General features: G+C 55.2%; 107 protein-coding genes and 1 pseudogene (1 of these 108 cut by a window edge). 58 read left to right on the plus strand and 50 right to left on the minus strand.

What is annotated here, in order from left to right; genetic code table 11:
• Positions 1 to 94 precede the first annotated feature (94 nt).
• The 4 genes from AC6I8X_RS08875 (at position 95) to AC6I8X_RS08890 (ending at position 2497) form a co-directional block, all read left to right on the plus strand.
• A complete protein-coding gene (locus AC6I8X_RS08875) occupies positions 95 to 334 on the plus strand; it encodes a DUF1289 domain-containing protein (RefSeq protein ID WP_084878433.1) in 240 nt (79 codons plus the stop codon).
• 72 nt (positions 335 to 406) lie between these two features.
• The gene (locus AC6I8X_RS08880) at positions 407 to 1303 is read left to right on the plus strand and encodes an aldo/keto reductase (RefSeq protein WP_497841024.1); all 897 of its coding nucleotides are present in this window, start codon (positions 407 to 409) and stop codon (positions 1301 to 1303) included.
• Positions 1304 to 1382: 79 nt separating this feature from the next.
• Complete coding sequence (gene sodC / locus AC6I8X_RS08885) at positions 1383 to 1901, plus strand: superoxide dismutase [Cu-Zn] SodC (RefSeq protein WP_497840918.1); 519 nt, start codon at positions 1383 to 1385, stop codon at positions 1899 to 1901.
• 128 nt (positions 1902 to 2029) lie between these two features.
• A complete protein-coding gene (locus AC6I8X_RS08890) occupies positions 2030 to 2497 on the plus strand; it encodes a hypothetical protein (RefSeq protein ID WP_313686578.1) in 468 nt (155 codons plus the stop codon).
• Here the strand turns inward: AC6I8X_RS08890 and AC6I8X_RS08895 are convergent.
• Genes AC6I8X_RS08895 through AC6I8X_RS08905 form a run of 3 tightly spaced genes read right to left on the minus strand, consistent with a single transcriptional unit; the run spans position 2466 to position 5599 of the window.
• Complete coding sequence (locus tag AC6I8X_RS08895) at positions 2466 to 4490, minus strand: FUSC family protein (protein ID WP_313686580.1); 2025 nt, start codon at positions 4488 to 4490, stop codon at positions 2466 to 2468. The genes AC6I8X_RS08890 and AC6I8X_RS08895 overlap by 32 nt on opposite strands.
• A gap of 8 nt (positions 4491 to 4498) precedes the next feature.
• Entirely contained in the window at positions 4499 to 5356 is an 858-nt protein-coding gene (locus AC6I8X_RS08900) for an efflux RND transporter periplasmic adaptor subunit (RefSeq protein WP_313686583.1), read from the minus strand.
• A gap of 6 nt (positions 5357 to 5362) precedes the next feature.
• Positions 5363 to 5599 (minus strand): DUF1656 domain-containing protein, encoded by a 237-nt coding sequence (locus tag AC6I8X_RS08905; protein WP_208714832.1) that lies wholly within the window; start codon positions 5597 to 5599, stop codon positions 5363 to 5365.
• A gap of 154 nt (positions 5600 to 5753) precedes the next feature.
• On the opposite strand from AC6I8X_RS08905, the gene slyA reads away from it, so the two are divergent.
• A complete protein-coding gene (slyA, locus tag AC6I8X_RS08910) occupies positions 5754 to 6191 on the plus strand; it encodes a transcriptional regulator SlyA (RefSeq protein ID WP_299452566.1) in 438 nt (145 codons plus the stop codon).
• 41 nt (positions 6192 to 6232) lie between these two features.
• On the opposite strand, the gene slyB is transcribed toward slyA, so the two are convergent.
• A complete protein-coding gene (gene slyB, locus AC6I8X_RS08915; protein ID WP_084874340.1) occupies positions 6233 to 6700 on the minus strand; it encodes an outer membrane lipoprotein SlyB in 468 nt (155 codons plus the stop codon).
• 285 nt (positions 6701 to 6985) lie between these two features.
• On the opposite strand from slyB, the gene anmK reads away from it, so the two are divergent.
• From anmK to pdxY, 5 genes are all read left to right on the plus strand, one after another.
• Positions 6986 to 8107 carry an anhydro-N-acetylmuramic acid kinase gene (gene anmK, locus AC6I8X_RS08920; RefSeq protein ID WP_497840919.1) on the plus strand — a complete coding sequence of 374 codons (1122 nt, stop codon included), beginning with the start codon at positions 6986 to 6988 and terminating at the stop codon, positions 8105 to 8107.
• 9 nt (positions 8108 to 8116) lie between these two features.
• A complete protein-coding gene (locus AC6I8X_RS08925) occupies positions 8117 to 8443 on the plus strand; it encodes an MliC family protein (protein ID WP_497840920.1) in 327 nt (108 codons plus the stop codon).
• 23 nt (positions 8444 to 8466) lie between these two features.
• Positions 8467 to 9123 carry a pyridoxamine 5'-phosphate oxidase gene (gene pdxH / locus AC6I8X_RS08930; RefSeq protein ID WP_084874349.1) on the plus strand — a complete coding sequence of 219 codons (657 nt, stop codon included), beginning with the start codon at positions 8467 to 8469 and terminating at the stop codon, positions 9121 to 9123.
• A gap of 139 nt (positions 9124 to 9262) precedes the next feature.
• Positions 9263 to 10537: a tyrosine--tRNA ligase gene (tyrS, locus tag AC6I8X_RS08935; protein ID WP_310617249.1), complete on the plus strand. Its 1275-nt coding sequence runs from the start codon at positions 9263 to 9265 to the stop codon at positions 10535 to 10537.
• 55 nt (positions 10538 to 10592) lie between these two features.
• Positions 10593 to 11453 carry a pyridoxal kinase PdxY gene (pdxY, locus tag AC6I8X_RS08940; RefSeq protein ID WP_299452583.1) on the plus strand — a complete coding sequence of 287 codons (861 nt, stop codon included), beginning with the start codon at positions 10593 to 10595 and terminating at the stop codon, positions 11451 to 11453.
• 129 nt (positions 11454 to 11582) lie between these two features.
• Here pdxY and gstA read toward each other — a convergent pair whose 3' ends face one another.
• Positions 11583 to 12188 carry a glutathione transferase GstA gene (gstA, locus tag AC6I8X_RS08945; protein ID WP_313684914.1) on the minus strand — a complete coding sequence of 202 codons (606 nt, stop codon included), beginning with the start codon at positions 12186 to 12188 and terminating at the stop codon, positions 11583 to 11585.
• Positions 12189 to 12259: 71 nt separating this feature from the next.
• Positions 12260 to 13168 (minus strand): LysR family transcriptional regulator, encoded by a 909-nt coding sequence (locus AC6I8X_RS08950; protein ID WP_497841025.1) that lies wholly within the window; start codon positions 13166 to 13168, stop codon positions 12260 to 12262.
• A gap of 91 nt (positions 13169 to 13259) precedes the next feature.
• Between AC6I8X_RS08950 and AC6I8X_RS08955 the strand changes: the two genes are divergently transcribed.
• Positions 13260 to 13886 (plus strand): glutathione S-transferase family protein, encoded by a 627-nt coding sequence (locus tag AC6I8X_RS08955; RefSeq protein ID WP_497840921.1) that lies wholly within the window; start codon positions 13260 to 13262, stop codon positions 13884 to 13886.
• On the plus strand, positions 13870 to 14709 hold the full coding sequence (locus tag AC6I8X_RS08960; protein WP_497840922.1) for a pyridoxamine 5'-phosphate oxidase family protein: 840 nt from the start codon (positions 13870 to 13872) through the stop codon (positions 14707 to 14709). The genes AC6I8X_RS08955 and AC6I8X_RS08960 overlap by 17 nt, the downstream gene beginning before the upstream one ends.
• A gap of 57 nt (positions 14710 to 14766) precedes the next feature.
• Here the strand turns inward: AC6I8X_RS08960 and dtpA are convergent, their stop codons facing one another.
• Entirely contained in the window at positions 14767 to 16272 is a 1506-nt protein-coding gene (dtpA, locus tag AC6I8X_RS08965) for a dipeptide/tripeptide permease DtpA (protein WP_313684891.1), read from the minus strand.
• Between the two features lie 544 nt (positions 16273 to 16816).
• Complete coding sequence (gene betT / locus AC6I8X_RS08970; RefSeq protein ID WP_497840923.1) at positions 16817 to 18832, minus strand: choline BCCT transporter BetT; 2016 nt, start codon at positions 18830 to 18832, stop codon at positions 16817 to 16819.
• A gap of 161 nt (positions 18833 to 18993) precedes the next feature.
• Here betT and betI point away from each other — a divergent pair, with 161 nt between their 5' ends.
• The 6 genes from betI to AC6I8X_RS09000 all read left to right on the plus strand — a co-directional run bounded on the left by betI (position 18994) and on the right by AC6I8X_RS09000 (position 24609).
• Positions 18994 to 19599, plus strand: a complete 606-nt coding sequence (gene betI / locus AC6I8X_RS08975; protein ID WP_313684916.1) for a transcriptional regulator BetI — start codon at positions 18994 to 18996, stop codon at positions 19597 to 19599.
• Between the two features lie 9 nt (positions 19600 to 19608).
• Entirely contained in the window at positions 19609 to 21075 is a 1467-nt protein-coding gene (gene betB, locus AC6I8X_RS08980; protein ID WP_497840924.1) for a betaine-aldehyde dehydrogenase, read from the plus strand.
• Positions 21076 to 21117: 42 nt separating this feature from the next.
• Complete coding sequence (betA, locus tag AC6I8X_RS08985) at positions 21118 to 22761, plus strand: choline dehydrogenase (RefSeq protein ID WP_497840925.1); 1644 nt, start codon at positions 21118 to 21120, stop codon at positions 22759 to 22761.
• 258 nt (positions 22762 to 23019) lie between these two features.
• The gene (locus AC6I8X_RS08990; RefSeq protein WP_497840926.1) at positions 23020 to 23475 is read left to right on the plus strand and encodes an STM2901 family protein; all 456 of its coding nucleotides are present in this window, start codon (positions 23020 to 23022) and stop codon (positions 23473 to 23475) included.
• Positions 23472 to 23792 carry a DUF1493 family protein gene (locus AC6I8X_RS08995; RefSeq protein WP_313684898.1) on the plus strand — a complete coding sequence of 107 codons (321 nt, stop codon included), beginning with the start codon at positions 23472 to 23474 and terminating at the stop codon, positions 23790 to 23792. Before AC6I8X_RS08990 ends, AC6I8X_RS08995 begins: the two co-directional genes overlap by 4 nt.
• 127 nt (positions 23793 to 23919) lie before the next feature.
• The gene (locus AC6I8X_RS09000) at positions 23920 to 24609 is read left to right on the plus strand and encodes a CTP synthase C-terminal region-related (seleno)protein (RefSeq protein ID WP_497840927.1); all 690 of its coding nucleotides are present in this window, start codon (positions 23920 to 23922) and stop codon (positions 24607 to 24609) included.
• A gap of 45 nt (positions 24610 to 24654) precedes the next feature.
• Here the strand turns inward: AC6I8X_RS09000 and AC6I8X_RS09005 are convergent, their stop codons facing one another.
• The 11 genes from AC6I8X_RS09005 to ydgT all read right to left on the minus strand — a co-directional run bounded on the left by AC6I8X_RS09005 (position 24655) and on the right by ydgT (position 34653).
• A complete protein-coding gene (locus tag AC6I8X_RS09005) occupies positions 24655 to 26298 on the minus strand; it encodes a membrane-targeted effector domain-containing toxin (protein WP_497840928.1) in 1644 nt (547 codons plus the stop codon).
• A 49-nt stretch (positions 26299 to 26347) separates the two neighbouring features.
• Positions 26348 to 27307, minus strand: a complete 960-nt coding sequence (locus AC6I8X_RS09010; RefSeq protein WP_313684903.1) for a zinc-dependent alcohol dehydrogenase family protein — start codon at positions 27305 to 27307, stop codon at positions 26348 to 26350.
• 8 nt (positions 27308 to 27315) lie between these two features.
• Complete coding sequence (gene nth, locus AC6I8X_RS09015) at positions 27316 to 27948, minus strand: endonuclease III (RefSeq protein ID WP_084874386.1); 633 nt, start codon at positions 27946 to 27948, stop codon at positions 27316 to 27318.
• Positions 27945 to 28646, minus strand: a complete 702-nt coding sequence (locus AC6I8X_RS09020; RefSeq protein WP_313684906.1) for an electron transport complex subunit E — start codon at positions 28644 to 28646, stop codon at positions 27945 to 27947. The genes nth and AC6I8X_RS09020 overlap by 4 nt, the downstream gene beginning before the upstream one ends.
• Entirely contained in the window at positions 28639 to 29271 is a 633-nt protein-coding gene (gene rsxG / locus AC6I8X_RS09025) for an electron transport complex subunit RsxG (protein WP_084874392.1), read from the minus strand. The genes AC6I8X_RS09020 and rsxG overlap by 8 nt, the downstream gene beginning before the upstream one ends.
• 3 nt (positions 29272 to 29274) lie before the next feature.
• Complete coding sequence (gene rsxD / locus AC6I8X_RS09030; RefSeq protein ID WP_313684910.1) at positions 29275 to 30333, minus strand: electron transport complex subunit RsxD; 1059 nt, start codon at positions 30331 to 30333, stop codon at positions 29275 to 29277.
• Positions 30334 to 32610, minus strand: coding sequence for an electron transport complex subunit RsxC (gene rsxC, locus AC6I8X_RS09035; protein ID WP_497840929.1), 2277 nt, complete (start codon positions 32608 to 32610; stop codon positions 30334 to 30336).
• Positions 32603 to 33181 (minus strand): electron transport complex subunit RsxB, encoded by a 579-nt coding sequence (rsxB, locus tag AC6I8X_RS09040; RefSeq protein ID WP_208714868.1) that lies wholly within the window; start codon positions 33179 to 33181, stop codon positions 32603 to 32605. Before rsxB ends, rsxC begins: the two co-directional genes overlap by 8 nt.
• A complete protein-coding gene (rsxA, locus tag AC6I8X_RS09045) occupies positions 33181 to 33762 on the minus strand; it encodes an electron transport complex subunit RsxA (protein ID WP_021185190.1) in 582 nt (193 codons plus the stop codon). The genes rsxB and rsxA overlap by 1 nt, the downstream gene beginning before the upstream one ends.
• 123 nt (positions 33763 to 33885) lie before the next feature.
• On the minus strand, positions 33886 to 34329 hold the full coding sequence (locus AC6I8X_RS09050; protein ID WP_299452625.1) for a DUF2569 domain-containing protein: 444 nt from the start codon (positions 34327 to 34329) through the stop codon (positions 33886 to 33888).
• Between the two features lie 108 nt (positions 34330 to 34437).
• Positions 34438 to 34653, minus strand: a complete 216-nt coding sequence (gene ydgT / locus AC6I8X_RS09055; protein WP_041525780.1) for a transcription modulator YdgT — start codon at positions 34651 to 34653, stop codon at positions 34438 to 34440.
• A 671-nt stretch (positions 34654 to 35324) separates the two neighbouring features.
• Between ydgT and ytfQ the strand changes: the two genes are divergently transcribed.
• Genes ytfQ through yjfF form a run of 4 tightly spaced genes read left to right on the plus strand, consistent with a single transcriptional unit; the run spans position 35325 to position 39851 of the window.
• Entirely contained in the window at positions 35325 to 36281 is a 957-nt protein-coding gene (gene ytfQ, locus AC6I8X_RS09060) for a galactofuranose ABC transporter, galactofuranose-binding protein YtfQ (protein WP_299452632.1), read from the plus strand.
• A gap of 54 nt (positions 36282 to 36335) precedes the next feature.
• Complete coding sequence (locus AC6I8X_RS09065; protein WP_313687189.1) at positions 36336 to 37856, plus strand: sugar ABC transporter ATP-binding protein; 1521 nt, start codon at positions 36336 to 36338, stop codon at positions 37854 to 37856.
• On the plus strand, positions 37849 to 38865 hold the full coding sequence (gene ytfT / locus AC6I8X_RS09070; RefSeq protein ID WP_299452638.1) for a galactofuranose ABC transporter, ATP-binding protein YtfT: 1017 nt from the start codon (positions 37849 to 37851) through the stop codon (positions 38863 to 38865). The genes AC6I8X_RS09065 and ytfT overlap by 8 nt, the downstream gene beginning before the upstream one ends.
• Complete coding sequence (gene yjfF / locus AC6I8X_RS09075) at positions 38862 to 39851, plus strand: galactofuranose ABC transporter, permease protein YjfF (RefSeq protein ID WP_497840930.1); 990 nt, start codon at positions 38862 to 38864, stop codon at positions 39849 to 39851. Before ytfT ends, yjfF begins: the two co-directional genes overlap by 4 nt.
• A gap of 151 nt (positions 39852 to 40002) precedes the next feature.
• On the opposite strand, the gene AC6I8X_RS09080 is transcribed toward yjfF, so the two are convergent.
• The 4 genes from AC6I8X_RS09080 to AC6I8X_RS09095 form a co-directional block, all read right to left on the minus strand.
• A complete protein-coding gene (locus AC6I8X_RS09080; RefSeq protein ID WP_497840931.1) occupies positions 40003 to 41787 on the minus strand; it encodes a hypothetical protein in 1785 nt (594 codons plus the stop codon).
• A gap of 66 nt (positions 41788 to 41853) precedes the next feature.
• The gene (locus AC6I8X_RS09085; RefSeq protein WP_497840932.1) at positions 41854 to 43632 is read right to left on the minus strand and encodes a hypothetical protein; all 1779 of its coding nucleotides are present in this window, start codon (positions 43630 to 43632) and stop codon (positions 41854 to 41856) included.
• 190 nt (positions 43633 to 43822) lie between these two features.
• Positions 43823 to 45325 carry an L-arabinose isomerase gene (araA, locus tag AC6I8X_RS09090; protein WP_313687195.1) on the minus strand — a complete coding sequence of 501 codons (1503 nt, stop codon included), beginning with the start codon at positions 45323 to 45325 and terminating at the stop codon, positions 43823 to 43825.
• Between the two features lie 12 nt (positions 45326 to 45337).
• Positions 45338 to 47023: a ribulokinase gene (locus AC6I8X_RS09095; RefSeq protein ID WP_313687197.1), complete on the minus strand. Its 1686-nt coding sequence runs from the start codon at positions 47021 to 47023 to the stop codon at positions 45338 to 45340.
• 367 nt (positions 47024 to 47390) lie between these two features.
• Here AC6I8X_RS09095 and AC6I8X_RS09100 point away from each other — a divergent pair, with 367 nt between their 5' ends.
• The 5 genes from AC6I8X_RS09100 (at position 47391) to AC6I8X_RS09120 (ending at position 53072) form a co-directional block, all read left to right on the plus strand.
• Complete coding sequence (locus AC6I8X_RS09100; RefSeq protein ID WP_313683500.1) at positions 47391 to 48374, plus strand: arabinose ABC transporter substrate-binding protein; 984 nt, start codon at positions 47391 to 47393, stop codon at positions 48372 to 48374.
• Between the two features lie 66 nt (positions 48375 to 48440).
• Positions 48441 to 49961: an L-arabinose ABC transporter ATP-binding protein AraG gene (gene araG, locus AC6I8X_RS09105; protein ID WP_313683501.1), complete on the plus strand. Its 1521-nt coding sequence runs from the start codon at positions 48441 to 48443 to the stop codon at positions 49959 to 49961.
• A 17-nt stretch (positions 49962 to 49978) separates the two neighbouring features.
• A complete protein-coding gene (gene araH / locus AC6I8X_RS09110) occupies positions 49979 to 50965 on the plus strand; it encodes an L-arabinose ABC transporter permease AraH (RefSeq protein ID WP_084874432.1) in 987 nt (328 codons plus the stop codon).
• A 71-nt stretch (positions 50966 to 51036) separates the two neighbouring features.
• The gene (araC, locus tag AC6I8X_RS09115) at positions 51037 to 51954 is read left to right on the plus strand and encodes an arabinose operon transcriptional regulator AraC (protein ID WP_313683502.1); all 918 of its coding nucleotides are present in this window, start codon (positions 51037 to 51039) and stop codon (positions 51952 to 51954) included.
• A 77-nt stretch (positions 51955 to 52031) separates the two neighbouring features.
• Positions 52032 to 53072 carry an oxidoreductase gene (locus AC6I8X_RS09120; protein WP_084874438.1) on the plus strand — a complete coding sequence of 347 codons (1041 nt, stop codon included), beginning with the start codon at positions 52032 to 52034 and terminating at the stop codon, positions 53070 to 53072.
• 74 nt (positions 53073 to 53146) lie between these two features.
• Here AC6I8X_RS09120 and add read toward each other — a convergent pair whose 3' ends face one another.
• The 5 genes and pseudogenes from add to manA all read right to left on the minus strand — a co-directional run bounded on the left by add (position 53147) and on the right by manA (position 59041).
• Positions 53147 to 54145, minus strand: a complete 999-nt coding sequence (gene add / locus AC6I8X_RS09125; RefSeq protein WP_313683504.1) for an adenosine deaminase — start codon at positions 54143 to 54145, stop codon at positions 53147 to 53149.
• Positions 54146 to 54281: 136 nt separating this feature from the next.
• Positions 54282 to 55883, minus strand: a complete 1602-nt coding sequence (locus tag AC6I8X_RS09130; RefSeq protein WP_497841026.1) for an NEL-type E3 ubiquitin ligase domain-containing protein — start codon at positions 55881 to 55883, stop codon at positions 54282 to 54284.
• Between the two features lie 18 nt (positions 55884 to 55901).
• A pseudogene (locus AC6I8X_RS09135) lies at positions 55902 to 56045 on the minus strand (leucine-rich repeat domain-containing protein); the annotation flags it as partial.
• A gap of 187 nt (positions 56046 to 56232) precedes the next feature.
• Positions 56233 to 57732 carry a YdgA family protein gene (locus AC6I8X_RS09140; RefSeq protein WP_313683505.1) on the minus strand — a complete coding sequence of 500 codons (1500 nt, stop codon included), beginning with the start codon at positions 57730 to 57732 and terminating at the stop codon, positions 56233 to 56235.
• A 133-nt stretch (positions 57733 to 57865) separates the two neighbouring features.
• Complete coding sequence (manA, locus tag AC6I8X_RS09145) at positions 57866 to 59041, minus strand: mannose-6-phosphate isomerase (RefSeq protein WP_497841027.1); 1176 nt, start codon at positions 59039 to 59041, stop codon at positions 57866 to 57868.
• A gap of 200 nt (positions 59042 to 59241) precedes the next feature.
• Here manA and fumC point away from each other — a divergent pair, with 200 nt between their 5' ends.
• On the plus strand, positions 59242 to 60639 hold the full coding sequence (fumC, locus tag AC6I8X_RS09150; RefSeq protein ID WP_497840933.1) for a class II fumarate hydratase: 1398 nt from the start codon (positions 59242 to 59244) through the stop codon (positions 60637 to 60639).
• 38 nt (positions 60640 to 60677) lie between these two features.
• On the opposite strand, the gene tus is transcribed toward fumC, so the two are convergent.
• Entirely contained in the window at positions 60678 to 61607 is a 930-nt protein-coding gene (gene tus / locus AC6I8X_RS09155) for a DNA replication terminus site-binding protein (RefSeq protein WP_313683507.1), read from the minus strand.
• Positions 61608 to 61818: 211 nt separating this feature from the next.
• Between tus and AC6I8X_RS09160 the strand changes: the two genes are divergently transcribed.
• Both AC6I8X_RS09160 and AC6I8X_RS09165 read left to right on the plus strand, forming a co-directional pair.
• Positions 61819 to 63018, plus strand: a complete 1200-nt coding sequence (locus AC6I8X_RS09160; protein ID WP_497840934.1) for an MFS transporter — start codon at positions 61819 to 61821, stop codon at positions 63016 to 63018.
• A gap of 160 nt (positions 63019 to 63178) precedes the next feature.
• Complete coding sequence (locus AC6I8X_RS09165) at positions 63179 to 63664, plus strand: RrF2 family transcriptional regulator (protein ID WP_084874458.1); 486 nt, start codon at positions 63179 to 63181, stop codon at positions 63662 to 63664.
• A 102-nt stretch (positions 63665 to 63766) separates the two neighbouring features.
• Here the strand turns inward: AC6I8X_RS09165 and oqxB are convergent, their stop codons facing one another.
• Together oqxB and AC6I8X_RS09175 are read right to left on the minus strand one after the other, a co-directional pair.
• Positions 63767 to 66919, minus strand: a complete 3153-nt coding sequence (gene oqxB / locus AC6I8X_RS09170) for a multidrug efflux RND transporter permease subunit OqxB (protein WP_497840935.1) — start codon at positions 66917 to 66919, stop codon at positions 63767 to 63769.
• An 18-nt stretch (positions 66920 to 66937) separates the two neighbouring features.
• A complete protein-coding gene (locus tag AC6I8X_RS09175; RefSeq protein ID WP_299452691.1) occupies positions 66938 to 68092 on the minus strand; it encodes an efflux RND transporter periplasmic adaptor subunit in 1155 nt (384 codons plus the stop codon).
• Between the two features lie 295 nt (positions 68093 to 68387).
• On the opposite strand from AC6I8X_RS09175, the gene AC6I8X_RS09180 reads away from it, so the two are divergent.
• From AC6I8X_RS09180 to AC6I8X_RS09190, 3 genes are all read left to right on the plus strand, one after another.
• A complete protein-coding gene (locus tag AC6I8X_RS09180; protein WP_084874465.1) occupies positions 68388 to 68735 on the plus strand; it encodes a helix-turn-helix domain-containing protein in 348 nt (115 codons plus the stop codon).
• Between the two features lie 87 nt (positions 68736 to 68822).
• Positions 68823 to 69248 (plus strand): ribonuclease domain-containing protein, encoded by a 426-nt coding sequence (locus AC6I8X_RS09185; protein WP_084874467.1) that lies wholly within the window; start codon positions 68823 to 68825, stop codon positions 69246 to 69248.
• A gap of 2 nt (positions 69249 to 69250) precedes the next feature.
• Entirely contained in the window at positions 69251 to 69514 is a 264-nt protein-coding gene (locus tag AC6I8X_RS09190) for a barstar family protein (protein WP_497840936.1), read from the plus strand.
• On the opposite strand, the gene AC6I8X_RS09195 is transcribed toward AC6I8X_RS09190, so the two are convergent.
• The 4 genes from AC6I8X_RS09195 to AC6I8X_RS09210 all read right to left on the minus strand — a co-directional run bounded on the left by AC6I8X_RS09195 (position 69511) and on the right by AC6I8X_RS09210 (position 77499).
• Positions 69511 to 71874, minus strand: coding sequence for a virulence factor SrfC family protein (locus AC6I8X_RS09195; RefSeq protein ID WP_416412580.1), 2364 nt, complete (start codon positions 71872 to 71874; stop codon positions 69511 to 69513). The two genes, AC6I8X_RS09190 and AC6I8X_RS09195, sit on opposite strands and share 4 nt — an antisense overlap.
• Positions 71871 to 74843 (minus strand): virulence factor SrfB, encoded by a 2973-nt coding sequence (locus AC6I8X_RS09200; protein ID WP_497840937.1) that lies wholly within the window; start codon positions 74841 to 74843, stop codon positions 71871 to 71873. The genes AC6I8X_RS09195 and AC6I8X_RS09200 overlap by 4 nt, the downstream gene beginning before the upstream one ends.
• A gap of 2 nt (positions 74844 to 74845) precedes the next feature.
• Positions 74846 to 76168: an SrfA family protein gene (locus tag AC6I8X_RS09205; protein ID WP_497840938.1), complete on the minus strand. Its 1323-nt coding sequence runs from the start codon at positions 76166 to 76168 to the stop codon at positions 74846 to 74848.
• A 152-nt stretch (positions 76169 to 76320) separates the two neighbouring features.
• Positions 76321 to 77499, minus strand: coding sequence for a benzoate/H(+) symporter BenE family transporter (locus tag AC6I8X_RS09210; protein WP_497840939.1), 1179 nt, complete (start codon positions 77497 to 77499; stop codon positions 76321 to 76323).
• Positions 77500 to 77594: 95 nt separating this feature from the next.
• On the opposite strand from AC6I8X_RS09210, the gene AC6I8X_RS09215 reads away from it, so the two are divergent.
• The 3 genes from AC6I8X_RS09215 (at position 77595) to AC6I8X_RS09225 (ending at position 79216) form a co-directional block, all read left to right on the plus strand.
• Positions 77595 to 78140, plus strand: coding sequence for a helix-turn-helix domain-containing protein (locus AC6I8X_RS09215; RefSeq protein WP_497840940.1), 546 nt, complete (start codon positions 77595 to 77597; stop codon positions 78138 to 78140).
• Positions 78141 to 78224: 84 nt separating this feature from the next.
• Entirely contained in the window at positions 78225 to 78644 is a 420-nt protein-coding gene (locus tag AC6I8X_RS09220) for a MarR family winged helix-turn-helix transcriptional regulator (RefSeq protein ID WP_313683515.1), read from the plus strand.
• A gap of 20 nt (positions 78645 to 78664) precedes the next feature.
• Entirely contained in the window at positions 78665 to 79216 is a 552-nt protein-coding gene (locus AC6I8X_RS09225; RefSeq protein WP_313683516.1) for an isochorismatase family protein, read from the plus strand.
• A gap of 38 nt (positions 79217 to 79254) precedes the next feature.
• Here AC6I8X_RS09225 and pqqU read toward each other — a convergent pair whose 3' ends face one another.
• A complete protein-coding gene (gene pqqU / locus AC6I8X_RS09230; protein WP_497840941.1) occupies positions 79255 to 81381 on the minus strand; it encodes a TonB-dependent receptor PqqU in 2127 nt (708 codons plus the stop codon).
• Positions 81382 to 81868: 487 nt separating this feature from the next.
• Between pqqU and AC6I8X_RS09235 the strand changes: the two genes are divergently transcribed.
• From AC6I8X_RS09235 to AC6I8X_RS09250, 4 genes are all read left to right on the plus strand, one after another.
• Positions 81869 to 82210, plus strand: coding sequence for a hypothetical protein (locus AC6I8X_RS09235; protein WP_310617591.1), 342 nt, complete (start codon positions 81869 to 81871; stop codon positions 82208 to 82210).
• Between the two features lie 13 nt (positions 82211 to 82223).
• The gene (locus AC6I8X_RS09240) at positions 82224 to 82940 is read left to right on the plus strand and encodes a hypothetical protein (protein ID WP_497840942.1); all 717 of its coding nucleotides are present in this window, start codon (positions 82224 to 82226) and stop codon (positions 82938 to 82940) included.
• Between the two features lie 233 nt (positions 82941 to 83173).
• Positions 83174 to 84037 (plus strand): NAD(P)-dependent oxidoreductase, encoded by an 864-nt coding sequence (locus tag AC6I8X_RS09245; protein ID WP_497840943.1) that lies wholly within the window; start codon positions 83174 to 83176, stop codon positions 84035 to 84037.
• A gap of 4 nt (positions 84038 to 84041) precedes the next feature.
• On the plus strand, positions 84042 to 84824 hold the full coding sequence (locus AC6I8X_RS09250; RefSeq protein ID WP_313683519.1) for an AraC family transcriptional regulator: 783 nt from the start codon (positions 84042 to 84044) through the stop codon (positions 84822 to 84824).
• Here AC6I8X_RS09250 and leuA read toward each other — a convergent pair.
• The 4 genes from leuA to AC6I8X_RS09270 all read right to left on the minus strand — a co-directional run bounded on the left by leuA (position 84775) and on the right by AC6I8X_RS09270 (position 88397).
• Positions 84775 to 86460 carry a 2-isopropylmalate synthase gene (gene leuA, locus AC6I8X_RS09255; RefSeq protein WP_497840944.1) on the minus strand — a complete coding sequence of 562 codons (1686 nt, stop codon included), beginning with the start codon at positions 86458 to 86460 and terminating at the stop codon, positions 84775 to 84777. The genes AC6I8X_RS09250 and leuA overlap by 50 nt on opposite strands.
• A 131-nt stretch (positions 86461 to 86591) precedes the next feature.
• The gene (locus tag AC6I8X_RS09260; protein WP_497840945.1) at positions 86592 to 87239 is read right to left on the minus strand and encodes an anti-sigma factor; all 648 of its coding nucleotides are present in this window, start codon (positions 87237 to 87239) and stop codon (positions 86592 to 86594) included.
• Positions 87236 to 87790 carry an RNA polymerase sigma factor gene (locus AC6I8X_RS09265; protein WP_497840946.1) on the minus strand — a complete coding sequence of 185 codons (555 nt, stop codon included), beginning with the start codon at positions 87788 to 87790 and terminating at the stop codon, positions 87236 to 87238. Before AC6I8X_RS09265 ends, AC6I8X_RS09260 begins: the two co-directional genes overlap by 4 nt.
• A 43-nt stretch (positions 87791 to 87833) precedes the next feature.
• Positions 87834 to 88397 carry a fasciclin domain-containing protein gene (locus AC6I8X_RS09270; protein ID WP_497841028.1) on the minus strand — a complete coding sequence of 188 codons (564 nt, stop codon included), beginning with the start codon at positions 88395 to 88397 and terminating at the stop codon, positions 87834 to 87836.
• Between the two features lie 163 nt (positions 88398 to 88560).
• Between AC6I8X_RS09270 and AC6I8X_RS09275 the strand changes: the two genes are divergently transcribed.
• The 8 genes from AC6I8X_RS09275 (at position 88561) to AC6I8X_RS09310 (ending at position 95981) form a co-directional block, all read left to right on the plus strand.
• Positions 88561 to 89586 (plus strand): dipeptidase, encoded by a 1026-nt coding sequence (locus AC6I8X_RS09275; RefSeq protein ID WP_497840947.1) that lies wholly within the window; start codon positions 88561 to 88563, stop codon positions 89584 to 89586.
• 150 nt (positions 89587 to 89736) lie between these two features.
• Positions 89737 to 89808 carry a pyrroloquinoline quinone precursor peptide PqqA gene (gene pqqA / locus AC6I8X_RS09280; RefSeq protein ID WP_010617686.1) on the plus strand — a complete coding sequence of 24 codons (72 nt, stop codon included), beginning with the start codon at positions 89737 to 89739 and terminating at the stop codon, positions 89806 to 89808.
• A gap of 55 nt (positions 89809 to 89863) precedes the next feature.
• Entirely contained in the window at positions 89864 to 90790 is a 927-nt protein-coding gene (gene pqqB / locus AC6I8X_RS09285; protein ID WP_084874515.1) for a pyrroloquinoline quinone biosynthesis protein PqqB, read from the plus strand.
• On the plus strand, positions 90787 to 91542 hold the full coding sequence (gene pqqC, locus AC6I8X_RS09290; RefSeq protein WP_084874518.1) for a pyrroloquinoline-quinone synthase PqqC: 756 nt from the start codon (positions 90787 to 90789) through the stop codon (positions 91540 to 91542). The genes pqqB and pqqC overlap by 4 nt, the downstream gene beginning before the upstream one ends.
• Before the next feature lie 4 nt (positions 91543 to 91546).
• Positions 91547 to 91825, plus strand: a complete 279-nt coding sequence (gene pqqD, locus AC6I8X_RS09295; RefSeq protein ID WP_084874521.1) for a pyrroloquinoline quinone biosynthesis peptide chaperone PqqD — start codon at positions 91547 to 91549, stop codon at positions 91823 to 91825.
• Positions 91812 to 92954 (plus strand): pyrroloquinoline quinone biosynthesis protein PqqE, encoded by a 1143-nt coding sequence (pqqE, locus tag AC6I8X_RS09300; protein WP_313689537.1) that lies wholly within the window; start codon positions 91812 to 91814, stop codon positions 92952 to 92954. The genes pqqD and pqqE overlap by 14 nt, the downstream gene beginning before the upstream one ends.
• Complete coding sequence (pqqF, locus tag AC6I8X_RS09305; RefSeq protein ID WP_497841029.1) at positions 92954 to 95260, plus strand: pyrroloquinoline quinone biosynthesis protein PqqF; 2307 nt, start codon at positions 92954 to 92956, stop codon at positions 95258 to 95260. Before pqqE ends, pqqF begins: the two co-directional genes overlap by 1 nt.
• Positions 95261 to 95396: 136 nt before the next feature.
• Positions 95397 to 95981: a YceI family protein gene (locus tag AC6I8X_RS09310; RefSeq protein ID WP_497840948.1), complete on the plus strand. Its 585-nt coding sequence runs from the start codon at positions 95397 to 95399 to the stop codon at positions 95979 to 95981.
• Positions 95982 to 96048: 67 nt separating this feature from the next.
• Here AC6I8X_RS09310 and dld read toward each other — a convergent pair whose 3' ends face one another.
• Complete coding sequence (gene dld / locus AC6I8X_RS09315) at positions 96049 to 97746, minus strand: D-lactate dehydrogenase (protein WP_313683438.1); 1698 nt, start codon at positions 97744 to 97746, stop codon at positions 96049 to 96051.
• 436 nt (positions 97747 to 98182) lie between these two features.
• Here dld and AC6I8X_RS09320 point away from each other — a divergent pair, with 436 nt between their 5' ends.
• Genes AC6I8X_RS09320 through AC6I8X_RS09350 form a run of 7 tightly spaced genes read left to right on the plus strand, consistent with a single transcriptional unit; the run spans position 98183 to position 103028 of the window.
• Positions 98183 to 99163 carry a 6-phosphofructokinase gene (locus AC6I8X_RS09320; RefSeq protein ID WP_313683437.1) on the plus strand — a complete coding sequence of 327 codons (981 nt, stop codon included), beginning with the start codon at positions 98183 to 98185 and terminating at the stop codon, positions 99161 to 99163.
• Between the two features lie 10 nt (positions 99164 to 99173).
• Complete coding sequence (locus tag AC6I8X_RS09325) at positions 99174 to 99488, plus strand: PTS sugar transporter subunit IIB (RefSeq protein WP_084874535.1); 315 nt, start codon at positions 99174 to 99176, stop codon at positions 99486 to 99488.
• On the plus strand, positions 99481 to 100848 hold the full coding sequence (locus AC6I8X_RS09330) for a PTS sugar transporter subunit IIC (protein ID WP_208714967.1): 1368 nt from the start codon (positions 99481 to 99483) through the stop codon (positions 100846 to 100848). The genes AC6I8X_RS09325 and AC6I8X_RS09330 overlap by 8 nt, the downstream gene beginning before the upstream one ends.
• Positions 100835 to 101677, plus strand: coding sequence for a class II fructose-bisphosphate aldolase (locus tag AC6I8X_RS09335; RefSeq protein WP_313683436.1), 843 nt, complete (start codon positions 100835 to 100837; stop codon positions 101675 to 101677). The genes AC6I8X_RS09330 and AC6I8X_RS09335 overlap by 14 nt, the downstream gene beginning before the upstream one ends.
• 59 nt (positions 101678 to 101736) lie before the next feature.
• Complete coding sequence (locus tag AC6I8X_RS09340; protein ID WP_299452751.1) at positions 101737 to 102006, plus strand: hypothetical protein; 270 nt, start codon at positions 101737 to 101739, stop codon at positions 102004 to 102006.
• 9 nt (positions 102007 to 102015) lie between these two features.
• Positions 102016 to 102453 carry a PTS sugar transporter subunit IIA gene (locus AC6I8X_RS09345; protein ID WP_299452753.1) on the plus strand — a complete coding sequence of 146 codons (438 nt, stop codon included), beginning with the start codon at positions 102016 to 102018 and terminating at the stop codon, positions 102451 to 102453.
• Positions 102450 to 103028: a P-loop nucleotide/nucleoside kinase family protein gene (locus AC6I8X_RS09350; protein WP_313683435.1), complete on the plus strand. Its 579-nt coding sequence runs from the start codon at positions 102450 to 102452 to the stop codon at positions 103026 to 103028. Before AC6I8X_RS09345 ends, AC6I8X_RS09350 begins: the two co-directional genes overlap by 4 nt.
• Here AC6I8X_RS09350 and AC6I8X_RS09355 read toward each other — a convergent pair.
• Positions 102995 to 103858 (minus strand): DUF1932 domain-containing protein, encoded by an 864-nt coding sequence (locus tag AC6I8X_RS09355; RefSeq protein ID WP_497840949.1) that lies wholly within the window; start codon positions 103856 to 103858, stop codon positions 102995 to 102997. The genes AC6I8X_RS09350 and AC6I8X_RS09355 overlap by 34 nt on opposite strands.
• Positions 103859 to 104019: 161 nt before the next feature.
• On the opposite strand from AC6I8X_RS09355, the gene AC6I8X_RS09360 reads away from it, so the two are divergent.
• Complete coding sequence (locus AC6I8X_RS09360; RefSeq protein WP_313683433.1) at positions 104020 to 104814, plus strand: SDR family NAD(P)-dependent oxidoreductase; 795 nt, start codon at positions 104020 to 104022, stop codon at positions 104812 to 104814.
• Positions 104815 to 104900: 86 nt separating this feature from the next.
• On the opposite strand, the gene AC6I8X_RS09365 is transcribed toward AC6I8X_RS09360, so the two are convergent.
• Positions 104901 to 105224, minus strand: a complete 324-nt coding sequence (locus tag AC6I8X_RS09365) for a cupin domain-containing protein (protein ID WP_497840950.1) — start codon at positions 105222 to 105224, stop codon at positions 104901 to 104903.
• Positions 105225 to 105353: 129 nt separating this feature from the next.
• On the opposite strand from AC6I8X_RS09365, the gene AC6I8X_RS09370 reads away from it, so the two are divergent.
• Positions 105354 to 105992 carry an RpiB/LacA/LacB family sugar-phosphate isomerase gene (locus AC6I8X_RS09370; RefSeq protein ID WP_497840951.1) on the plus strand — a complete coding sequence of 213 codons (639 nt, stop codon included), beginning with the start codon at positions 105354 to 105356 and terminating at the stop codon, positions 105990 to 105992.
• An 87-nt stretch (positions 105993 to 106079) separates the two neighbouring features.
• On the opposite strand, the gene AC6I8X_RS09375 is transcribed toward AC6I8X_RS09370, so the two are convergent.
• The 6 genes from AC6I8X_RS09375 to AC6I8X_RS09400 are packed head-to-tail and all read right to left on the minus strand — an operon-like array spanning position 106080 to position 112468.
• Positions 106080 to 106841, minus strand: coding sequence for an ABC transporter ATP-binding protein (locus AC6I8X_RS09375; protein ID WP_497841030.1), 762 nt, complete (start codon positions 106839 to 106841; stop codon positions 106080 to 106082).
• 19 nt (positions 106842 to 106860) lie between these two features.
• Complete coding sequence (locus tag AC6I8X_RS09380) at positions 106861 to 107727, minus strand: ABC transporter ATP-binding protein (protein ID WP_313683428.1); 867 nt, start codon at positions 107725 to 107727, stop codon at positions 106861 to 106863.
• Positions 107699 to 108604, minus strand: coding sequence for an ABC transporter permease (locus AC6I8X_RS09385; RefSeq protein ID WP_313683427.1), 906 nt, complete (start codon positions 108602 to 108604; stop codon positions 107699 to 107701). The genes AC6I8X_RS09380 and AC6I8X_RS09385 overlap by 29 nt, the downstream gene beginning before the upstream one ends.
• Positions 108601 to 109626, minus strand: a complete 1026-nt coding sequence (locus tag AC6I8X_RS09390; protein ID WP_313683426.1) for an ABC transporter permease — start codon at positions 109624 to 109626, stop codon at positions 108601 to 108603. The genes AC6I8X_RS09385 and AC6I8X_RS09390 overlap by 4 nt, the downstream gene beginning before the upstream one ends.
• Positions 109623 to 111254, minus strand: coding sequence for an ABC transporter substrate-binding protein (locus AC6I8X_RS09395; RefSeq protein ID WP_497840952.1), 1632 nt, complete (start codon positions 111252 to 111254; stop codon positions 109623 to 109625). Before AC6I8X_RS09395 ends, AC6I8X_RS09390 begins: the two co-directional genes overlap by 4 nt.
• Before the next feature lie 59 nt (positions 111255 to 111313).
• Complete coding sequence (locus AC6I8X_RS09400; protein ID WP_313683424.1) at positions 111314 to 112468, minus strand: mandelate racemase family protein; 1155 nt, start codon at positions 112466 to 112468, stop codon at positions 111314 to 111316.
• A 321-nt stretch (positions 112469 to 112789) separates the two neighbouring features.
• Here AC6I8X_RS09400 and AC6I8X_RS09405 point away from each other — a divergent pair, with 321 nt between their 5' ends.
• Positions 112790 to 113905, plus strand: coding sequence for an ABC transporter substrate-binding protein (locus AC6I8X_RS09405; protein ID WP_497840953.1), 1116 nt, complete (start codon positions 112790 to 112792; stop codon positions 113903 to 113905).
• A 521-nt stretch (positions 113906 to 114426) separates the two neighbouring features.
• On the opposite strand, the gene AC6I8X_RS09410 is transcribed toward AC6I8X_RS09405, so the two are convergent.
• Positions 114427 to 115104, minus strand: partial view of an amidase family protein gene (locus AC6I8X_RS09410; RefSeq protein ID WP_497840954.1) — the 3' portion only. Its footprint extends 588 nt past the window's final position; the window shows 678 of its 1266 coding nt (coding positions 589-1266); its start codon lies beyond the right edge, outside the window; the stop codon is at positions 114427 to 114429.

Below are 115104 nucleotides of genomic sequence, written 5' to 3' on the forward strand. Positions count from 1 at the left end.
GATTGTGCAGAATACGTGCAATTGGCGTTTACTCTGCGCACAATGTCACTAAGCTGTTATCAATATGCTGCAATTTGCCTGTACCGGAGTGGATGTGGCCGAGCAACTTGAGTTTTTTCCTGTCCCCAGCCCCTGTCGGGGGATTTGCCAGAGCGATGCTCGTGGTTATTGTCGTGGCTGTCTGCGCAGTCGCGAGGAGCGTTTTGACTGGATGAAATACAGTGATGCGCAAAAGCGCCATGTGTTGCGTTTATGCCGTCAGCGCTGGTTACGCCTGCAGCGCAGTCAGAAACCCGAAGAACCAGACGAACCGCAACAACCCTCACTGTTCTGACCGTTGCTGTGCGTGACTTTCCGTTATACTGCCGATTCATCCATTCGGATTTGCGTTTAACGGAGAGCTATGATGTTACAGCCGCAACAAATTGCCCCGCAGGGACCGCTATTTTCACCGCTGATCATGGGTTACTGGCGTCTGATGGAATGGGGCATGACGCCACAGCAGTGCGTGCAGTTTATCGAGCATCATCTTGCGCTGGGCATCACCACGGTTGACCACGCGGATATTTATGGTGATTACCAATGTGAGGCCGCATTCGGTGCAGCGCTGAAACTGGCGCCGGGTTTGCGTGAAAAGCTGCAAATCGTCACCAAATGCGGCATCGCGACGCGCGCTAAACCGGAGCACCAGATCGGTCATTACATCACCGATACCCGCCATATTTTGCAGAGTGCAGAAAATTCGCTGCGCCATTTTGCTACCGATTATCTCGACCTGCTGTTGATTCATCGCCCCGATCCACTGATGGATGCAGATGCAGTTGCCGAAGCATTCCTCTCATTGCATCAGAGTGGAAAAGTGCGTCATTTCGGTGTCTCCAATTTCACCCCGACCCAGTTCACCCTACTGCAATCACGTCTGCCTTTTACCCTGGCGACCAACCAGCTGGAAATTTCTCCGCTGGAACAATCGACATTACTGGATGGCTCGCTGGATCAGTGCCAGCAATTGCGTATGCGCCCGATGGCCTGGTCCTGTCTCGGCGGTGGGCGTTTATTTAACGACCCGCATTACCAGCCACTGCGTGATGAACTGCATCAGGTGAAACAGGAAATCGGTGCCAGCAATATTGAACAGGTGGTGTATGCCTGGGTGATGAAACTGCCCAGCCGCCCCTTGCCGATCATCGGTTCGGGTAAAACAGCGCGTGTCAGTGACGCGGTGGCGGGCTGTCAGTTAACGCTGGATCGCCAGCAGTGGTTCCGCATTCGTAAGGCTGCACTGGGCTACGATGTGCCCTGAAGCGTAAAAATGCGTCAAAATGCAGCAGCACCGGGAAAAAGCAGCCAGGCTTACAGGGAACTCACCATAAGGAGATGTTATGAACAGAATCCTGATTGCTGTTCTGGCGCTGCTCTGTAGCGGCGTTGCCCAGGCTGCTTCAGAAGAAGTCGAGCTGCACAAAGTGACGGAACAAGGTATTGGCGCGGCGATTGGCAAGGTGACCATCACCGAAACCCCTTATGGGCTGCAATTTACCCCCGCGCTGAGTGGTCTGCCTGCGGGCATCCATGGCTTCCATGTCCATGCCAACGGCAGCTGTGAACCCGGCGAATCGGCTGGGAAAATGGTGGCGGCGGGTGCGGCAGGGGGGCATTTTGATCCCGGAAAAACCGGAAAACATCTGGGACCCTATGCCGAAGGCCACCTGGGTGATCTGCCTGCGTTATATGTCGGCGATGACGGTAAAGCGAATTATCCGGTGCTGGCCCCGCGTATCAAATCCCTGAATGAAATCAAAGGGAAAGCCCTGATGGTGCATGTGGGCGGTGACAATCATTCTGATCACCCGCAACCACTGGGCGGCGGCGGTGCCCGCTTTGCCTGTGGTGTGATTTAACCGGGGGCGGCGACCTGCTGCCGCCCCGATTTGCGTAACCAGACATTTCTCAGATATTTTTGCACTGTTCCCGCTGATTTTTCCCGCCTATGATACGTGGCAGGGAATAAAACCGCTCAGGGGCAGGAATGAAAACGTGTGGGATCATGTTGTTATGTGCGTTGCTGGTAGGATGTGATCAACCGAATGATACGCAATTACGACTGGACGCCAGTCGGCAACTGCAAAGAACGATCGATGTTAATCCGCTACGCGCCAGCTGCGAGGAGATTGCCCGTGGGCGCGAATGGCTGACACAGCGAACGCTGGAGAAGCTGGAAGCGAAAGGCTGTCAGAATGTGCTGCGCAGTGCGACTGAAACCAACTTCACCCATGCTGAAGTTTATCGTCACACCATGACGGTGGTGTGTGGTGCTATCGATGGGAAAAGTTTTACCGGCACCGATCTGCCGCGTCGTTTTATCTATTCCCCGGAGGAGAAAGCTCTGGTGCTGGAACCGATGTCCGAGCAGGATAAAACCCGCTTTGAGGGGCGAAAAACCCTGCAACAGTTGCAGGATGATTTTAACCGGCAGCAGCAACAATATTGTCAGTAGGCACGGCCTGTTTCAGTTGCGCCAGCGAACAGCGTAAACGCCAGAGAATGCCGGCAAGGGTATTGGCTTCGCTGTCTTGCGTGACCGGGAGATGGGCAATCATTTCCTCCAGTTCATCCAGCGTCGCCTGCAAAGAGGTGTGGCGCACACCACGCAGGCTCATAATCCGCTGTAAATCCTGCAAACTGCTGTCACGCATCCGGGCCAGGGTGGGAGAGCTGGGCTGCCATTCGCGTAACTGCCAGACAATATGCGTACAATTGAGCAGCACCACGCCCCAGCGCAACAGCCATATTCGCGCCTGTTCATCGCGGCTATTACTTAACTGGCTGATATGATGGTAAATCTGTGATTCGAAGCGGCTCTCGCTTAAACGAGGGTGGCGACGCAATTGATCGAGGAAGGCATGGCGCAACGCGCGAATATGACGCCGACTGCGACGCGCATCCGAGCTGGGGCGCAGCACCTGAAACGCCAGCCAGGCCAGCATCACACCACAAACTTTTGCCAGGTTATCGTTGAGGAAACTCTGGTAATCCCAATCCGGCGGGTTACTGACGGCAATAAACGATCCCATGAAGACAATAAATTGCCCCCACATCCCGGCGCGCGCTTTCTGCTGCAATTTGAACAGCTGCAATGTCAGCAACAGCGGGAACAGCACCAGCAAAAACTGCCACAGCGCGCTGATCTGCACCATCAAGCCAAACTGCAACACAAAACTGAACACGGACAACCACAGCAGGGTTTTCAGCAACAGAGAGATGCTGCCGGTGGGAGAGGGAGCTGAAGAATACAGCACGCAGGCGATGGCGGTGAGAGTCAGCGCTGCTGCGCCGGAATCCCATTGGGTCGCGATCCAGTATGCACAACCCAGCATAATCACGCTGAAAGTGCGTAACGCACTCCAGCCCGCTTCCGCGTTGTCGCTTTCCCGCGCCAGTGAGGGAACACGCGGTGGTTGAAAGCGCGTATCGGCATCGGCACGTTCAATCAGCCTGATCCAGCGCTGCACGTTAAGGTAAACCCAGGCAAAGTAGCGCAGACGCTGTACAAAGGCGCGCTGGCGATAATCGCCCTCTGCGGCGGGGGTGATGCTGCGCAGAATCAGCGCCAGCCGGTATTTATCACATTCCGGTTGGGCCAGTTCGTGCAGCAATTTTTGCATGGCGTCGAATAACAGTGGCGGCGCGTCTGGCCAGTTCAGCAGCATCCGGCGCAGACTGGAAAGCACGCTGGTTAAACGCAACTGCTGATGCAGCACGTAGTTGAGTACGTTATTTTGCCGCCGAAAACGATAGTGGCTCCAGAATGCCTGAATACGCAGCAGGTTCATGGTCAGAATCTGGCTGATGACATTTTCATGGGCAGTGCGGACATTATCGGTACTGCCTTGTTGTAACAGCAGCACTGCATGGTCCAGCAACCGGGCATGCATTTGCCGCAGCGATCCCATTAACGCGTGACCATCCGAGGTGCTGGGCAGCACCATCATCATCAGCCCGGCACACAAAATCCCGGAAATGACTTCGCAGACGCGAGCCTGGGTAATGGTCCATAACTCGCTGATATCAGTAATATTGACGCTGCTAAACGCGATGATCGCGGCAGTATAACCGGCCAGCGAGAAGGCATAAGCCACATTATTTTGAAAGTGATTGGCAATCCAGGTACATAGCGCCAGCCAGCCCGCCATAAAAAAGGCAAATAACCAGGGTTCATTCAGCGTATGTCCGGCAATCAGCAGTGCAGCGGTGGCACCGAGCAAACTGCCGACGATACGGCCCAGGCTTTTGCTGATCGCCCCACCCACAGTGGGAAAGCTGACCACTGCCGCCGAGGTCATCGCCCAGTAGGGTTGGTCCAGTTGCAGTGCATAGGCGACGGAGAGCGCCAGGCACATCGCGATGGCGTTGCGCAAGGCATAGCGCCATTGGCCGCCTGAGGCTTTAATCCACGGCAGATTTTGCCATGCCAGCCACTGAAAATTCATCCGCAGCCTCAGCGCACAATCGAAATGGTGCAGGTGGTGCCCGCCACCAGCGGGACATCATCCGGGATAGCATCCAGCTGGATACGCACCGGAACACGCTGTGCCAGCCGCACCCAGGGGACATTCGGTTTGATATCCGGCACCAGGCCGCTGTCGCTATCGACACTCTGGTCATAAATGGCACGGCCAATGCTTTCAACTTTGCCTTGCAAGCGCTGGCCGTTGCTGTACAGCACGATATTCGCGGTGGCACCTGGCTGAATATGGCGTAGTTTGGTCTCTTCGAAATAGCCCATCACGTAAAAAGAGTGGCTATCGACCAGCGCAAACAACGGTGTTCCGGCGGTGGCATAGTTACCGGGGCGTAGCGTGAGATTGCTGACCCAGCCATCAGTCGGCGCGCTGATTTCGGTTTGCTGCAAATTCCAGCGCGCCTGATCAAGCGTAGCCTGGGCGGCTTTGGTGGTGGCAGCGGCGGCGTTGGCCGTCAGACGGGCGGCGTCGAGATCCTCTGCGGAAATCACGTTACGCGGCAGATTGCTGCGACGGGCGAGCTCATGCTGGGCCTTTTCCTGGTCCGACTGTGCTTTCGCCAGCTGGGCTTCGGCATTCTCCAGCGCGATTTGCCACGGCACCGGATCGATCGTTAGCAGGGTTTGTCCTTTATGCACAAACTGATTGTCGCGTACCACAAGCGTAATGATGCGGCCAGAGACCTGCGGGGTGATATCCACCAGTTCAGCACGCACTTTGCCATCCCGCGTCCACGGTGATTGCATGTAGTAGTTCCACATCCACCAGCCCGCCAGTAGCGCCAGGGTAAACACGACCAGAGTAGAAAAGTATTTAAAGGGATTGAATTTCATGGCGATTTATCCGAGGCTCAATAACCAAAGTGCGGCGGTGACGCACAGCACAAACAGGGAAAGATCCATTAATGTGGGATGCCAGATATCACCGGAGTACATCCAGCCACGCAGCAACGGATGGATAAGTAGCCAGAAAAAGAAACCCAGCAGCACCGCTTTAAACAGCGGTGGGAAGAACAAGGAGGCACCAAATACCAGGTCGGTAAGCGGGGCGTTAGCGGTAAAGAGGAAAACAGACACGTATCATCTTCCTTAGTTAACCCAGAATCATTCTCAATGAAGCGTAGATGAGTGCGTGTGTCAGCTGGCCTGGGATTTGTATTTTGTCCTGTAAACTCGCAGAATAGTGTAAAATCTGGCTTGATAGCTAGCAAGCTAATTATAAGGAGATGAAATGGATACGACACTCGGAACGGATTTATCTCGCCTGGTGCGCATCTGGCGTGCCTTGATTGACCAGCGTCTTAAGCCGCTTGAGTTAACGCAAACGCATTGGGTGACGTTACACAATATTCATCAACTCCCGCCAGAGCAGTCGCAGATTCAGCTGGCGAAAGCCATTGGTATTGAGCAACCCTCGCTGGTGCGCACGCTCGATCAGCTGGAAGAGAAGGGGTTAATTACCCGCTCGACCTGCGCGAACGATCGCCGTGCCAAGCGCATCAAACTGACCCGGCAGGCCGAGCCAATTATCGAGCAGGTCGAAAGTGTGATTGATGCCACCCGCGACGATATTCTCAACGGTATCAGCCTGGAGGAGGTAAATCAGATGGTGACGCTGATTGCCCGGCTGGAGAGAAATATTCTCGAATTACAAAATCGCGAGAAATAAAAAAACCGACGCGCAGGCGTCGGTTTTTTGTTTCTGCTCGCTTAGCGCGGCGATACGGTAACCTGGCTGCCGTTCGACGCCATGACGACACGCTGGCCGACAGAGAAGCGGGTTGCTGCCTGCTTCTGTACTACCATGATGGTGTTACCGTCATCCTTACGGATTTCCAGCTCTACACCGTCGCTCTTGTTCAGAGTACTCTGTACGCCCTGGCCCGCAACGCCACCCAGCACGGCACCGCCTGCGGTTGCCAGTGAACGGCCGCTGCCGCCACCGATGGTATTACCCAGGAACCCACCTAATACGGCACCGCCAATGGCGCCAATCACGTTGTTCTCATCACCGCCCTGAATTTTAACCGGACGGACCGACACCAGGGTGCCGTAGGAAACGCTTTGTACCTGTTTGGCTTCATTGGCACTGTAAACATCGCCGGAGAGGGTGTCATTGCTGACACAACCTGCCAGCGTTAAGCCAGTCAGTGAGACGACCAGGAAACGCTTAATCATCAGAAAGCTCCTTATTGCAAAAATGCGCCATGATCTCATTCTGTCCTGCACAGAGTATAAGACACAAACCAGGCAATTGACTTTAGTCCGAATTATACGCGGTTGGAGGCGAAGCATAGACCATTGCATCTCAACAAAAATTCAATTGGATAACGAAAATATTTTACCCTGGATTACATATCGCTTTGTGCTTAAAAAGCGGAATTTAATCATAGAATTAGCCACCGTAATTTGCCAGGCTACTCTGAGATGAATCATTTGCCCGCGTGCGAGTAAGGAAAGTATATGAAATCAGGGCGCTATATTGGTGTGATGTCCGGTACCAGTCTTGACGGTGTCGATGTGGTACTGGCGGCGATTGATGAACATATGGTGGCGCAGCAGGCGAGCTACTGCCATCCGATCCCCCAGGATTTGCGACAGCAGGTGCTGGCAATTTGTCAGGGGCAATCACTGACGTTCTCGCAACTGGGGCAGCTGGATACTCGTCTTGGCAAGTTGTTTGCCGAGGCGGTATTAACGCTGATGCGCCAGCAGTCGCTGGAGGCCAGCGATATCATGGCGATTGGCTGTCATGGGCAAACAGTGTGGCATGAACCCTTAAGCGATGCGCCTAACACCTTACAGATTGGTGATAATAACCAGATTGTCGCGACGACCGGTGTCACGGTGGTGGGCGATTTTCGCCGCCGTGATATGGCACTCGGGGGGCAGGGCGCGCCGCTGGTGCCCGCCTTCCATCAGGCATTATTGATGGACAGCGTAGAACGGCGCATGGTGCTGAATATTGGTGGCATCGCCAACCTCTCGCTGCTGCTCCCTGGCCAGCCGGTGCGCGGTTTTGACACCGGACCAGGCAATATGCTGATTGATGCGTGGATCTGGCGTAACAAAGGTCAGGGTTACGACAAAGATGCCGCCTGGGCGCGCAGCGGGCAAGTCGTGCCTGCGTTGCTGGATCAAATGCTGGCCGATCCCTGGTTTGCCTTACCGCCACCGAAAAGCACCGGGCGTGAATATTTCAACCTGAGCTGGATTGAACAACAATTGCAGCGTTTCCCGGCGCTGGCAGCGCAGGATGTGCAGGCCACCCTGACGGAGCTGACGGCACAGACCATTGCGCAACAGGTTCAACTGAATGATGGCTGTGATCGCCTGCTGGTATGCGGTGGCGGCAGTCGCAATCCGCTGCTGATGGCCCGCCTGGCCGCACTGTTGCCGGGTACGGAAGTGAACACCACCGATCAGGCCGGTATCAGCGGCGATGATATGGAAGCGCTGGCCTTTGCCTGGCTGGCCTTCCGCACCTTGTCGGGATTACCGGGCAATTTACCGGCCGTGACTGGCGCGCGCGCGATGAGCGTGCTGGGTGCCATCTATCCGGCCAATCCCCGGCAGACACGTTAAGGAGTGAGGATGAAAAAAGCGATTATCATCGGTGGCGTCCTGCTGCTGAGTGGTTGTGGTTTAATACCCAAACACGCCGAGCAACCGCAAACCCTGCATTACCAGTGCGGAACCTTGCCATTGACCGTCACGCTGGATAACCCGCGGCAGCAGGTCAGCTTTATTCTGGATGGCAAACCCCTGACGCTGACACAAACAGTTTCTGCCTCCGGCACGCGTTACAGTGATGGGACTTATGTCTTCTGGTCGAAAGGTAATGGTGCTTTTGTCGAGCGTAACGATAAGATTGTGATTAATGACTGCGAATTGCAGAATGCGAGCAGTTCCGCCCAGTGAACGGTTGAGAAAGAGTATAAAGCATGAGCGACAGTGACAGTTTGCAAACTATTGCCCACCTGCGTCGTGAATACACTCGCGGTGGCTTACGACGTAAAGATTTGCCAGATAACCCTCTGGCGCTGTTTGAACAGTGGCTGCAACAGGCCTGCACCGCGCAGTTGCCCGACCCGACGGCCATGACGGTGGCGACGGTGGACAGCAGCGGTCAGCCTTACCAGCGTATCGTGCTGCTCAAGCACTACGATGAGAAAGGGATGGTGTTTTACACCAACCTCGGCAGCCGCAAAGCGTTACAGCTGGCGGAGAATCCGCGTATCTCGTTGCATTTCCCGTGGCATTACCTGGAACGTCAGGTGATGGTGCTGGGGGAAGTGGAAAAACTCTCGGCGCTGGAAGTGCTGAAATATTTCCATAGCCGCCCGCGTGACAGTCAGATTGGTGCCTGGGTATCGAAGCAGTCGAGCCGGATTTCGGCGCGTGGTGTGCTGGAAGGCAAATTCCTTGAACTGAAGCAGAAATTCCAGCAGGGCGAGGTGCCGTTGCCGAGTTTCTGGGGCGGATTCCGGGTGAAATTTCACACCATGGAGTTCTGGCAGGGGGGCGAACATCGTCTGCACGATCGCTTCCTGTATCAGCGTCAGGACAATGGCTGGTCAATCGACCGTCTTGCCCCGTAAAACTGCGTTTTAGCCCCTTTCAACGCTGGCGCACTTGGCGTCAGCGCTTTATGCTATAGCCCTCATTTTTTTCACTTCCGCAAATCAGCGGAAAGCTATGTACCAGCCTGGGTGCAGTCTGATCAATTTGGAGTCAGTGATGACCAGCAGTAACCTGATACAACAATTGCAAGAGAGGGGCTTGATTGCCCAGGTAACGGACGAGGAAGCGTTAGCAGAGCGACTGGCGCAGGGGCCAATTGCACTCTATTGCGGCTTTGATCCCACCGCTGATAGCTTGCACTTGGGCCATCTGGTGCCGCTGCTCTGCCTGAAACGTTTTCAGGACGCCGGACACAAGCCGGTCGCGCTGGTGGGTGGTGCCACCGGTCTGATTGGCGATCCCAGCTTTAAAGCAGCAGAACGTAAACTGAACACCAGCGAAACCGTGGGCGAGTGGGTGGAGAAAATCCGCAAACAGGTTGCGCCTTTCCTGAGTTTCGATTGTGGTGATAACAGTGCCATCGCCGCCAACAACTATGACTGGTTTGGTGGCATGAACGTGCTGACCTTCCTGCGTGATATTGGTAAACATTTCTCCGTTAACCAGATGATCAACAAAGAAGCGGTCAAACAGCGTCTGAACCGTGAAGATCAGGGCATCTCCTACACCGAGTTCTCTTACAACCTGTTGCAGGGTTATGACTTTGCCGAGCTGAACAAACGCTACGGCGTGGTGTTGCAAATTGGCGGTTCCGATCAGTGGGGCAACATCACCTCCGGTATCGACCTGACCCGTCGCCTGCATCAGCAGCAGACCTGGGGTCTGACCGTGCCGTTGATCACCAAATCTGACGGCACCAAATTCGGTAAAACTGAAGGTGGCGCGGTATGGCTCGACGAGAAAAAAACCAGCCCGTATAAGTTCTACCAGTTCTGGATCAACACCGCCGATGCGGATGTCTATCGCTTCCTGAAATTCTTCACCTTTATGAGCATTGAAGAGATCAATGCACTGGAAGAAGAAGATAAAAACAGCGGCACCGCGCCACGCGCACAATATGTGCTGGCCGAGCAGGTGACCCGTCTGGTGCACGGTGAAACCGGTCTGGCGGCGGCAAAACGTATCACCGAAAGCCTGTTTTCTGGCAGCCTGAGCGAGATGACTGAGGCCGATTTCGAACAGCTGGCGCAGGATGGTATGCCGACCATCAGCCTGAACGCGGAAGACGATCTGCAACAGGCGTTGGTGAAAGCCGAGCTGGTACCGTCACGCGGCCAGGCACGCACCATGATCGGTTCGAACGCGGTATCACTGAACGGTGAAAAACAATCAGACGCTGAGTATCGTTTCAGCGACAGTGACAAACTGTTCGGGCGCTTCACGCTGTTGCGTCGCGGCAAAAAACACTACTGCCTGATTAACTGGCAGTAAGCACTTCAGGGCCGGTCTCCGGCCCTTTTTTATGGCAAGGCAGTACAGGTCAACAATGAAAAATATTCTCGCAATCCAGTCACATGTTGTTTATGGCCACGCCGGAAACAGTGCGGCCGAGTTTCCCATGCGTCGGATGGGGGCCAATGTCTGGCCGCTGAATACCGTGCAATTCTCCAACCACACCCAGTATGGGCACTGGACCGGTACCGTGATGCCCGCCACCCATCTGACCGATATTGTGCAGGGTATTGCGGCGATCGACCGTTTGAAGACCTGTGATGCGGTGCTGAGTGGTTATCTGGGTTCCGCCGAACAGGGCGAGCAGATCCTGGAGATTGTGCGCCAGGTGAAAGCGGCTAACCCGAACGCCTGGTATTTTTGCGATCCGGTGATGGGTCATCCGGAGAAAGGCTGTATTGTTGCGCCCGGTGTGGCGGAGTTTCATTGCAAAATGGCGCTGCCGGCCAGTGATATTGTCGCGCCCAATCTGCTGGAGCTGGAAATGCTCAGTGGTCAGAGCATTGCCAATGTCGAGCAGGCGGTGGTAGCTGCCCGTGCCTTGATTGCCCAGGGGCCGAGAGTGGTGCTGGTTAAGCATCTGGCACGCGCCGGACGCCGCAGCGATCGTTTCGAGATGCTGCTGGTGACCGCCGATGAGTGCTGGCATATCGACCGTCCGCTGGTGGATTTTGGTGTGCGTCAGCCGGTCGGCGTCGGCGATTTGACCAGCGGCCTGCTGCTGGTGGATCTGCTGCATGGCAAGTCACTGCGTGATGCGCTGGAACATGTTACCGCAGCGGTGTATGAAGTGATGCTGAAAACCCATGAAATGGGCGAGTACGAGTTACAACTGGTTGCCGCGCAGGATGCGATTGCGCAACCGACGCAGCACTTTGACGCCGTTAAAATTTAAAACAGGTTGTCCCTTTGTAGCGGCGCGATTTATCGCGCGGGTTTTACCCCGGCGCAGCATATCTCAATGCGCGATGAATCGCGCCGCTACGAATCAGTGCCACAGGCCGGAGTCACCGGCCTGTCATCATCACACCAGACCTTCCGCTTTCAATGCGGCCTGCACTGCCGGACGCTCTGCGACGCGCGCAAACCAGCTGTTCAGCGCGGGCAGATCGCTCAAATCCAGTTGCACCGCCTGCGCCCAACGCGTCACCACGAACAGATAGGCATCGGCGACGGTAAAACGCAGTCCCATCAGCCATTGTTTATCCTGCAAGGCGTGATCAACGATTTCGAATTTTTTCTTCAGTTGCTCACGCACCAGCGTTTTGTATTCGGCAGGGGTATCTTTTCTGAACAGCGGGCTGAAGCCTTTATGCAGTTCGGTGCCGATAAAACTTAACCACTCCAGCGTGTGATAACGCGTCAGGCTGCCCGTCGGGGCCAGCAGATGGCGATCGGGTTTTTGATCGGCCAGGTATTGCACAATCGCCGTGCCCTCAGTCAGCAGCGTGCCATCATCAAACAGCAAGGCGGGAACTTGTCCTTTCGGGTTTATCTGCCAGTAATCTTCTCCTCGCTCGGTACGTTTCTGTTGCAGGTCGACATTGACCTGCGTGAAGTCCAGCCCGCATTCGCGCATCACAATGTGTGGCGAAAGCGAACAGGCACCGGGCTTACAATAGAGTTTCATCATGGCTTCTCCAGGTTTTGTTGTGATCGTAACAGCATAAATCGGCATAAAAGTTTTGCCAGTGATACCGATCAGGATTCATCGCTGCGGCGATAATTATCTGCATTGAAACAGGCGAGTGTCGGCAGTTGCGCCAGCGCGAAATCCCAGAACTGGCGCACTTTAGGTGTCATGTTTTTCACCCGTTGCGTCACCAGTTGCACTGGCAAGGCAGCGGGTTCCCACTCGGGTAATAAACGGACCAGTGTGCCATGGCGCAAATCATCCAGCACCTGGTAGGAGAGCAAACGACCAATGCCCTGGCCGTTACGCAACGCCAGCAGCTGGCTTTCGACTTCATTCACCCGCAGACGCGGTGTAATGCGCACGCGCACATCGCGGGCAAAGCGCCATTCCTTCGTCTGCCGTATCCCGGCGACCAGGGTATGTTCGTTCAATGCAGAAGGGTGCAGCGGCGTGCCAGCGCGTTGCAGGTATTCCGGGCTGGCAATCAGCATACTCTGCACCTCACCGACACGGCGCGCCACCATCGAGGAATCCTGCAACTCACCGATACGCAGGGCGATATCCAGCGAGTTATCAATCAAATCCTGATAGCTGTCGCTTAACACCAGCTCCAGCTGAATTTCCGGATGCTGATCGAGAAAAGCGTTCACCAGCGGCATGACATGACGGCGGCCAAATTGAACCGGCGCGGTGACGCGCAGCAATCCCTGCAAGCCACTGTGGTGCGCACTGTCCATCGCTGCCTGATAGTTACCCAGCAGCTGGCGTGCCTGCTCAAACAACTGCCAGCCCGCTTCAGTAGGGGCCAGCTGGCGCGTGGTGCGCTCAATCAGCGTGGTGCCAAAGCGTTGCTCCAGCGCCGCCAGCGTGCGGGTAATCACCGGCGGGGAACGCTGCAAACGCCGTGCGGCGGCGGCCAGGCTGCCTTGCTGGATGACGGTTACGAACACGTCAAGCTCGTCAAATCTGTCCATCATTCTTCCTGTTTCGGTAATAGTCTCTTGTTATAACACGATCTTCCTTACTTAAATCACAAGAGTAAGCTAAGCAAAACAGGAGACCACCATGAAACTTTACAGCACCCCGTTATCCGGCCATGCCCATCGCGTCCGTCTGTTGCTCAACATGTTACAACTGGACTATCAATGCATCGAAGCCGCTGCCGCGCAGCGCCAGCTCGAGGAATTTCGCCTGCTCAATCCGTGGCAGCAAATCCCGGTTCTGGTCGATGGTGACGCGGTTGTCTATGACAGCAACGCCATTCTGGTGTACCTGGTGCGACGTTATGCCCCGGGCAGCCATTGGTTGCCGGAGGAGCCGTTGGCGGCTGCACAGGTGCAGTTGTGGTTAGGTAAAGCCGCAGGGGAAATTCGTTACGGTGTGGGTTCGGCGCGACTGATTAAACAATTTCAGACCCCGGAAGATTACGCCTCGGCCGGCAGTGTCGCCGCCCGTTTTCTGCCGCAAATGGAACAGCATCTCAGCAGCAGACGCTGGCTGGTGGGTGAGCAGCCGACGATTGCCGATCTTTCCTGCTACGCTTACGTCGCCTGTGCGCCTGAGGGGGGCATCTCCCTGCAACCCTGGCCCGCGATTCGCCAGTGGCTGGCTCAGGTCGAAGCTTTACCCGGCTTTGAGGCGTTGCCGCCACTGCCACTCCCTGAGGACGATGATCATGTTTCATCCCGGTGAACAACAGGCACAGCAGCTGGCGGGTTTTCGCCAGGTGCGTGCCGCCATCTATGATCAGATGCCGCAGCAGCATCAGCTGTTTTATGCTCAGTTGCCTTATCTGTTGCTGGCGCAGCGTGACCAGCACGGCTGGCCGCTGGCCCATTTGCTGATGGCGGCACCGGGTTTTGTCCAGCCGCTGGATGAAAATCACCTGGCAATCCAGCGCAGTGCACTGCAACGTGCGCCGCTGCTGTCATTACCGGAGGAGGGCGAGTCGCTGGCGATCCTTGGCATCGATTTTGCCACCCGTCGTCGTAATCGCGCGAATGGCGAGGTGGCGGCACTGGGTCCGGATCATCTGGTGATGCGGGTGCTCGAGAGTTTTGGTAACTGCCCGCAATATATCCATCAGTATCCCTGGCAAGTGCCTGCGGCGGGGAACATTACGGTGACGCCGATAACCCAATTGAGTGGGGAAGATCAGCGTGTGCTGGCACGCAGCCAGACCTTTTTTATCGCCAGCGGCGAACCGGGTGGCAGTATGGACATTTCCCATCGTGGTGGTCCGGCAGGCTTTTTGCGCTGGCACGCGAGCGGGCAGTTATCATTTGATGATTTTCCCGGCAACCGTTATATGAACACGTTGGGTAATCTGTTGCTGGATGCGCGCTGTGCGCTGCTGATCCCCGACTGGCAGCAAGGCACCGCGCTGCATTTACAGGGTGAAATGACCATCGACTGGGAAGCAGAAGATGGGGAGGGTAAAGTCTTCCGTCGTTTATGGTTTACCCCACATCATATGATGCGACTCGGAGCCGGTGCCTGCTGGATCAGGCCATAAAAAAGCCGTCACCCGAGGGATGACGGCTTAATCGTTTTTCCGGAGTTGACCGACGGATTATGAATTGGCGTTAGCGCGCTGCAATTCCGTCTGGGCATCATCCTGAGTCATGCGATTCAGCAGCGGGGCCGTGATCAGCATCAGGATAGCAATCACACCGGTCGCGATGCCGATCTGCTGGAACACATGGCTGTACACCGCCAGTGACGTGTGCGGATCGGTGACGTCATTCGGCACGGCCATCAGGTTAGCCACTTTACCGGCGATCATCGCTGCGCCTGCGGTGGTCAGGAACCAGGAACCCATAATGAAGCCCATCAGACGCTGTGGCACCAGCTGTGCCACCATCGCCAGACCCAGGCCAGAAATCATCAGCTCACCGACACTCTGCAGCGCATAGCTGATGATCAGCCAGTTCACTGACACGATACCGGCATCGCTAGCGAATTTGGCACCAAACGGCAGCACCAGGAAGGCGGCTGAACACAGCACCATACCAATGGCAAACTTGTGCGGCATTGGCAGTTTATCGCCCATCTTGTTGTACACCGCAGCCAGAATCGGGCTGGCAAGCATGATCCAGAATGGATTCAGTGCCTGGAACTGTTCCGGTTCGAAGGTAATGCCGAGAATGGCATGCTCAACGTTACGAATCGCGAAGAAGTTCAGCGAGGTCGGCATCTGCATATACAGCACGAAGAACACGATGGCTTCAACCATCAGCAGGAAGGCGACGATCATTTTGCGGCGTGCCGCACCCTGCAAGGCAAAGGCTTCTTTGGCAAACACCAGCACGATACCAATGGCGATCGCGCCCAGCGCCATACGCGCAATGCTCTGATGATGCAGCAGCCAGGTTGCCAGTGCTACCAGTGCCACGACGCCAACCAGCGTCATCAGCAGTTTGTTGATTTGCAGCGGCGCGAAGTCCGGTTTTGAGCCGTAGCTTTTGACCAGACGCTGACAGAACAGGAAGTTAAGCAGGGTGATCACCAGACCCACCACAGACAGGGAGAAAGCCGCACCCCAGCCGTATTTCGCTGCCAGCCATGGCGTCAGCATCATCGAGAACAGCGAACCGATGTTGATCGACATGTAAAACATGGTGAATGCGCCATCGATGCGCGGATCGTCTTTCTCGTAGCAGGTTGACAGCAGCGAAGACGGGTTGGCTTTAAACAGGCCGCTACCTACCGCAATGGTCGCCATACCGACGTACACCATGGTGGTGTCATGTCCAGAAAACGCGACAAACGCGTAACCCAGCGCCAGTACCATCACGCCCAATACGATAACGCGTTTGGTACCCAGTACTTTATCGCCCAGCCAGCCGCCAATCGCGACCAGGCCGTAAACCAGGGCGCTGAACGAGGTGAACAGGGTGATAGAGTCTGCTTCAGACATCCCCAGCTGTTTCACCAGGTAAACCGCCATAATGGCCTGCAGGCCGTAGTAACCAAAACGTTCCCACAGTTCGATCGAGAAGATCAGATAGAACGCTTTCGGTTGCTTGAACGCGTTGAGGCTGACTGCCTCATCAGTGTGTTTGTTTGCAGTTGACACGAGTACCTCAGTTTATACATAGCCTGTTTTTTGACAGGAATTAAGTCTGCGTCAGGCTGGGTAAATCCTGCGCAACATTGTTATTAGAAAGGAAAAACGGCGCCTAATTTGGCTGAATCAGGCCAGCAGGGCAAGTACTTTTTACACGCTGAAATACCTGCTAAGGGTAGGGTTAAAGCAATAATAAAAAGTTGTTAATTAGTGTTAAATCCCGAACAAAATCATTATATCAGGATAATCGGTTGGTTTGCAGATCCTGGAGATCATTTTCCTGATATAAACTGCGATTATTCCTATTTTTAGCACATATCACTGTTGCATAAAACATAAGCAAAAAATTAGTCTGCTTATGTCTGATTATTGAGCACAATAGATTGATTATTGAGCGCAAAAAGCCACCTAAAGGTGCCAGAACGCTAATTTGTTGATCCTGCGCACAAAAATACCAATTAATTAAATATGAAAAAAAAGAAAACGTTTGCGGTGGTGAATTAAAGCGCATAAAAAGTCGCCATGACGGCGACTTGCATACAGAACGACAGGATCAGCGGACTAAATGCAGATACTGCAAATGACGTTCGTAGTGATCGAGGATGTCATTGATAATCTGGTCTTCGCTGTAACCTACCAGGTCATACTCCTGGCTGCCTTCCCACAGATGCACCTCAGCACGGTAATAGCGGCTGGCGGCGTTATTGACATGCTTGCCTGCACGCATAAATGTGGGGGTGGTATAGCCAATCATTTGCACGCCATAGTGGAATGGCGCTTCATCACCATGCGCCACGCGTATGCCCAGCGTGAAATCCTGCGGTGACAGGTCGCTTTCCACTTCCAGCCCTTTTTCCTGCAAAACCGCCGAGACCTTACCCAGTGCCGGACGGACGGTATCATCCATAAAGCGATACACGGTGTCGCGTGAGGGGTAGCTGATGGCACGGTTGAGACGGCGACGCCAGCTGCTAGTGTGGCCGGGGCGATAACGATCGTTAATCATCGGCGCGGCAATGGCGACGGAGCGGCTGCGGTCACGCTGTTTTTCATGATGCAGCGCGCGATACATTGCCACCACATACAACACCAGCACCAGCGAAAATGGCAGGGCGCTTAGCACTACGGCGGTTTGCAGCGCGGTGTAATCACCGGCGAACAGCAGTGACAGGGTTAAGATGCAAACCGCAGCGGCCCAGAAAATACGCAACCAGTTGGGGGCATCTTCCCCGCTGTTGTCGCCCATGCAGGAGAGGTTAGCCACCACCAGTGCGCCGGAATCGGCTGAGGTAACAAAGAAGATGAAACAGATGGCCACCGCCAGCACAATCACCGGTGTCGCCAGCGGGTAGGTCGCCAGCATGTGGTACACCGCCTGAGCGGGATCGCTGAGCGCCACATTACCGAGAGTTTTCATCCCCTGCTGGAATAGCAACAGCGCGGTGTTACCGAAGACGGAGAGCCAGGCGAGGGTAAACCCCATCGGGATCAGCAATACACCAATCACAAACTCACGCAGGGTGCGCCCACGCGAAATACGGGCGATAAACATGCCGACGAACGGTGACCAGGCAATCCACCACGCCCAGTAAAACACTGTCCAGCTGCCGAGCCAGTCATCTTTGCTGCTGCCACTGTAGGCATAAAGATCAAAGGTTTTACGCGGCAGGCTGGTGAAGTAGTCACCAAAGTTTTGCACCAGCGTATTCAGCAGATGCCCGGTCGGTCCGGCAAACAGCACAAAGCCAAACATCAGCAGTGCCAGCAACATATTGGCTTCCGACAGACGACGAATACCTCTATCCACCCCGCTCACGGCGGAAAGTGTCGCCGCACCCATCACGATGATGATCAACACCACCTGCATAGTGTGTGACTGGGCGATACCGGTCAGCCAGCTGATGCCGGAGTTAATCTGCATCACACCAATCCCAAGGCTGGTGGCGAGACCAAACAGGGTACCGACGATGCCGAAGATATCCACCGCGTGACCAATCGGGCCATTGATGCGGTCGCCGATCAGTGGATAAAACGCCGAGCGCAATGCCAGCGGCAGATTGTGACGATAGGCGAAATAAGCCAGCGCCATCGCCACCAGGGTATAAATCCCCCATCCATGCAGACCCCAGTGCATCATGGTCAGCACCATGCCATCACGCGCGGCATCGGCTGAACCGGCGACGCCCTGTGGTGGTTGCAGCAGGTGGTCAAGCGGCTCAGATGCGCCGAAAAAGAGCAACTCGGAACCGATGCCGGCGGAAAATAGCATCGCTGCCCAGGTGCCGTAACTGAAGTCCGGTCGTGCGTGGTCCGGCCCCAGCTTGATGTCGCCATAACGCGACAGGGCAATAAACAGCACAAAGCCAAGATAAAACGCCACGACCAGCATGTAATACCAGCCAAAGGTGGCAGAGGCCCAGCTCTGCGCCCGTCCCAGCGTGGCGCTGGCCTGCTCTGGAAACAGCAGCACCACCGATGAAAACAGCACGATAATCAGTGCGGCACCCCAGAATACCGCGTTATTGAGTCTGACCGGCTGATTGTCGAGCCGGTCCTGCATCCCCAGCATGTCTCTTCCTCAAAATTGCGATGAAGCTTCCATGCAAAAAATCCCTGTCAGTGACGCGGGTTTGTTACCCGGTTGTTAGAAAGTGTAGTTTTTATTGATTGAACGTTCAATATAAAAAGACTACACTTCTTCACATTCCATATACAAAACCGATGAACACCATGCCAAAAGTGGGAATGAAAGCCATTCGCCAGGCGCAACTGATTCAGGCGACCTTAACGGTAATTGACCGGGTGGGGCTGGCAGATGCCAGCATCGCGGTGATTGCCAAAGAAGCCGGGGTATCGACCGGCATCGTCAGCCATTACTTTGGCGACAAAAACGGTCTGCTTGACGCCTGTATGCGCCAAATCCTTGCCGATCTTTATCTGGCGGTAGAACGGCAGCGACGGCTGGCGGCAGACACGCCAGAAGCGCAGATCCGCGCCATCATCGATGGCAACTTCGATTTGTCGCAGGTGGAAGGACCGGTGCTCACCACCTGGCTGGTGTTCTGGACCAACAGCCTGCATCACGACAATTTGCAACGTTTGCAGCGTATTAACGACAAACGACTGTGGTCGAATATTACCGCGCAGTTTGCTCGGGTGATGCCGCGCGAGCAGGCGAGGGCCGCAGGAAGCAGCCTGGCGGCATTAATTGATGGACTGTGGCTACGCATGACGCTGGCACCGCAGCCGATGGAACAGGGGCTGACGCATGCGCGCCAGCTCTGCTATCAAAATCTCGCCCTGTGGCTGGCCGCCGCAGGGCCAACCTTATCCTGAGGAGGATGCATGGCTGATATCCCGCGCCGTGGCTTATATATCAATGGTCAGGAGTGCCCGGGTAACGGGCCGCTGTTTACCAGCATCAACCCGGCGAACGGCCGGGTGCTGGCGGAAATCACTGCGGCAAGTGGCGAGGATGTGGATCGTGCCGTCGCCACTGCGCGCGAAGGGCAGCGTATCTGGCGCGGTTACACCCCGGTGGAGCGCAGCCGGGTACTGCTGAAAGCGGTGGCGTTACTGCGTGAGCGCAATCAGGTGCTGGCCGAGCTGGAAACCGCAGATACCGGTAAACCGATCAGCGAGACAGCGGCGGTGGACATCGTCACCGGTGCCGACGTGCTCGAATATTATGCGGGCCTCGCCCCGGCGTTACAGGGCGAGCAGATCCCCCTGCGCGAAACCGCGCTGGTCTATACCCGACGTGAACCGCTCGGCGTGTGTGCGGGCATTGGCGCATGGAATTACCCGATTCAGATCGCGCTGTGGAAAAGCGCCCCGGCGCTGGCGGCGGGTAACGCGATGGTATTTAAACCGAGCGAAGTCACGCCGCTCAGCGCGCTGGAACTGGCGAAAATCTACAGCGAAGCCGGGCTGCCGGATGGGGTGTTTAACGTGGTGCAGGGCGCGGGCGAAGTGGGCCAGGCGCTGAGTCAACATACGCGTATCGACAAAGTTTCCTTCACCGGGGAAGTGAATACCGGGAAGCGTGTGATGGCGGATGCGGCACTGGCGAATCTGAAGGAAGTCACCATGGAACTGGGTGGCAAATCACCGTTAATTGTGTTTAACGATGCCGATCTTGATCGTGCGGTGGACGGCGCGCTGATGGCGAATTTCTACAGCAGCGGCCAGGTATGCACCAACGGCACCCGCGTGTTTGTGCAGCGCAGTTTGCAGGCCGCGTTTGAGCAGCGTCTGCTGGAGAAAATGCAGGGCATCCGCATGGGCGATCCCACGGACGCCACAGTGAATTTTGGTCCGTTGGTGAGCGAGCAGCACTGTCGCAAGGTGGAAAGCTATTTGCGCTTAGGTAAAGAGCAGGGCGCTCGTTTGCTGACCGGCGGCCATCGCGTGGTTGACGGCCCGCTGGCGCGCGGCTGTTACATCGAACCAACGGTGTTCAGTGATTGCCGTGATGATATGCGCATCGTGCGTGAAGAAATCTTCGGCCCGGTAATGAGCATTCTTACTTTTGACGACGAAGATGAAGTGATTGCCCGCGCCAACCATACCGAGCTGGGGCTGGCCGCCGGGATTTTTACCCGCGACCTGAACCGCGCCCATCGCGTGATCCATCAGCTGGAAGCGGGTATTTGCTGGATTAACAGCTGGGGTGAATCCCCTGCTCCGATGCCGGTTGGCGGGTATAAGCAATCGGGACTCGGCCGTGAAAACGGCATTACCACGCTACAACACTATACACGCACCAAATCGGTGTTGATTGAACTGGGTGATTACCCAAGCGCATTTTGAGTTGTGACCGGCGGTGCGCCGCCGGTGTTATCTGGAGGTTGAATGCAGAAATTTGATTACATCATCATTGGCGCAGGTTCCGCTGGCAACGTACTGGCAACCCGTTTGACTGAGGATGCTGACGTATCGGTACTGTTACTGGAAGCAGGCGGACGCGATCACCGCTGGGACTTTCGTACCCAAATGCCAGCCGCTTTGGCCTATCCGTTACAGGGTAAGCGTTATAACTGGGCTTTTGAAACCGATCCGGAACCCCATATGAACCACCGCCGCATGGAGTGTGGACGCGGTAAGGGATTGGGGGGATCGTCGCTGATTAACGGCATGTGTTATATCCGTGGCAACGCGCTTGATTACGACAACTGGGCGAAAAAATCAGGGCTGGAGAACTGGTCCTATGCCGATTGCCTGCCTTACTTCCGCAAGGCGGAAAAGCGTGACATCGGGGCGAATGATTATCATGGGGGCGAGGGTTATCTCAGCGTCACCACCGCCAAAGCGGATAACAATCGCCTGTACCGTGCCTTTATCGATGCGGCAAAACAGGCCGGACACCATGAAACTGACGATCTTAACGGCTATCGTCAGGATGGTTTCGGCCCGATGGATCGCACCGTCACGCCGCAAGGCCGCCGTTCCAGCACCGCGCGTGGTTATCTCGATGTGGCGAAACAGCGCCCGAATTTAACCATCATCACCCATGCACAAACCGATCATATTGTGTTCGATGGCAAAACCGCGACCGGGGTGCGCTGGCTGGTGAAAGGCCAGCTGCACGAAGCCCAGGTGCAGCGCGAAGTGTTGTTATGTGCTGGTGCTATCGCTTCACCGCAGATCCTGCAGCGTTCCGGCGTGGGTCCGGCAGAGTGGTTGAATGAGCTGGATATTGATGTGGTACACGCGCTGCCGGGTGTTGGGCGTAATTTGCAGGATCACCTTGAAATTTACATGCAATTTCGCTGCAAGCAGCCCATCAGCCTTTACCCGGCATTGCAATGGTGGAACCAGCCAGCGATCGGCGCCGAATGGCTGTTGAAAGGCACCGGGGTAGGAGCCAGCAATCAGTTTGAAGCAGGTGGTTTTATTCGCAGCGACGATCAGCCTGACTGGCCGAATCTGCAATACCACTTCCTGCCGGTGGCGATTAACTACAACGGCAGCAGCCCGGTGAAGGAGCACGGCTTCCAGGCGCACGTCGGACCGATGCGTTCCATGAGTCGCGGCCGGGTGAAACTGACCTCGAAACACCCTTATGCTGCGCCGTCGATCTTCTTTAACTACATGTCAGAGGAGCGCGACTGGCAGGAATTCCGCGCGGCGGTACGGCTAACGCGCGAAATCATGCGCCAGCCCGCGCTGGCAGAGTATTGCGGTGCTGAAATTCAGCCCGGTCTGGCAGTACAAAGTGATGAGCAGATTGATGCCTTTATCCGTTCACATGCCGAAACCGCCTACCATCCATGCGGCAGCTGTGCCATGGGCTATGGCGAAATGGATGTGGTGGATAATGTGGGCCGCGTGCATGGGGTGCAGCAGTTGCGCGTGGTTGATGCTTCGATTATGCCGCAAATCACCACCGGCAACCTGAATGCCCCGACGGTGATGATGGCGGAAAAAATCGCTGATGCGATCCGCGGCCGCACGCCGCTGGCGCGTTCGGCTGCGGATTATTACGTGCAGTCATAAAACATCTGGGGGCGATTAATCGCACCCCAGCATGACACCAAAGAAAAACAGATTACGACTTATTCACAACAGTTCAATCCGGCTAAACCCGTCAGGTTGGCTAAAAATAGTTTGCAGCAGAAGCTACTTTGCTGCAGAGCCTTTCTGTCCCATCAAAACGTCAAATCCCTTGCGCATCACACAACCATTTTTTGATGCTGGACTGTGTTTAAAATGCTCGATAGCATAAGGAATCCTTAACGAAATGGAGCTTCAGATATGGATACGACTGAACAGCTAAATGGAACTTACTTCTACAAGGGATTAACCAATCTTACGCCAACAGAGCTACTTTTCTGGATTATGGTTGATGAAACTGAGCAGCAGTTAGGGGTTCAGGACATCGTAGGTGTGGCTTTTGTGCTTTTAGGTAACAACTTCATTGGGGTTCCGGGAAAGCTTCGCACCGCAACTTATGGTACATCTGTAGCTTCCCTCTTTTTCCGTCAACATCTCAGCTATACATTCAAGCAGCGGATTTTACCCACACTCACAAAAAAATCATTCTCCTTAAGGGGTATCAGGATCTTCTGGGTAAATAATCTTGGTGCTTTTGTGGGGAGGACAGTCCCGGTACTGGGGTGGGCTATTCTGGCCAGAGATATTTCACTTATCTCGTTCAGAACATTGAATCATTACAATACGATAGTCCGGGAAGAGGATAAGATCTGGTGAGCCAGCTAATAGACGATGAAATTAGAGAGTTTGTGCAGAAAGAGTTGCCCTTAATCACTACGCTTTTTTTGAAAGTGATTGAAGTTAGGGACGACTCAACATTGCAGGAAATCTATGAACCTGACGATATAGACGAAATGCTGGAAAAATATTTCATACGGTTTGACGTTGAACGAGGCTCTTTTTCACCTGGAAATTACTTTCCGTGGAAAACTCATTCATTTTTATCCAGAAAAGCAGCCAGTGCAGAAAAGAAACCTCTTACAATTCAGATGCTTATTGAATCAGCAAAAGCAGGCCGCTGGTTGTATGAATGAATACGAACATGATAATTAATATGTAAACGTGCGTGGTGCCGGACAAAACCGCGCAATAAATCGTGCCGCGACATGACATCTAAACCGCATTGCTGTAACCTTCTTTTTTCCCAGAAAGGACGTTACCATGACGCAGTCAGTTCGTGTCGCCCTTGTTGGCGATTACCGTGCCAGTGCCGTCGCGCACCAGGCCATTCCTCCCGCTGTTCAGCTTGCCGCACAACACCTTAACCTCAACGTCACCGCCGACTGGATCGCGACACCCGAGATCAATGTACCTGCCTTCGCCGACTACGATGCGATCTGGGTCGTACCGGGCAGTCCATATCAAAACGACGCCGGTGTATTCGCCACCATTCAGTGGGCGCGTGAAAACGGCAAACCTTTCCTCGGTTCCTGCGGTGGTTTCCAGTATGCGGTGATTGAGTATGCCCGTAATGTGCTGGGTTGGGACGATGCCGCCCATGCGGAAACGGATAAAGAAGGACGCTGGGTGATTGCTCCCCTGAGTTGTTCACTGGTGGAGCAACGTGGTGAAGTGACCTTTAAGCCCGGTTCGCGTATTGCCCGGTTTTACAATGCATTGCAAAGTGATGAGGGCTATCACTGCAATTTCGGCGTGAATCCGGAGTTCAGCCAGGCGCTGGAAACGCAACATCTGCACATTACCTCCTGGGATCTGGCAGGCGACGTGCGCGGTATTGAACTGAACGATCATCCTTTCTTTATTGCCACGCTGTTCCAGTCAGAACGTGCAGCGCTGCAAAACCGTCTGTCACCGCTGGTGGTGGCGTGGTTGCAGGCAGCAATGGGTTAATTTCTGGCGGCGCGATGTCTGATATATCGCGCCGCACCTGTCTCATTACAGGCTGTATATCAGCTTCATACCCATAGTGGTTTCCAGATCGTTTACCAAATCCTGAATAAACATGTAGCGTTTATTATTAATTCTTTTCCATTCGGGTTTGGTAATAAACCATGTTCCGTCTGAGTCTTTGTTAAGGGAGGTATTTACCACAGAACCCTCTCGCGAACGATGCTTCAACATCAATCGTTCAGTATCGATAGTAAAGAATCCAGTCTTCAGTCTTTTTTCTATTTCATCTGTTTTAGTTACGGTGTTATAGATTTTTTTATCGGGAGTTGTCAGTACAAAATCTGACTTGATAAAATTATATTCCATAGCTGGACCATTCGAGGACGCCGAGAGTAATATTTCGCCATTATCTGGCTGAATGACGGTGGTTTTGCAACGTGTTTCTTTTACTCTGATACCAATCCCGTTAGTCAGCTCAGCAAGGCCTGGTATATTTTCAAATGTGTTGGCATGCTGATTTCCCACTAAAGCGATCCATTTACCCTGTGCTATTTTTTGATGGCCATTAATCACACCCTGGGCATAATAATTCATCATGTGAATACGGCAGTTTTTAAGTGGGTTTTCTTTATCGGTATGGTAACTCGCCGCAGCGTCTATCGCCATTACTCTAATACCATTATCTTTCGCTGATTCGATTAATGTCAGGAAGTTATATTTACTCCTGACATGAAAACCTCTATTTAAACCTTCAAGGTAATTCTTTAACCCAGAGGGCATCTTTTTCATTTTCGGGGAAAAATACGATTCCAGCTCGTTGTGGTGTAGATCAGAAAGTAAATGCTCCAGATATAACGTCCTGACACCTTGCTTTTTTAAAATTGACATATTTTTTATCAAAAATCTTTTACTTCCCGAATCACCATGGAATTCCCCCAGGACCATACCAGCATATTTTTTATATATTTTTTCTATCCAGCGATACGGTGAATCATTTATTGCCAGTGCGGGGGTGTCTGGCCTTTTTTGGCTGGTGATGATGTCTGTGAGATGCATTGTGGCATTTTTTAATAAATCATCTCTCATTACATAGAATTCATTTCTTACTTTTTGTTCCAGGGGATTGGAAAGATGGTATTCAATGCTAAGGCCGCGATATTGATGGATCAATTTATTCATAATGACGCGGTTATGTTCAGGTACTTCGTAATCAGTCTGGCAAAATTCCTGGCATCCGGGTGGGGAGGATGAGGCCGAGGCCATTGACTGAATACGGGGAGTGGGCTGTGGGGTAAATCTGGCGGAAGGGCGGAGACAATGCGAGTCTTTACTCCGGGTGGGACTCATTAATTGGGCAGGTAGAATTTGCCGGGTGCCAAAAGGGCTGCTCCGTGAGGACTGCGCCAGGCTGATACGGGCGGAGGGGGTAGGTCTCGTAGACATTTGTGGTGACAAAGAACCAGGCGTCGCAGGGCGTGTTACTGCGCGGATCAAACCCGGAGTGGAGGTCCGGCGTATCAGGGGATTATCCATTTTGACAGACAACTGCGGACTGGAAGATGAGGGCTGTAGCTGAAGATTGGTCAGACTCCTCGCGGCTGTGACGAGCAACGGTCGCTGAATCGAGGGGGATGAGGGTGAGGATGTTGGTGTGACTGAGCGTAAAAGCGCAATACGGTTGTTTTCCATAAAAGAGATCCTTTCTTTTTATCAGGAAGCACAAACTCAGTGTCTGACGTCAGAGCTGCATTTGCAGTAGCGGTTTTCTCTCACGACCAGACTGGTAATAAAAGGCGATCGCATTCTGCCATTGTTCCAGCGGAAAAACTGTGACGCCCCCGCATTCACTCACACGCAACAGTGACCAGATTTCGACAAACAATTGCTGCCATGCCTGCGGTGTCAGGGCGTCGAGATAATGCCGCACATGAAACCAATGTAAAGCAGGCAGGGAAGCATTGACGCGCACCGGCTGGCCGGTCAGCACGCCATAGGCAACGAAATGCGCCTCAGCAGGCAATGTCTGCCAGATCAACTGACCCAACGTCCCACCGACTGCATCAAATACCAAATCGGTTCCTGCTGCCAGCTGGCGGATCTCATCCTGACTATCCTGCTGCACCGCGTGGATACCCAACCGTTGCAAGGTGTGCGCATGTTGGGGTGCGCGATAAATGGCGGTGACACGACGCGCCCCACGTTTATGCGCCCACTGCGCCAGCAGCTGTGCACAGGTCGAACCTCCGGCAGTCAGCAGAATATCTTTTCCGGCAGGGGACCAGTGCTGCAACATCAGTAACGCGGCCAGCGGATTGATATAGGCGTGGGCGGCAAGCGGGCTATCGATATCATCCGGTACCGGCACCGCAAGCTCCGGGTCGATATCAACAAAGCGTTGCCAGGTGCCAGGGCCACGTAGCGGCAATACCCGTTTCGCGAGCAGATGTTGCCAGGCGGCAGGGGCGGCGATCACCGTACCGACGCCTTCATAACCGGCCACCCGGGGCGGCGTTACCCGATGGCGATAGGCGCCCGTAATAGGGATGAGATCGGAGGCGTTAACCGGCGCAAACTGCATCTGAACGCGCAGTAACGTGCTGGCCGCTGGTGGCGCGAGGGGATGATTTTCGCAGGCGAGAACATCAAGGGGATTGCCAAACTGCCGAAAAATTAATGCGACATTCTCAGCCGTGGTCATGGCAGCCCTTACTCAGTTTTGGCGTCGAACTCGCACAGATCTTCAATCAGGCAGGAACCACAGCGCGGTTTACGTGCCACGCAGGTGTAGCGACCGTGCAGGATCAGCCAATGGTGGCAATCGACTTTAAATGCCTTTGGCACCACCTTCAGCAGCTTTTCTTCCACTTCTTCGACGTTTTTGCCTGGGGCAAACCGCGTGCGGTTGCTGACGCGGAAGATATGGGTATCGACGGCGATAGTTGGCCAGCCAAAGGCGGTATTCAGTACCACATTGGCGGTTTTACGTCCGACACCGGGTAACGCTTCCAGCGCGGCCCGATCTTCCGGTACTGCACCGCCGTGTTGCTCCAGCAGGATACGGCAGGTCTTGATGACGTTTTCCGCTTTGCTGTTAAACAGGCCGATGGTTTTGATGTACTCCTTCACGCCATCCACCCCCAGCGCCAGGATGGCGGCGGGGGTGTTTGCCACCGGATAAAGTTTGGCGGTGGCTTTATTGACGCTGACATCGGTAGCCTGCGCCGACAACAGCACGGCAATCAACAACTCGAACGGTGAAGTGAAGTTCAGTTCGGTGGTGGGATGGGGATTTTCATCGCGCAGGCGCGTCAGAATTTGTACGCGTTTGTCCTGATTCACACTGCTTTCTCCGCCTGGCCCTGCGGTTCAGCCACGGGTGCCGTCGCGCGATTGGCTGCACGCTGCTTCATTTTCTGGTCGATAAGATATTTAGCCGCCAGCAGCATGCCGAGGCCGATAAATGCGCCCGGTGGCAGCATTGCTAACAGCATCGGCGAATCAAAATGCACCACTTCAATACGCAGCACTTTGGCCCAGGGACCCAGCAGCTGGTCGGCACCGTTGAACAGCGTACCACTGCCGATGATTTCGCGAATCGAGCCGAGCGTCACCATAGCGCAGGTAGCTCCCATGCCAATGGCAAAGCCATCCAACGCCGAAAGGGGAACGCTGCTTTTTGAAGCGACGGCTTCGGCACGGCCCACCACGATGCAGTTGGTCACAATCAGCGGGATAAAGATGCCAAGGGATTGGTACAGGCCGTGGGCGTAGGCGTTGATCAGCATCTGCACGCAGCTCACCACCGAGGCGATGATCATCACGTAAATCGGAATACGGATATCAGCCGGTACCCAGCGACGTGAGGCGGAAATGGCGCTGTTGGTAATGGTCAGCACCAGCGTGGTCGCCAGACCCAGACCTAGGGCGTTGGTGGCGGTGGACGTCACCGCCAGCAGCGGGCAGAGTCCAAGCAGCTGCACCAGTGCAGAGTTATTTTTCCACAGGCCGCCGATCAGTAAGTTTTTCGCTTCACTCATTTGCCTCTCCACACTCGGGCAGCGAAGACAGTTTCGCTGGCAGGGTTTCAATCAGTAACGCGGTACGTTTGGTGGCATTGACCACCGCGCGCGGGGTGATGGTGGCACCGGTAAACTGGTCAAACTCACCGCCGTCTTTTTTCACCGCAAAATTCTTGTCGTCGGCACCGTGTACCACTTTGCCGTTAAAACTGTTGATCCAGTCTGAGACGCGCAGCTCGATTTTATCGCCAAGACCGGGCGTTTCATGGTGTTCAATCACGCGGACACCCAGCACTTTACCGTGAAAATCGGCACCGACCAGCATCTCAATCGCACCAGAATAGCCATCCGGCGCGGTGGTCTCAAGTGCGGCAGCCACCGGCGTGTTGCCTTTACGCGCCAGGTACAGGTGATGCGGCTTGCCGTTTCCGAGGGCCGGATCGGTGACAAGATAGCATTCCTGCTGGATATGGTTGTCGTACATATCGGTCGGCACCACCTGATCCAGCAGATTTTTTTGTTGCAGCGCGGTCTGATGATCCACCGTCGGCTTGGTCACAAAGTTGACCACTGCGGTGACACCCGTGGTGATCACCGCGAAAATTGCCAGCGTCAGCGCATTTTTACGAATAGTTTCGAACATCGGTTAATCCTTACGATGGCCGTAAACGCGCGGCTGGGTGTAGTAATCGATCAACGGCACACAGATGTTGGCCAGCAAAACCGCAAACGCAACGCCATCGGGATAACCGCCAAAGCTACGAATCAGCCACACCAGCAAGCCAATCAGGGCACCGTAAATCAGGCGACCGCGATTGGTGGTGGAAGCCGTCACCGGATCGGTGGCGATAAAAAATGCGCCCAGCATGGTTGCGCCAGAGAACAGATGAATCAGCGGCGAGTTCAGCGATTCCGGGGAAAACAGCCAGCCGAGGGTGGCGCAGAACGCCAGCGACAGCAGGAAACTGACCGGAATGTGCCAACGGATGGCGTTTTTGGCCAGCAACAACAGGCCGCCGAGCAGATAACCCAGATTGACCCACTGCCAGCCCAATCCAGCCAGCACGCCGTGATAAATCGGCTCTGCCAGCAGCTGTTCGGCGCTGTGTCCGGCGCGCAGACCGGTTTTAAAGGTGTCGAGCGGCGTGGCCTGGCTGATGCCATCCGCACCGAGTTGCAACTGTTGCATGGTTTCACCGGCCAGCGTGTGATGAGTGAAAACCATACTGAGGGAATCAAGCAGACCCGGTTTAATGGTTTGCAGTGCATCCGGCGGCATCCAACTGGTCATCTGCACCGGGAAGGAGATCAGCAGCACCACATAACCGACCATCGCCGGGTTAAACGGATTCTGCCCAAGGCCACCATACAATTGTTTGGCGATCACGATGGCAAACACCGTACCAATCACCACCAGCCACCAGGGGGCCAGTGGCGGCAAACTGATCCCCAGCAGCAGGGCGGTCAGCAATGCCGAGTTATCGGCCAGCGTCGGCACTATCGGGGTTTTGCGTAAACGCAGAATCGCGCCTTCAGTTGCCCATGCGGTGATAATCGCCAGCGCCACCTGAATCAGAAAGCCAACACCAAAAAAATACCATTGTGCCGCCATGCCAGGCAGCGCAGCCAACACCACCAGCAGCATGATATTGCCAGTGCTGCGGCGGTTATGGGTATAAGGGGAACTTGCGATACGAAAAGCCATTTAATCCTCAAACGTCGAAGGCTGCTGCTGCGCGAGTTTTCGCGCTTTGGCACGGGCGACTGCCGCGGCAATTGCCGCTTTGCGTGGGTCGGCGGAGTCAGGAGACGCAGCGGCCTCCGTTTCCGGGGAATCAACAGCGGCAGAGACGTCAGCCTGTTGCGCGGCGGCCGCGGCTTTCTTCGCCTTAGCGCGGGCAATGGCGGCTTCTACTGCGGCTTTGCGTGGATCAACCGGCTCTGTGGCAGGTGCTTCAACAGGGGCAATCGCTGGCTGCGCCGCAGCGGCTTTCTTCGCCTTAGCGCGGGCAATGGCGGCTTCTACTGCGGCTTTGCGTGGATCAACCGGCTCTGCGGCAGGTGCTTCAACAGGGGCAATCGCTGGCTGTGCCGCAGCGGCTTTCTTCGCCTTAGCACGAGCGATGGCGGCCTCTACGGCGGCTTTACGTGGGTCAACCTGTTCAGCGGGCGTCTCGCTCACGGGCTCCGGCGGAGCAGCGGCAGCTTTTTTCGCTTTGGCGCGTGCAATTGCCGCTTCCACCGCGGCTTTACGCGGATCGACCGCCTCAGCAGGAGCTTCGCTAACCGGCTCGGTAGTGGCTGCTTTCTTCGCTTTGGCGCGTGCAATGGCCGCTTCGACCGCCGCTTTGCGCGGATCGCCAGCCTGACGGCTCAGTGCCTGAGTTTCGGCCTGGGTTTCCGCCTGACGTGCCAGCGCCTGAGCATGGCGCGCTTCGCTTTCTGCGGCGGCCTGTTCAGGCGTAATGGTCTGACGTGCTTTGACGCGCGCGACAGCAGCATCCAGTTCACCCTGATCGCTACGTGCAACACGCTGTTTTGCCTGTTCATGGCGTGCTTCACGCGCCAGTTTTTCCCGTTCCAGACGTGACTGGCGAGCTTCAAAGCGCGCTTTGGCTTCGGCAGTGCGCTTCGCTTCCAGGTCGATGGCGCGCAGTTCAGCCTTCTCCTGGCGATAATATTGCACCAGCGGAATATTGCTCGGACAGACATAAGCACAGGCACCGCATTCGATGCAGTCATCAATATGATGCGCGCGTGCTTTGTCATGATCGCCGCCCTGGCTATACCAGTACAGCTGCTGTGGTAGCAGTTTTGCCGGGCAGGCATCGGCGCAGGCGCTGCAGCGGATGCAGGATTGCTCATCCTGATTGCTGCCCATCTCGTCAGCCGAGGGAGCCAGAATGCAGTTGGTAATTTTCACCACCGGCACATCCAGCGACGGCAGGGTAAAGCCCATCAGTGGGCCGCCCATAATCACCATCTGGCGCGCGCCTGGGGTAAACCCGGCATGATGCAGCAGGTGGCTAACCGGGGTACCAAGACGCCCCCAGACGTTACGTGGCTGAGCGATCGCTTCGCCAGTCACCGTCACCACGCGTTCGGTAATCGGTTCGCCGTTGATGATGGCGCGTTTCACCGCCCAGGCGGTGCCGACGTTTTGCATCAGTACGCCGATATCGGTGGAGCGGCCGCCATGCGGTACTTCCAGCCCGGTAAGAATTTTGGTTAGCTGTTTGGCACCGCCGGACGGGTATTTAGTCGGGATCACCCGCAGTTGCATATCGCGTTCACCGCCCAGCGCCTGTTTCAGCGCCGCGATGGCTTCCGGCTTGTTATCTTCCACGCCGATCAGCACCCGCTCGGCCTGTAACAGCCAGGCCAGAATACGGCAGCCTTCCAGCACTTCCGCTGCGCAATCCTGCATCAGGCGGTCATCAGCGGTGATATAGGGTTCGCACTCGGCAGCGTTAATAATCAGCGTTTTCACGCCACGCAGACCACCGCGCAATTTGGTCGCTGTCGGGAAACCGGCACCGCCGAGCCCGGCAATCCCGGCATCAAAAATGCGTTTCACCACCTCTTCGCGTGGCAGGGAACGGTAATCAGGCTGTGGGTCGAGCGCAGTCCAGCGGTCCTCGCCATCGGCAGTGAGAAAGATACACAGCTCAGACAGGCCAGACGGGTGCGCAGTCATATGCGGCGCAATAGCTTCAATGGTACCGGAAGTCGGCGCATGAACGGGCAGCATACGTCCGCTGCCAAAGGTCAGCGGCTGGCCGCGCAGTACATGATCGCCAGGTGCGACACAGATCTCGCCCTCATGGCCGATATGCTGCTTTAGCGGAATGATAAAACGTTCAGGCAGTGGTAACTGACTGAGCGGCGTACCGTTTGACTGTGTTTTCATTTCAGGCGGATGGATGCCGCCCTGAAAATCCCACAGCTTCTCTTTGCGGAACAGGTTGAGCAAATTAAGCATGACTTTCTACCGGGATCACCCGTACAGGAATGGTTTCGAGATCCCACTTCCAGTTGGCCGTGGTGGTGGCAACCGGGCGCATCTCAATGCAATCAGTTGGACAAGGGGCAACGCAAAGGTCGCAACCGGTGCAGACATCGCTCAGCACGGTGTGCATCGCACGGGTGGCACCGACAATCGCATCTACCGGGCAAGCCTGAATGCATTTGGTGCAGCCGATACAGTTGGCTTCATCAATCCAGGCAACGGTACGCACCGGGGCCAGTACCTCTTCACCGCCGTCCAGTGGTTGTGGCTCGACGTTAAGCAGCGCAGCCAGTTTCAGCATGGTCTGTTCGCCACCGGGCGCGCATTTGTTAATGGCTTCGCCGTTGTTACCGACGGCATCCGCATACGGACGGCATCCAGGGTAGCCGCACTGGCCGCACTGACTTTGCGGCAGAATGGCATCAATTTGTTCAACAATCGGGTCTTCTTCGACCTCGAAACGACGCGCGGCGTAACCGAGCAGGGCGCCAAATACCAGGCTCAGGGCACTCAATACGGCAATTGCTATCCAAATCGCGGTCATCAGAATTTCACCAGACCGCTAAAGCCCATAAACGCCAGCGCCATCAGGCCAGCGGTAATCAGGGCGATGGAGTTACCTTTAAACGGGGTGGGCACATTGGCCAGCACCAGGCGTTCGCGAATACCGGCAAACAGCACCATCACCAGCGAGAAGCCGAGTGAGGCGCTGAAGCCATACAGCGCAGCCTGCAAAAAGGTGTGGTTCAGGTTGACGCTCAGCAATGGCACGCCCAGCACCGCACAGTTGGTGGTGATCAGCGGCAGAAAGATACCGAGCAGACGATAGAGGGACGGGCTGGTTTTACGCACCACCATTTCGGTGAACTGCACCACGACGGCGATCACCAGGATATAGGCCATGGTACGCAGATAAACCAGATCGAGCGGCACCAGAATCAGATGGTTAACCAGCCAGGCACATATGGAGGCCAGCGTGATCACGAAGGTGGTGGCAAGTCCCATGCCGATGGCCGTTTCCAGTTTTTTTGACACACCCATGAACGGGCAAAGTCCAAGGAACTTTACCAATACGAAGTTGTTCACCAGCACGGTGCCAATAAAGAGCAGTAAATAATCGGTCATGACGAAACCTGGGAAGCCGAAAGGCGTCTATTATCCGGAATTGAGAGCTGCATCTCAACCCAGGCGGCGTTTACAGCGGGGTTGAGAGCACTCAGAATTAAATTCCTGACGAAACTTGCGCCATTACGGCTGGATAAACGTCTGTTTCACGCGCTTAGAACGCTTGAAATAGGGAACAAATACCGCCGCTGCCAGCAGCGACAGCAGTAATGTCTGGATTGCTTTACTATCGGATACCGGCGTGAAAGCGAAGGTTTTTACTGCCAGCAACACCGTCATCAACAGCCAGAGAATGTAGTGACGCGGCAAACGCTGTGAGCGTTTACAGAAAATCCAGCAAACCCAGATGCTGTAGGCCCACACCAGCCCGGCAGTCAGCAGTGAAACCGACCATTGCGTCAGCAGGATGCCGCCGTGCGAGAATAATGTGGTGCGCAGTTCAGGGTTGAATAACGGGCTGAGATACATCGCCACCACCAGTGCGCTGGTGAGCATGGTCATAATCAGCCACGCCAGCGGAAATAATAACCAGCCAGCAATACGTGGTGGATTCACCTGTTCAGTCATCGAAAAAGTCCAGTTACCGGGATTAGGGCCGTAAGCGTATCATGTCCAAACGGGGCACGCCCGACCTGGACAAAGCAATAGTAACGGAAAGCAGGAAGTTGAAACGTATTAAACCACGTAGCGCCAGACAGATTTAGGCACACGGCCCAGATCAAACAGACGTCCTCCGGAAGCCAGTTCGGCGCGACGGTGATCGGCAGCACGATACATATTGATGATTTCGTTATCATCAGTCAGTGAATAGTTAAGATGGTCGTAGAGTTTTTCCAGACTCTCAAGATTATTCACTTTACGGAATTTCAGCAGGTAATCGAGCGCAGTCATGATTGCCATTAAAAAATAAAGAACAGGGAAGCGCCAAGTATAGGGAGCACGGTGCCAGAGTCCATACACCAATCATAAAAAAATGCAAAAATCAGACAAAGTAAGCCATTCCGCGCACCAAAAGACACTTTTTTACCGCTTACACAATTAAATGCGCCTCGTTATGGTGCAATTAAACCCAATTTACGTTGGTTATTCAGGCGATGGAGTAAAGCCTCCTTCAGGATGGCAGAAAATAGTCAGCGTTATTATTTGCGTTTTATAACGCTATTTCTTGCCAGCCGCTCAACTGAATTTCCGGATTATTATCGACCGGTCGATAAATTTATGTACACAGATTGAAACCATACATCTCGAACTGTGCGGGCAGTCACAAAACGATCAATTCCTTTCCCTCAGGCAGCATAACCATTATTTACGCGGTGTCTGTAATCGTTTCCAGCATAATGCAGCATAAGCGATTCTCTTTATTACATTTATTTAACCGCATTGACGAAAAACGCCAGGCGTTTTGTCCATAACTCTAACCAGGATTTTGCCTGTTATCTCCTCGTAACTCCTTTAATTCACTCTATTTTGTGAAGCAGGTCGCTCTCAGCGACGCACTTTTACGCCAGGCTTAAACCGCGTTTGTACCCCCTACAGCACACTCCCTTCAGAGGAATGAAATTATGTGGAAACGTTTACTCTTGTCTGCCATGGTGAGCGCCGCTATCAGCGCCCCGGTTTTGGCTGCTGATATGACAGTAGGATTCTCACAGGTTGGTTCGGAATCCGGCTGGCGTTCAGCGGAAACTAACGTGGCAAAAAGTGAAGCGCAAAAGCGTGGCATCACGCTGAAGATCGCTGATGGTCAGCAGAAACAGGAGAACCAAATCAAAGCGGTGCGTTCGTTCATCGCTCAGGGTGTGGATGCCATCTTTATCGCGCCGGTGGTGCAAACTGGCTGGGAACCCGTCCTTGAAGAAGCCAAAGATGCCAAAATTCCGGTCTTCCTGCTCGACCGTGCCATCGTCGTGAATGACAAGTCACTGTATGAGTCAGTCGTGACCGCGGATAACGTGCTGGAAGGCAAATTGATCGGCGACTGGTTGGTGAAAACCATCGGCAGCAAGCAGTGTAACGTGGTGGAATTGCAGGGTACGGTGGGTGCCAGCGTGGCAATTGACCGTAAGAAAGGCTTTGCTGAAGCGATCGCCGGACACCCCAACATCAAGATTATCCGTTCGCAGTCCGGTGACTTTACCCGCAGTAAAGGTAAAGAGGTGATGGAGAGCTTTATCAAGGCTGAGAACAACGGCAAAAACATCTGCATGGTGTTCGCGCACAACGACGATATGGCTATCGGTGCTATTCAGGCCATTAAAGAAGCGGGCCTGAAACCGGGCAAAGATATCCTGACCGGCTCAATTGACGGCGTACCGGATATCTACAAAGCGATGCTGGCCGGTGAAGCCAATGCAAACGTCGAGCTGACACCAAACATGGCAGGCCCGGCTTTTGATGCGCTGGAAAAACTGAAAAAAGACGGCACCCAGCCGCCGAAAATCATTCGCACCGAGTCAAGACTCTTCCTGCCTGCTGATGCTCAGGCACAACTCGATAAGAAAAAAGGCATGGGTTACTGATCCCCGCACCGCCCTTCGGGGCGGTTTTCATGACGTAAGGCGAGGCAGATCCGTATGAGTACATCACAAGAAGAAGCACTGCTGACCATCAGCGGCGTCAGCAAAGGTTTTCCGGGCGTTAAGGCGCTGGATAACGTTTCTTTCAGCATCCGTAAAGGCGAAATTATGGCGCTGCTGGGAGAGAACGGTGCCGGTAAATCGACGCTGATTAAAGTGCTGACCGGTGTTTACACCCGCGATGCCGGGGTGATTACCCTTAATGGTCAGACCATCGCGCCACACAATACCGGCGATGCACAGGCGATGGGGATTGGCACCGTTTACCAGGAAGTGAATCTGCTGCCGAACATGTCGGTGGCGGATAATTTATATATTGGCCGCGAACCACGTCGCTTTGGCATGATCGATCGCAAGCGCATGGTACGCGATGCCGATGCGCTGATGCGTAAATACGGTTTTGCGCTGGATGTGACACGGCAACTGGGCCATTACTCGGTGGCGATGCAACAGATTATCGCGATTTGCCGGGCGGTAGATCTCTCGGCGCAGGTGTTGATCCTCGATGAACCCACCGCCAGCCTCGATGCCAGCGAAGTCGAAATGTTATTTGCCCTGATGGCGCAACTGAAAGCCAAAGGGATGAGCCTGATTTTTGTCACCCATTTTCTGGATCAGGTCTATCGCATCACCGACCGCATCACGGTGCTGCGTAACGGGCAGTTTATCGCCACCCGTGATACCGCCTCACTGCCGCGTATTGAGTTGATCAAACTGATGCTGGGGCGTGAACTGCTGGAGAATGCGTTACAGCGTCAGGGCAGTACCCTGCGCAGCAATCAACCGGTGGTGGCGTTTGAAGATTACGGTAAGAAGGGCACCATCGAGCCGTTCAGTTTGCAGGTGCGGCCAGGAGAAGTGGTCGGGCTGGCCGGGCTGTTAGGTTCAGGGCGTACCGAAACCGCCGAAGTGTTGTTTGGTATCCGCCGTGCCGATCGCGGTACTGCCACCATCAAAGGTAAAGTGCAGCAGATTCGCACCCCGGCAAAAGCCTCCAAACTGGGCATGGGTTTCTGCCCGGAAGATCGCAAGACCGACGGCATTATTGGTAAGGCGTCGGTACGGGAAAATATTATCCTCGCGTTGCAGGCGCAGCGCGGCTGGCTGCGTCCGATTAAAAAGCGTGAACAACAGGCGATAGCCGATCGCTTTATTAAAAGTCTGGGGATACGGACACCCAATGCCGATCAACCGGTTGAGTTATTGTCCGGCGGTAATCAGCAGAAAGTGTTGCTGTCTCGCTGGCTGGTGACTAAACCCCAGTTTCTGATACTCGACGAGCCGACGCGTGGTATTGATGTCGGTGCCCATGCCGAGATTATTCGTCTGATTGAATCCCTGTGCGCCGATGGACTGGCGCTGCTGGTTATCTCCTCTGAACTCGAAGAACTGGTGGGCTACGCCGATCGCGTGTTGATTATGCGTGATTTGAAACAGGTGGCGGAAATCCCACTCGAGCAGCTGTCGGTGGCGTCAATTGTCAACGCCATCGCCCACGGAGGAGCACAACATGCTTGAATCCGATATGACGTCTGAAAAAACCAATCGGCGTAAACCGAAACTGCCTCCCGGCATGCCGCAAATCGCTGCCCTGATCCTGGTGCTGCTGGTGGATAGCCTGGTCGCCAATAACTTTTTTGCTGTGCATGTACAGGATGGCCGCCTGTTTGGCAGTCCGATCGATATTCTCAACCGCGCAGCGCCAGTGGCGTTGCTGGCGGTGGGGATGACGCTGGTGATTGCCACCGGCGGCATTGATTTGTCGGTGGGTGCGGTGATGGCAATCGCTGGGGCCACGGCGGCAACGCTCACCGTGGCAGGACACAGTTTATCCTTTGTGATTCTTGCGACGCTCGGCACCGGTCTGGCATGCGGTTTGTGGAACGGGGTGCTGGTGGCATTGTTACGTATCCAGCCGTTCGTCGCCACGCTGATTTTGATGGTGGCGGGGCGTGGTGTCGCGCAGCTGATCACCCAGGGGCAAATCGTCACCTTCGATAATGACAACCTGGCGTGGTTTGGCAGCGGGTCATTGTGGCTGTTGCCGGTACCGGTGTGGATAACGCTGGTAGTGGCGCTGGCTGTGTGGCTGTTGACGCGCAAAACCGCGCTCGGGTTGTTTATCGAAGCGGTCGGGATCAACCTGCGTGCGGCGCGCAATGCCGGGGTCACCGGTTGGCTGGTGGTGATGTCCACTTACGTTATCAGCGGTGTCTGTGCGGCAGTGGCGGGTCTGATTGTCGCCGCAGATATCCGTGGCGCGGACGCCAACAACGCCGGTCTGTGGCTGGAACTGGATGCGATTCTGGCGGTGGTGATTGGCGGGGCATCGCTGATGGGCGGACGTTTTAATCTGGTGCTGTCGCTGATTGGCGCGCTGATTATTCAGTCGATGAATACCGGGATTTTGTTGTCAGGATTCCCGCCCGAACTGAACCAGGTGGTGAAAGCGATTGTGGTGATGTGCGTGTTGTTGATTCAGTCACCGCGCTTTATCGCCATGCTGAAACGGAGACGTCCATCATGATTAAACGCCATCTTCCCCTGATGATTACCCTGCTGGTGTTTGTTGCCGGGTATCTGTTCTGTCTCAGCCAGTTTCCCGGCTTCGCTTCAACGCGGGTGATTTGTAATATCCTGACCGATAACGCCTTTCTCGGCATCATTGCCGTCGGGATGACGTTTGTCATTCTATCTGGCGGCATTGATCTGTCAGTGGGGGCGGTCATTGCTTTTACCGGTGTATTTCTCGCCCGATTGATCGGCGATTATCATGTTGATCCGCTGCTGGCGTTTGCGCTGATTCTGGCGCTGGGTGCGGCATTTGGCGGCATGATGGGGTGGTTGATTGATGCGCTGAAGATCCCGGCGTTTATCATCACCCTGGCCGGGATGTTTTTCCTGCGCGGTTGCAGCTATCTGGTGTCGGAAAACTCCATTCCCATCGACCACCCGCTGTATACCCTGTTGTCGAGCCTGGCGTGGAAAATCCCGGGTGGCGGGCGTCTGAGCCTGCTGGCGGTGATTATGCTGGTGGTGGTGATTGGCGGCATCCTGCTGGCGCACCGTACGCGGTTTGGTAATCAGGTGTATGCCATCGGCGGCAACCTGACCTCAGCCCAGCTGATGGGGATCCCGACGCGTGCCACCACCATCAAAATCTATATGTTATCGACCACGCTGGCGACGGTGGCAGGTATTGTGTTTTCTATCTATACCTCGGCGGGTTATGCGCTGGCAGGATTAGGAGTGGAACTCGATGCCATCGCCTCGGTGGTGATCGGCGGCACGCTGCTGTCGGGTGGCGTAGGTACGGTACTCGGCACCCTGTTTGGCGTGTTGATTCAGGGGCTGATCCAGACATGGATTAACTTCGACGGTACGCTGAGTTCATGGTGGACCAAAATCGCCATCGGCATTCTGTTATTTGCTTTTATCGCGCTGCAACGCCTGCTGACAGTGATGTGGGATCGCCAGCAAAATGCACCTGTTAAACGGTTATCATCCTCGTAGCCTTGCACCACCATTAGGGAAGCTTGTGACGATGTTTCTGGAATACCGTCGGCTGAGACGATCTTTGTGAAACACCGTTGTGGAGGTCCAACCGGGCCTCCTGTTTTTTCTGTGTCTGTGTATCCGTAGCGGCGCAATTTATCGCGCAAATCTAGGTAATGGTGTGACTTTTTTCCATCAGCGCCACCAGATTCGGTCGCACCGGATGGCCATTTTCCCAGTGACACTTGTCAATCTCATCGAAAGTACAAAACATCAATTGATTAATCTTCTCAATACCCAGCGTTTCTTTGACTAAGCGGAACCAATCCATCACGATTCTTTTGTCCGTCTCGTCTTTCAATGCCAGAAACCAAATATTGATTCTGGCGAAAGCAAACTCATTATCCAGATTGGCATACATATTACGTTGATTGATGCCATCGCCAATCACCACCACCGGCATGGAACTCAGCAGGTTAGTGGTGTCCTGCGCGGCCAGGCGGGCAAAGTCCTTGGCATCACTAAAGCGGCTACTTATACACCTTAACTTTGTCGCGCGAACCGCCAGGCTGAGCAGATACGCTAATTCCGGGTTGGTTTTGCTGGTGTATTCATGCTGTTTACCCAACAGCAGCAGCTGCATGATACCCGGCACCAGTTGCATCCCGCAGTTGATAATCGAATGGGTAACCACATCCAGATTGGTACCATGTGACACGTTATTCTCAGCATCAGGATTAAATACGGCAGGGCGGTAATTGACGGTGCCGGGTTGCGGCGCACCCACATGGTCACGATACTCACCTATCGTCTTGTAGGGAAAATTGCCATCAACAAATCGCCTGATTAAACCCTGACGGATCTCCTCCATTTCTTGTCTGGCGCTCAGCTGATAGATGCGCATGAAAATAGCAGTATTAGTGAAATCGAAATTTGCAAAAGAGATCGGAGTATCTTTATCAAGCTGATAATCAGCTAATAAGGTTTCAGGGTTTTTTTCAATATGGTTCAGATTCAAAGTGGGGTGTGACAGCGTTTCTAGAGTGTCACTACTCGCCAATACATACTCAAGGTCAGGTCTTCTCAGACTGTCTGTTTTGAGAATAGTGTTGTCGAGAACATCGAAAGTGCAAACGCGTATTTCTTTAATTTTTTCATTTTTTGTTGTGTCATAGATTTCTTTGAGGCATTCCAGCAGAATATTTTTTTCCTGCTTGTTTCTGCATGCCAGCCCGCGGATGTTCAAACACTTAGTCGCTATTTGGTTATCGACATTTTGATATAGATGACTTGCTTCAATACCCTCACCAAAGGCAACCACAGGCATAGATGAAAAAAAATTTTCGTTATTTTGTGCTGCTGTTTTGGCAAGTTCTTGTGCGTCACGAAAACTACTTATACTCGATAACAGGCTGGCCCTGACACCCTTGCAAAGTTGATAATAATTACCCTCGCTGAGATTTTTAATATAGGGATGTTCCATGCCGAGTAATTTTAGTTGCTTAATGACCGGGACAATTTGCAGGTTGCAATTGATAACAGAATATAAAATCACCGCAGCATTGGTGCCGTGCGCTAATCTATTGTTGCCGGTCAGAATCCACTTCGAGTGGCGGTGATCAATGCTGTTGCCAGCGGGGTAATGTTTTGCCTGACGATAAATACCCACGTTAGCGTAGCGATAGGGTTGAGCCTCATACTTCTGTTTTAATGCCTGGCGTAGCGCGGCCATATTCTCTCTCCATCCCCCAGCCCACATATTTTGGTACGACACATCGTTAAAATCAAAATTATCGAAGGTAATGGGCGTATCCATAGGGATATAAAATGAGGATAAGTCATAGTTTGATTTATTGGCTACATGGCTGACATTTATCGTTGTTTGAGATGTCCCGGCAACCTGTTCCACGGGTATCGGATTTACTGATGCGGTAGTATTTCTGTTTACGTCCATCGTTTACGTTCTCCCGATTTTTTTAGTGGCGCGATTTATCGCGCCGCTACGAATTAATGCAATCAATTATGCAAGGGTGTGGCATTTCTCCATCAGTGACGCAAGGTCTGGCCGCGTTGCACGCCCCGTTTTTCTGCGACAATCACTAACATCTTTAAGGGTACAAAACATGAGCGAATTGATTTCCTCAATGCCCAGCGCATCGCGAACTTTTTTAAACCACTCCATCACAATTCTTTTATCAATCTCATCCTTAAGTGCCAGAATCCAGATATTCACTCTGGCATAAGCAAATTCATTACTCAGACCGGCATACATATCACGTTCATTGATCCCCTCACCAATCACCACCACCGGGATGGAACTCAGAATATTGGTCGTTTCCTGCGCAGCATCAATGGCAAACTGCTCGACATCACTAAAGTTGCTGCGTAACGCTCTGAGTGTTGTCGCGCGTACCGCCACGTTTAGCAGCCAGGTTAATTTAGGGTCGGCTTTATAGGTGATGTCATGTTGTTTTCCCAGCAGTAGCAACTGGGTGATGCCCGGCACCAGTTGCAGGCCACAGTTAACAATGGCGTGTGTCACCACATCCAGATTAGTGCCGTGGGCGACATTATTATCATCATGCGGATCAAAGGAATCGGGGCGATAATCGATATCGTCTGGCCCAGGCGAAGAAGTGTAGGCAAGATATTCTCTGATCGTTTTATAGGGGAACCTGTCATCAGCATATTTTCTGACGAATTCCTGACGTATCTCCTCCAGATCGACTCTCATAAATTCTTCTGACAGCGTTCTGTGGCGGATATCGTTGAAATCCAGTTTTTCAAAGGGTATCGGTGTGCTTTTGTCGATATGAAATAATGACAACAAACTTTGTATATCATTTTCAATATGATTCAGGTTCAAGGCTGGCTTTGTATGGGTGGTTATCGTATCACCACTTGCGAGGATATAGCCGACATCAGGCCATCCGCGAGAATTCTTGTGCCATAACGTTTTATCGAGTTCAGCATAAGTACAGACGCGGATTGCTTTTATTCGATCATTTTTTGTGACGTCATATATTTGCTGAAGGCAGTTGAGTGTGATGTCTTTATCTTGATTGTCCCGACATGACAGTATACGGATATCGAGACATTTCGTGGTGCCTTGCGCATCCATATTGGCAAAGAATTCACCTTGTCCGTTGCCATTGCCAATGATAACTGCCGGGATTGAACTAAAAAAGTCATCGTTGTTCTGAGCGGTTAAGTTAGCAAGCAGCTTGGTATCATGAAATGAGCAATCTCGCATAGTTAACCTGGTGACTTGTACCTGTGAATAAAGCTGATAAAAATTTTCTTTATTCGTCAATTTAAGATAAGGATGTATCATGCCGAGTAATTTCAGCTGCTTAATAGCGGGGACAATTTGCAGATTACAGTTGATTACGGAATACAAAACTACCGCCAGATTAGCGCTGTGCGCCATCACGTTATTACTGTTAAAATCGAATTCTGCCCGGTAAAAATCTTTCCCGCGAGCAGGAGGGTATTTTTTATTCTTGAGATATGCTCCAACTGTCGTATGCGGGTAAGTTTTGTTTTGATATTTTTCCTTTAAATTTAGATGTATTTTCTCCAATGCTTCTCGCCAGAATTTGTTATATGATTCTTTATACGATAAATCGTTGAAATCAATTTTGTCAAAATCTATCGGCGTATTTCTGTCAATATAAAATGAGGATAAATCGTAATTTTCACGGTTTGCTACCTGGTTTATATTGATTGGTGATGGTATGGCAGCCAGTGCTCCCTCAACCGGAAGGGGGGTGCCTGCTATATTTCCAATAGGATCCATATGTCATTCTCTCCTCAAGGATGTGGTTCTTTTGTCGGCTTGCCATAACATTAAACATTATTCCCTCCTGATAGCGCCGGGATTTTTTCCTGAAAAAGTCACGATGCATAAATTTGTCGTGGTGAGATTTTTTCTTTCACAAATAAAAAGGTCGCGATAAATCGCGACCTGATAAAACAGCAAAAAACGATTAACGCATCAGGCGGTAATAGGCCTCATTCCAGCGCAGCGCATCTTTAAATGCGGGTAAACGCGTCTCGTCATCAATCACCAGCACCTCGATACCGTTCAGCTCGCCGTAAAGATAGAGGTCATCCAGATCCAGTGCCTGGCTGAACACCGTATGGTGGGCACCACCGGCCAGAATCCAGGCTTCTGACGCCGTTGCCAGTGACGGTTGTGCACGCCACAAGGCACGCGCCACCGGCAGCTTCGGTAACGGTTTCGGTTGCTCAATCGCGTCCACCACATTCACCAGCAGACGGAAGCGGTCGCCGAGATCGATCACGCTGGCATTCACCGCGCGTCCGGCTGGGGTAGAGAAAATCAGGCGGGCCGGATCGGCTTTGCCGCCAATGCCGAGGAACTGTACATCAATCAGCGGTTTCTCTTCTTTGGCGATGGACGGGCACACTTCCAGCATATGGGAACCCAGCACCAGATCGTTGCCTGCGGAGAAGTGATAGGTGTAATCCTCCATAAACGAGGTGCCGCCAGCGCGATTACCCGCCTGAACTTTGAGGATGTGCAGCAGCGCGGCGGTTTTCCAGTCACCTTCACCGGCAAAACCGTAGCCCTGGCCCATCAGGCGTTGCACCGCCAGACCGGGGAGCTGCGTCATGCCATGTAACGTCTGGAAGTTGGTGGTAAAAGCTTTGCAGCCTTCCGCTTCAAGGAAGCGTTTCAGTCCCAATTCAATGCGTGCCGCATCCAGCACGTTCTGGCGTTTCTCACCATTCACTGCCGCCACTTCGGTAAAGCGATAGTGGCTTTCGTATTCATCAATCAGGGCATTGACGTCGCCATCGCTGACGCTGTTCACCACCTCGACCAAATCACCGACGCCCCAGCCGTTTACCGCATAACCAAACTGAATTTGCGCCGCCACTTTATCGCCTTCGGTGACTGCCACTTCGCGCATGTTATCGCCGAAACGGGCCACCTTCAGTTGCTGGCTGGCCTGACGTGCCTGGGCAGCACGGATCCAGCGGCCGATGCGCAGCTGGCTCTCTTTATCCTGCCAGTGGCCGGTAACGACGCTGTGTTGCAGGCCCATACGCGCACCGATAAAGCCGAACTCGCGGCCACCGTGGGCGGTCTGGTTGAGATTCATAAAGTCCATATCCATGCTGTCCCATGGGATCTCGGCATTGAACTGGGTATGGAATTGCAGCAGTGGCTTATTCAGGATACTCAATCCGCCGATCCACATTTTCGCGGGCGAGAAGGTGTGGAGCCAGGTGATGATGCCGACACATTCATTGGCGTGATTTGCCTCGCGGCACAGCGCCAGCGCTTCATCCGGCGATTTCACCAGCGGTTTGAGCACCAGTTGCAACGGCAGGCTACCCGCCTGATTCAGACCATCCATCACCTGGCGCGCGTGCTGTTCCACCTGGCGTAAGGTCTCCGCCCCGTAGAGGTGTTGCGTACCAATAACAAACCACACCTGTTGTGTGTTGTGCTGTTCCATAAAACCACTCCTTTACTTAGCGGAAACGGTGCGTGCGGCATACTGCGGTTCAGCGGCCTGGCACCAATGTTGATAGCGTTGATAGAGCTGTTGATAGCGCGCTACGCGCTGACTGTCCGGTTGTAACGTTACGTCGATCGGGCTGGCCATCACCTGCTGTGCCGCAGGGACATCGGCGTAAACCTGGGCGGCTACCGCGGCAAAAATGGCGGCACCGAGTGCGCAGCATTCGTCCGAAGCGACGATATCCAGTGGCCGGTTCATCACGTCGCAGCAGGCCTGCATGATGGCCGGGGATTTACGTGCAATGCCGCCGAGGGTCAGCACGCTTGCCACCGGGATCTGCTGTTGTTCGAAACATTCCATAATGGCGCGCGCGCCAAAGGCAGTGGCAGCGATAAGGCCGCCAAACAGTGCCGGGGCATCGGTACCGAGATTGAGGTCGGTAATCACGCCTTTCAGGCGTTGATTCGCATCAGGCGTGCGACGGCCATTGAACCAGTCCAGCACCACTGGCAGATGATCGAGCTGCGGATTAGCGGCCCAGGCATCGGTCAGTTGACGGATCAGATCTTTTTGCAACAGCTCCAGCTGGGGTTGCAGCTCAGGGTGTTGCTGTGCGGCCTGTTGCAGTGGCCAGCCGAGCAGGCGGCTGAACCAGGCGTAGATATCGCCGAAGGCGGATTGTCCGGCTTCGCAGCCGATGGCACCCGGCATCACGCTGCCATCGACCTGGCCGCAAATACCTTTGATGGCGCGGTCACCGACTTTTTCGCTGTCGGCAATCAGGATGTCGCAGGTTGAGGTGCCAATCACTTTGACCAGCGTGTAAGGCTGCGCACCGGCTCCGACGGCACCCATATGGCAGTCAAACGCACCGCCAGACAACACCACCTGCTGTGACAGGCCGAGGCGCTGCGCCCATTCGGCGCTCAGGGTGCCGACCGGCACATCGGCAGTCCAGGTATCGATGAACAGTGGCGAGTCGAGTTGTTCAGTCAGCAGTGGGTCGAGCGCGTTAAGAAATTCGGCGGGAGGCAGACCCTGCCAGTCAGGATGCCAGAGGGACTTGTGCCCGGCGGCACAGCGGCCACGACGCAACTGCTGCGGCGTTGTGGTGCCACTCAGCAGGGCTGGCACCCAGTCACACAGTTCCACCCAGGAAACGGCGGCGTCACGGACTGCGGCATCTTCACGGGAAACGTGCAGAATTTTCGCCCAGAACCACTCCGACGAATAAATGCCGCCGATATAGCGGGTGTAGTCGGTGAAGCGGCCGCTGTGGCACAGCTGATTGATCTCCTCCGCTTCTTCTATCGCGGTGTGATCTTTCCACAACACAAACATCGCATTGGGGTTGTCGGCGAACTCAGGACGCAGCGCCAGCACGTTGCCATCACGATCGATGGGGGCGGGTGTCGATCCAGTGCTGTCCACACCAATCCCCACCACGGCGGCACGTTGTTCCGGGCTGAGTTTTTGCACTACCGTCACCAGCGCCTGTTCCAGCGCGTCTATATAGTCCTGCGGATGATGACGAAAGCGGTTGGCATGCGCATCGCAAAACAAGCCTTTAGCCCAGCGCGGATAGTTGACCACGGCTTTTTCCAGTTCTTTGCCACTGTGGCAGTCCACGGCCAGGGCCCGGACGGAATCGCTGCCAAAATCCAGCCCGATGGTAATAGCGCCAGCGCCCATTGAAATTCTCCTGTGTCAGTTATCTGCGCTTATCCTGGAATGGGTGGGCTGGAGCGGTTAGTCATCCCCGGCTGAGAATATGCACTTTTCTGCCATCAACAGGCATTTCGTGATCCACTGCAAAAGTTAATGACCGGTTAATTTTGCTGAATATATGGAGAATTTTGTCGTCGTTCCGGGATGTGATACCGCTCTACATTTTTCTCACCTTTTCCCGCTACAACTAGCCCAGCGTTTGCACAGCCTTTGTACAAACCTTGTTCTAACGCGCTGATTTTACGCTGTACCCGTAAAAGAAGTCAGTGTGGTAGCGCTTACACCGATTCGTTTAAAGCTCGCTAAAAACATCATTGTGCCGGAGAGCATCATGCATAAATTCACTAAAACGCTGGCGGCAATTGGTCTCGCCGCGCTTATGTCACATTCCGCTATCGCCGAGACCATGAAGCTCGGTTTTCTCGTCAAACAACCGGAGGAACCCTGGTTCCAGACTGAGTGGCGCTTTGCCGACAAAGCAGGCAAAGACCTTGGCTTTGAGGTGATCAAAATCGCTGTACCTGACGGCGAAAAAACCCTGAATGCGATCGATAGCCTGGCGGCCAGCGGCGCGAAAGGGTTTGTTATCTGTACCCCGGATCCGAAGCTGGGGTCGGCGATTATGGCGAAAGCGCGCAGTTATGATCTGAAGGTGATTGCTGTCGATGATCAGTTCGTCAATGCCAAAGGCAAACCGATGGACACCGTGCCACTGGTGATGATGGCGGCCACCAAGATCGGCGAGCGTCAGGGCCAGGAACTGTATAAAGAAATGCAGAAACGCGGCTGGGATGTGAAAGAAACTGGCGTGATGGCGATCACCGCCAACGAGCTGGATACCGCGCGTCGCCGCACCACCGGTTCGATGGATGCATTGAAAGCGGCAGGTTTCCCGGCGGCTCAGATTTATCAGGTCCCCACTAAATCTAACGATATCCCGGGTGCTTTCGATGCCGGTAACTCGCTGCTGGTGCAACATCCGAAAGTGAAACACTGGTTGATCCTCGGCATGAATGACAACACCGTGCTGGGCGGCGTGCGCGCCACTGAAGGCCAGGGCTTCAAGGCACCGGATGTGATTGGCATTGGCATCAACGGCGTGGATGCGGTGAGCGAGCTTTCCAAAGGGGAACCGACCGGTTTCTACGGATCGCTGCTGCCCAGCCCGGACGTACATGGCTATAAAAGCAGCCAGATGCTGTATGACTGGGTAACCAAAGGGCAGGCTCCGGCGAAGTTTACTGAAGTGACCGACGTGGTGCTGATCACCCGCGATAACTTCAAAACCGAACTGGCGAAAAAAGGGCTGATGTAATCCCATCGCGTGCGCTCTGTACTTCAAGGATACAGAGCGCTTTATCAATCACGATATGGAGTCTCCATGAACACTGATCCCGCATTTCTGTCGTTTCATGGCATCAGCAAAACCTTTCCGGGCGTTAAGGCGCTCCAGGATATTTCCTTCAACTGCCATGCCGGTGAAGTGCATGCGTTGATGGGTGAGAACGGCGCAGGTAAATCGACGTTGCTGAAAATTCTCAGCGGCAGTTATCAGCCCACCTCCGGCGAGATCCACATCAAAGGCCAGCCGGTACGGTTTAATCACACCACCGAGGCGCTGGATGCCGGGGTGGCGATCATTTATCAGGAACTGCACCTGGTGCCGGAAATGAGCGTGGCGGAGAACATCTACCTCGGTCAGATTCCGCATCGCCATGGCCTGGTCAACCGCAAATTGCTGCGCTTTGAGGCGGGTTTACAGCTGAAAAATCTGGGCATGGATATCGACCCGGATATGCCGCTGAAATACCTGTCGCTCGGCCAGTGGCAGATGGTGGAGATTGCCAAAGCACTGGCGCGTAACGCGCGCATTATCGCGTTTGATGAACCCACCAGCTCGCTGTCGGCGCGTGAAATCGAACATCTGTTCCGCGTGATCCGCCAGCTGCGCGAGCAGGGCCGGGTCGTGTTGTATGTTTCGCATCGCATGGAAGAAATTTTTGCGCTGAGTGACGCCATCACCGTGTTTAAAGATGGCCGCTACGTGCGCACCTTCACGGACATGAAAAACACCCACCATGAAGATCTGGTACAGGCGATGGTGGGACGCAATCTGGGGGATATCTATGGTTACGCGCCGCGTGATTTGGGCCCCGTGCGTTTGCAGCTGGACCAGGTGGAGGCGAAGGGTGTGCGTATGCCCATTTCGCTAGAAGTACGGGCTGGCGAAATTGTCGGGCTATTCGGCCTTGTCGGGGCCGGTCGCAGTGAATTGATGAAGGGGCTATTCGGTGCCACCCGCCTGCGCGGCGGCAGTGTGTCGCTGGATGGTAAAAAACTCAATATTCGCCAGCCGATCGATGCGATCCGTGCCGGCATTATGTTGTGTCCGGAAGATCGTAAGGCGGAGGGCATCATCCCGGTGCATTCGGTGCGCGACAACATCAACATTAGCGCGCGGCGCCACAATCTCACCGCCGGTTGCCTGATTAAACCCGGCTGGGAGGCGAAAAATGCCGACAGCCATATCCGCTCGCTCAATATCAAAACTCCGCATGCGCAGCAGCTGATCATGAATCTGTCGGGTGGTAACCAGCAGAAAGCGATTCTGGGCCGCTGGTTGTCGGAGGAGATGAACGTGATTCTGCTGGATGAGCCCACTCGTGGCATCGATGTTGGTGCAAAACACGAGATTTATAACCTGATTTATCAACTGGCAAACAAAGGTATTGCCGTGTTGTTTGCCTCCAGCGATCTGCCCGAAGTGATGGGCCTGGCCGACCGTATCGTGGTGATGCGTGAAGGCGAAATTGCCGGTGAACTGCCACACGACCGTGCCACGGAGCAGCTGACGCTGGGCCTGGCGATGCCGAAAACGACTCAAGCGGCCGCCGTGGCCTGATGTAAAGGAGAGCAATTATGGCTTCATCTACCACTTCTAATACGCCACCGGCGCAGCGCAGCGGCCTGCAACTGGGACGTATCTGGGATAACTTCGGTATGCTGGTGGTGTTCGCACTGCTGTTTATTGCCTGTACCATTTTTGTCCCCAACTTTGGCTCCTTTATCAATATGAAAGGGCTGGGGCTGGCGATGTCGATGTCGGGCATGGTGGCGTGTGGCATGCTGTTCTGTCTCGCCTCCGGGGATTTTGACCTGTCGGTCGCCTCAGTGATCGCCTGCGCAGGCGTGGTCACTGCGGTAGTGATCAACATGACCGAAAGCCTGTGGATTGGTGTGGCGGCCGGTTTACTGCTGGGTATGGCGACCGGTTTTGTTAACGGTTTCGTGATTGCCCGGCTGAAGATCAATGCCCTGATCACCACACTGGCCACGATGCAGATTGTGCGTGGTCTGGCGTATATCTTTTCAGACGGTAAAGCGGTAGGTATCGAAGATGAACGTTTCTTCGCCCTCGGCTATGCCAACTGGTTCGGCTTGCCAGCCCCGATCTGGCTGACTATCGCCACCATGATCGTGTTCGGGTTTCTGTTGAATAAAACCACCTTTGGCCGTAACACGCTGGCGATTGGTGGCAACGAGGAAGCGGCGCGTCTGGCCGGTGTGCCGGTGGTGCGTACCCGTATCATCATTTTTATCCTTTCCGGGTTAGTCTCGGCGGCGGCGGGCATCATTCTGGCGTCGCGTATGACCAGCGGCCAGCCAATGACCTCTCTGGGCTACGAGTTGATCGTGATTTCCGCCTGCGTCCTGGGTGGGGTGTCACTGAAAGGCGGTATCGGTAAAATTTCTTACGTGGTGGCCGGGGTATTAATCCTGGGTACGGTTGAGAATGCGATGAATCTCCTGAATATATCGCCTTTCTCACAGTATGTGGTGCGCGGTTTGATACTGTTAGCGGCGGTGATTTTTGACCGTTACAAACAGAAAAATAAAGCCGCCTGAGTCGGTGACAACAACGGAACGGTAACAACCGTTCCGTTTCGGTTATCAATCACGCGAAAAGTGAGGGCATTATGTACCACCGCGAACCCCCCGTGGCCCAACAAAACCCGTTATTACCGGGATACCCCTTTAATGCCTGGCTGGTGGCCGGGCTGACGCCGATTACCGCCGATGGCCCGCTCGATTTCTTTATCGACCGTCCGCTCGGAATGAAAGGCTATATCCTCAATCTGACCATTAAAGGCGAAGGTCGGGTGTTTGATGGTGAACAGGCATTCGACTGCCTGCCTGGCGATATGCTGCTGTTTCAGCCGAAAACCCCGCATTACTATGGCCGTGCGCCAGATAGCCCGTGCTGGTTTCATCGCTGGGTCTATTTCCGCCCGCGTGCCTACTGGACTGACTGGCTGCAATGGCAGGACGAATCCCAGGGGGTGGGGCGTCTGCGTCTGCCGGAAGCCCAGCGTGCAGAATTTGATCGTCTGTTTGCCAGCATTGAACAGACGCATAACTCCGGACGGCGTTTTGCTGAAGAACTGGCGATGAACCTGCTGGAGCGATTGTTGCTGCGCGCGGTGGAAGAAGATCCACGCAGTCATCAACAAATCCGCGATCCACGCGTGATTGAAGCCTGCCAGTACGTCACTAATCATCTGGCGAGTGAGGTGAAAATTGAGGAGGTGGCGCGCCATGTCTGTCTGTCACCGTCACGTCTGGCGCATTTGTTCCGCGAGCAGATGGGCATCAACCTGCTGCGCTGGCGCGAAGACCAGCGGGTGATCCGTGCCAAACTGCTGTTGCAGACCACCCAGGAGCCGATTGCCTCGGTGGGTCGCGAAGTGGGCTATGATGACCAGCTGTATTTTTCGCGCGTGTTCCGTAAACGCGTGGGCGTCAGCCCCAGTGATTTCCGGCGTCGCAGCCAGGATGCACAGGATGCGCTGGTGGCCCAGGAAAGCTGGCAACCTGCAAGGAGTGCGATCTCCTGAGCTTTCAGGTGATTCCTTCTTGTCCTCACTGACTGATTCGTCTTAAATCAGTCAGGTAACGAACAAGAGGAATGATAATGAGCGATAAACTTCGTGTCGGCCTGATAGGCTACGGATTTGCCAGCAAAACTTTCCATGCACCGTTGATTGCCGGTACGCCAGACGTTGAACTGGCGGCGGTCTCCAGTAGCGACGCCACAAAAGTGCACGCGGACTGGCCTTCGGTGCAGGTGGTTGCCGATCCTCAGACGCTGCTGGACGATCCAACTCTTCACCTGATTGTCATTCCCACCCCGAATGACACCCATTTCCCGTTAGCCAAAGCCGCGCTGAACGCGGGCAAGCATGTGGTAGTCGATAAACCTTTTACCGTCACCCTGTCGCAGGCGCGTGAGCTGGACGCACTGGCAAAAGCGAAAGGTCTGCTGCTGTCGGTGTTCCATAACCGCCGCTGGGATAGCGATTTCCTGACGCTGAAGTCTCTACTGGCTGATGGCTCTCTCGGTGAAGTCCGTTATCTGGAGTCGCATTTTGACCGCTTCCGCCCGGAAGTTCGTCAGCGCTGGCGTGAGATGAAAGGGCCGGGTAGCGGTATCTGGTTTGATTTGGGGCCGCATGTGCTCGACCAGGCGTTGCAACTGTTCGGTGCGCCTGTTGCCATCAACGTCGATATGGCTGAACTGCGTACCGGTGCGCAAACCACCGATTATTTCCATGCCACGCTGACTTATCCGCAACGTCGCGTCGTGCTGCACGCCAGCATGCTGGCGGCGGCGGAGTCGGCGCGTTTTATCGTGCACGGCACGCGCGGCAGCTATGTGAAATTTGGCCTCGATCCTCAGGAAGATCGTCTGAAGGCGGGCGAACGTCCACCGAAGGAGGAGTGGGGTTATGATATGCGTGATGGTGTGCTGACGCTGGCCGATGGCGATGTGATGGTGGAAAAAGCGTTGCTGACGCTGCCAGGCAACTATCCCGCTTACTATGCTGCGGTACGTGATGCCATTGCTGGCACTGGCGCGAATCCGGTCACAGCGGAAGAAGCGATTCAGGTGATGGAGCTGATCGAGCTGGGCCTGCAATCGGCAGAGCAGCGCCAGACCATGTCGTTAAAATAAAACGTCAATATCAAGGTGTGCATAAAATGCGCACCCTGGATACGTAGGGTCGCCATTGATGGCGACCTGGATGTTTATCCCGCCACGCGCGCGCGTAACGCCGTTTTCTCCGCTTCAGTCAAAAACGCAATGGTCACGCCATTTTCCTGCGCCTGGCGCATTTCCGCCACGCTCAGGCCGGCCTGTGGTGCCGCCACCTGATATTCATGCGCCAGCTCAATCCCCTGAACTGCCGGATCATCGGTGTTGATGGTGGCGAGAATGCCGTGATTGAGGAAGGCTTTCAGCGGATGGCTGGCGAAGGAGGCCACGGTGCTGGTCTGGATGTTGGAGGTCAGGCAGGATTCGATACCGATCTTTTGCTCAGCAAGAAAATCCATCAGCGCACGGTCTTCAATCGCCTTCACGCCATGACCAATACGCTCGGCCCCCAGTTCACGAATCGCCTGCCAGATGCTTTCCGGACCTGCCGCTTCACCGGCGTGCACGGTAATACGGAAACCCGCATCGCGGGCGCGGTTAAAGTGGCTGAGGAATTCACTGCCTGGGAAGCCCAGTTCGTCACCCGCCAGGTCAATCGCGGTTATGCCATCACGATGCGCCAGCAAACCTTCCAGCTCACGCAGACAGGCTTCTTCGCCAAAGGTACGGCTCATGATGCCGATCAGGCGCACATCCACGCCGTATTGCTGAACACCGGCACGCACGCCATCAATCACCGCTTCCACCACACCGGCAATCGGCAGCTGATGCGTCATCGCCATATAGCCGGGTGAAAAGCGCAGTTCAGCGTAATGGATCCCGGCACGGGCCGCGTCTTCGACGTTTTCCAGCGCAATACGACGGCAGGCATCAAGGTCGCCCAACACTTTCACGCCCCAGTCCAGTTTTTGCAGAAAGCTCACCAGATCCGGTTCGTTTTCCGTGACCTGCACATGCGGACGCAGTGCATCAAGGCTGGTGGCAGGCAGGCTGAGATTAAACTGGCGACCTAAATCGAGGATAGTTTGCGCACGGATGTTGCCATCAAGGTGGCGGTGAATGTCGGTAAGAGGAATTTTGGAATCAAACATGGCGCACTCGCTGAGTTATTGTGAAGTGCAGAGCATTATAAAAACTTCTTGCGCAACAGCGCCAGTGATTTGCGCAAATGCGCGGCTGGATGCTGCATAAAGCAGCATCAATCATTACCGGGGTATCAATCATGTTTCAGAGATTCCATGGGTTTGTTGATAAAAGTCTTAACTGGCTTTCCAGAAGTACCGACTCCGTCAGAGGGACAAAGATCTCGCGGTCAATCTCCTGCATCACTTCTCTGCCAAGGTTGCGTTTTGCGTCTTCATCATTAACGCTGATGCTGATGTCCTGTAATCGTATGTTCAGCCGATGCTCGTAATCATCCGGGTAATGTTGTCTTCTTTGCTGGTCGGCTGCGGCCCATACATCGGGGTTATTACGCTCCAGAATGCTGTGCCACGGTTCCCACCGCGCGAACCACTGCGCAAATTCGGTATTTTCAGCTGTCTTCACCCGCAGCGCAGCGGCTTTGAGTTCAGCTTCACTGATACCTGCGTGCTCATAAAAGCGCATTTCTTTCGCGAAAGCCGTTAACTGGAGACGGGTACTGAGTTCGGTCTGGAAAGCGAGATACACCTCGATTTCATCAATAAAACGCAGGGTTTTGACTTTTTCTCTGGCAATCAGCTCCAGTTGTTGCAGGCGGAACATCACCCGGCCAGCGTCAACCAGTGCCGGCCATTGGTCGTCATACTCTCCCGCTTTAATGCGGCAAATCAGTTCGGCCTGCAGCATGTCATTCCATGCCAGTGTCACCCGGTCTTCACAGCTTTCGACGGCAATAATGGCAGCGGCGAAGGTGGCTGCCCGTAATTCAGGGGCCTGTAACAATCGGGTAAGCCATTCAGCGACCAGTGGTTTAAATTTATCATCCTTAGCGTTACAACTTGCCAGCAGCCGGGCCAGAAACTGGCTGAATGCCTGAGCATTTTCTTCAGCGGAAATGGCCGTGAATTTTTGTGTTATCTCTGTCTGTACATCAGAGGGAAACCACGCAGCGATATTTTCTACCAGCGGTTTTATCGGGCGTTCAGACAGGTTTTCCGCAGCCATTGAGAATAATATTACCGGACCGTCTTCATTTTCCGGCATATTTGCCATTTGATATAACGCCCGCAAGGTTCGTTCTGATAACGGATTATTTTGCAGGTCGATCCAGCGTGATATGCCGTGGGCGAGGGATTCCGGTACCCTGGTCAGCTGATTATTCCTACAGCATAAATGGGTCACTCCAGCAGGAATTGCGGGTAACTCATTAAGCTGATTAAACTCAACATTCACCACAATGATTGAATCTGGCAGGCAGGGTAAACTTCTCAGCTGGTTATTATTACAAAAAAGTATTTCAAGCCCAGCTGGAAGCTCAATGAGTTCAGTCAACTCATTATAAAGAATTGACAGTTCTTTGAGTGAAGAGGGCAGATAGGTCAGGCAGGTAATATTATTGCCGCCACAACGCAGTATTTCGAGTGCATCAGGGAGGAAAGGCAATGCAGTCAGTTTATTATGATAAGCATCAAGATGTTTAAGGCCAACAGGCAATACTGGCAGGTTTGTCAGTCTATTCTGTTTACAGTCTAACCGGGTAAGCCCGTCAGGTAACATGGGCAGTTCTGTCAGCTTATTGTTCGAAACGTGTAGGGTTTTAATTTGTGGTGGTAAGGGAGGTAAGTCTCTTAAGCCAAGGCAGAATAAGTTTAATTCATCTGACTGACTATCCAGGCAATCCAGCAATTTGTGAAAAGCAATTTCCCGAAATTCGCCCCCTCCGGCCAGTGCCCTGTTTTTCCACTCATCCCATGCGCGCAGAAATTCCCCGTGGCTGAGTGGCTGGCGAATGGACGTGGTGGCTAAATTCGAAGGAATGGGGTTGCTGAAATCATTGCCAATGTTCATGTGAACCTGCAGATAATAAATAATTTTAAGTGACTTATAATTAAATTATTTATACATAAAGGACATGTGCTTCCGAAAAATATAATAAAAAAATCAGAAGTGTTGCTATCTCACGAGCCAGATATTAAAAAGGGTTCATGATAATCATGAACCCTTATATTCAGAGGGTGGTATAGCCTGAAACTGATTACTCAGGCATGCCTTCGCTGGTTTGGCTGCCCAGCATGTAGCGTGACAGGAACTGCTCCAGCGTCAGTTTGTCACCGTTCATGGTGACCTGGCCATTGGCGTATTGCAGGCTGGTCGTAATGTTATCATCCTGCTGCTGCGTCAGACGGAACATCTGGCCCATCGCCGCCAGTCCTTTCACCTGCTGATCTGCCAGTTTCTGCGCATCATCGCCCTGATAACCTTCCGCCAGGCCAACATGGCGCATCACTTCCGTTGCCATCGGCATATTGATCACCAGCTTGCCATCCAGGGTTTTCAGCACGCGATCGACTGCGGCGCTCAGCGTTTGCACGTCGCCGGTCACGCTGGCCGGATCGTTAAAACCGACATTCAGATTAAAGGTGCTTTCGCCTTTGTCGTTCTTCCAGCTCAGTGGTGCGATGCTGAGGGTCGGTGAACCTTTCAGCAGCGTCGGCAGGTTATTCATCAGGATGGTATGCACGCCTTCCTGATAGCGGATCGGATCATCGATCAGCCCCGGCTGACTCAGCAAATCCTGAATTTGCGCGTTATAACTATCGGAGAAAGCTTTCACTGCCTGGGCATCAAACTGCGCCAGTTTCATGGTGATCTTAGCTTCGCCAAACGGCTGTTTTTGCAGGCTGATATTGCCGACCTGATAGTCAATCTGGCCGCCAATCTTGCCATCTTTATTGTCGAACGAGGATGTACCGTTCATTTTTTCCAGCGTCAGACCTTCCTGACCATTCACACTGGCTGTCAGCTTATCCAGCGCAATGCTTTGATCGCCTACGCGTACCCCTTCCGGGCTAAGATGGGTGTCGCCATTCACCTTCAGGCCGTTAAGGGTAAACAGCACCGGCTGATTAACTTCGTTCTTGCTGGCGAAAGCAATACTGGAAAAATCGCCCTGCAGGCCAATATTGTCGCCTTTCTCATCGGCACTAATATTCAGCGTGCCGCCGTTAGTCGCCAGACGTACGCCATTCTGTGCGTCCTGATAATCGGCCGGCAACAGCGCCAGCGCGGTGTCAGTGGCACCGCTGTAACCAATGCGGGTATCAGCACTGACCAGTGATTTGCCGTTGGTCAGCTCAAACAGTTTCTTCACCGCATCGGTGTTTTCCAGTTCGCTATGTACCGATGCCATACTCGGGAGGAAAACGCCGCGCTTCAGCTGTGAAAAAGGGAAGGGACCGTGATCAATAACGGTGTTCAGCACAATGCTTTGACCCGGCTTCAGTAACGGGTTGTCTTCAGTTTGCGAACTGGCCTGTAACACCAGTCGGGCTTTACTGCTGAACAGGCCGCGCTGGTAATCCTGATAGCTAAGCGTCAGGCGGCTGTTCGGCGCGTAAGCGTTGAGCTGCGCATTGGCGTTTTGCACCATCTGATCAATATGGCTTTCCAGTTGCTTACCGGTGAACCAGGAGGCACCGGTCCAGATTACCCCGAGAGCCACAATCACACCTACGGCAACCTTGGTCTTTTTCATCGCTGAGTCGTCCTTATCCTTGCGTCCGCATACGCTGCTGGCCTGTGCGCGACGGGTGAAGAAAAACGCCCGCAGGCGTTTTTAATTAATAGTTTGAAAATGATAGCAGTTAACAATGCGGGCGTCAGCCGCTTCAGTGGAGGGCGTTGAATACGCGAGCCAGACGGCCAGTGCCTGCTGCGGTGACCGGTGACTCAGAGGCCGCGATAAAGCAGGATTCACCCGGCTTTAATACCAGCTGCTCGCCTGATTTCTCAATGATTGCCTGGCCTTCGATGCAAAACAGCAATGCGGCGCTTTGCTGGGCCAGCGCCTGGGGCTGAGCGTGCAGGGTATGAATGGCGAAAGCAAAATCCTCGACCGGGATCGGGAAATTCAGGGCGTCTCCCTGTTGCTGTGGCTGGGTCAGCAGCGTAGCGGCGGGTTTGGCGTGGAATTTCAGGTTTGCCAGCAGCTCAGGGATATCGATAAATTTCGGCGTCAGGCCAGCACGCAGCACGTTATCCGAGTTCGCCATCACTTCCAGTGCCACGCCCTTCAGGTAAGCATGCGGGGTTTCGGCAAAAAGGAACATCGCTTCGCCCGGTTGCAGCGTAATCACGTTCAGCAGCAGCGGCGAGAACAGGCCGCTGTCGTCGGGATAATCGGCAGAGATGGCTTTGATAGTCTGCCAGGGTTCACCCTCACGGGCATTAAGCGCGGATTTCAGCACGCCAATTGCCAGCGACCTGGCATCACCGGTCAGTGACAGCAGGGTGGCGAACAGTTTGGCCAGATTGTCTTCATCAGCATTTTCCAGAAAATGGGCAATTTGCGGATGGGCGCCGGCCACTGGCTCCAGCAGCGAAACGATTTCATGCAATTCGCGGAAGCCATTCATGGCCTGAAAGGGTGTCAGTGCGTACACCAGCTCGGGTTTGTGGTTGGCATCTTTGTAATTACGTTCGGCAGCGCTCAGCGGAATCCCGGCAGCGTTTTCACGCGCGAAGCCCACTTCAGCCGCGCTTTTGCTGGGATGTACCTGAATGGATAACGGCTGGTCGGCGCACAGTACCTTAAACAGAAACGGCAGTTCGCCGAAGCGATCTGCCACAGCGGCACCCAGCATGGCGGTTTTGTCGGCATCAATCACGTCACGCAGTGAACGGCTTTCACCATTGATCTCCACGGTGGAGGGGCTTTTCGGGTGTGCGCCCATCCACAGTTCCGCCATCGGCAACCCCTGCGGGTTAGCGATGCCGTAGAGTTCAGTCAGTGCGGTTTTGCTGCCCCATGCGTAGCTTTGCAACGAATTGTTCAATTTTTGCATCATTTGTCCCCAGTAACGATAGGCTTATAAGCATTTTAAGGCATAAAGTGCCATTGAAAATACATCAACCAGTGCAATAAATGCGAATGACTCTCATAATGTAAAATTCTGAAAAGTGACAATCTTGCCCGCTCAGTTGGCCTTGCAGCAAGAGGATGCTGGGCGTAAACCTCAAAAATATGAGTTAAGGAGACGCAGTCATGGCAGCCCATCGCATTGAAAAAGACTCAATGGGTCCGATCGAAGTTCCGGCAGATAAGTTATGGGGCGCGCAGACGCAGCGCTCGCTGGAGCATTTCCGTATTTCGACCGAGAAAATGCCGGTCGCCCTGGTGCATGCGCTGGCGCTGACCAAGCGTGCCGCCGCTCAGGTTAACCGTGATCTGGGCCTGTTACCGGCTGAACGTGCCGATGCGATTATGAAGGCTGCTGACGAAGTGCTGGCCGATAAGCACAGTGACGAATTCCCGCTGGCGATCTGGCAGACGGGATCCGGCACGCAAACCAACATGAATATGAACGAAGTCCTGGCCAACCGTGCCAGTGAGATTCTGGGCGGTGAGCGTGGTATGTCACGTCTGGTGCATCCGAACGACGATGTGAATAAAAGTCAAAGCTCCAATGACGTGTTTCCCACCGCCATGCATGTGGCTGCGGTTATCGCGGTGCAGGAACAACTGATTCCGCAATTGCAGGTACTGAAAAAAACCTTAAACGACAAAGCAATTGCCTTCAAAGACATCGTGAAAATTGGCCGTACTCACTTGCAGGATGCCACGCCGCTGACGCTGGGCCAGGAGATTTCTGGCTGGGTGGCGATGCTGGAACATAGCCTCAAACATATCGAACACAGTATCCCGCACCTGGCGGAGCTGGCGCTGGGCGGCACGGCGGTGGGCACTGGCCTCAACACCCATCCGGAATATGCGGTGCGTGTGGCTAAAGCGCTGGCGGAACTCACCAAACAGCCGTTTGTGACGGCTCCGAATAAATTTGAAGCGCTGGCGACCTGTGATGCGCTGGTACACGCGCACGGTGCGCTGAAAGGTCTGGCATCCTCGCTGATGAAGATTGCCAATGATGTGCGCTGGCTCTCTTCTGGCCCGCGTTGTGGCATTGGCGAGCTTTCTATCCCGGAAAATGAGCCGGGCAGTTCCATTATGCCGGGTAAGGTCAACCCGACGCAGTGCGAAGCGGTGACCATGCTGAGCTGCCAGGTTATCGGCAATGATGTGGCGGTGAATGTGGGCGGCGCATCGGGTAATTTTGAGCTGAACGTGTACCGTCCAATGATCATCCACAACTTCCTGCAATCCATCCGTCTGCTGGCTGACGGCATGGACAGCTTTAATCATCACTGCGCGGTGGGCATTGAACCGAACCGCGATCGTATTGAGCAACTGCTGAACGAATCGCTGATGCTGGTCACCGCGCTTAATACCCATATCGGGTATGACAAAGCGGCAGAAATTGCCAAAAAGGCCCATAAAGAGGGGCTGACACTGAAGGGTTCGGCGCTGAAGCTCGGGTATTTGACCGAAGAACAGTTCGATGCCTGGGTCCGACCGGAAGATATGGTCGGCAGCCTGAAGCAGTAAGCTGCACGAGAAGGGAAGGCCAGCGATGCTGGCCTTTTTTATGCCAGCCGATCGCACCACAAATGCAGGCGGGGAATGATCAAATGCAAAGGTTCCGCCTGTGGCTTATAGCGATGCGCCACGTTATCCGCGTCATAATCCAGCAACTCCCCCAGCACCGGTACCTGGCTGCGATCGCGACAGAGCACCAGCAGCGGGGAAGGGCAGGCGAGCTGAGTTTGCTTCTTCTCCTCTGCACGCCAGACCCGCGCGACGGGCTGGACTTTCACCGGTCGTTTGATTTTCAGCCTGGCGTTAAGCGGCAGGTCGCGTACGGCTTCCAGTTCCTGCTGCACTTTCTCTGCCCATTGCTCTCGCGTCCACGGGGCCTGCGCCCGATTGGCTTTCAGGCTGCGTTCCAGTTGCTCGATAATCTCTTCGCGTTTGACGTTCTTGATGATGTTCTTATTAGCCCAGCCAAAGCGCAGGCTGTCGGGCGCGTCCAGCACAGTGACGTTGCGGTAAGCATTCAGGGTGATCAAACCACGTAAATGCTGGTGAACGAACTCGAAACGCGCTTCGGCAGGCAGGCCAGACTCCACGGTGATCAGCTGCTCGAGTCGCAGCTTGAGCGCGTTAATTTCCGCGACTAACCGGGTGATGGCGTCGCTGCTGGCTTCATCGGCTTCAATGCAGATAGCACCAGGCAACCGTACTGCGGCTTTGGTACTGAGTTTCTCCGACTGATGCTGCATAAACAGCCGGCAGTAGTGGGCGAGTGCCATTTCGCGCGCTGCATCCCCCAGATGCTGGGTCACTTTGATGCGCGAAATCTCGTCATGTTCATGGCCTTTTTCGATATCAGGCAGACTGAACACCCGGGCAATCAGCAGCGGTTGTTGTTCGACCTGCTGGCGTAACGCCGCTAAATTCTGCTCCAGCGCGTTAACGCAGGTATGCAGGTCGGAAATCAAATCGTAACGAGCCATGCGATATCTCCCTAGTTACAACATACCAAATGTGGCAGCGAAACGAATCACTGGCAAGTGCGGTTTGTAATTACAACATACAAGAAACGGTGATTATCAGCGCAGGCCAGCCATGACGGCGTAAGGATTCTGTTAAGCAGAGGGCTTTAGCATTTTTCACAATAGATTAACGTGTTATAACAACTGCTTTGCCTGCTAACGGAATATTCTTGTGGAGCAACACGCGAAGCCCGGCGTTCCCGCCATCATCACCCTCGGGCTGGTTCAAATCCTCTCCTGGGGAGGTTCGTTTTATCTGATGGCGGTGATGGCAGGTCCAATAGTCGCAGAAACCGGCTGGACACAGCAGTGGGTTTACGGCGCGTTGTCGCTGGGTATTCTGGTTTCCGGCTTACTTGCGCCATTGAGTGGCCGTCTGATTGCCCGCGCCCGGGGCCGTTCGTTGTTAGCCGCGAGCGGGGCAGTGATGGCCATCGGCCTGGTGATGATGGGCGCGAGCCACAGCCTGCTGTTATTCCTTTTTGCCTGGGTGATCATCGGCGTTGGTATGGCAATGGGCTTATACGATGCGTTGTTTGCCACCCTGGGGACTTTATATGGAGGCCAGGCGCGCGGGGCGATTACCGGCATCACGCTGATTTCCGGCTTCTGTACCACGCTGGTGTGGCCGGGTACCGCGTTGCTGATCCACTGGCTGGAGTGGCGCGGTGCCTGTTTTGCCATCGCGTTGCTGCTGTGTGTGGGCGTGTTGCCCGCTTATCTCTATGCGCTTCCCGCTACGGCAGGTAAAAAGAGCAGCGGGAAATATCCGAAAGTTGCCGTAAAAAGCGATTTGTCACCCGGTTTGTTTTGGCTGTTATGCAGCATTTTCACCCTTGCTTCGGTGATTATGACCGCTATCTCGGTGCAGCTGATTACTCTGCTACAGGCAAGCGGTCATGCCCTGGCCGCTTCGCTGGCGATCAGCGCCATTCTGGGGCCTTGCCAGGTCGGATCGCGTATTGTTGACATCGCTTTTAAGCGCGGTCATCCCATCTGGACCACCTTTTTCTCGGTTGGTTTGGTGGCGATAGGCTTACTGCTGCTGGCCTGTTTTCCACAGTTTGCGCTACTGAGCATGGTACTGTACGGTGCCGGGAATGGTTTACGTGCCATTGTGCGTGGAACTTTGCCGCTGGTGATGGTCAAACCAGAAGCCTACGCCGTCGTAGTGGGGCGCATGGCGCGTCCGGCATTGATTGGTCAGGCACTGACACCGCTGGTTGGCGGCTACGTTTTTCAGCATCTTGGTGCGAGTGCCACGCTGTGGTTACTTTGCCTGCTGGCGCTGATTAACGTGCTGCTGGTAGGGGTGCTGAAGCAAAAATTACCGGCTATTTCCCCGCAACCGGAAAGGGGAGTGGTAAATTAAGCAGCCTGTGCGCTTATGTCTGAGGAAATGATGAATACGTGCCTTGATCACAGACCCTCGCTTCTAAAAAGCAACAGTGTTTGTTATATTTATTGCTCAATGATTACTCACTACCGCGGCATGAAAACAACAAGATAGACCGCAACTCAGGATTAAAGAAATGCTTGATTACCGCTTCCCGACAGCTTTGCAGATGGTTTTGAGCGTAGCGATGGCGGAGCAATTGGGTAAACGCTCGACCAGTGCCATTCTGGCTTATGGCCTGGAAGCGAACCCCAGTTTCATCAGGAAACTCATGGTTCCGCTCACACGCGATGGCATTATCGTCTCGACGTTAGGCCGTACCGGCTCCATTCATCTGGGCCGTCCGGCTGGCGAGATCACCCTGCGCGATATTTATACCTCGGTGATTGAAGACAAAAAACTGTGGGCCTCGCGCCCGGATGTTGCGCCGCGTTGCCTGGTGAGTGCCAACCTGTGCTGGTATTTCAAATCGATAGCCGATGAGGCTGAACAGGCGTCCCTTAACGTGCTGGAAAAACGCACCGTGGCGGATGCGCTTGCGGAACTGAAACAACGCGATACCAGCAACTGCGAACCCCTGCCAGACTTCGAAATCGAAGACCTCTGCAAGAAATCCCGCTGATTTTCCCGGAGCGCATCAATGCGCTCCCTGCACATTTCTGCACACGCAAAAAAATCCGGGCCTGTAGCCCGGATTTTGCGTTGTTCTGGAAAGTCAGAACAATCACACTGTCTGCATTTCACCTTCCGGTTGTTTACGTGTCACCAGCTTACGCAGCGCCACATAAAACACCGGGGTCAGGAACAAACCAAACAGCGTCACACCCAGCATCCCTGAGAACACCGTAATACCGGTGACACCACGCACTTCGGCACCGGCACCTTCACCGAGAATCAGCGGGATAGTCCCGGCGATAAAGGCGATGGAGGTCATCACGATGGGACGCAGACGCAGACGACAGGCTTCCAGCGCGGCTTCGACAATCCCTTTGCCCTGCATCTCAAGTTCACGGGCAAACTCGACAATAAGAATCGCGTTTTTACACGCCAGCCCCATCAATACCACCAGACCGACCTGCACGAACACGTTGTTATCGCCGCCAGTGAGCCACACGCCGACCAGTGCCGACAGCATGGTCACCGGAACAATCAGGATCACCGCAAGCGGCAGCGTCCAGCTTTCATACAGCGCCGCCAGCACCAGGAATGCCAGCAACACCGACACCGGGAAGACGATAAAGGCTGCGTTACCCTGGGTGGATTGCTGGTAGCTCAGGTCAGTCCATTCGATATTCATTCCATTCGGCAACAGTTGATTCGCGATGCTTTCCACTTTGGCCATCGCCTGCGAGGAAGAAAGCACACGCGGGTCGGCGTCACCAATCAGGTCTGCCGCCGGATAACCGTTATAACGGATCACCGGATCCGGGCCATAGGTAGTGGTGATATTCACCATGCTGCCAATTGGCACCATCTCGCCGCGATCGTTGCGGGTACGCAGGTTGGCAATATCCTGCACGCTGTCGCGGAAATCCCCGTCAGCCTGCGCCATCACACGCCAGGTACGACCAAACTTGTTGAAATCATTCACATACGCGGAACCCAGGTAAACCTGCAACGTACTGAACAAATCGGTCAGCGACACACCCTGCGCTTTGGCTTTATCACGATCCACCTGCACATCCAACTGCGGCACGTTAGCCTGATAGGAGGAAATCGGGAACATCATACCTGGCGTCTGCATCACCGCTCCGGACAGGGTATTGATCGCCGTTTGCAGCTGGCCATAACCCAGACCGGCACGATCCTGCACATAAAGCGAATAACCGGAACCCTGACCCAGACCGAGGATCGGCGGCGGCATAATGGAGAAGCCAAAGCCTGACTGAATTTTGCTAATTTTAGCGTTCAGTTCCGTGTTAATCTGCGCCGCAGTGCGCTTACGCTGGTCAAACGGCTTCAGGCCAAAGAACACCGTGCCGGTATTGGGCGTATTGGTGAACTGCAAGGCATTGAGGCCGGGGAAGGCTACCGCGTAAGCGACACCTTCGGTGTTCATGCCGATCTCGCTCATCTTACGAATCACTTCATCGGTACGCGCCAGCGACGATCCTTCCGGCATCTTCACGCCACCAATCAGGTACAGCTTGTCCTGCGTCGGGATAAAACCGCCCGGTACGCTGTGGAACATCCAGCCGGCACCCGCCAGCAGCAGCACGTAAACACCAAATACCGCCCCGCGAAGACGCAACGTTTTGCCCACCAGCGATTGATAGCCGTCGGCACTGCGCTGGAAAAAGCGGTTAAACGGACGGAACAGCCAGCCAAATAACCGATCGATCAGCCGCGTCGCCATGTCTTTCGGCGCATGGTGATCCTTCAGCAATTTTGCCGCCAGCGCCGGAGACAGCGTCAGCGAGTTAATGGCCGAAATCACCGTTGAGATAGCGATGGTGACCGCAAACTGCTTGTAAAACTGGCCGGTCACGCCGGAGAGGAAAGCCATGGGGACAAACACCGCGCACAACACCAGCGCAATGGCGATAATCGGGCCGGATACTTCACGCATCGCCTGATGTGCCGCCGCCGTCGGCGATAGCCCCTGTTCGATATTACGCTCGACGTTCTCCACCACCACGATGGCGTCATCGACCACGATCCCGATGGCGAGCACCAGGCCAAACAGGCTGAGGGTATTGAGTGAAAAGCCCAGTAGATACAGCACGCTAAAGGTTCCGACCACCGAGATTGGCACTGCCAGCAGCGGGATGATCGAAGCACGCCAGGTTTGCAGGAACAGAATCACCACCAACACGACCAGCACCACGGCTTCCAGCAGGGTATGCACCACCGCTTTGATCGAGTCGCGTACGAACACCGTCGGATCGTAAGGTGCCGCCCATTGCACATCGTCCGGGAAACGCGTTGCCAGCTCGGACATTTTGGCGCGCACCGCATTGGAAAGATCGATGGCGTTGGCACCCGGTGCCTGGAAGATACCGATACCTACCGCATCTTTGTTATTGAGCTGCGAACGCAGGGCATAGCTGCCGGACCCCATCTCAATACGCGCCACGTCGCGCAGACGCACCAGGGAACCGTCATCGGCGGTTTTCAGGATGATATCGCCGAATTGCTGCTCGCTTTCCAGCCGTCCCTGGGTGTTGATCGACAGCAGGAAGTCGCTCTCTTTCTTCAGCGGTTCCGCACCGAGTTGGCCGGCAGACACCTGCACGTTTTGCTCCTGCATCGCGCTGACCACATCCGATGCGGTCAGGCCACGCGCGGCCACTTTATTCGGATCGAGCCAGACGCGCATCGCGTACTCACCCGCGCCGAAGATCTGAATCTGGCCGACACCCGGCAAGCGGGCCAGCTCATCTTTCACTTTCAGCGTGGCGTAGTTACGCAGATAGAGCGAGTCATACTTACCGTGGGGTGAGAATAGATGCACCACCAGCGTCAGGGTAGGTGACTGCTTCTGCGTGGTGAGACCGAGCTGGCGTACCGCATCCGGCAAACGCGCTTCAGCCTGTGCCACACGGTTTTGCACCTGTACCTGGGCCTGATCGGGATCGGTACCCGGACGGAAGGTCACGGTGGTGACCAGCACGCCATCAGAACCGGCCACTGATTTCATATACATCATGTTTTCCACCCCGTTGATCGCTTCTTCCAGCGGCGTTGCCACCGAATCAGCAATCACTTTGGGGTTGGCACCGGGATACTCTGCGCGCACCTGCACGCTGGGCGGCACCACATCGGGGTATTCACTGATCGGCAGCAGCGGAATGGCGATCAGCCCGGTGACAAATATCAAAATCGACAGCACAGCCGCGAAAATGGGCCGGTCGATAAAAAAGCGGGAGAAATCCATAACAGGCAGTCTCGATAGTTATTGGGCGGTGCGCATCGCTACCGGTTGCGCGGTGACCGGCATGCCGGGCATAAAGACTTTCTGTAAACCGTTCACAATCACCTTGTCGCCAGGTTTCAGGCCGCTCTGCACGATACGCAGGCCATCAGCCAGGTCACCCTGCTGGATGTCACGACGCTGCGCTTTGCCGCTGGCGTCCACCACGTAAACGTATTTACGATCCTGGTCAGTCAGCACGGCTTTATCGTCGATCAGCAGGGCGTTGAAATCAGCGCTGCCAGGCAGGCGCACGCGGGCAAACAAGCCGGGAGTGAACTGACGTTGCTGATTATCCAGCGTGGCACGCATGCGGATGGTGCCGGTGCTGGCTGTCAGCTGGTTATCAAGGAAATCGACTTTACCGACATGGGGATAGCCCTGTTCACCGGTCAGACCAATTTCCACCGGCAGAGCGCCGCGGTTTTCTCCCTTGCGTGCCATGGCCTGGTAACGCAGGAAGGTGCCTTCATCCACGTCGAAATAGACGTAGACATGGTCCTGTGAGACCAGCGTGGTCAGCACGCTGGCGCTGTCTCCGGCGGTCACCAGGTTGCCGATGGTGATCATCGCGCGGCTGGCGCGGCCATCAATCGGTGCGGTCACACGGGTGAAGTCGAGATTGAGCTGGGCCATATCCACCGCCGCCTGCGCGGACAGTACGGAAGCCTGTGCCTGGCTGGCGGCGGAACGGCGCTGTTCCGCCTCTTCACGCGACACCGCCAGCGTGCCAATCAGCTTATCGGTACGTGCCGATTCACTGCGTGCCAGCGCCGCCTGACTGCGTGCCTGCGCCAGTTCAGCCTGCGCCTGCTCCAGTGCCGCGCGGTAGGTGCGATCATCGATAGTGAACAGCACCTGGCCTTTCTTCACTTCATCGCCTTCGCGATAGTTAACCTGGTCGATGTAGCCGGATACGCGCGGGCGCAGCTGTACGCTCTGCACCGCTTCGATACGGCCATTAAAATTGTCCCACTGGCTGACTTTCTGCTGTACCACCTGCGCCACACTCACTTCGGGCGGTGGCGGTGGGGCACTTTTTGCCACACCCCGATCACAACCGGCCAGCAGGCTTCCCAGCAGCACCACTCCTGACAGGCTTACGCCCAGACGAACCCCATATGTCTGCAGATGCATTGTAGTTATTCCGCGTTAGTCAAAAAATTGAAAGGTCTTGTACAAAAAATTTTGCAACTTTGACGGTTGCATTAAAACGTGATGAGTGTAGGCTTGTGTAAACTGCATCTGCAAGAATATCTGATACACTTTATGTGCGGTTTTGATCGCAACGGATCATGCAGGGAATACCCCTACGAGAAGTGCGGCATTTAATGCAATAATAAAACTTGCATTAAGTGGCATAGTCAGTACCCTTAAAGTGTAACTGCAATAGATACTGATACTGATCGCCACGGCGACGGGAGAGAATGGAATGATGAGCGACGCATTTATTCACGATCTGATCGACTGGATTGATAACAACATTGAAGCACGTCTGGATCTGGACACCGTAGCGGGGCGCGCCGGTTACTCAAAATGGCACCTGCAACGGATGTTCAAAGAACACACCGGCTATCCGCTGGGTGAATACATCCGGGCGGAGAAACTGAAAAGATCGGCGGACCGACTGACCACCACTAACGAACCGATCCTCAATGTGGCGATTTCGCTGGGTTTTGACTCACAACAGTCATTCAACCGCAGCTTTAAACGCCAGTATGGCGTGGCACCTGGCGCATGGCGTCGTCATGCAGGGCACCAGCCAAGCGTTATGCAATAAACTCCGCCAGGGCCAGCATTGCTGGCCCGCGTTTTTCCCGCCTGAAAAGCCTGCTATCATCGGCCTCCTGAACTTCAGGAAGGCACTATGTCAAAGAAACTCTGGATTGGATTGATTATTGCGCTGGTTGCCAGTTGGGCCGGGCTAAAACCGCATTTTTCCGCAGCACCAAAAACCGATATCGCGCAGCAGACCGATGCCGAAACCGTGGCGCGCTGGCTACAGCAGCATCATAAATTGCCTGATCTCTATATCACCAAAAGTGAAGCCCGACGTCAGGGCTGGAATCCGGCCAAAGGGAATCTGTGCGATGTGCTGCCAGGCCGGGCGATTGGCGGTGACCGTTTTGGTAACCGTGAGCAGCGACTGCCGCAGCAAGCCGGACGACAATGGTATGAAGCCGATGTGAATTACGATTGCGGCCACCGTGATGCCGATCGTCTGCTTTACTCTTCAGATGGCCTGATCTTTCTCACCACCGATCACTATCGCAGCTTTAAGCCGGTACCCTGACAATGCTGACGCTGACCTTTGATTTCCACCGACTGCCCGATCGTCAGGCGTTCTATCACGCGCTGGCGCACCAGACTCATTGCCCGTTTGCCTTCGGTAATAATCTCGACGCGTTATGGGATTGGCTGACGGGCGGCATGGCGCTGCCCGCGACGCTGCATTTACGCCATTTCGATGCATCCAGCGTGGAGTTTGCGCCAGTACTGGCGTTGCTGGAAGAGGCCGAGGCGCAGCTGGCAGGTGAGCTGCGCCTGGTGCGCGATTAAGCGTGCAGTGGCAGCAACATAATAGCCAGCGTCTGGCGGGCGCTGGCAGGTAAGTCGCCCCCGCCGGTGTAGCCATTATTCTCGACAATCACGCTGTTCAGCCCCACCAGCCAGTCATAAATGTAATAGGCGGTGTGGTTAGCCGGTGCGGCAGAGAGTCGCGTCAGGCGCTGACCTGACGAGAAACTGACGCTGGGCGCGGGTGGACGGGCAAAAATAGTCTGGCCGCGATTGACCCGGCTTGCCGGACGCTCCGCTTCCGGGCGCTGCAAAAAGCCCAGCCAGGCGACAAAATCCCCCAGCACCGTCATGGCACGCGAAACCTGACGATCGGTACGCGCCTCATGTGCGCTGGCCTGTGCATCCGGCTCATTCAGTGCCGTCTGTAGCTTACTCAGCATCTGATGACGGAAGCTGGCGGTGATCAACTCCTCCACCAGCAACTCCAGCGTCGGTTTATCGACGTTAAGCAGTGCCAGCAGGCTACGACTTTCTGGCAACTGGCGCAGGTGATCCAGCCACAACGCAAAGACCTGCTGCGGAAATTGCTTATCGTTCGGGCTGCTGTGATGGCGTGGTTCACTGGCGGTGACCGGCTCGTCTTTAAACAGATCGAACTCAAATCCGATACCGAAATAGCTTTGTCCGGCGGGGGTGGCCTGCGTCTTTTGCTGTGTGCCGCCGCTGTTCTGGCTGAGCCACAACTGACGCACCGCGTCACGTGACGGTTGCAGACGCTCCAGCAATTCACCATGCAGACCGGTACGATGTTGCAGACATTTCAGCAGCGTATCGGCGATGGTTTGTTTGCGTGCTGCCTGTTCCGGCGTGGCACTGGCTTCCGTCCAGGGCTGCAGGCGGTCCACCAGTTTTTGTTGCAGCGCACTGAGTTGCAGCGCCAGGCGGTCGCGACGTGCGTCCGGCTGCATTTCATCCTGCAACCAGCTGCCCATGCGATCAACGCCAGCACGGTCCAGCGCCAGCATCGAACCCCAGCTCTGGCCGGGTTGCCCAATCTGGCGTTGCACTGCTTCATCCACATTGATTTGCTGATGGCGGGCATCGTAAGGGGTGATGGCCCAGATCAGGCGCGGTTTCTCACCGCTGGCAGGGATCGGCTGGTGCAAATGCCATTCGCGTAATGCCTGGCTGGCGAGATCGGCATCCTGACGCTGGCTGGCGGCGGTGCAAATCAACAACAGGTCGATATCCTGCCGTGCAGCGTAAAAACCCGGCAGCAGCGCGCGCTTTTGTTCCAGTAACCTGGCGCGCAGTGCATCACGCGTTTGCAGGCGCTGGCGATCGTCAAGCTGCGCACGGTCCGTTGGCGTGCCGGGTGCCGGTAGCTCCAGCATATCGGCTTCATCATACAACGCCTGACGTGGTGTCGAACTGAGCGGGATGGTGATTTCCAGCGTCAGCAGGGCCAGCAGTCCGAGCGGCACCTGCTGCGCTTTGCCGACGCGATTGGCGACGATCGGGCACACCTCGATCATCTCCAGCAGGTCGGCATCGCTGGCAATCAGTTTCTCGGCGGGCAATGACGCGTCATCCACCAGCAGGCTGAGCGGGGCCAGCACGCGCGGCGCGTGGCGCAGCTGATGACGCAGGTGCATCAGGCTGCGCAGGCTTTCGCTCAGTGCCGTTTGTCCCGGCCACAGCAACGCGAACAGCTGCACGCGGTCGTCCACGTTCAGCCACGGGGCGAGGGCGACCGCCTGCGGCCAGAAGTGGCGATCCAGCACCTCGGCATGACGATGATAGCGACGGCTCCACGCCCACAGCGTGACTAACGCATCACTCTCCAGTCCCGGCTCTGGTTCACTGAGACGATGGCGTTGCAGACGTTGCAAAGCGCTATCGATAGTGGCGGTATCCGGCTGCGCTTCAGTGGTGGCACAGGCCAGCATCAGGCGGATCAGCTCTGACTCGCTGAGCAAGGTTATCTCCAGCGGCCAGGCGCTGGATGAGGTTTCCCGCTGGTGGCTGAAACGAGTGGCGCTGGCAAAATCGAGATTGCCGGGATTGATATGCTGAAAATAGTTCAGGGTTTTGTCGCCAAGACGCGCCATCAGTTGCCCCTGCGCGTCGCCGACCATTTCACTCAGCAGCCAGGCTTTACCCGCCTGCGACTGACCAAATAACGCCAGCGTCACCGGTCGCGCCAGTTGACGCGCCAGCGCATGGCTTTCCACCCTGGCGCGCCGCAGTTGCAGGCTCAGGGTATCGCCTTCCATCGTCAGACGAGTGGAGTGCGGTTGCTGCTGTTCCACCCAGTTAAGGGCACCATCGAGGGTTTCCTGTAGCAGGCCCAGGCGTTTTGCCAGCGTGGCTGGCGGCTGTTTTTTGGCGGTTCTCATTTTTTGCAGACGCTCCCGCTATCAATCCAGTATTGCGCATTCGCATTGCCCGTGGCGGAAAGCGTGTTCAGTTTCAGGCTCAGTTGTTCCAGCGGAATGCGGCTGCCATCATCCAGACGCGCCTCGCTCAGCACCAGACGTTCCGGACCGGCATTATCCGGGCCGGGTTGCACGGCCAGCTTAATCCGCAACACGCTTTCACCCGCCACTTTGCGCGCTAACGCCGGGTCGGTGATACTCAGGCTGTAAAGCGGCGAAGCGGGCCAGCGGTCGTTTTCCAGCTGGCGGAAGCCGAGGCAGACGTTACCGCGAATACGGAAGCTGCTCTTACGATCCAGCGCGAAGGCCCCGTTATCGAGATCGATCTCGCTGTAGCACAGGTTGTCATCGCTCAGCGCCTGGGTTTCATCCAGCACGCCAAGGTAGCGGATGGTGGAGTAAGGTTCGAAATCTCCGGCACGGAACCAGAAACTGCTGAGGCGCAGATCCAGCGCCAGCAGGCACAGCATGGCCCCGACTGCCGCGGTCGATTTCGGGTTATCAATACGGCCTTGTTTGTTGAACGGATACCAGTCGCTGGTGTGATAGCCTTCCAGCGACAAAATACGGCTGCCCGGCAGCGGTTGCAGGTGGCGTACCAGCGCCTGGATGCCGGGGAAACGCGACGGGCGGCCGGTCAGGAGCAGTACGTCACATTGATACAGCGATACCACTTCACACATGGCACGCAGCGCCGGGATGATCGCCATCCGATGTTGCAGGAATTCGCCATGCAGCTGGGCGAGACTGACCACCAGCGGCACTTCCAGCAGGTCAAAGCGGCTGTCACCGCCGAGGGTACGCTGAATTTCACCGTTGACGAACGCCAGTACCGCGCTGCCCGGTTTTTGCGGCACCAGCTCGCCAAACAGCGCATTGATCTCGCTGTGGCTGTCGAGCGGGTTCCAGTTTTCATAACGCTCCAGCACCGCCTGCGCCAGCGGAATAAACAGTTGCAGGGTGACCTGCTGACGCAGTGTGGCCTGCCCATCCATGCGGCTGTCGTGGCCGAACAATTTATTCATCAGTGGTTCGGGCAGCAGCAGACCGGCTTTCTGCAAACTCTGCTGCAAGGCGGGCAGGATCCACAGCTGGATCACATCCAGCAGGATGTCGTCTCCGGCCACCTTGAAACCTTCGCGGAACAGCAGGCGTGGGGTGATTTTGACGTTGTTACCCTGGCCGTCATCAAGACGATATTGCGTGATGGCGAGATCGGTCGTGCCGCCGCCAATATCAATCGAGGCGATGCGCAGGCTTTTGCCCGGCAGCTCATCGGCTTCACGCGGGCGATCGGGGCGGGCCATGCTGGTAAAGAAATCTTCGGCGCGACCGGCAAAGTTGACCTGGGTTTCGTTGAACAGCCACACCATCTGACCACAGGTGGCTTCATCCCACTCCATCTGCACATCTGGCACCGGGCGCAGGCTTTGGGCCTGCGTCTCGGCTGTAAAGGCTTCTTCCGCCGGGTGCCAGCCTTCCGCTTTCCACACCAGTGCGATGGCTTCCTGCATGCGGCGACGGAAAATTTCACGCTCCGGTTTCGGCATCGCGGAAGGCAGGGTGAGGATAACATGACGCAGCTGACGCGGCGTCTGGCTTTGCGGCATGCGCTGCCGTTGCGCCACGCTGTTCATCTGCATCATCGCCTGTGCCAGTAATTCGCACAGCATAAAGGTCATCAGCGAGCTGCGGCTGTAGCTGGCGGAAAATACCGGCAGGCGGTCATCCGCCGCCAGCGCATGCAGTGGCTGGCCTTCATCATTCAGCAGCAGGGTAAAGGGCAGCGCGGTAGCCTGTGGCTCGTCGCCGCTGCCGTTGGCGTTGAAACGCCAGCCAGGCTGATAGCGCGCTTCATCCCACAGATAACGGCGTGGGCTGGAGAGACCGGTGCTGCCCTCCGTACCGGCACGCAACAGCGCGAGGCGACTGGCTTCGCGGCCAACACGCGTCAGTGACGGCCACATAAAGGCGTTTTCACGTCCGCTTTCCAGCGAGAAATTGGCTTTGCCAAAGCGGGGCTGGGCGAACTCCAGACGGCTGTCGAACAGTTCGTTGTACACCTGATGGGGTTGAGACAGGTCACGCAGTTGTAACTCATAGGTCTGACGCAGGCCGTTGCTCTCTTCCGGGTGGTCTTCCACCAGGATGCCACAGGTGTGGGAGTTGCCGACATCAAGAATGATATCGACATTCACCGCCGGGGTCTGGGGGGAGGCCGCCTGAATGGTGATTTCTGCCAAATCGAGCTGTTCACCCAGCAGTTCCAGCAGGTTGAGGTAATGCGCCTGATATTCGAATTCGCGCAGCGCCTGATTCAGTTCCTGCTCGCGGCGTGATTCCAGCGCGCTGACCTGCTGGCTAAAGGTTTCGCGCAGCCAGCCATCAACCCAGGTGTGATCGAGGAATTCACCCAGTTCATAGTTGTGCCAGGCGAGGGCAAAACTGACGCCGTTCTGCGCATCGGCCTGGCTCAGACCCAGTTGCTCGCCACCCTCGCTCTCTGCCACCAGTCGGGTGTCAAAGGCGAGGGTGATGCGATGGGTATTGCCTGCGGCATCCGGCTGTGACAGCTGAGCCAGGTGCAGACGTGCCCAGTTTTCCGGGCCACCAATAAAACGACGGCCACTGGTGCAACGCAACACCGGTAATGGCAGCCATTGATGGGCGAGCAGCGTCAGTGAATCGGACAGCGCAATATCGGATTCGGGGCGTACCACTTCCGGTGCGCTGCCATCTTCCGGATACAGCAAAAACTTGCCGCTGTTGCCGTCAACGTTCAGGCGCAGCAGCGGGCCATTGGCTGTCTGGCGCACAAACTGGCGGCGCGCCTGCAACGCAGGCAGACGCAGGCCAAAATCGAGAAACTGCACACCGCTATCTTCAATCAGCGTGATTTTTTGTTTGTCATCGATGAGGGGTGCCAACATGGTTATTTACTCTCACGCTTGATCGTCAACGGGAAAACCTGATCCGCGCCATATTGCGCGTCACAGCTGGCAATGCCATCGCCCTGTTTACATACCAGTTCCGGCATGCGGTAGCGCGATTTGTCGCTACAGCTGGCGGTGTATCGGCTGCGAACGACCATGGTGCCCGCACTGGTCATGGCAGCGGTGACGTCGGCTTTACAGCGAATACCATCGCCCTGGGTAATCAGTGCGGTGCCTTTGCCGTTTCTGATCTGATAACGCAGGCTCGGTGGCTTGCCGGTGGGCAGATTGGTCTGGCGCAAGGTGACACGCCAGCGGCCATCAAGGAAACGCACCGAACCGACGCGCACATCTTCAGCGGTGATCACCAAATCGTCGGCTTGCGCCGGTGCGGTAGGAACCGGAGCGGCAGCCACCGGGACTGGTGGCGTTACCGCTGCGGCTGGCACTGGTTCAGGGGCGACGACCGTGGCGCTGGCTTGTGGCAGGGTGGTGGCGAGTTTTTCTGCCTGGACCAGTACCGCAGGCGGAGCAATCGCTTTGCTGACCACGGGAGCCGGAGTCTGGACGACCGCAGGCGGTACCGCTTCCGGCGAACTGTGTAGCCAGAATGCCACACCGGCGGTGGCCGCAACGGCCACTGGCAGCAGCAGTAACCACGGACGCCATGAACTTGCCGCAGGCGGTGGCGGGATGATTTCTGCCTGCTCCGGTTCTGGCGCGACAATCTCCGGCAGCACTTCTTCGGTGGCGATGGCTTCGGGTTCAGGTTCTGCCACCAGCAACGGCGTATCCAGCACCGGCGGCGGTTCCGGCAACAGTGACGGCAGTTGCTCATCGAGGCTGTCACGCAGACAGGCCAGCGCGTCATCACGCGTGCGCGCCTGTGGATCGACAAAGCCCCAGAAAGTAATCACGGGTTTGCCGTCCACCAGATAGACATATTGCTGATCGGGGAATTGCAGGGTTTTACTCAGCAACGCGCCAAACAGGCGCATGGCAGGATTCTCGGTGTCGCGTGCACGCTGGCTCAGAGCCTGGAGATCCTGCTGATTAAGGGTGAGTTGTTCCAGTGCCTGGCGACGTTCATGGTCGCTGGCCGCCAGCCACGAACGCACTTTGCCGCTGAACGGCGCGTACCAGTCGAGGCGATCGCCGCGTTCATTGGGCTGCGGAATGGCGAGGCAGTTCGCCAGCGTGGTTTGGCGGCGCAACCGCAGGGTTTCGCGAATTTGCAGGGCTGAGGCCCAGACTGGCTGGCCGTTCTCACCCAGTGCCAGTACCGCGTCGAGATTGCCGCTACGCAGAAAAGTTTTTGCCACTCGTTGGCCCTTATCGGTGAATGTCTGAGGCAGAAAATCGTGTGTGATTAGCGATGGTGGTGATCTTAAGCCAAATGCGGGCGAATCAAACGGCGGAAATAAGGGGGAAAACAGGGCGGTTTTCCCCGGCTGGGCGATAAATTGTGGAAAACTTAAGCGCGGGAGCGCGGCGACAGCACCAGATAAGTCAGCATACCGCCGACCAGACCCCAGAAGGCGGAACCGATGCCGAGCATCGATACGCCGCTGGCGGTGATCAGAAACGCGATCACTGCGCTATCGCGATGTTGTGGTTCTGCCAGCGCGCGATGCAGGCTACCGGACAAGGTACCCAGCAGCGCCAGGCCCGCCAGTGTGGCGATCAACACCTGTGGCAGCGCACTCAGCAGCATAGCGATCAACGCGCCGGTAAAACCGGTCAGGATATAGAAGAATCCGGCCAGTGCCGACGCCATCCAGCGACGGGACGGATCGGCATCGACCTCTTCACCCATACAAATGGCGGCGGTGATGGCAGCAATACACACCGAAAAGCCACCAAACGGCGACAGCACCAGCGCAATCGCGCCGGTCCAGCCGGTGAGTGCAGACACTGGCGGCTGATAACCATGCGCCTGAAGCGTGGCGATACCCGGCGCATTTTGCGACGCCATCGTCACAAGGAAATAGGGTATGCCGACACCGATCAGCGCCGCGAGAGTAAAGTGCGGCGTAATCCATTGTGGCACGCTGATGCTCAATGCCTGGGACGGGATGGCGATGGCGTGTTGACCCAGCGCCACCAGCACACCGGCGAACAACGCCAGGATGACCGCGTAACGCGGCAGCCAAAGGCGGCTGAACAGCCATACCAGGCACATGCTGCCGCACAGCGCAAAATTGCCCTGTAAGCCGGTAAAAGTATTCAGGCCGAAGCGCAACAGGATCCCCGCCAGCATGGCGGCGGCCAGCGATTGCGGAATATATTTCATCAGACGGGCGAACAGGCCAGTGACACCGCACAGGACAATCAGCACGTTAGTGAAGACAAAGACGCCCACCACTTCATGCAACGTCAGGCCGTGCAGGCTGGTTGCCAGTAGCGCCGCTCCCGGTGTTGACCAGGCCGCCAGCACCGGCATGCGTGTCCATAAGGACAAACCGAGCGAAGCGACGCCCATGCCAATTCCCAGCATCGACAGCCAGCCACCAATCTGCGCCGGCGTTGCCCCTGCGGCCTGTGCTGCCTGGAAAATAATGGCGGCCGAGCTGCTGTAGCCAATCAGTACGGCAACCAGGCCTGAAATCAGTATGGGCAGCGAAAGCGAGCTGCGTGTGGTGGCGCTTATCATGCAGGGCGGTCCTTTGTGCGTTATAGCGCACATTGTTGCATGGGACGTTATAGCGCACAAGTGCTACACTGCGCGCGAGCTTGTCAGGAGATCCCATGGAAAATCTGCATCAACACCTGAGCCTGGCGCTAAAACAGTTGCGGCAGGCCAATGGCTGGAGTTTAACGCTGGCGGCTGCACGCACTGGCGTCAGCAAAGCGATGCTTGGCCAAATCGAACGCGGTGAATCCAGTCCTACCGTGGCGACGTTGTGGAAAATTGCCACCGGCTTTAACGTCCCTTTTTCCTTCTTTATCCAGCGCAGCGAACAGCCTCCGGGAATGGCGGCAACCTTTAGCCAGAGCAATGCACAGATGCACGCCAAATCGTTGCTGCCCTACGATGCGCAGCTGTGTTTTGATCTGCTGGAGGTGACGTTAGCGCCGGGGGCGCAAAGTGATTCTTCGCCGCATGAAGAGGGGGTGATTGAACAGGTGGTCGTGATCGAAGGCGAGTTGCTGCTGGGGGTTGAGGGTACCTGGCGCCGTTTACAGTCGGGTGAAGCCAGCCAGTTTGCCGGTGATAAACCACATAGCTACCGCAATCCACAGAGCACGCCATTGCGCTTTCACAGCCTGATCCACTATCCGCGTCGGCCATAAGGCTTACAAATTGATACGAAGGTAAACTACACAGTTTACCTTCGTATTTATATACTCGCGTTTCATTGTAAGGGAGATGTCGTCATGAGCGATCTGAACAGCGCCGCTGCAGCGCTGCGTAGCGTCAACGGCAAACTGGCCAGGCGTTTGCGTGAATCGGCACCACCGGGAGATCTCACCTGGTCGCAGGTGGCGGTACTCGGCTATCTGGTACGTGATGGCGCGATGACCGTGACGGAGCTGGCACAGGCGGAAGGGGTGCGTACCCAATCAATGGGGGCGACAGTCGCCAGTCTGCTGACGGCAGGCATGGTGCTGGGTGAAGCCGATCCGCATGACGGTCGAAAAACCCGCTACTATCCAACCAAAGCCTGTCGCGCATTGGTGGCAACGAATCGTGCTCAGCGTGATGACTGGCTGGTGAAAAGCATGGCGACGCTCAGCCCGCAGGAACAGCAAACGCTGCTGGCCGCTATTCCCTTACTGCAACGACTTGCCGACTAATAATCCTGAGAGGACTCAACATGGCTTTAACGACACTCGACGCCAAAACCGCCCTGATTGTGATTGACCTGCAACATGGGATTGTGGCGCTGCCAGTGGTGCATGATCCGAAAGTGGTGATCGAACAGTGTGCGCGCCTGACTGATGCATTCCGCGCCAAAGATCTGCCAGTCGTGCTGGTTAACGTGGCTGGCGGTGCGCCGGGTCGTAATGAGCAGGTGCGCCACAGCGGCGAGCTGCCAGCAGACTGGGCGGTACTGGTGCCGGAAATGACGCCGCAGCCGGGCGACATCAGCATTACCAAAAAAACCTGGGGTGCATTCCACAACACCAGCCTGCACGAGCAGCTGCAGCAACGCGGTGTGACTCAGGTGGTGGTGTGCGGTATCGCGACCAGCATCGGGGTGGAATCTACTGCGCGCCAGGCGTATGAATTAGGTTACAACGTCACGCTGGCCACCGATGCCATGACCTGTCTGAATGCGGATACGCATCAGAACAGCGTCGAGCGCATTTTCCCGCGCCTCGGTGAAACCGGTTCAACGGCGGATGTGCTGGCGCTGCTGGGATAATACAAGAAAAAAAAGCGCGATTTTTCGCGCTTTTTTAATTACTGAAAGGCGTAGCTTACGGTCAGACCCACGCTGTAGTTACGACCGGGTGCAGGTTCGTAATAGCGACCGTTGCTCTCGTTAACAATCACTGAACCGATATAGTTGCGGTCAAACAGGTTATCGACGCGGGTAAACGCATCCAGCGTCCAGTTCTCGCGGACCTGCCACTTGTAGCCGGTGTTCAGACCCACCACGGTGTAAGCCGGGGCTTTCACATCGTTTTCATCATCAGCAGCGATATCGCTCATATAACGCACATCGGCTCCGGCATACCAGCCGTATTCAGGCGCATATGACAATCCGGCGTACGCCATGTTGCGCGCAATACCTGGGATGCGATTACCGTCGCAACTGTCCGTACCACAGGCGTTGCTGCGGTAGCGCGCATCCAGCAGGGTCCATGCCGCTTTCAGCCGCCAGTTTTCACCAAACTGCTGATCCAGGCCCAGTTCCAGACCACGACGACGGGTTTGTCCGGCATTTTTATAGCTGGTCCGTCCGTTGCTGCTGCTATCCGCGACGATTTCATTATCCGTATCAGTCTGGAAAATAGCGGCGGTCAGCAGACCGTAACCGATACGTTTTTTAGTACCCAGCTCAACGGTATCGCTGGTGGCGGGTTTCAGGCCGAGATTAAGTCCTGACTGCCCGTCAGAGCGGTAAGACAGCTCATTGATGGTCGGGGTTTCAAAACCACGTCCCGCGGAAACATAGGCGTTCCAGCTATCGTCGATGGCATATTTCAATGACGCTGCAGGCAGCCAGCGATGGTAAGTTGCGTTGCCGCTGTCATCACCGTTGCCAGGGGTGATATAGAAATCGTTGGAGTCAAAATTGACGGTGCTGAAACGCACGCCAGCATCCAGCGACCACTTATCCGTCAGTTGCCAGGCTGTTTGCAGATAAGGATCCAGATTCCACATCAGATTGCGTTCATTACGACGCATATCGCCCATCACGCCGTAATCGGTTACGCCGTTACTGGTGGTGAAGTTTTCATAGCCTTTGCGGCGTTCGGTCATGGTTTCATAATCGAGGCCGCCGGTTACCGTGAGCGGAATGCTGAACAGGGTGTCGCGATGGGTCCAGCGGGTGTCGATCCCCTGGTAATGACGGGTAAGGGAAATCACGCCACCCGGATGTGCCGCGTTGGTCTGCGCACTGGCCGGAATAGACTGATACTGAGTGGTTTCACGCACACCGGCGTACATCATCACGCTCAGGTCGTCGTTTTTGCTCATCTGACGCTGATAATGCAGACCGCCCTGGGTTTGATCGACGGTTTTACGCGCGTTGTACAAGGTGACATTGCTCGCCACCTGGCGCGGGTTTTGCTCCCACTGTGCTTCAGTTAATCCGCCCGGATCCTGCGCATCCACATGAACGCTGTTGAACAGCAGCGTCAGAGTGCTGACATCATCAATACGTACGCCCAGCTTCGCGTTACCGAGATTTTTCTCTGCCGAGCTATGGTCACGATAGCCGTGCGTGGTAAAGCGTGAAGCGGAGAGGGTGTAGTTCACGTCCCCGGCATGGGTACCGTCGCCGGTCGCGCCGCTGGCTTTAATGCTGTTGCGCCAGCTGCCGTAACTGCCGTACCAGCTGCTGGCTTCCAGCGTGGTGGGCTGCTGGCCGGTTTGGGTTTCGACATTGATCACGCCACCGGACGAGTTGCCATACAGCGCGGAAAAGGGGCCGCGCAGCACTTCAACGTGGTCGATCGATCCGATGTCAACGTTTGAGGTCTGGCCCTGACCATCCGGCATGGTGGCCGGGATGCCATCCACATACATGCGAATGCCGCGCAGGCCATAAGTGGAGCGTGAACCAAAGCCGCGCACTGAAATCTGAAGATCCTGGGCATAATTCTGGCGGTTCTGGATTTGCAGACCGGGCACCCCATAAAGATTTTCAGACAGGTTAACGCGCGGGGCCGCGTGGCGCATATCCTCGCCAGAAACCACGCTGACCGCCGCGGGCGTATCCAGTTCGGATAAACCAGAACCGGCGGGAGTGGCGCTGACCACCATGGTGTTGCTGGCATCATCCGCTGCCAATAACGGTAAGGGGAACACCGCAGGCAACGCCAGCCACAGCGCCTGACGCAGTAAAGCTATTTTCATTATGAAAGACCGTAACAAAAGAAGTGAAATGTACCGGGCGGAACATTATGGCGCATATGTTAATGGTTTTTTCGGTTGTTTGAAAAGCGTTAATAGTATGACGGGTTATTGCCAACGTTCAGGTTTAAAAATGTTTTTTCACCGCACCTCTGGCCTGGCTGTAATCGCTGGTGCCTTAAGTCACATTGGGTTGTACTAAAGGTTGGTGCGACATTGTCACGAAATTCAATCAAAGCGCCATTGTGCATTTTTGCGATGTTTTACCATGCAGGAAAGAGGTAAATTGTCTTTGTAAATCATTGCACTAACTGACTTTTACAACCATCAGGATTGCGCACTAAAGCTTTGCAGGGATGCAAAGAGTTGTTGTATGCTCTGTGTCACCAGATGGGTGACACTTCACACAATTCCACCCTGTGACTTCACGGTCTGGGTGGTTTTTTAATAGTTTTATTGTGACCCCTTGAGCCGTGATCGGGAGGTTTGGATGACAACTTTAGCGCGACGCTCTGTGCAAACGATTAAAAATCGCACGCAGTACGTTGACTCATTTGTCGATTCTGAAACTTCAAATGAATTCACTGTGCTTCGTTTAAGTGAGCGCCAGTCCCCTCAGCGTCAACTTTTTATCGTTACACTGAATGATACTCAGGCTGATGGTGAAGTTATTCCGTTCGCTGAAATTGCCACGTCATCAACGAATAAACTCCGCTATGTCGTAAAACCTTCTGAACAGTATCCGCAACTGGCGGACGCTCATCTTCTCGACATGATAGAGACAGTCATTACAATCTTTATGAATAAACATTGGAATAATAATATTCACTAATAGGTTCGCAGATATGCCCCCAGACCTGATTGGTAACTACAATAAAGATATTCACATCGAGTTGGATGGCGTTAAAAGTCATCTTGAAACGAATTATCTATTTACTCGTGAAGGCGGTCTTTTCCGGGTTGATGAATATGTTCTAAATGGTGGGGCATATCATTACTACCTGGATATTTATTCAATAGGCTGCTCTGAACCTGATTTTTATCTCGACTTCGGCACGGACCTTGATGATCAGGGAGTGCGGCACGATGATATCGTTCAAAATCTGTTGTCCCTAAATATGGAAGATGAGCGACGTACCAGGAAGATCGGTCGGGTTGCTTATAAGGATATGTTACTACATGATAATGGCTTCGTGCTTTCTGCAAAACAGATAAAAAGTGTTGTTATTGACGAAGATTACCGCGCTGCCGGCCTGGCAAGAAATATATACAAAACGTTGACGATAAAGCATGAGTATATTGTTTGTGATAATACACAAAGTATCTCAGGCGGATCGTTATGGGCGAGCAGTATCTTAACTATTGGCGAAGTCAGAATTTATAATACGCGCCTGAATGCTTTTGTTGATGTGCTTGCCAAAGAGGGAAAGGGTATTGGAGGATTGATTCCCTGGAGTTGTCAGACGCTCACCGCCCAACAAATCGTGGAGTGGGGGCGCGCATTTAATCCAGACTCCTGCCATCATATCGTTAATGTGCTTAATAAAGATGCACTCTATTAATAATAATCCCACCACGCGATAATTTTTATTAAGTTACAAGCTTTATGAATAATTAATAACGATTGACCCGCGAAGCGTTTTTTTATGCCCCTATAATGCAATTTCTATAGTATGACGGGTTATTGCCAACGCTCGGGTTTAAAAATGTTTTTTCACCGCACCTCTGGCCTGGCTGTGCAGCTGAATTCCTGTCAGGCTAGCGTTTTTGTCCGAAACCATAGAAGGGAATGAAGATGAGTCAGCAACCCGTAGTCGCGGTATTGGGGCTGGGCGCAATGGGCCATGCCTTTGCCGCTAACCTGTTGAAGAAAGGCTTTGTGGTACAGGGTTGGAACCGCACACGCGCCCGTGGCGAAGATTTAGTGTCTGCCGGACTGCTCCTGAGTGACAGCGTCGTACAGGCGGTGGACGGGGCGGACGTGGTGATCGCCATGCTGTCTGACGGTGAGACGACGCTCCAGGTCATCAGTGAAGCGCAAGGTGCGTTAAATCACGGTGCCACGCTGTGCCAGATGGGCACCATTGGGGTAGATGCGACCGATGCGCTGATTGCGCAGCTGGCGGAAGCGCGTCCGGATGTGGTGTTTATCGATGCGCCGGTTTCCGGTACTAAAGCGCCAGCTGAAAATGCGCAGATTCTGGTGATGGCGAGCGGTGATCAGAGCAAAGCCCAGGCGGCAGAACAAGTGTTTGCGGCGATTGGCAAGGGCACCCAATGGCTTGGGGCTGCCGGGGCCAGCTCACGCATGAAGCTGGTGGTTAACAGCTGGCTGATTGGCCTGATGCAGAGCCTGGCGGAAAGTACCCGTCTGGCAGAGCAATTTGGTTTCAGCACCGAAGACCTGTGGAAAGTGCTGGACGGTGGCCCGCTGGCGGCACCTTACGCCAAAATGAAACTCGGCATGATCGCCAGCGGCGATTTCACCCCGCAAATGCATCTGATCTGGGCATTGAAAGATGCGCGTCTGGCGCTGGATGCCGCCGGTGACGCCAAACTGCCCGCGCTGGAGAACATCGTGGATGTCTGGCAGCAGGCGGTGGACGCCGGTTATGGCGAACAGGATCTGGCAGCGGTTTATCAGTTCCTGAAGCCGTAAAACGATGACGGCGGTGCTGAACTTCGATTTCACCAGCCGTCCGCTGGTGCCCTATGCCCATGATTATGCCCACGGCGATGCAGAGCCGTGGCATTACCATGACTGTGCCCAGCTGATTCACACTCTGAGCGGTGTGGTGAAGGTGGAGACTCAGCACGGCAACTGGATTGTACCGCCCAGTCGTGGCGTCTGGTTGCCCGCCGGTACGCGGCATGCGTTGCAGATTGTGGGGCAGGTGGCGGCGCGTACTCTGTTTGTTGATCCTCTGGCACGGGCCGATCTGCCTGCCAGTTGCCAGGTGGTGCAGATCTCCCCGTTGCTGCGTGAGCTGATTGTCAGTGCGATAGCCTTGCCTGAAAGCTACTCAGCGGGCAGCCGCGCCGAGCGGATCTACGAACTGATTCTGGATGAAATCCGGGTGATGGATGTGCTGCCGTTCGGTTTCCCCTGGCCGGAAAGTGCACGTTTGCTGGCGTTATGCCAGCAGGTCCAGCAGCAGCCCGGCGAAAACTGGACGCTGGCACGGGCAGCGGCAGAACTGTGCGTGGCGGAGCGCACCCTGGCGCGCCACTTCAGTCGCGAAACCGGTTTGCAGTTCAGCGACTGGGTGCGGCGGGTGCGCATCAGCGTCGCTTTAACCCGACTGGCGCAGGGCGACACGGTGCTGGCGGTGGCGCTGGACCTCGGTTATGACAGCCCGGACGCCTTCAGTGCGATGTTTCGCCGTTTACTCGGGGTTACGCCAGCGAACTACTTTCCTGCGGCAGAAAAGCGTGGGCGGCGTTAAGCAAGGCCTGCAACGAAGCACGCGCCACGTCATTGTCGATACCCACGCCCCAGGCGCGCTCGCCACGACTATTCACACAACTGAGGTAGGTGACGGAGCGACTGTCACTGCGTTTGCCCAGGGTGTGTTCATGATAATCCTCAATACTCAGCGTCAGGCCATAGCGCTGGCGTAATGCGGTGACCGCAGCGGACAGCAACCCGTTGCCTTTGCCTTCCAGACTGACCTGTTGTGTCCCTTGCTGCAGCCGGGCTTTCAGGCGCGTTTCTCCTTTGTCATCGCTATGACTTTCCGCTTCCAGCAGTCGCCGTGTCGGTTGCGTCAAACCGTAGTGTTCACAAAACAGTTGCCACAGCGCGTGGTGGGTCATCTCCTGACCATGCGCATCGGTTTGCTGCTGCACGATACGGCTGAAATCCTGTTGCAGGCCGCGCGGCAATTGCAGGCCGTGGTTCTGCTCCAGCAGCCAGGCGGCACCGCCTTTGCCGGATTGGCTATTCACACGGATCACCGCTTCATAGCTGCACCCGATATCCGCCGGATCGAGCGGCAGATACGGCATCTGCCAGATTGTTTCTTTGCGTTCAGCACGCTCGGCAAACCCTTTGCGAATCGCATCCTGATGCGAGCCGGAAAACGCGGTAAACACCAGTTCACCGGCATAAGGGTGGCGTGGATGCACCGGCAACTGGTTGCAGCGCGTCACCACTTCCAGCACCTGCTGGATATCGCTGAAATCGAGTTGCGGAGCGACCCCCTGGGTATACAGATTCAGCGCCAGGGTGACGATGTCTACGTTACCGGTGCGTTCACCGTTGCCGAACAGGCAGCCTTCAACCCGATCGGCTCCGGCCAGTAAAGCCAGTTCGGCGCAGGCGATGCCAGTGCCGCGATCGTTATGTGGGTGCACGCTGATGCTCACCTGCGCGCGCTGGCTGAAATGACGGCAGAAATATTCAATCTGGTCGGCATAGACATTCGGCGTGTTCACTTCAACAGTGGCGGGCAGGTTGATGATCATCGGTCGCTGCGCACCAGGTTGCCAGATGGCCGCCACCGCTTCACAAATCTCCAGGGCGAATTCCGGTTCGGTAAAGCAGAAGGTTTCCGGCGAGTACTGGAAGGTCCATGCAGTGTCCGGCTGGCTTTCACAGTGGGCACGTATCTGGCGTGCACCGGCGCAGGCCAGTTCGATAATTTCTGCTTTGCTCTGGCGAAACACGCGCTCACGGAACAGCGGGGCGGTGGCGTTGTAAAGATGGACGATGGCGCGCGGTGCGCCACGCAGCGCCGCAAACGTCCGGTCGATCAGATCGGCGCGTGCCTGGGTCAGCACCTGAATGGCGACGTCGTCAGGGATGTGGTGCTGTTCAATCAGCAGGCGCACAAAGTCGAAGTCAGTTTGCGAGGCGGCAGGAAAAGCCACTTCAATCTCTTTAAATCCGCAGCGCACCAGCAGTTGCCAGAACTCCAGCTTGCGTGCGCTGTCCATCGGTGTTGCCAGGGCCTGATTGCCGTCACGCAGATCAGTGGAAAGCCAGCGTGGTGCCTGGGTCAGCTGGCGGGATGGCCACTGGCGATCAGGCATATTAATCACCGGATAAGGACGATATTTTTCAGCAGGTTGGGTAAGCATGGGCATTCTCCTTGTGGTCTGCCGCCAGTCTCGCTGAAGAGCGGTGGTTGCGGCTCGCCCATTGCTGACAACCATCCGTGTAAAACTGACAATTAAGACGCCACAGCCACCCCGTCTTATGCACCACCTGTTCATAATTTAGAGCTGAACAAAATCGGACCGGTCGGAAGGCCGGTTGGCGACCCGCCTTTTGGCTCAAGGCTGATGGCTATCGAAGCATTATTCAATGGATTCAAGCCGTTTAAAGCAAAGTCACTGGTGGCCTCGCTGTTCACTAAGCCCAGCGACACAGGCGCTTTACCCGCCGGGATTAGCCAAAGCTGCAGGCTTCGGTCGGGATCGACGTTAACCTGGCCGAGCGGGAAGAGGCTGATCCTGTCCTGGTGACTGTTGGTGCTCACAACCCATTGTCCGGTATGCTGGGCATTATCCAACACCGTTAGCGGCGTCAGGGCTGGTTCTCTGTAGAGGTAAGCAGAGACGAGTACCGCAATGGTAATACCCGCAGCAGCAAGCCAGGGGAGTAAACGCCGCTGCGGCGTAACCTTGTTTCTGGCAGGAAGGGCAAGGGAAATTCTCTTCCATATGACGTCAGGCGGTTTGACAGGGACAAGATGGTGATCCATCCCTGCCAGCAGTAATTCCCATCGGGATACACGCTCCGCCAGTTGAGCTTCATTCAACATCCTTCGCTGAAAGCGGAGTCTGGCACCCCCGCGCAATGTCCCCAGCGCATATTCTGCCGCCAGTGATTCATCAAGTTTGTCTCGTTCGCTCATAACCCAACGCACTCCCGAAGGTGTTCCATGCCGCGACGAATCCAGCTTTTTACCGATCCAACAGGCTGCTGTAGCCAGTCGGCGATATCCTTATGCGACATGCCCTGATAATAGGCGAGCGATATGCTCTGACGCTGCTCACTGCTTAAATGTTTCAGGCAATGATGCAGCCGCGCAACCCGCTCGGCATCCTGATTATCCTGATGTTCAGAAACAACGGTTGTTATCTGATCCTCAACATATTCTTCGTCCGCACGGAACTGCCGGACATATCCACTTCGCAGCCAGTCAATACAGCGGTTGCGAACGATGTGCGTCATCCAGGTCATCGGCGAACTCAGGGTGCCATTAAAAGATGCAGCACTGTTCCAGACGGTGATAAAACAGTCATGCAGGACTTCTTCTGCCCAGGGACGGTGATGCAGCATACGCAGTGCAATCGCGAACAGATGCGGTGAGGTGAGTCGGTAGAGCTGTTCAAAGGCAGAGCGGTCGCCATCCGCAACCGCCCTGAGTAACCTTTTTTGCTGCTCAGCCTGAATTGGCTCCATATTCTTTCCGGATGGTTTCACTTCCCGTTCGGAGTATAGACAATTACCTGGGCATCAGAACGTTATCAATTACATCAATCACGCCGTTTTTCTGGTTGACGTCATAGGTACTGATATTCGCGACGTTACCTTGTCCGTCCTTCAGTTGGATGTTATGCGGACCATTATTCATGATCCACACAGGCTGGCCGTTCACGGTTTTCAGTTCAGCATGACCACCACCTTGTTTAATTTTTTGTTCCAGCGCCTTCATATCATATTTTCCGGCAACCACGTGATAGGTCAGCACGCTGGTAAGTTTGGCTTTGTTTTCGGGCTTGAGCAGGTTATCGACCGTTCCTGCGGGTAATTTGGCAAAGGCGGCATTAGTCGGCGCGAATACGGTGAACGGACCTTTGCCCTGTAACGTATCAACGAGGCCTGCGGCCTTCACTGCGGCGACGAGAGTGGTATGGTCTTTTGAATTTACAGCATTTTCAATGATGTTCTTTTGGGGATACATTGCAGCACCTCCAACCATGACAGAGTCATTGTTCATTGCAGCGCTAACGCCCGTTGCAATGAAAAGTGCTGCGGATACGACGGTAAGGCTAATTAACTTTTTCATCATATACCCTCATTGAAGGAGCAAAGAAGTTGCTCACGATCGGATATACGAGTGGGAAGGGGTAATGGATGCAGCTTAAAATGATTTTTTTGTGCGCCGCGATTTGGCGAAAGCGCGGCGGACGCGTAGCATAGCTCCTATGTTATCCCGTTGTTATCAGGCTATGTCTCTTCCCATTTTCGATGGTCATAACGACCTGCTGCTTAATCTGTGGCTGCATCATCGTGATGCGCCCGCTCAGGCATTTTTCTCCGGCATAGAAAATGGCCACCTCGACTTCCCGCGTATGCAGCAGGGCAGTTTTGCTGGTGGTCTGTTTGCGCTATTCGTCCCGCCGCAACGCTATATCGAGCAGGTTGCGCCCCAGCGCGCGCAGGAGCGCTGGTCGCCGCTGGAGATTCTCTGGCAGCAGCTGGCGATCCTCAAAACGCTGGTGGCTGAATCGCAGGGCCGTGCCCGCTTATGTCTGACCCACGCCGATATCGCCGCCTGCCGGGCGCAAGGGGTGCTGGCGATGGTGGCGCATATCGAAGGTGCCGATGGCTTTGATGGCGACGGTGATGCGCTGGCCGCGTTTTATCAGGCTGGCGTGCGCAGTATCGGGCCGTTCTGGAATCTGCCCAACCGCTTTGGCGTGGGCGTCACCGGTAACTTCCCGGGCTCGCCGGACAGCGGCCCCGGTTTAACTGCGGATGGTGCAGCGCTGATTGCCGCTGCGAATCAGCACCGCATGCTGATTGACGTCTCCCATATGAACGCTAACGCTTTCTGGGATACCGCGCGTTTATCCTCTGCGCCGCTGGTGGCGACGCATTCCAATGCTCATGCGCTGTGCCCGCAGCCGCGCAATCTCACCGATGATCAGCTGCGTGCCATCCGCGACAGCGGCGGCGTGGTGGGGGTCAATTTTGGTAATGCTTTTCTGCGTGGCGATGGTAAACGCGACACCGACACGCCACTGATCGAAATTGTTAAACATGTTGATCATTTAATCGCGATAATGGGCAGCGATCACGTGGCCTTTGGCTCCGACTTCGACGGCATCAGCGCGCCAGAGGCGTTGAAAGATGTTTCCGGGTTGCCACAGCTTTGCGCGTTATTGCGTGAAAATGGCTATGATCAGGCGATACTTGAGCAAATTACCTGGGGCAACTGGCAGCGGGTGCTGAAACAGATTTGGGGGGAATAACACAATTCCCTTACCTAATCGGGGTTGATCTGATCGTCACATTGGCGCAACATCAGCCCGCGTTGTGTATTGCGATCGGGATCACAAATCCTGGTGCAAGCATTCCATGCAGAGTTCGCTCTGCGTTATGAGACTTAGAGGAAGAATATTATGTGGAAAAAACCTGAATTTGTTGACCTGCGTCTGGGCCTGGAAGTGACTCTGTACATCTCCAACCGCTAAGACTTCTGCCCGCCACCTGCGCGGGCATTTTGTTTTCCTTCTCCGGTCATTTCTCATGTTTATTAAAGTTCTCGGTTCGGCGGCGGGCGGTGGTTTTCCGCAGTGGAACTGTAACTGCGCCAATTGCAGCGGCCTGCGCAATGGCACGATCCAGGCTCAGGCACGCACTCAGTCATCGATTATTGTCAGCGATAACGGTGAAGATTGGGTGCTGTGTAACGCCTCTCCCGATATCAGCCAGCAGATTGCCCACACGCCAGAACTGAATAAAAAGGGCGTCCTGCGTGGCACGGCGATTGGTAGCATCATTCTTACCGACAGCCAGATCGACCATACCACTGGCTTACTCAGCCTGCGTGAAGGTTGCCCGCATCAGGTCTGGTGCACGCCTGAAGTGCACGCCGATCTCACCAGCGGCTTCCCGATTTTCACCATGCTCCAACACTGGAACGGGGGGTTGCAGCATCACGCGCTGACACCACTGGAACCGTTCCGCGTTGATGTCTGCCGCAATCTTGAATTCACCGCCATCCCGATCCTGAGCAATGCGCCGCCGTATTCGCCATTCCGCGATCGTCCGCTGCCGGGCCATAACGTGGCGTTGTTTATTACTAACCACGCCAATGGTCAGACGCTGCTGTATGCGCCGGGCCTCGGTGAACCGGATGCGGTGATTATGCCGTGGCTGCAAAAAGCCGATTGCCTGCTGATTGACGGTACCGTCTGGCAGGATGACGAGCTGCTGACCACCGGCGTCGGTAAAAATACCGGCAAAGCCATGGGGCATTTAGCGCTTTCCTCAGCCCAGGGCATGATGGCACTGCTGGGGTCGTTACCGGCCAAACGCAAAATTTTGATTCATATTAACAACACCAACCCCATCCTGAACGAGCAGTCACCGCAGCGTCAGTTCCTGACGCAGCAGGGCATTGAAGTGAGCTGGGATGGAATGGCGATTCATCTGCAGGAGTCTTCATCGTGATCATTACTGAAGCCCTGACGCCAGCCGCCTTCGAACAGGCACTGCGCGCCAAAGGTGCCTATTATCATATTCATCACCCGTACCACATCGCCATGCACAATGGCGAAGCGACGCCGGAGCAGATCAAAGGCTGGGTGGCGAACCGTTTTTATTACCAGACCAATATTCCGCTGAAAGATGCGGCGATCATGGCGAACTGCCCGGACCCGGCAACACGCCGCAAATGGGTGCAGCGTATTCTCGATCATGATGGCAGCAACGGCCATGAAGGCGGCATTGAAGCCTGGCTGCAACTGGGCGAAGCGGTGGGGCTGACGCGTGAAGAATTGCTGTCAGAGCAGCATGTGCTGCCTGGCGTGCGTTTTGCGGTGGATGCGTACGTCAACTTTGCCCGTCGGGCCAACTGGCAGGAAGCGGCCTGTAGCTCGCTGACCGAGCTGTTTGCACCGCAGATCCACCAGTCGCGTCTCGACAGCTGGCCACAGCACTATCCGTGGATTAAAGAGGAAGGTTATTTTTACTTCCGCAGCCGCCTGAGCCAGGCGAATCGCGATGTGGAGCATGGTCTGGCGCTGGCGCTGGAGATTTTTACCAGCGCTGAGCAACAGAATCGGATGCTGGAGATTCTGCAATTTAAACTCGACATCCTGTGGACTATGCTTGATGCCATGACCATGGCCTATGCGTTGCAGCGTCCGCCTTATCATACGGTCACCGACAAGGCGGCCTGGCACACCACCAGACTGGTATAACAACATGAAAGATAACCTGATCCCTGCTTTCCGTCGCGGCTATCGTCTGCAATGGGAACCCGCGCAGGAGAGCCATGTGGTGCTCTATCCGGAAGGGATGGCGAAACTGAATGAAACCGCCACCGCGATTCTGGAGCTGGTAACGGGCAAACAGGATGTCGCCGCCATTATCGCCACGCTGAACGCACGCTTCCCGGAGGCGGGTGGTGTGGATGAAGACGTGAAAGCGTTTTTGCAGTCAGCCGTTGAACAAAAATGGATCCAGTGTCGTGAACCCGAATAAACCAGGCATTACGCCGCCGCTGTGGCTGCTGGCCGAGCTAACCTATCGCTGCCCGTTGCAATGCCCGTACTGCTCGAATCCGCTCGATTTTGCCCAGCAGGAAAAAGAGCTGACCACTGAACAGTGGATTGAGGTGTTCCGCCAGGCACGCGCGATGGGCAGTGTCCAGCTGGGTTTTTCCGGTGGCGAACCGCTGACGCGTAAAGATTTGCCGGAGTTAATCAAGGCCGCGCGCGATCTCGGTTTCTACACCAACCTGATCACCTCAGGTATTGGCCTGACGCAGAACAAGCTGGATGCCTTTGCTGACGCCGGTCTGGATCATATCCAGATCAGCTTCCAGGCCAGCGATGAAACGCTGAACGCCGCGCTGGCTGGCTCGAAAAAAGCCTTCCAGCAGAAGCTGGAGATGGCGAAGGCGGTAAAAGCGCACGGCTATCCGATGGTGCTGAACTTCGTGCTGCATCGCCACAACATCGACCAAATCGATAAAATTATCGATCTGTGTATCGAGCTGGAAGCGGATGACGTGGAACTGGCAACCTGTCAGTTTTATGGCTGGGCGCACATCAACCGTCAGGGCCTGCTGCCGACGCGTGAACAAATTGCGCGCGCTGAAGCCATCGTGGCGCAATATCGCCAGCGCATGGAAGCCAGCGGTAACCTCACCAATCTGCTGTTCGTCACCCCGGATTATTACGAAGAACGTCCGAAAGGTTGCATGGGGGGCTGGGGATCGATCTTCCTGAGTGTCACGCCGGAAGGCACGGCACTGCCATGCCACAGCGCGCGCCAGCTGCCGGTGGAATTCCCATCCGTGCTGGATCGCCGCCTGGATGACATCTGGTATAACTCGTTTGGGTTTAACCGCTATCGGGGTTATGACTGGATGCCGGAGCCGTGCCGTTCCTGTGACGAGAAAGAGAAGGACTTCGGTGGTTGCCGCTGCCAGGCCTATATGCTGACCGGCAATGCCGACAACGCCGACCCGGTGTGCAGCAAGTCGCCGCATCATGACAAAATCCTCGAAGCCCGGCGCGAAGCCAGCTGTAGCGATATCAAAATCGCCCAGTTGCAATTCCGCAACCGCACCAATTCACAGCTGATCTACAAGCAGCGCATTCTGTGATGACCACGCGCAGCCTGCGGCTGACGAACGGCTTGTGCTGCCATTTACATCATCAGCCCGATGCCCGCTCCGCCGCAGCGCTGCTGCGCGTGGAGGCAGGTAGCTTACAGGAGCCGGACCGCTGGCCGGGGCTGGCGCATCTGCTGGAGCATCTGCTGTTTTGTGGCAGTGAGGGTGTCACAGACGACCAGCGCCTGATGCCCTGGGTGCAGCAGCAGGGCGGTCAGGTCAATGCCACCACGCAGCTCAGTCAGAGCGCGTTTTTCTTTCAGGTTGCGGCCAGTGAACTGGAAGCCGGCGTGGCACGGCTGGTGGCTATGCTGGTGGCACCGTTACTGACGCCCGCAGCGATTACGCAGGAAAGCGCGGTGATCGACGCCGAGTATCGCTTGTTGCAGCGTCATGTGGAAACCCTGAGTGAGGCAGCGTTGCTGGATATGCTGGCTGCCCCCCACGAATTTCAGCGTTTTCGCGTCGGGAGTCAGGCCGTTTTTGGTGACAATGTCACCTGGCTGCGTCAGGCGCTTTGCGCCTTCCATCAGCAGTTCTATGTCGCGGGCAATATGACGCTGTGGTTGCAGGGGCCGCAAACGCTGGATGATCTGGCGGCGCTGGCGGAACGTTATGGTCAGCAGCTGTTACCTGGCGCGTTGCAGGCGTCGCCGGTATCCCCACAACCGACAGCGGTGCGCCAGCGTCTGCTTCAGTTACCTGGCAGCGAAAGCTGCTGGCTGACGCTGCTGTTGCCGGGTGAGATGGCATCGTTGCGTGATGAAATCAGCCAGTTACGTCGTTTCTGGCTGGATGAAGCGCCCGGCAGCCTGCTGGCGCAATTACGTGCTGCGGGGTTGTGTGAAGATCTGAGTATTCAGTGGCTGTGGCGCGATGCACAGTACAGCTGGCTGGCGTTAAAGTTCACCGGGCAAACCCTCACAACGCAGCAGGCACGGCATATCCAGCATCACTTCCGCCAGCATCTGCGCGCCCTGGCGCAAACCAGTTCGGCGCAACGTCAGCATTATCAACAGCTGGCGCGAGAGGATTTCAGCCAACTGTCACCGCTGGAACAACTGCGCGGCCGCGCGCTGGGTTTTGCGCCGGACGCATCGGGTGACTTTTCCCGCGTGCTTAACGCCTTGCAACAGACGCCCCCGCTGGTGCTGCTGACACAACGCCAGTTGGCGGCTAAATCGCATCAAACCCAGGGATTCAGCGTATCGGTTGCTGACTGGCCCGCAGAGGCCAGCCAGCATGTAGAAAGTTTGCCGTTCTGGTTTTATCCGCGGGCGCAGGCGGAGGATTTTCGTGCGCTGCCTGACCCTGTCTTCCCGTTGCTGAACGTGAAACCGCGGCAGCCGCAGGAGACCCTGCTGCTGCGTCCGGCGTTTTATCAGCCTTGCAACGATGAAGATGGCGAGGCGCGTCAGCGTTTGCTGCGTCCGGTACTGGCTGCGCTACGTCATGCAGGCGGGCGTGGCAGCTGGCAGCTGATACAGGGCATCTGGCAACTGGTCATGCATCTGCCCAACGATGACAATGCTGCGCTTGCGGCGGTGGTTCAGGTGGTGCAGGTGCTCAATATGCCTTCTGAACCTCAACCCGTCAGGGCTGCGGAAGGCATTGCGATTCGCCAGTTATTATCGGCATTGCCGCAGCAGTTGATCACCCCGCGACCCTCAGCGCGTTGGCAGGCTGCCTGGTGCGGCCAAAGTACCGCGTTGCGTGCTGATATAGCGCGGGTGCTGAGTGATCTCCCGGAGGGGGCGACCCCCTCGGCACCTCGCTTAAACCATGGCGTGACGGGCATCCCGTGCACAGGCAGCGATCAGGCGCTGCTGGTGTTTATCCCGCTGAGCGAGGCTGATGATGACGCGCTGGCGGCATTACGCGCGCTGGCGTTGATCTATGAACCGCGTTTTTTTCAGCAGTTACGCGTGGAGCAGCAGATCGGTTATGTGGTGACGGCGCGTTATCAGCGTGTGGCAGATGTCGATGGCATCCTGCTGGCGTTGCAGTCGCCCGATATTCCCTGGCGGGAACTGCTTGGCCACTGCAAACGCTTTCTGCGCACGCTGGATATCTCTGCCGCGCCATTTGAAGCGTTGCAGCAGACGCTGCTGCTGCAATGTGTTGTGAGTGACAATGCGGATGCTGCACAGAGTGCGCTGCGTCAGCAGCAGGGTTTACCTGAGCTGACGACAACGGCGATCCACCAGCTTACGCTGACGCAATTGCAGCAATGGCATCAGCGCCTGCTGCGGCAACGTCGGCGCTGGCGGATTTTACTGGCGATAGGCCAGCCATGAAACTGTCCCCGGTGTGAATTGTTTCATATTGATATTGCTGAATTTTTTTGAAAATTTCGTCCAAAACTCTTCACTGTTCCCGCGCCGCATAATCCCGGACACTCTTCGGTATATTCTGAACCAAGAGGAACAACTGGTGAAAAACGTTACCCGCTTTGCGCTGCCCCTGCTGGCCGCTGCCACCCTGTATGCACCGCTGTCACAGGCTGCGGCTATGCACTACGATCTGAACCCGGAACACACATCAGTGATTGTGACCTGGACCCATTTCGGCTTCTCGCATCCGACTGCGGATATCCCGAACAGCAAAGGCACCCTGGTGTTTGATAAAGACCACCCGGCGCAGTCACGCGTTGACGTTACGCTGCCAGTCAGCCAGATCGATACCCACGTCCCGGCACTGACCAAAGAGTTCCTCGGCAAAGAGTATTTCGATACCGCGAAATATCCTTCAGCGGTATTCCACAGCACCAAAGTGGTGGCGAAGGGCGACAACAAGTTTGATGTGGACGGCAACCTGACCATCAAAGGCATCACCAAACCGGTAACGCTGCACGCCACGCTGAACCAGCAGGGCGAGCATCCGATGGTGAAGAAACAGGCGATTGGTTTTGATGCCACCGGCACCATCAAGCGTTCTGACTTTAAACTGGATAAATACGTGCCGGCAGTCAGCGACGATGTCACGCTGACCATCTCGACCGAAGCGTACGCGAAATAAATGGCCGGTCGGCATTATGCCGACCCTGCACGAATTGTAAGGTGCGCATTGATGCGCACCTTTTTGCTTATTCCGCCCAGAACTTCTTCTTACTGGTTTTGCCAATGCCCGGATTACAGGTGTTGGTAGGATCGAGCTGTTTCCAGTGCTCCACATGTTCGCAGGATGCGTGGTACAAATGGCCGACGTTATGTTCTGCCGGATACTTCGCCCCGCGCTGCTCCAGATACACTTTCACCGCTTCTTTGAACGCCTTCGCATCCACACCCGCCTTCAGCACATAATCCTGATGATTAACGTAGCAAAAGAAATGTCCGCAACAGGAATCGACCTGCACCTGCTCAGCCAGATGGTCTGGCAGGGTTAAGCGCCATGCATCGTCATTACGGCGCAGCGCCACGTCGAATGCCACCAGACGCTCATTCGGGTTATAACCGAGGGCATCACAATAGGAGATGGTGCAGCCGCCTACGCCAAAACGCACCAGAAAGGCATCCGCCGCTTCACGGGGATCGCAGTGGAAAAAGCCGCCGCTGTGGCTGGCGAAAAACGTCTCCAGCAAGGTCTGCAATTCAGCAGTTTGCGCCGATTCCACCTTAATCATCAGATGATGTTCATATTCGCTGCGGTAATCCATGATGCGCGGAGCCACGAAGCGCGGCGTGATCTGGTTGAAGAATTGCAGTACCCGATCAACAAAATTGCGTGGCAGAAATTTCAGATGGCTGACGCGCACATCCCATTTGGCTTTATTCGCCATCAGACGCGGCAGAGCCTGCGGACCGAGCTTACGAATCGCCAGATACATATGCTTGGCGTAGCGCACGGTGAGGTCAAAGGCGTGGCGATGGATGTACTCCGCCTGTACCGGTAACTCGCTCATCTGCGTCAGCAGATAGCGACGCAGGGCCACCAGCACCGCCTCATCATTGGTGCCAATATAGAAGGTGTCGCTGCCTGCACTGGCTTCAAAGGTGGGGAGACGGACGGCAAATACCACCACTTTGCCTGCACTGCCGGAGCTGTCATGCAGGTAACGAATATCACCGTTAAAGCGGGAAGGGCTGTCGGCGGTGACGTCACGCAGGCGCTCGGCGTAATCCTCCGCCCAGATTTTTCCCTGCCAGTCCGGCTGTTCGCCGGTCTGATACTGCTGGCGGGTCAGATTGTCCAGCATGGCTTCCGGCGTGTCACCGAGGTCAATACCCAGATGGTTGACCATCTCCAGTCGGCCATCGTCATGGATGCGAGCAAACAGTGATTTCTCGGTAAATGCCGGACCGCGACGAATCAGCGAACCACCGGAGTTGTTGCAGATACCGCCGACCACGGACGCACCAATGCATGAAGAACCAATCACCGAGTGCGGTTCGCGCCCCAGCGGTTGCAGAGTCTGCTCCAGTTCCGTCAGGGTAGTACCCGGGAAGGCAATCACCTGACGTGCCTCGTCGATCACCTGCACACCTTTCAGCTGGCGCGTGCTGACAATCACCACCTCACGATCATAATCGTTGCCATCTGGCGTAGAGCCGCCGGTTACGCCGGTATTCGACGCTTGCATCAGAATAATGGCGTTATGCGCCACGCATACCTGAAGAATTTGCCACAGTTGCGGTAATGTCTGGGGCAGCACTACGGCCAGCGCCTCGCCGCGCCCAACGCGGAATCCTTTGGTGTACCAGGCTTTATCATCAGAATGGGTTAACAGCTGTTTTTCACCTACCACGTCACTCAGTTGACGCAACATTTCCTGCGGGGATGTCATGTTTTCTCTTCTGTGTCATGTGTCTGCTGGGTTATTGGACAAGCGCAGATGGCGGAATGTCAATGATTGATCGGCACTGACGTTAAAATAACGCACGGAAGCATTATCCCTTTATCTTCCGCGGAAAAACCGTCGCGTAGCGATAAAAATGCGCGAGATATCACAAAATAGATTTAAAGAAAAAAGACGCGCAAAGGACTAAATATCTCCCGTCGGTTTAATGGGTGAAATAAATATAACATTATGAAAAATATCATAATTAATGATGTAAGGAATAATTTATCATGTGATATATATCACAAAAATCGCCGTTTAAGGCACGGTGTCAATGATCTGAGTGAATAAATACGTGTTGAAAATGTGATCTCTCTTGCAAATAGAAACCCTCTTCATCGGAAGAATGAATCACAGAAGCACAGCGTGAGGAGTGGGAACAATGAGAATTGGCATGGTGATCAGTGGTGGTGATGTTACCGGCATAAATAATTTTATTTTTCAGATTTCTCGTTTAACGCAGGCAGAGATGGTGTTATTTAACGGCGGCATTCCGGGGTTGCTGGAAAATAAACATCAGGAGATGGCGCAACGTGATTTAGTGGATTACGCCATCGCCGCCATTCCGGTAATGCAGTCGGGCAGGCCGACGCGGAAACTCATTCGGCCAGAATATGAGTCTATTGCCAAACAACTTAAATCACTGCGTATCGATGTGCTGATTATGGCGGGTGGTGATGGTTCGCTGCAATTTCTGCATACGCTGAGTGAATTTGGTGTGAATTGTTTTGGCGTCGGCATGACAATTGACAATGACGTATTCGGCAGCGATTACACCATTGGTTTTTCCACCGCCTGCGAACAGGTATTAAAAGAAGTTACGAAGTTACGTAATACCGGCCGTGGTTTGCCGGGGCGGGTATTTATGGTGGAACTGCTGGGGGGCTACTGTGGTGAGTTAACGCTGCAATCGGCGATTAAATCGAATGCGGATTTTGCTCTGATCCCGGAATGTCAGATTCCGTTGCAGGAGCTGGCGCAGCGCGTCTCGCAGCGTCTGGCGGAACAGAATAGCGTAGTGATTCTGTGCTCTGAAGCCTACACCCGTGAATATTCACCGGGGTTTCAGGGGGCGATTGATACCTTAATTAAACAACTGGAACCGATGATTGGCGTGCGTATCCGTAAAACCATCATCGGTTATGGCCTGCGTAATGGCGATCCCACCTGTGAGGAAATTTACCAGGGGACCATTATGGCCAGTGAAGTCGCGCGTTGTATTCAGTCGGGAATGCGCAATAAAGCAGTCATTATTAATGGCAGCAATAAACCGATACCCATTGATTTAATAAGCATGAAAAAACGCCTGGTTGACACCGAAGGGCATCATTACAAACTCGCTAAACAACTGCATATTCTGTGAGGAGATAGCCATGCTGAAAATATTATGTGTATGCGGATGTGGTCTGGGATCCAGTTTCGCCATCGAAATGAGCGCCAAAGCAGTATTAAAGAAGCTGGAAATCGAGGCGGATATTGATCACACCACCATTTCCGAAGCTAACGCATTTAAATCCGACATCATTTTAACCCAGAAGGCATTTGCCGATGTATTAAATGCCGATGCCAGCCCGGAACAAATGAAGCGGGTGATTATTCTCAACCGGTTGACGGATAAAGCGGAAATTGAGCAAAAAATCGTGGCATTTATGAAAGAGCACAACATGAAGGTTGCTAACCATGAATAGTGTGATCAACTTCCTGGTAAAAGATCTGCTGGGGCAGGCATCGATTCTGATCGCCTTTATTGCCCTGGTCGGTTTGTTACTACAAAAAAAATCAGCAGGCAAGGTGGTGGAAGGCACCTTTAAAACGCTGCTCGGTTTCTTAATTATGATGGCCGGTATCAACATTATTGTTGGCACGCTGACCTTCCTCAACACCATCTTTACCCACGGCTTTGGCATGCAGGGTTACATCACCGACGTTGCTGCGATTGCCGGGTTAGCGAACCGCGAGCTGGGTTCAGAAGTGGCGCTGACGCTGTTGGTGATCTTTATCGTCAACATCATTATTGCCCGTCTGACACCGTTCAAATACATCTTCCTTACCGGACAGGCGCTGCTGTGGATGGCGACCATCGGTGCGGTGATTGGCTACAAAGCGGGGCTGACAGGCTTACCTCTGATCCTTACCGGCGGCATTTTTGGTGGCGTGATGGCGGTGGTGATGCCCGCGCTGGCACAACCCGTGGTGCGACGCATTACCGACTCGGACGACGTTGCCCTCGGTCACTTCTGCACCATTGGCTATCTGGTGACGGCGGCGGTGGCGAAGGTGGTGGGCAAAGGATCGCGTTCTACCGAAGACCTGAAGCTGCCGGATAACTTCAAATTTCTCCAGGACACCTATTTGTCGATGGCGGTGGTGATGGTGCCTATGTACCTGATCCCGGCGGTGGCAGCAGGCCCGGCATTTATCGCCCAGTACAGTAACGGTATGAACTACCTGATGTATGCCTTTATGCAGTCGATTCAGTTCGTGGCCGGGGTGTTTGTGCTGTATAGCGGCGTGCGTCTGCTGTTGAATGAGCTGGTCCCGGCATTTCGCGGCATCGCCATGCGCATCGTGCCGGATGCCAAACCGGCGCTCGATTGCCCGGTGATGTTCCCTTATGCGCCAAACGCGGTGATCGTCGGCTTCCTTGCCACCACCCTGGGTTCCGTCGTCGGCATGCTGGTGTTCCCGATGTTTGGTCTGGCGATGATTTTGCCCGGCCTGCTGACTAACTTCTTTGCCGGTGGCACGGCCGGGGTGTTTGGTAACGCACTCGGCGGCCGTCGTGGTGCGATGATCGGCGGTTTTGTCCACGGCCTGTTTATTACACTGCTGCCCGCGATTCTGGTGCCGATGCTGGAAAGCTACGGTTTCACCGGCGTGACCTTCAGCGATTCGGATGTCATCAGTACCGGCCTGGTACTCGGTCATGCGTTCCAGAATAACTGGCTGTTCGTCGCTCTGTTTATTGTCTTCATCACCCTGATCGCCTGGTTTGTTAACGGAAAATCTACGAAACCTCACGAGGAAAATATCCATGAAACTTTATAACTTTACCGATCTGTTACAGGTGGCTAAACAACGTGAATTTAAAGCACTCGGATCGTTTAATTTGCACTGTCTGGAAATGTTACCGGCTTATTTTAAAGCGGCAGAAAAAACCAACAGCCCATTAATGATTCAGATCTCCACCGGTACGGCGAAATATCTTGGTCATAAATTGCTGGTCGATGCGATTTGCTCACTGGCAGAAAGTAAAAATGTACCCACCTGCCTGCATCTCGATCACTGTTCTGACCTTGATGCGATCCAGACAGCGCTGGATGCGGGTTTCAGTTCGGTGATGTATGACGGTTCGCATCTGCCGATTGAAGAGAATATTTCCAATACGCGTAAAGTGATTGATATGGCGCGCCCGTTACATGTGTCGGTCGAAGCGGAACTGGGGGCGATTGGCGGCTCAGAAGATGGTAAATCGGTGGAAATGAACGAAACCTCATTCACCACGGTGGACGATGCCAAACGCTTTGTGGATGAAACCGGCGTCGATATGTTAGCCATCTCCATCGGCACGGTGCATGGTCTCTACACCGGTAAAGCGCATATCCAGCATCAGCGCCTGGCAGATATCACTGAAGCGACCCATACGCCGCTGGTGCTGCACGGTGGCACCGGTGTCAGTGATGAAGATATGCGTCTGGCGGTGCGCAGCGGCATTGAAAAAGTGAACGTCGGCACAGAAATGAACGTGCAATGGGTGGCGCGCTGTAAACAGACGTTCGAAAAGGGCAAAGTAAACGACAGCGTGCGCAATTTTCTGGTGCCCGCTAACGATGCCGTTACTGAAGTATTGGTCGAAAAAATTCAGTTGTTCCGCTGAGCATCTTTCATGACGTATTAACCTGAGGTGCCCTGGCGCCATTCGGGGCAGGAGACGCTATGTTTGGATTCAGGAAAAAGGCCTCTGAGAATAAAGGGGCGGACGAGCAGGAAATAGATCGTCAGGCCGAAAGCATCAGCGAAAAAATAACCACGCTGGAGCAGGAACTGGCAAATAATCCGCGCGCGGGTGAAACGCAAAAACAATTAATGCTGGAATATAATCGGGCATTAAGTTTATTTGCCAAAAGCCGCCGTTTTCGTCAGGAGATTGATCCGCTGTTCGTCAAAATCGATGAGCTGCGCAATACCATACGCAAATCGATTTAAGGAGGAGGCATGAGCATCAAACAACTGTTGCAGGAGGCGAATGCTATTCAGGTGGGCATTGATGCCCGTGACTGGCGCGAGGTGATTACGCTGGCTGCACAGCCACTGGTCAGCGGGGGGTATGTCAAAGCCTCTTACCCGGAGGCGGTGATCGCCAACACCCTGACGCACGGCGCGTACTATGTGTTTGAAGAGGGGATTGCGATTCCCCACGCGCGACCGGAAACCGGCGTACTGAAGGATTGTTTCAGCCTGATGGTGCTAGAGGAACCGATCTCCTTTGCCGGGAGTGACAAGGCGGATATTGTCATCATGTTCGGTGCGCGCGATAGCAACGCGCATATCGAAGAGGGGATTCGCGCCATTGTCACCCTGCTGGAGGACGAAGAAACGCTGGTGCGGTTGCGCAAGGCCGCCAGTGCCGCGGAGGTCATCGACATCCTATGACGACGCTCACTGAAGAGAAATGTGTGGTGCTGGTCAACGGCATCCCGGCTTCCGGCAAAAGCACCCTGGCGCGTGCTGTGGCGCAGCGCTTTGGTTTACCGGTACTGACGCTGGATAGTCTGAAAGAACCGTTTATGGCCAGCTTTGCGCCGGTGGATCGCCTGCGTAATCGTCAACTTGGCTGTGCGGCCTATCAGGCGATCTGGAAGGTCGTCGCCCAGGCCCCCGCCAGCTGTGTTTACCTGATCGATGCGTGGTTTGGTTTTCAGCCGAAAGCGGTGCTGGTGGAGGGGTTGCAAAGTGCAGGGGTGACGCGGGTGCTGGAGCTATGGATGGCGATCTCACCAGATGAGGTGGTGGCGCGCTATCAGGCGCGGCTGGCACAGCGAATGCCGGGACATCCTGGGGCAGAATACTTGCCCGAGCTGCGGCAACTGGCTGAACGCGCGCAGCCGATGGCGCTGGGACCGGTGTTGCAGCTGGATGCCTGCGCACCGGACGAGGCCGCTGCACAGGCGTGGTTACAGCGTCAGTTGCAGCGTCAACCCGCGTGTTCGCTATCGGTATCCGGGTGAAAAAAGGTGGTCAGCAGGGCGCTGAGTTGCTGATCGCCTTTGCGGTCCGCCGCCAGCTGGCGACAAATATCCCCCAATGCCTGATAGAGGCGATCGGTTGCCATCTCACCCTGGTTGAGCGTGGCAATCTCATCCATTTCCGCCGCCCAGCGCCAGGCTTTTGGCAGCATATCCGGGGCGGCTTTTTCCATCCTTTTCAGCATGGCTGCCTGGCTTTCTGCCATCTCCTCACGCAAGGCATCGGCTGCGCCAACCCGGCTGGCATTAATCAGCATCGCCGACGTGAGCAGGGTGATGCCTTTATTGATCCCGGCATAGGACATCTTCAGCGCGGATGCCGCCCCGTTTTCCGCTGACATGATACGCACCCGCCAACCCAGCTCGCTCAGGGCTGCCAGCTGGCTGGCATGGGGACCGGAAAACCAGAAGCGTGGCCCGGCGGGATTGTTCTCTCCCGGTGGCAGACCAATGATCGCGCCATCGACAAAAGGCGTGCCAGTGGCCTCAATCACCGCTGCCACCTGGTGCAGCGTTTCCGGGCTGATGGCATTGCAATCGACATACAACGGTTTACGTGTGGCGGCGGCTAAGTGTGGTGCCATCTGTTGCGCCCAACTGAGAGCCGATTCCGGCGGCAGGATGGAAAAAATAATATCCGCCTCGCATAGCGCGGCTTCACTGGCATCGTTGATCTGTGCGGCACGCGCGCGTTGTTGGGAATCGGCAGAACGCTGGCTTAACGGGCTGATGACGCGGGCACCGTGCCGGGTCAGCACTGCCGCAACTGCCGCGCCCATTGCACCCGGTGCGGCAAAGGCAAGGGTTTTCATGATGTGATCTCACGGGAGTTAAAGAATTGAGTGTGGCTGTATTTTGGTCTGACGGACGCCACTCTTTGGTTACAAAGCATGTTTCGTCAATGCAGATACGCCAGCATCCACCAGGCTTTTGTGATGCTGATCTCAATTTATCGTGCAACATGGAGAATGTTATGAAAATCGATCTACACGGCAAAACAGCGTTAATCACCGCATCCACCGGCGGCATTGGTTTCGCCATCGCTCAGGGGCTGGCTGCCAGCGGGGCGGAAGTGGTGCTGAACGGGCGCAGTGAAGCCTCGGTCAGCCTGGCGCGGGAAAAGCTTAACGCGGCGGTTGTCGGGGCCAAAATTCACACGGTGATTGCGGATTTGGGCAGTGCGCAGGGCGCGGATACCTTGCTGAAAGGGCTGCCCGCGATTGATATTCTGGTGAATAACGCCGGGATTTACGGTCCGAAGGATTTCTTTGCCACCGACGATGACACCTGGGAAGCGTACTGGCAGACCAACGTGATGTCTGGTGTGCGCCTGTCGCGGGCGTTGCTGCCGGATATGGTGAAAAAAGGCTGGGGCCGCGTGGTATTTATCTCGTCAGAATCGGCACGTAATATTCCTGCCGACATGGTGCATTACGGCGTGAGCAAAACCGCACAGTTGTCTCTGGCGCGCGGGCTGGCAAAAGTGGTGGCGGGTTCCGGGGTGACGGTGAACAGCGTATTGCCTGGTCCAACTATTTCCGATGGCTTTGCCAGCATGATGGAAGCCGAGGTGAAACGCACCGGCAAATCGCTGGAGACGCTGGCAAAAGAGTTTGTGATGAGCCAGCGCCCGAGTTCGGTGATCCAGCGCGCCGCCACGGTCGAAGAGGTGGCGAATATGGTGGTGTATGTCTGCTCAACCCAGGCATCGGCGACATCCGGTGCCGCGCTGCGCGTTGATGGCGGCGTGGTGGATGATATTGTGTAGTCCATAAAACCCGCGCGATAAATCGCGCTGCTGCTACAAGGTGTGCAAATTTGTAGCGACGCGATTTATCGCATAATACGATTCCATTAACTGAGAAAATCCTCACGCTGCGGGGTAAAGGTATCCAGCAGCGTGCCCGCCTCCAGACAGACGCAACCGTGTACCACATCGGGGGCTTTATACAGCGTATCCCCGGCGCTGACTTCTCTGGTGACGCCATTGATGGTGAAAGCAAAGCGACCAGAAAGTACATAGGTCAGTTGCTCGTGCGGATGCTGATGCAGCGGGCCGACGGCTTCTTTTGCAAAACTCACCTCAACTGCCATCATGCGGCCGCCGTGCGCCAGCACCCGGCGGGTGACACCGTTACCCAAATCCTCAACCTGTGTGGCATCGCGGTAGATAAACATGGTTGCTCCTCGCGTATTGTCTCGCTGTTGTGTGAGCGGTCTCACAACTAAAAAGGGTTTTCACTGCTGCATTTTAGCGTTCTTTGATTAAAATGAAACAGTGTTTCAATTTAATATGAAGGATGGATCATGAAAATTGCGTTAATGATGGAAAACAGCCAGGCAGCGAAAAACGCCACCGTACTGAAAGAACTGGAGTCCGTGGTACAGCCGCTGGGCCATCAGGTGTTTAACGTTGGCATGAGCGACGAGCAGGATCATCATCTTACCTATATTCATCTCGGTATCATGGCCAGCGCACTGCTGAACAGCGGCGCGGTGGATTTTGTTATCGCCGGTTGCGGTACCGGGCAGGGCGCATTGATGTCGCTGAATATCCATCCTGGCGTGGTGTGTGGCTACTGTATTGATCCGGCCGACGCCTGGCTGTTTGCCCAAATCAACAACGGTAATGCGCTGTCACTGCCGTTCGCCAAAGGTTTTGGCTGGGGTGCGGAACTCAACCTGCGTTTCATCTTCGAAAAAGCCTTTACCGGTGCGAAAGGGTTGGGCTATCCGCCAGAGCGCCGCGAGCCGCAGGTGCGCAACGCCGGGTTGCTGAACCAGGTAAAAGCGGCCGTGAACAAGGAAAATTATCTCGATACGCTACGCGCCATTGACCCGGAACTGGTGAAAACTGCCCTGAGCGGTCCGCGTCTCCAGCACTGCCTGTTTGAACACGGGCAAAACGACGAGATCGTGCGTTTTGTGCGTGAGGTTGTGGCCTGATTGTGACTTTTCCATAAACGACGCGCGATAAATCGCGCCGCTACAAAGTGTGCAAAGCTGTAGCGGCGCGATTTATCGCGCAAAGTATCACGCCATGACGGACCGCATCTCAGGGTGCCGACTCGCCTCCACCAGCATCTGCGTATAGGGCATGACGGCCTGACCCGCCACCAGCGCATCCACTTCCAGCGTTTCCAGAACCCTGCCGTGCTGCATCACTGCCACGCGATGGCACAGATGTGCCACCACCCCTAAATCATGCGTCACCATCAGGTAGGTCAGGTTTTGCTGTTGTTGCAGGTCACTCAATAAATTCAGAATTTCAGCCTGTACTGACACATCCAGCGCGGAGGTGGGTTCATCCAGTAACAACACGCGAGGCTCCAGGATCAGGGCGCGAGCGATCGCCACGCGCTGGCGCTGTCCGCCAGACAGCTGGTGAGGATAACGCGTCTGCCAGGCACGGTTCAGCCCCACTTTTTCCAGCATGGCAATCACGCGCTGCTGACGCTGACCGATGCCGTGAATCTGCAGCGGTTCCTCCAGAATATCGCCGATGGTATGGCGGGGATGCAGTGAACCGTAAGGATCCTGGAACACCATTTGTACCTTGCGGCACAGATTCCGTGCGATGCGATGGGCCAGTAGCTGGTCATCAATCATCAACTCGCCCTGCCAGTGGGTGAACAACCCGGCAAGGCATTTCAGCACCGTGGTTTTTCCGGAGCCGGATTCGCCCACCAGGCCAAAAATCTCCCCGGCACGTACCGCCAGGTTGACGTCGAACAGCACCTGATGGCGCTGCTCATCTTCGCCAAAACTGAGGTTGAGATTACGTACCCCGATCATCTGTTTCATGTCTCTCTCCTTAAGATTGCAGCCAGCTGTCCTGGCGTTGCAGCACTGGCAGACGCGGGCGACGCTGGTCCATATCGGGTAATGCAGCCAGCAGACCCTGGGTATAGGGATGCTGAGCCTGGCCCAGATCCGCAGCGGCTAATGACTCGACCACGCGGCCGGCGTACATCACCAGCACCCGGTCACAAAAGTGGCGCACCAGGTTGATGTCGTGGCTGATAAAAATCAGCCCCAGCCCACGTTGTTTCACCTGCTCATCGAGCAATGTCAGCACCTGCAGCCGCACCGACACATCCAGCGCCGAAGTCGGTTCATCGGCAATCACCAGCTCGGGATCGGTGATCAGCATCATGGCGATCATCACGCGTTGTCCCTGGCCGCCGGAGATTTCATGCGGGTAGAGCTGGTAAACCCGTTCAGGATCGCGGATGCGCACCACATCGAGCATCGCCAGCGCCCGTTGTCGCGCTTCATCGCGCTGTCCGGGGTGGTGGCTGCGCCACGCCTCAGCAATCTGTTCGCCGATACGCACCACCGGATTGAGCGAATATTTCGGGTCCTGCATGATCATCGAAATACGTTTGCCACGAATGGCGCGCATCTCAGCCGGGGTGGCACTTAACAGGTCCATCCCGGCAAACTGCATACACCGGGCGGTGACCTGCGCGCTGCGCGGGTGTAGTTGCAGCAGGGCGCGCCCCACGGTGGATTTGCCGGATCCCGATTCGCCAACAATCGCCAGTTTTTCCTGGCCGAGCTGAAAAGAGACGCCGCGTACCGCCGGGGTGCTGTGGCGTCCATTGACGAAGCTGACCTGCAAATCCTGCACATCAAGTAAGGGTCGGGGGTTATTCGCTACGGGGATCGAGGATGTCACGCAGGCCATCTCCTAAGAAGTTAAACGCCAGACTATTCACCAGAATCGCCAGACCTGGTACCGTCACCACCCACCAGCACTCCAGCATATAGCTGCGGCCGCTGGCGATCATCGCCCCCCATTCGGGATCCGGTGGCTGCGCCCCCAGACCGAGGAAACCCAACCCGGCAGCGGTCAGGATGATGCCCGCCATATTCATGGTGATGCGGATAATCACCGATGGCAGACACAGCGGGACAATATGCTTCCAGATTACGCGCACAGGGGAAGCACCCTGCAAACGTACGGCCGAGATAAAATCCGCCTGACGCAGCGACAACGCCTCGGCCCGGGCCAGACGCGCAATCGGCGGCCAGGCGGTCAGGGTGATGGCGATGACCACATGCTCCAGCCCGGGACCGAGCGCCGCAACAAACGCCAGTGCCAGCACCAGGCTGGGGAAGGAGATAAAAATATCGGTGACGCGCATCAGCACGCTATCGACCTTACCGCCGAAATACCCGGCAGTAACGCCGAGCAGCAGGCCAATCGGCCCCACGGTGACCGACACCAGCAGCACGATATACAGGGTGATACGCGCGCCCCACACCAGGCGGCTGAAGATATCGCGACCAAATTCGTCGGTGCCAAACCAGTGCTGCGCGTCGGGCGGACTCAGGGCGTTATTCAGGTCCTGAATCAGCGGATGATAAGGTGCAATCCACGGTGCAAACAGCGCCGTCACCAACAGCAGCAGGATGATCGCGCCGCCGATGGCGGTCAGCGGATTACAGGCCATACGCCAGACAAACTGGCCGGTACGGGCTGCCAGACGGCGGCAGCGTTCCAGGCGCTCGCGCGTGGCGCTGGCATAAGGTGTCTCCAGCGAAATCGTCATACTTTGGTCCTCGGGTCGAATACCTGATAAAGCAGGTCAGAAACCAGGTTGAGCAGGACAAAAATCAGGCCGACCACCAGCACGCAGCCCATTACCGCATTCATATCGCCCAGCATCAGGCTGCCGGTGAGATAGGAACCAAATCCCGGCCAGGAAAATACCGTTTCAATCAGCACCGCGCCTTCCAGCAGTGAACCGTAAGCCAGCGCCACCACCGTCAGCAGCTGGACCAGAATGTTGCGGAAGGCGTGCTGCCAGATAACCTGCCACTCGGTCAACCCTTTGACACGCGCGGTCAGAATGAACTCCTGCGACAGCTGCGCCAGCATAAAGCTGCGCGTCATGCGGCTGATGTAAGCCAGCGAGTGGAAGCCGAGCAGCGAGGCGGGCAAAATCAGGTGATTTAGCGCGTTGGCGAATACCGTGCCATTACCGGCCAGCAAGGCATCCACCAGCAGCAAACCGGTACGGCGCGGTACCACGCCATCGAGACTGAAATCCACCCGTCCGGCCCCACCGACCCAGCCGAGATGCGCATAAAACAGCAACAGGCCGACCATGCCAACCCAGAAGATCGGTGTGGAATAACCGGCGAGGCTGATGATACGCACCATATAATCCACCAGGCCGTTGCGGCGTGCCGCCGCCCAGACGCCGAGTGGTACACCCAGCCCGGTGCCAATCACAATTGCCAGCGTGGCCAGTTCCACCGTAGCCGGGAAGACACGCAGGATATCGTTGATCACCGGTTGCCCGGTCAGCAGCGCCTGGCCGAGATTGCCGTGCAGCAGACCGTTAAGGTAGATACCAAACTGTACCCACAGCGGTTTATCAAAACCGAGTTGGTGATAAACCTGCTGATAAGTGGCGTGATCGGCGTCCGGGCCGACAATCGCCAGCACAGGATCGACTGGCATCACCCGGCCAATGAAAAAAGTCAGCAACAGCAGCCCCGTGAGGGTGATCAGCACCTGCCATCCACGGCTGCGCAGTTTGCGCCAGTGGCTTCGCGTCAGTTTCATTGCGCACCTCCTGCCAGGCTGTCCGGCGTTTTCCATACGTCACGTAAGAAGGTGGTCGCCGAGGGATGCGGCACATAATCCTGCACCCGGTTGTTGACCACCACTGAATCAACCATCTGGGAAATCGGCATCAGAGCCGGGATCAATTGGTCATAACGGCGTTGGATGGCGAAGTAATCCTGCTGCTGACGTGCGCTGTCGCGCTCCAGTAGCGCCTGGTCGATCATCTGATTCAGCTGCGCATCATAAAAACTGGTGCGCCAGCCCTGAAAGTTGGTCAGTCGGGCGCTGTCGGCGTTATTCGGGTTGTACACCAGCGAACGCAGGCTGGAGTGGGGATGGGGTTCCACGCCGCTGCCACCACGCCCGACCAGCAGGTTGAACTGCCGTTCGCGCATTGCCCCGTAGATCTGGTTACCGGTGCCGGTAATGATTTTGGCGCGGATGCCGCCCTGCATCAGGGTGGATTGAATGGCGATGGCGATATTGAGAAACGGCTGGTCAGCCAATACGCGCAGCGTGGTATCAAAGCCGTGGGGATAACCGGCTTCCGCCAGTAAAGCTTTGGCGCGTGGGATATCCAGTTTGTAGCCGGGGTCCGGCAGAGTGGCGGGCATACCGGCCTGAATCGGGCGTTGATGCAGCTCGCCATAACCGGCCATCAGGGTGTGATTGATCCCCTGATAATCCACCAGGTAACGCACCGCCTCACGCACTTTGGCGTTGGCGAAGTGGTCATCCTTCATACTCATCGCCAGATAATAAAGCGTGCCTTTTGGCACGGTATCGACGGTGAGGTCCGGGTCGTGACGCAGCGCTTTGACATCGGGGATCGCCATATTGCTGGCAATATCGATATCACCTTTTTCCATCATCAGCCGCAGGGTTTGCGATTCCTGTAAATGGCGGAACACCACGCGAGCAAGTTTCGGCGCACCGCGCCAGTAGTTATCCGCGCGATTCATACGCAGCACGTCTTTCGCCTGCCAGACATCAAGACGGAACGGGCCGGAACCGGCTTCGTGGGTGGTCAGCCAGCGATTGCCCCAGTCACCGTTGCTGGCATGGGCCTGCACGATTTTGCTGTCGAGCACCACCATGCTGCCCAGTGCCGCCAGTGAATAAAGCACCAGTCGCGGATCGTTGGCTTTGGGCAGGCGAATCTGCACGGTACGTGCATCCGGGGCGCTGATTAGCTGGTCCACATTGTCTTTGCTAAAACCGTAGGATTTCCACACTGAGGCTTGCGCCAGATTCAGGTGCAGCACGCGACGCATCGACCACACCACGTCGGCACTGGAGAGCGGGTTACCGGAATGAAAGGTGACATTGTCACGCAGGTGGAAGGTGAGTTGCCTGTTATCCGCGCTGATCTCCCAGCTTTGTGCCAGCGCTGGACGCACGTCAGTCAGCTGGCGTGGATCCAGCTCGACCAGCCCGTCGTACAAATTGACCACGATACCCACCACTTCATTGCCGGTCATGGCGGCGGGATCCAGCGTCAGCAGGTTGTTCATATTCATCCCGACGATCAGTTGATCATCGGGGGTGGCAGCCAGTCCAGCGGGGCTGGCCGTTAGCAGCAGCAACGCGACGCAGCACGTTGTGCAACGGGTCAAGAGGTTCATAAGCAAAGTCCAGCAGGTCAGAGGTTTATTGTTTTTTGCCGTACTGCTTGTGTCGGGTATTACCAGCGATTCAGGGTATGGGTTTCAATCCAGCTAAAGTTAATGTCTTCGCCCAGCCCGGGACGAGTCGGCAGATGGACAAAACCGTCGCTGTCCATTGGGTCGATCAGGCTGTGGAGATAGGCCGGGGGCTGTTCATAATCGAGGAAAGGATGCAGCAGGCCGCGCTCATACCAGCGACAGTTACGGATGGCACCCACCACGGCGAGGCTGGCGGCACCATTGCCGTGCACTTCGCAATCCATACCGAAGGCTTCGGCCAGGCTGGCGACTTTGAGTGTGGCGGAAATCCCACCGACGCCGTTGGCACCGGCACGTAAAATGTCACAGGCACCAGCCTGTACCCAGTCGGCGCGGCTATGGTGCTTACCACCGAGGCTTTCCGGGCCGAGCACATCAATGCTCAGGTTATTCGCCAGCCAGGCATAGGACGCCATACTTTCTTCTTCCATCGGCTCCTCAAACCAGGTGAAGTTGAGCTTTTCCAGCGCCTTGCCGATGGTGAGGGCGTCGCTGCGGCTGTACCAGTGGTAGCCATCCAGCATCAGGGCGATATCCGGTCCCACCGCTTCACGCACAGCGGCGCAGGCTTTGATATCCATCGCCGGGCTGGGGGCAAACGATACCGGTGGCATCCAGGTATGCAGCTTGATGGCACGATAACCACGCGTCACCAGCTGTTCGGCAAAACGGGCGTAATCATCCGGGGTCGATAATCCCCCCTCCAGCTCATCGCCGCACATGGTGCTGCCATAGGCGGGAATTTTTTCGCGATAACCACCCAGCAGCTTGTGTACCGGTTGTTGCAGTTTACGACCGATCAGATCCCACAACGCCTGCTCCACTGCCGACAGCGCACGCTCCGTCAGCTGATGGGCGCTGCCGCGTTGCCAGTGCACCAAATCCTGCCACAGCCGCTCACGATCAAAGGCGTTTTGTCCGAGCAAAACCTTACGAAAGAAAGCATTCACCACATGCGGGCGGATCACCTCGGCGGGGGCAAAAGCGTGACCGCAGTGTCCGTCTTCGCTGGTCAGGGTCAGCAACGCCAGCTGGGAGTCGCTTTCTGCACCGGGATGTGAATGCCCGGCGCTATCGGATACGCGGCGTGTAGGGTAGGTAAACAGGGTGACATCAATGGCGCTGATCTTCACGGCAACTCCTCCGGTAAACACATGTCCATGCCCGGGAGCGGGCGTTATCAATAAATTAAAACGGTGTTTCATTTCTTAATTTAGTCTTCACCTTTTGTTAACGCATTAGCCAAAACGCGGATCATTCCGGCGATAAATTGGGCAATTGCATGGCGGGCTGTGAGCGTTTTCACGAAAGGAGGGCGTTTTGTGAGCGGCGACACAGCGGGCGGAATGTAAAAAAATGTGTCGCCAAGGGCTTTTCATTTTGTTGCCGCCAGGTAATAGTGACGCCGCGAAATGCATTAATAATAATCATTATCATTTGTAGGGTTAGATCACATGAAGAAATGGATGTTAGCGCTGGGGTTGCTGACGGTTGCCTGTGGTGCATCCGCCAAAATCATTACCGATGTGGCCGGGCGGCAGGTCGAGGTGGCACAGGAGTCAAAACGCATCATTCTGGGTGAAGGGCGGCAGATGTACCTGCTGGCAGCTTTCGACACCCAGGCACCGTTCCAGCGTGTGGTTGGCTGGCGTGATGATTTCCACAAAGCGGATTACGACGGCTACATGGCGTATGAAAAACGTTATCCGCAGATTAAGCAGTTGCCGACTTTTGGTGGCGCTAAAGATGGCACTTTTAATGTTGAGCAGGCGCTGACGCTGAAACCCGATTTGGTGCTAATGAATCTCGAATCAAAAGCGGCAACTGACGAAGGTAAATTGATCGAGAAGTTGCAGGCGGTGGGGATTCCGGTGGTGTTTATCGATTTCCGCGAGAAACCGATGGAGCATGCCGAGCAAAGCATCCGCATTATGGGTGAACTGGTCAACAATCCGCAGCGTGCAGAGCAGATTATTGCATTTCGTCGCGCTGCCATTGCTCAGGTGACCGACCGCCTGAAAAATTTTAACGGCAAGCAGCCAAAAGTGATGATTGATCGTGCTGGTGGTTATACCGATGAATGCTGCATGTCATTCGGTAACGAGAACTTCGGTCAGATGGTCGAGCTGGCGGGGGGAAGGAATATTGCGAAGGATCTGATTCCTGGCACCTTTGGCACCCTGAATCCGGAGCAGATTATTGCCAGCCAGCCGGATGTGGTGGTGGTTACCGGCGCTAACTGGAAAAACTACAACACCGTCGGCAAATGGGTCGGCGTGGGACCGGGTGCCGATACCCGGGAGGCCGAAGCGCGCCTGCGTACCCTGATGATGCGTGATGCGTTTAAAACCCTGCCGGTGGCGCATAACGGCAATGCCCATGCGATCTGGCATCAGTTTTACGACAGCCCATATCAGTTTGTCGCCATTCAGGCGCTGGCAAAATGGCTGCACCCGGAATTGTTTGCCGATCTCGATCCGGACGCCACTTTCCGCGAGTTCCATGAAAAGTTCCTGCCGCTGCCTTATCAGTCAGGTTACTGGGTGACACTGCCCGCGGATCGTTCCTGATAAATCGCAGGCAATAAAAAAGGATTTGGCAGCAACGCCAAATCCTTTTTTTCTGTTCACACATCGGCTGGTAACCGGGTGGTGAACGGGGTGCTCAGCACTCCTCACAAAACGAATCATAAAATGTGCAGAGAAAGATTTCAAGTTCGGCTCAACTACTGTATGGTTGTACAGGTGTTGAGTGCCGGGCGTCGCTTCATTGTTTTCTGATGACTCCCAGGGGCGCGGATTGTCAAATCCCGGCAGGTACCAGGTGGTGCTGTCCTGTGGCTTTCACAATGAGCGCCGCTCAGCACTCCTCACAGATGTGCTCAGGCGTTCGGCGGGTGGAGTCAAAGTCCCGGATGCCGGAAGGCGCGCTCCTGCAGAGGAGAAGGAAAGTGATGGAACTGATTAGATTGCTGCTGGATTTAGTCCGCGTCATCTTGCAGATCATCGTTGCCCTTTTGCAACTGACCGGTCAGGCACACTGATCGGAACTTGAATCAAGGCGGAGCTAACCACTCCGCCTTTTTTCGTGGCTACGCCAGCAGGGCGGCGGCGGCCAGCAACCGGCGATCGTCGCCTGCGGCAAATTGCAATTCGATCCCGACCGGAATGCCATCCGGTGTCTGCGCCAGCGGCAGACTAATACCTGGCAGGCCCACCACAGTTGCCGGTTCGCAATTTGCAATCAATTGGCGAAACAGCGCGTTGGCCTGTGCAATCCGCGGTGGCAACAGTGGCACGCTGGGGAAGATCAGTCCATCAAGCTGATGCTGATGAAAAACCGCCTGATAGCGTGCGGTGAGCAAGGGTTTCCAGTGGCTTAAGGCTTCCTGATATTGTTCAGTGCTGACGGTGGCGGCATCCGCCAGCAACGCCTGAACATCCGGGCTTTTTACCGCCTGCTTAAGTTGCTCAAAAGTAAACTTACTGCCGCGCTGTTGCAGATAATGTGGCAGATCGCGCAGCATTTCATAGGAGGCCATTGGATAGCCAGCTTTCACCGCCAGTTCCGCCACCTCGGCGATTTCCACCTCAATCAGCGTGACGCCGCGTTCACGCAGGCGCTGCAATACCGGCTCCGCTGCCTGCACCACCGCAGGTTCACAACCGGACCAGAAATGCGCGCGCGGTACCCCCAACCGCAAACCATCAAACGTTACGGCAGGGAGTTCAGATTCACCGCTAATGGCGGCATCAAGTGCGATCACCTC

The organism is Pantoea sp. X-Soil-TKNS-1280, from assembly GCF_059730475.1.

Excerpts from the sequence above, each read along its gene's own strand:
- betA (WP_497840925.1), top strand. The coding sequence starts at position 21,118 with ATGCAGAAATTTGATTACATCATCATTGGCGCAGGTTCCGCTGGCAAC.
- AC6I8X_RS09395 (WP_497840952.1), bottom strand. The coding sequence starts at position 111,254 with ATGAACCTCTTGACCCGTTGCACAACGTGCTGCGTCGCGTTGCTGCTG.
- AC6I8X_RS09345 (WP_299452753.1), top strand. The coding sequence starts at position 102,016 with ATGAGCATCAAACAACTGTTGCAGGAGGCGAATGCTATTCAGGTGGGC.
- AC6I8X_RS08960 (WP_497840922.1), top strand. The coding sequence starts at position 13,870 with ATGTTTCATCCCGGTGAACAACAGGCACAGCAGCTGGCGGGTTTTCGC.
- ydgT (WP_041525780.1), bottom strand. The coding sequence starts at position 34,653 with ATGACTGCGCTCGATTACCTGCTGAAATTCCGTAAAGTGAATAATCTT.
- AC6I8X_RS09325 (WP_084874535.1), top strand. The coding sequence starts at position 99,174 with ATGCTGAAAATATTATGTGTATGCGGATGTGGTCTGGGATCCAGTTTC.
- AC6I8X_RS09375 (WP_497841030.1), bottom strand. The coding sequence starts at position 106,841 with ATGATCGGGGTACGTAATCTCAACCTCAGTTTTGGCGAAGATGAGCAG.
- AC6I8X_RS09245 (WP_497840943.1), top strand. The coding sequence starts at position 83,174 with ATGAGTCAGCAACCCGTAGTCGCGGTATTGGGGCTGGGCGCAATGGGC.
- pqqU (WP_497840941.1), bottom strand. The coding sequence starts at position 81,381 with ATGAAAATAGCTTTACTGCGTCAGGCGCTGTGGCTGGCGTTGCCTGCG.
- rsxA (WP_021185190.1), bottom strand. The coding sequence starts at position 33,762 with ATGACCGATTATTTACTGCTCTTTATTGGCACCGTGCTGGTGAACAAC.
- pqqB (WP_084874515.1), top strand. The coding sequence starts at position 89,864 with ATGTTTATTAAAGTTCTCGGTTCGGCGGCGGGCGGTGGTTTTCCGCAG.
- AC6I8X_RS09370 (WP_497840951.1), top strand. The coding sequence starts at position 105,354 with ATGAAAATTGCGTTAATGATGGAAAACAGCCAGGCAGCGAAAAACGCC.
- pdxH (WP_084874349.1), top strand. The coding sequence starts at position 8,467 with ATGAGCGACAGTGACAGTTTGCAAACTATTGCCCACCTGCGTCGTGAA.
- AC6I8X_RS09215 (WP_497840940.1), top strand. The coding sequence starts at position 77,595 with ATGGAAAATCTGCATCAACACCTGAGCCTGGCGCTAAAACAGTTGCGG.
- AC6I8X_RS09195 (WP_416412580.1), bottom strand. The coding sequence starts at position 71,874 with ATGAGAACCGCCAAAAAACAGCCGCCAGCCACGCTGGCAAAACGCCTG.
- AC6I8X_RS09185 (WP_084874467.1), top strand. The coding sequence starts at position 68,823 with ATGTCAAAGAAACTCTGGATTGGATTGATTATTGCGCTGGTTGCCAGT.
- slyA (WP_299452566.1), top strand. The coding sequence starts at position 5,754 with ATGGATACGACACTCGGAACGGATTTATCTCGCCTGGTGCGCATCTGG.
- betT (WP_497840923.1), bottom strand. The coding sequence starts at position 18,832 with ATGCTGGGGATGCAGGACCGGCTCGACAATCAGCCGGTCAGACTCAAT.
- AC6I8X_RS09275 (WP_497840947.1), top strand. The coding sequence starts at position 88,561 with ATGTCTCTTCCCATTTTCGATGGTCATAACGACCTGCTGCTTAATCTG.
- AC6I8X_RS09200 (WP_497840937.1), bottom strand. The coding sequence starts at position 74,843 with ATGTTGGCACCCCTCATCGATGACAAACAAAAAATCACGCTGATTGAA.
- AC6I8X_RS08925 (WP_497840920.1), top strand. The coding sequence starts at position 8,117 with ATGAAAAAAGCGATTATCATCGGTGGCGTCCTGCTGCTGAGTGGTTGT.
- AC6I8X_RS08890 (WP_313686578.1), top strand. The coding sequence starts at position 2,030 with ATGAAAACGTGTGGGATCATGTTGTTATGTGCGTTGCTGGTAGGATGT.
- AC6I8X_RS09340 (WP_299452751.1), top strand. The coding sequence starts at position 101,737 with ATGTTTGGATTCAGGAAAAAGGCCTCTGAGAATAAAGGGGCGGACGAG.
- AC6I8X_RS09240 (WP_497840942.1), top strand. The coding sequence starts at position 82,224 with ATGCCCCCAGACCTGATTGGTAACTACAATAAAGATATTCACATCGAG.
- AC6I8X_RS09220 (WP_313683515.1), top strand. The coding sequence starts at position 78,225 with ATGAGCGATCTGAACAGCGCCGCTGCAGCGCTGCGTAGCGTCAACGGC.
- AC6I8X_RS09010 (WP_313684903.1), bottom strand. The coding sequence starts at position 27,307 with ATGACCACGGCTGAGAATGTCGCATTAATTTTTCGGCAGTTTGGCAAT.
- AC6I8X_RS09330 (WP_208714967.1), top strand. The coding sequence starts at position 99,481 with ATGAATAGTGTGATCAACTTCCTGGTAAAAGATCTGCTGGGGCAGGCA.
- gstA (WP_313684914.1), bottom strand. The coding sequence starts at position 12,188 with ATGAAACTCTATTGTAAGCCCGGTGCCTGTTCGCTTTCGCCACACATT.
- dld (WP_313683438.1), bottom strand. The coding sequence starts at position 97,746 with ATGACATCCCCGCAGGAAATGTTGCGTCAACTGAGTGACGTGGTAGGT.
- rsxB (WP_208714868.1), bottom strand. The coding sequence starts at position 33,181 with ATGACCGCGATTTGGATAGCAATTGCCGTATTGAGTGCCCTGAGCCTG.
- AC6I8X_RS09360 (WP_313683433.1), top strand. The coding sequence starts at position 104,020 with ATGAAAATCGATCTACACGGCAAAACAGCGTTAATCACCGCATCCACC.
- oqxB (WP_497840935.1), bottom strand. The coding sequence starts at position 66,919 with ATGGATTTCTCCCGCTTTTTTATCGACCGGCCCATTTTCGCGGCTGTG.
- AC6I8X_RS09235 (WP_310617591.1), top strand. The coding sequence starts at position 81,869 with ATGACAACTTTAGCGCGACGCTCTGTGCAAACGATTAAAAATCGCACG.
- tyrS (WP_310617249.1), top strand. The coding sequence starts at position 9,263 with ATGACCAGCAGTAACCTGATACAACAATTGCAAGAGAGGGGCTTGATT.
- AC6I8X_RS09265 (WP_497840946.1), bottom strand. The coding sequence starts at position 87,790 with ATGGAGCCAATTCAGGCTGAGCAGCAAAAAAGGTTACTCAGGGCGGTT.
- AC6I8X_RS09120 (WP_084874438.1), top strand. The coding sequence starts at position 52,032 with ATGAGCGATAAACTTCGTGTCGGCCTGATAGGCTACGGATTTGCCAGC.
- araG (WP_313683501.1), top strand. The coding sequence starts at position 48,441 with ATGAACACTGATCCCGCATTTCTGTCGTTTCATGGCATCAGCAAAACC.
- AC6I8X_RS08955 (WP_497840921.1), top strand. The coding sequence starts at position 13,260 with ATGAAACTTTACAGCACCCCGTTATCCGGCCATGCCCATCGCGTCCGT.
- betB (WP_497840924.1), top strand. The coding sequence starts at position 19,609 with ATGGCTGATATCCCGCGCCGTGGCTTATATATCAATGGTCAGGAGTGC.
- AC6I8X_RS09000 (WP_497840927.1), top strand. The coding sequence starts at position 23,920 with ATGACGCAGTCAGTTCGTGTCGCCCTTGTTGGCGATTACCGTGCCAGT.
- AC6I8X_RS09385 (WP_313683427.1), bottom strand. The coding sequence starts at position 108,604 with ATGACGATTTCGCTGGAGACACCTTATGCCAGCGCCACGCGCGAGCGC.
- AC6I8X_RS09140 (WP_313683505.1), bottom strand. The coding sequence starts at position 57,732 with ATGAAAAAGACCAAGGTTGCCGTAGGTGTGATTGTGGCTCTCGGGGTA.
- AC6I8X_RS08880 (WP_497841024.1), top strand. The coding sequence starts at position 407 with ATGTTACAGCCGCAACAAATTGCCCCGCAGGGACCGCTATTTTCACCG.
- pqqF (WP_497841029.1), top strand. The coding sequence starts at position 92,954 with ATGACCACGCGCAGCCTGCGGCTGACGAACGGCTTGTGCTGCCATTTA.
- AC6I8X_RS09005 (WP_497840928.1), bottom strand. The coding sequence starts at position 26,298 with ATGGAAAACAACCGTATTGCGCTTTTACGCTCAGTCACACCAACATCC.
- leuA (WP_497840944.1), bottom strand. The coding sequence starts at position 86,460 with ATGCTTACCCAACCTGCTGAAAAATATCGTCCTTATCCGGTGATTAAT.
- AC6I8X_RS09050 (WP_299452625.1), bottom strand. The coding sequence starts at position 34,329 with ATGACTGAACAGGTGAATCCACCACGTATTGCTGGCTGGTTATTATTT.
- ytfT (WP_299452638.1), top strand. The coding sequence starts at position 37,849 with ATGCTTGAATCCGATATGACGTCTGAAAAAACCAATCGGCGTAAACCG.
- AC6I8X_RS09320 (WP_313683437.1), top strand. The coding sequence starts at position 98,183 with ATGAGAATTGGCATGGTGATCAGTGGTGGTGATGTTACCGGCATAAAT.
- rsxD (WP_313684910.1), bottom strand. The coding sequence starts at position 30,333 with ATGGCTTTTCGTATCGCAAGTTCCCCTTATACCCATAACCGCCGCAGC.
- betI (WP_313684916.1), top strand. The coding sequence starts at position 18,994 with ATGCCAAAAGTGGGAATGAAAGCCATTCGCCAGGCGCAACTGATTCAG.
- rsxG (WP_084874392.1), bottom strand. The coding sequence starts at position 29,271 with ATGTTCGAAACTATTCGTAAAAATGCGCTGACGCTGGCAATTTTCGCG.
- AC6I8X_RS09270 (WP_497841028.1), bottom strand. The coding sequence starts at position 88,397 with ATGAAAAAGTTAATTAGCCTTACCGTCGTATCCGCAGCACTTTTCATT.
- AC6I8X_RS09390 (WP_313683426.1), bottom strand. The coding sequence starts at position 109,626 with ATGAAACTGACGCGAAGCCACTGGCGCAAACTGCGCAGCCGTGGATGG.
- AC6I8X_RS09190 (WP_497840936.1), top strand. The coding sequence starts at position 69,251 with ATGCTGACGCTGACCTTTGATTTCCACCGACTGCCCGATCGTCAGGCG.
- AC6I8X_RS09085 (WP_497840932.1), bottom strand. The coding sequence starts at position 43,632 with ATGGATCCTATTGGAAATATAGCAGGCACCCCCCTTCCGGTTGAGGGA.
- araH (WP_084874432.1), top strand. The coding sequence starts at position 49,979 with ATGGCTTCATCTACCACTTCTAATACGCCACCGGCGCAGCGCAGCGGC.
- AC6I8X_RS09020 (WP_313684906.1), bottom strand. The coding sequence starts at position 28,646 with ATGAGTGAAGCGAAAAACTTACTGATCGGCGGCCTGTGGAAAAATAAC.
- AC6I8X_RS09065 (WP_313687189.1), top strand. The coding sequence starts at position 36,336 with ATGAGTACATCACAAGAAGAAGCACTGCTGACCATCAGCGGCGTCAGC.
- araA (WP_313687195.1), bottom strand. The coding sequence starts at position 45,325 with ATGGAACAGCACAACACACAACAGGTGTGGTTTGTTATTGGTACGCAA.
- pqqD (WP_084874521.1), top strand. The coding sequence starts at position 91,547 with ATGAAAGATAACCTGATCCCTGCTTTCCGTCGCGGCTATCGTCTGCAA.
- AC6I8X_RS08990 (WP_497840926.1), top strand. The coding sequence starts at position 23,020 with ATGGATACGACTGAACAGCTAAATGGAACTTACTTCTACAAGGGATTA.
- AC6I8X_RS09405 (WP_497840953.1), top strand. The coding sequence starts at position 112,790 with ATGAAGAAATGGATGTTAGCGCTGGGGTTGCTGACGGTTGCCTGTGGT.
- AC6I8X_RS09260 (WP_497840945.1), bottom strand. The coding sequence starts at position 87,239 with ATGAGCGAACGAGACAAACTTGATGAATCACTGGCGGCAGAATATGCG.
- fumC (WP_497840933.1), top strand. The coding sequence starts at position 59,242 with ATGGCAGCCCATCGCATTGAAAAAGACTCAATGGGTCCGATCGAAGTT.
- rsxC (WP_497840929.1), bottom strand. The coding sequence starts at position 32,610 with ATGCTTAATTTGCTCAACCTGTTCCGCAAAGAGAAGCTGTGGGATTTT.
- AC6I8X_RS09180 (WP_084874465.1), top strand. The coding sequence starts at position 68,388 with ATGATGAGCGACGCATTTATTCACGATCTGATCGACTGGATTGATAAC.
- ytfQ (WP_299452632.1), top strand. The coding sequence starts at position 35,325 with ATGTGGAAACGTTTACTCTTGTCTGCCATGGTGAGCGCCGCTATCAGC.
- slyB (WP_084874340.1), bottom strand. The coding sequence starts at position 6,700 with ATGATTAAGCGTTTCCTGGTCGTCTCACTGACTGGCTTAACGCTGGCA.
- AC6I8X_RS09350 (WP_313683435.1), top strand. The coding sequence starts at position 102,450 with ATGACGACGCTCACTGAAGAGAAATGTGTGGTGCTGGTCAACGGCATC.
- AC6I8X_RS09080 (WP_497840931.1), bottom strand. The coding sequence starts at position 41,787 with ATGGACGTAAACAGAAATACTACCGCATCAGTAAATCCGATACCCGTG.
- AC6I8X_RS08895 (WP_313686580.1), bottom strand. The coding sequence starts at position 4,490 with ATGAATTTTCAGTGGCTGGCATGGCAAAATCTGCCGTGGATTAAAGCC.
- tus (WP_313683507.1), bottom strand. The coding sequence starts at position 61,607 with ATGGCTCGTTACGATTTGATTTCCGACCTGCATACCTGCGTTAACGCG.
- AC6I8X_RS09365 (WP_497840950.1), bottom strand. The coding sequence starts at position 105,224 with ATGTTTATCTACCGCGATGCCACACAGGTTGAGGATTTGGGTAACGGT.
- AC6I8X_RS09355 (WP_497840949.1), bottom strand. The coding sequence starts at position 103,858 with ATGAAAACCCTTGCCTTTGCCGCACCGGGTGCAATGGGCGCGGCAGTT.
- AC6I8X_RS09095 (WP_313687197.1), bottom strand. The coding sequence starts at position 47,023 with ATGGGCGCTGGCGCTATTACCATCGGGCTGGATTTTGGCAGCGATTCC.
- manA (WP_497841027.1), bottom strand. The coding sequence starts at position 59,041 with ATGCAAAAATTGAACAATTCGTTGCAAAGCTACGCATGGGGCAGCAAA.
- add (WP_313683504.1), bottom strand. The coding sequence starts at position 54,145 with ATGTTTGATTCCAAAATTCCTCTTACCGACATTCACCGCCACCTTGAT.
- araC (WP_313683502.1), top strand. The coding sequence starts at position 51,037 with ATGTACCACCGCGAACCCCCCGTGGCCCAACAAAACCCGTTATTACCG.
- sodC (WP_497840918.1), top strand. The coding sequence starts at position 1,383 with ATGAACAGAATCCTGATTGCTGTTCTGGCGCTGCTCTGTAGCGGCGTT.
- AC6I8X_RS09225 (WP_313683516.1), top strand. The coding sequence starts at position 78,665 with ATGGCTTTAACGACACTCGACGCCAAAACCGCCCTGATTGTGATTGAC.
- pdxY (WP_299452583.1), top strand. The coding sequence starts at position 10,593 with ATGAAAAATATTCTCGCAATCCAGTCACATGTTGTTTATGGCCACGCC.
- AC6I8X_RS09335 (WP_313683436.1), top strand. The coding sequence starts at position 100,835 with ATGAAACTTTATAACTTTACCGATCTGTTACAGGTGGCTAAACAACGT.
- AC6I8X_RS09250 (WP_313683519.1), top strand. The coding sequence starts at position 84,042 with ATGACGGCGGTGCTGAACTTCGATTTCACCAGCCGTCCGCTGGTGCCC.
- AC6I8X_RS08950 (WP_497841025.1), bottom strand. The coding sequence starts at position 13,168 with ATGGACAGATTTGACGAGCTTGACGTGTTCGTAACCGTCATCCAGCAA.
- yjfF (WP_497840930.1), top strand. The coding sequence starts at position 38,862 with ATGATTAAACGCCATCTTCCCCTGATGATTACCCTGCTGGTGTTTGTT.
- AC6I8X_RS09100 (WP_313683500.1), top strand. The coding sequence starts at position 47,391 with ATGCATAAATTCACTAAAACGCTGGCGGCAATTGGTCTCGCCGCGCTT.
- AC6I8X_RS09175 (WP_299452691.1), bottom strand. The coding sequence starts at position 68,092 with ATGCATCTGCAGACATATGGGGTTCGTCTGGGCGTAAGCCTGTCAGGA.
- AC6I8X_RS09165 (WP_084874458.1), top strand. The coding sequence starts at position 63,179 with ATGCTTGATTACCGCTTCCCGACAGCTTTGCAGATGGTTTTGAGCGTA.
- AC6I8X_RS09210 (WP_497840939.1), bottom strand. The coding sequence starts at position 77,499 with ATGATAAGCGCCACCACACGCAGCTCGCTTTCGCTGCCCATACTGATT.
- AC6I8X_RS08900 (WP_313686583.1), bottom strand. The coding sequence starts at position 5,356 with ATGAAATTCAATCCCTTTAAATACTTTTCTACTCTGGTCGTGTTTACC.
- anmK (WP_497840919.1), top strand. The coding sequence starts at position 6,986 with ATGAAATCAGGGCGCTATATTGGTGTGATGTCCGGTACCAGTCTTGAC.